This is a genomic window from Actinocrispum sp. NPDC049592 (assembly GCF_040675465.1).
Classification (GTDB): Bacteria; Actinomycetota; Actinomycetes; order Mycobacteriales; family Pseudonocardiaceae; genus Kibdelosporangium.
In genome coordinates, this window is the sequence record NZ_JBFAPA010000006.1 from 250994 (window position 1) to 366336 (window position 115343).

A 115343-nucleotide genomic window follows, 5' to 3' on the forward strand; every position below is an offset into this window, starting at 1 on the left:
GCGGGACCGCGATCTCGGCTAGCGTGGTGGCGTGATCACGCTCCTGGTCGTCGACGACCATCCCGTGGTGCGGGACGGGTTGTGCGGGATGTTCGCCGCCGACATGGAGTTCTCCGTGGTCGGCGAGGCGGGTGACGGCGAGGAGGCCGTGCGGCTGGCCCTGAAGCTGCGGCCGGACGTCGTGTTGATGGACCTGCGGATGCCCGGGATGGACGGTGTGACCGCGATCCGTGCGCTGGCCGCCCAGGGCAGCACGTCCCGCGTCCTGGTCCTGACCACCTATGACACGGACAGCTACGTCATGCCCGCGTTGTCGGCGGGAGCGACCGGTTACCTGCTCAAGGACTCGCCCCGCGACGAACTGTTGAAGGCGGTGCGCGCGGCGGCTCAAGGACAAGCGGTGCTGGCTCCCACGGTCGTCAACCGCCTGCTGGACCAGGTCCGCACGCCCACACCGGACCCGCTGAGCCTGCGCGAACTCGAAGTGCTCCAACTGGTCGCGGCGGGCAACACCAACCGCGAGGCCGCGGCCCACCTGTTCATCAGCGAGGCCACCGTCAAGTCCCACCTGCTGAGCATCTACGCCAAGCTCGGCGTGAACGACCGCGCCGCCGCCGTGGCCGCCGGGTTCACGCGTGGCCTGCTCCGGGCCGAGCCGCCGGAGAACTGAAGTGACCATCGAGCTGACGCTCCTGACGGGGGTGGCCTGCCAAGGCAAGGACGTCACCGCTCCACGGCTGCGCAACCTGCTGGCGTTGCTTGCGGACGACCTACGGCGAGGATGCGGCACGACCGGGCTCATCGACGGCCTGTGGCCGGACGATCAGCCCGAGAACCCGGCGAAGGCGTTGCAGATCCTGGTATCCCGGGCACGGTCACAGCTCGGCGCCGACCTGATCGCGAACACCTCGACCGGGTACCGGCTGAACCTGACCGACGAGCAGGTCGACTCGTCCGCGGTGCTGCGCAAAGCGTCCACAATGGCCGGACATGCCCGCTCTGGCGATCACGCGGCTTCGTTGGCCGACGCCGAAGCCGGCCTGCGGCTTTTCGAAGGCGCGCAGGCATCTGATGGCAGCCATCCGCTGGATGTGCTGCGGGCCAGCCGGGCGGCGACGCGCGATGCTTTGACGCGTGGGCGGGCGATGGCGTTGTCTCGGTTGGGGCGGCACTCAGAGGCGGTCGGCAGCCTCGCGGATTTGGTGCGGGACCGGCCTCGGGACGAAGAACTGCTGCTGGAGTTGTTGCGCAGTGAGGCCGCGACGTCCGGTCCATCGGCGGCGTTGAGCCGGTATGACGCCTATCGCCAGGCCCTTCGCGGTGAGCTGGGCGCCGATCCAGGCGCGGGACTCCAGGCACTGCACCAGAGTCTGCTACGGGCTGATGCACCCGTTGTGCGGCACGGTGTTGAGCACGAGCCAAACCCTTTGCTCGGCCGCGACGATGACATCACTGCTGTGGCAGGGCTTTTGCGGACTTCCCGGGTGGCGACGATCGTCGGTCCCGGTGGCCTGGGCAAGACGCGGCTCGCGCATGCGGTGGGGCGGGACGCCGAGCAGCGGATCGTCCACTTTGTACCGCTGGCCGGGGTCAGCCGGGACGAGGACGTCATCGGCGAGGTCGCATTCGCGCTGGGCACCGGCGAGGCACGCAAACTGGTCCGGCCGGCGCCACAGCAGGACCTGTTGGGGCGTATCGTGAAGGTGATCGGGTCCGGTCCGGTGTTGCTGGTGCTGGACAACTGCGAACACGTCATCCAGGGCGTGGCCGAGCTGACGCGGGCGCTGGTGTCGGTGACGAAGGACCTGCGGATCCTCGCGACCAGCCGCACTCCCCTGGGCGTGTCGTCGGAATCGGTGTACCCGTTGCCGGAGCTGACGTTGGCGACGACGATCCAGCTGTTCGAGGAGCGCGCACGGGCCGTCCGGCCGGATGTCGAGCTGCCGCGTGACGTTCTCGAAGACCTTTGTGGACACCTCGACGGCCTGCCGCTCGCGGCGGAACTGGCCGCGGCGCGGGTACGGGTGATGTCGGTACGGGAGGTCGCCCAGCGGCTGGACGACCGGTTCTCGTTGCTGCGTGGCGGTTCCCGCGACGCACCACAGCGGCATCGCACCCTGCACGCGGTCGTCGACTGGAGCTGGAACTTGCTGGACGACGACGGCCAGCAGGCTTTGCGGGTGTTGTCGATCTTCCCGGGCGGCTTCACGGCCGAGGCCGCGCAGCACGTGCTCAACGACGAGAACGCGCTGGAGACCGTTGAGCATCTGGTCGACCAGTCGCTGCTGAAGGTGACCGAAACCCCGCTCGGCACACGGTTCGGGATGCTGGAGACCGTGCGTGAGTTCGGTGCGGCGCAACGAAAGGACACCGAGCAGGTCGTTTCCGCGTTCGTGGCGTGGGCGCGCGCGTTCGGTCTGGCGCACTACGACGACGTCTACGGCCCGGACGGGTTTCGCGGGCTGGCCAGAATCCAGCACGAGCAGGACAACCTGCAACCGGCACTGCGATACGCGTTGCGGCGCGGCGATCATCCGACCGTGGCCGCCATCGGCGCCACCCTCGCCGGGCTGTTCCTCGTCACCGGCAACTACAGCCGGATGACAGTGTTGAACGACGACACCTCGGCCGCGTTGGCACGGTTCCAGCCGGATGATGAGTTCGTCGAACCCACACGGGCCGTCGCTGTGTTGTGCATGGCGACGATCTTCATGATGCAGCGGCCGCGGCCAGTGCGGTGGCTGATCACGTTGCGGCGGCTGCCCTCCGCGCCCCCGGACACGCTGATCCGCGCGGTCGAGGTGGTCCTGACCGCCCGGCCGGAGGAGATAGTGCGCCTGTGCGACAGCGACCAGCCGCTCGTCGCCGGTGTCGCGAACGGGTTGACCAGCTACTTCTGGGAGCAGCAACGGGACATCCCGAAGGCCGTGGCCGCCACGGAACGGATGGTCGCCATCGCCGCGGGCAGCCCGTGGCTGCAGGTCGTCGCGCACAGCCGGTGCGTGGAGTTGTACATGCAGCTGGAAGCCGCCGAGCGGATCCGCGACCACGCGCTGGCGGCGCTGGACATCCTCGGACCGTGGCCGGACCCGATCGGCCTGGTGCCCGGGCTGGTCGTGGTGAACATGCTGCTCGGTGAGGTCGACGAGGCCGAGCGGCAGCTGCGGCGAGCCGAGGCCGCCCCGCCGGACGACACCGTCGCCACGCAGAGCTTCCTCATGGGAGCGCGCGCGGAGATCTTGCTGGCCCGCGGTGAGACCGAGGCGGGCCTGCGGACCTGGCGGCTGGCCGCGGACAGGCTCCGGCACGGCGCCCGGTCGCCGTACGAGTTCCAGCCGGCCGAGCTCGACCCGTGGCTTTTGGAGATCCAGTCGGCGACCGTGGTCGCGCACGCCCGGGCCGGGCAGTTGCACCTGGTCGAGGACATCGCTGCCGAACTGCCCGGCAAGCTGTCCACATTGGTCACCGCCGACCGCTCCACGCTGCCGACCTACGTCATGGAGTTCCCTGTCTGCGGGGCCGTCTTGCTCGCATTGTCCTTTGTGGAACTCGATGCGGGCGCCCGGACGAGCGCAGCGCGGATGATCGCCCTGGCCAACCGGTTCCGGTTCAACCGGGCGTTCCAGCCCACCATGGCCTCGCACTCGGCGATCGCGGCGGCCGAGAACGCCGACAAGGCGGCATACGACGAGGCCGTGTCGTCGTATGCCGCCCTGGACGAGAACGGGTTGCGGGCCGCCGCTCTGGCCGCGCTACACGGAAGTACGCAGTGGCAGGGTTTTGACGCCGCTCATGTCGGGTGACGGCCGGAACACCGGCGGGGTGGCCGGGTCGGCCCGTAGCGCGGGGAACCGGTCGAACAGGATGTTGAGCGCCACCCGCCCCTCCAGCCGGGCCAGCGGGGCGCCGAGGCAGAAGTGGATGCCGCGGCCCAAACCCAGGTGTGGGTTGGGGTCCCGGTCCGGCCGGAACACCTGCGGGTCGGTGAACTGGCGGTCGTCCCGGTTGGCCGCCCCGCCCCAGACCATGATCAGCTGGTTCGCCGGGACGGTGACGCCACCGAGCTCGACCTCCGTCGTGGAAACCCTTGCCACACCAGGGAACGGGCTGACCAGCCGGAGCGACTCCTCGATCGCGCCAGGCACCAGCGACCGGTCCGCCCGCACCCGCGCGGCCGCGTCCGGATGGGCGTCCAGGCACAGCATCGTGTTGCCCAGCAACAAGGTGGTGGTGATGTGCCCGGCGACCAGCAGCAGCATCGCGAAGTTCACGATCTCGCGGTCGGTGAGCCGCTCGCCGTCGACCGTCGCGTGCACGAGTTTGGACAGCAGGTCCTCGCGCGGCTGCCCGCGACGCTCGGCCGCGTGCTCGCCGAGGTAGGTCACCATTGGCAGCAGCTTCGCGTGCGCCTGCTCGGCCGCCTCGGCCATCGCCCCGGCCTCGACCTCGTTGAGCGAGACCTGTTCGGTGTTCGAGAACAGATCGTCCACCCAGTTCCTGAACAGCTCGCGGTCGCTGGCCGGCACCCCGAGCAGCTCGGCGATGACGATCACCGGCAACGGCTGCGCCAGGGCCTCCACCAGCTCGAACTCGTCCCGCCCGGCCACCTCGTCGAGCAGCTCGGACGTCAGGGCGGCGATCCGCGGCTGCAGATCGGCCACGATCTTGGGTGTGAACCCATGACTGACCAGGTTGCGCAGCTTGCGGTGCGCGGGCGGGTCCATCTGGAGGATGTTGCCGTCGTCGAACGGGTCCTCGTACCCCGGCGGGTAGATGCGCTTGATCTCCGAGGAGAACCTCCGCGGATCGCTCAGCGCGGTGATCGCCTCCGGATACCCGAACACGTTCCAGGTCCCCAGCCTCTCGTCGAACTCCACCACCCGCTCCGGCCTCCGCCCCAACAGCCAGAAGTGCTGCGGGTGACTGCCCCAGTCCTCTTTGATGATCACGTACTGACCCCCTTGGTCCGCAACCGACGCGTCGCCGACAACCCTGCGCCGCCCCGGTTTCAACCCGGTATCACCCGTTTCAGAGGTGCGGTGGACCTTCGGGCATCTCGTACACCGCTGGGCGGGAACGTGGTTGTGTGGAGCGGGAACGGGGTTTTAGGGTGCTGGTAAGCCGCCCACCGGATAGGTCCGTTTCTGGTGAGGAGGCTTTGTATGTGGAACAAGCTGGGTGTTGTGGTGGTGGCTGGGGTCTTCGCGGGGAGTGGGGTGGCGCAGGCGCAGGTCGAGCCGGGGAACTGGATCGAGTACTCGCCGAGTTTCACCGTGCAGCAGCGGGGATGCGGGAAGGTCGACGGGATGACGTTCACGCTCACCTGCTCGACCGGCAGCGGCGACCAGCGGGCGGAACGGCGGTACGCGACCTACTCGGGTGGGACGCGGCAGTTCGAGGGGTCGTTCCGGATCACCAGCCTGGCCGGCAGCCGGATCAGCCTGAAGCAGACGTTCAAGGTCACCGGGCCGTTCTTCCTGCTGGCCGTGGAGCGCGGCGGTCGGATGTACGCGGTGCACGGCGGGGACACGATCGCGTCGGGCGCGACGGTGGGCACGACGGTCCGCGTCAACACCGTGCATGTGGTGGGCAGCAAGCACCGCACGTACATCAACGGGTCGCTCAAGCACACAGTGGACAGTCCGAGCGGCGACTTCTACGACAAGTTCGGCGCGTACCGCACGGCGTCGGGCCAGGGCCCGGCGACGGTGGTGTGGAGCAACATCCACTTCTGGCGGAAGTGAGCTTGAACCTCACGTAGCGGGAGGTTCTACGGTGGGTTCGTGAGCGAGACCCGGTGGAGTGTTGGAGCGCTGGCCAAGGCGGTCGGGCTGACGGTGCGCACGCTGCACCACTACGACGATCTCGGCCTGCTCAAGCCCAGCGAACGCACCGCGTCCGGGCACCGCCGCTACACCGAACCCGACCTGCACCGCCTGTACCAGATCCGGCTGCTGCGCCAGCTCGGCATGTCGCTGGAGGAGATCGGCGGCGTGCTCAAGGACCCGGAGGCGCTCCGCGGCGTGCTGCGCGGGCGGCTGCAGCAGATCGACGACGAGGTCTGGCGGCTCACCACCATGAGCCGCCAGATCTCCGGGCTGATGGAGCAGCTCGACGGCTCGCGCCCGCCGCCCTCCGACGAGTTGCTGACCCTGCTCGGCCGCACCAGCCTGTTCGACCAGTACCTCACCAAAGAACAACAGATCTCGCTCGGTGAACAGGCCACGAAAATCGACTACGAATGGCTCGACACCGAATGGCCCGCGGTCCTCAAACAATTCGTCGTCCACTGTCAGGCGAACACGCCGGTGGACGATCCGCAGGTGCGGGCGACAGTTGGCCGCCTCGGCCAGATCATGCGGACCTTCACCGGCGGTGACGTGGGCATCATGACCCAGGTCGGGCAGTTCTTCCAGGACCACGGCCTCGGCGTGCTGCGCGACATCGACCCCGGCGCGGAGGTCGGCACCGAGCTCTGGGACTACGTGAGCCGAGCCGTGCAAGCCCAGTAAGAATTCCCGAGAAATAGAAGTGGGGGACAACTATGCGCAAAACAGCCGCCACAATAGCACTTTTCGCGGTATTGACCGGCACCGCGCAAGCAACGGAACCACTCCATTTGCCGACGCCGGCCGGGCGTTTTCCGGTAGGGACGACCGAAATCCTCATGGTCGACCACTCCCGGCCCGACCCGTGGGACCAGGAGCGCAAGTGCCCAGACGGGCAGAAGTGCCGCAAGGTCATGACCACGGTCTACTACCCGGCTCGTGACGTGGAGCACTCCCCGCTCGCGCCCTACATGGGCGCGGGCGCGGCCGCCGTCTTCGGCAGCCTCGACGCGATGTTGCACAAGTTGCCCGGAGGGGTCGACTGGGCCGCCACGACGACCGCCGCCCACACCGGTGCGCCCGCGCGGCCAGGCCGGCGCCCGGTTCTGTTGTACAGCCCGGGGCTCGGCGATCCGCGTGTGCTCGGCACCGGCCTGGCCACGGATCTCGCCAGCCGCGGGTACGTCGTGGTCACCATTGATCACCCAGGCGAGACGAGCGAGGTCGACATCCCTGGCGAGGGCACCCGGATCATCGGCCTGCCCGGCGATCCCAGCAGCGACCCGGGTGTGTATCGCACGGCGATCGACACCCGCTTGCGGGACACCAAGTTCGTCCTGGCACAGCTGCCAAAGGTGTTGCCGTTTCCGGTGGATCTCCGGCGGGTCGGGATGTACGGCCACGGGCTCGGCGGAACCACTGCGGCAGAGGCGTTGCACGACCGGATCGTGGACGCGGCGGTGAACATGGACGGGTTCCTCGACTACCACCCGACCGCGCCCGGCCGGCCCGGCGAACTGCTGCCGATCGCGGCCGAGGGCACCAACCGCCCGCTGCTTCTGTGGGGCAGTGAGGGTTTCCGCAACCCGCGCAACGACCGGTCCTGGGCCGCGACGCTCGCGCACTCGCGTGGCTGCACGACCAGGGAGGAGCTGACGGGCGCGGCACACTGGACGTTCACCGACTACGGCGCACTCGCTCCGCAGCTCGCGATGTCCGCTGAGGACCGGACCGCACTGATCGGCAGCATTGATCCCACGGTGTCCGTTCCGACGGTTCGCACCCGGATCGCCCGGTTCTTCACGCAACATTTGTAAGTTCTTGTCAAAATATTGCGCAAGTAAGTTGCAGTCTTGCTCATTCATGTTCAAGTTCGTATGATCCGGTCACCCTGCTAGGGCGGCCGCCGGCCTGCCCGGGTCCCGCGCGCACGGGACCCGCCGGCACCCGCCCGCACAACTTCAGAAAGGTGTGACAAGGATGTCTCCCACCTTTCCCCGCTCCGGACCACGGATCCGGGCGGGGATGGCCGCCGCCGCGCTGATCGCGTCGGGGGTGACCGTCTCGCTGGCCTCCCCCGCGTTCGCGGCCGTTTGCCCGACAACGGCTTCCGGGGGCGCCTCGGTCCCGTTCCGCACAGTCGAGGCGGAATGCTCGGCCACCAACGGTTCCCTGGTCGGACCGGACTACACCCAGGCCAGCCTGGCCTCGGAAGCGTCCGGACGGCAAGCTGTCCGAATCGGACAAGGCCAGTACGTCGAGTTCACCCTGCCAGCCGCGGCGAACTCGATCAACGTCCACTACAGCGTGCCCAACGGCAGCTCCGGCCGCCTTTCGGTGTACGTCAACGGGTCGAAGCTCGGCACCGGCTTGCCGGTAACGTCCACCTACTCCTATGTGGACACCGGCTGGATCCCCGGCTCGAAGAACCACCACTTCTTCGACGACGCCAGGCTCCTTTTCGGACAGAACGCATCCGCGGGCGCCAAGGTCCGCGTCCAGGCCGATGGCGGCGACGTCGGGCAGGCCACCATCGACCTGGCCGACTTCGAACAGGTCGGCGGCGCTGGCTCGCAACCCGCGAACTCCTTGTCCGTCACCAGCTACGGCGCCACAGCCAACGACTCCTCGGATGACTCACAGGCGTTCCGCAACGCCATCTCAGCCGCCCGGTCGCAGGGCCGTGAGGTGTGGGTCCCGGCCGGCCGGTTCGAGATCAACTCGGCGCTGCAGATCGACCAGACCACCGTACGCGGTGCGGGCCAGTGGCACACTGTCCTGCACGGCAACAACATCTTCAACAACGGTGGCGCGTCCGGGAACATCAAGCTCTACGACTTCGCCGTGTTCGGCACGGCGACCGAGCGCAACGATGGCAGCCCGGACAACGCTTTCCACGGCGTACTGGGCAACGGCTCGGTCGTGTCCGGGCTGTGGATCCAGAACACCAAGTGCGGCCTGTGGTTGATGAACGGCGCGTCGAGCAACCTGACCATCGAGAACAACCGCATCCTGGACACCCAGGCGGACGGGGTCAACTTCGACGGCAACGTCACCAGCTCGACGATCCGCAACAACTACCTGCGCAACAACGGTGACGACGGCCTGGCGTTGTGGTCCAACGGGATCGCCGACTCCGGCATCACGATCGCCAACAACACCGTGGTGCAGCCGAACCTGGCCAACGGGATCGCGGTCTACGGCGGGTCGAACATCACCGTGAGCGGCAACCTGGTGCAGGACACCAACGCGCTCGGCGGCGGGATCGTGATCGCCAACCGGTTCAACTCGGTTCCGTTGTCCGGCACGGTGACCGTGTCCAACAACACCACCCTGCGCGCGGGCGCGCTGGATCCCAACTGGCAGTTCGGGGTCGCGGCGCTCTGGTTCGACGCCCGCGACCAGGCCATCACGAACGTGCAGATCCGGGTGACCGGGTTCCGCGCGATCGAAAGTCCGTACGCGGCACTACAGTTCATCGACGGCAACGGCCAGGGCAAGACGATCCAGGGCATCACCATCGACGGCACGACCGTGCAGGGCGTGGGCACTTTCGTTGTGCAGTCCCAGACTCAGGGCTCGGTGAGCATCAGCAACGTCACCGCGTCCGGCGTCGGCGTGACCGGGACGTACAACTGTCCTTACCCGGCGAGCATTCCGAAGATGTCCTTCCCCGGGTCGGGCAACAGCGGATGGCCGGGCACGTGGACGAACTGCGCCACCTGGCCGCCACCGAACTCGGGCCCGCCGCAGCCACCCGGCCCGGGCAGCAACGTGGCACTGGGCAAGTCGATCAGCGCGAGCGGGTCGCAGGGCGGGTTCCCGCCGGGCAACGCCAACGACGGAAACACCAGCAGCTACTGGGAAAGCACGAACAACGCGTTCCCGCAGACACTGACCGTCGACCTCGGCGCGCCGACCGCGATCAACAAGGTCACCCTGAGGCTGCCGCCCTCCAGCGCCTGGGGCACGCGGACGCAGACCGTGACCATCCAGGGAAGTTCGGATGGCGGCTCGTACTCGACGATCGTCGGATCGCGCGGCTACACCTTCGATCCGGCCTCCGGGAACACCGCGTCGGCCGGTTTCGGCACGACGACCACCAGGTTCGTCCGGCTGACGTTCACCGGCAACACCGGATGGCCCGCCGGGCAGGTCTCGGAGTTCGAGGTCGCCGCGGCGTGAGTGTGGAGTGTCCCCGATGTGCTTGCATCGGGGGCACTTTCCTCAGCTGTGGACGGCGACGAAGTCGAGAACTCGTTGGGTGAACCGATCCGGGTCGGTCAGGTCGTGCGGCATGTCCCAGAGCTCGACTTCGCCGTTCCGCAGCCAGTTCCGGGCACGTTCGGCGCCTTTCGCCGCGTTGTGCACGACACTTCGGGACGCGAAGATCGCCAGAACCGGGAGCTTGATCGAGCGGATCTCGTTCTCGCCCGGCCGCAGCGCGGGTGGGAGCTTGGCTTTGTAGGTCTCGATTCCGGTCATGATGATCTCGGGAACCTCGGCGGATCCCATCCACAGCTTGAGCACCTGGCGCCAGAGCCACTTGGACCGGACTGTCATCAGCAGCACCACCGACAGCAGCACGATCGGGCGGAACTGGGTGACGACGAGGGTCGCGTCGAAGAGTGTGACCGTGGCGAGCCGTTGCGGGGCACGGAATGCCTGGTTGGCCGCGGAGTAGCCGCCCGCCGAGGCGCCCAGCAGGTGGACGTTGGTCAGGTCCAGGCCTTCGAGGACCTGGTCGAGCCAGCGGGCCCGGTCGTTCTGGTCCTTCAGCGGGGCCGTCTGCACGCTCAGGCCGGGTTCGCCGAGCGTGTCGATCGCGTACACCGGGTTGTGCTTGCTGAGTCCCGGGATCACCTCGTGCCAGGAGCCCGACGTCGCCGCCATCCCGCTGAGCAGGACGATCGGCGGGGCGTCACCCGGACCCCAGCGGTAGACACGCGTTGTGCCGTAGCCGGTCTGGATGTCGTGTTGTTCTGCCGGTTTCGGGCACCGATCGAGCAGTTCCTGGTAGACAAGGTGGTAGCGGGCTTTCGCGGCCGGGCTCCGGAATGTGCCGATGCGTTCCATGGGCCGACCGTAGGGAGCACTGGGGTGGTGCGTCTTGGAGGAATGGAATGGCTTCGTCGTGGTCGCTGGTCGTGCCGGCCGCCGAGGTGTCCCGGCTGCCTTCGCTGATCGCCGGGACGCCCGATCCCCGGCTGTCGGATTGCGTGCTGTCCTACACCGCCAACACCCACGTGTCCTCGGATCCTTGGCAGGTCGCGCCTTTGGGGGCGGTGCTGGTGTCCGTGGACTTGTCGTCCGGCGAGTGGCCGGTGTGGGGACTGCGGGACCGGCCGATGACCGTTCGCGGGCACGGGCCTTCGCTCTCGTTCGCCCTCACCCCTGCCGCGGCGTACCGGTTGCTGGGCGTGCCACTGTCCGAAGTGGCCAATACCCGCGTGGATCTGGCCGATGTGGTTGGAGTTCCCGCCAAGGAGCTGGGTGAACGGCTGGCTTCGGCGCCTTCTTGGGCGGCGCGGTTCCGTTTGGTGGACCGGTTCCTGCTGTCGCGGACCGGGCCTTCCCTGGCGCGGCCGGTGTTCGGGGCGTGGGAGCTGCTCCAGGGCTCGGGTGGGCGCATGCCGATCAGCGCGCTCGCCGACACCGTCGGCTGGACCCGTCAACACCTCGTGCGCCGGTTCCGTGAGCAGATCGGACTCGGCCCCAAGACCATCGCCCGCATCCTCCGCCTCCACCAAGCCGCCACCCTGATGGTCGAGCCCACCGCCCCCACCTGGGCCACCATCGCCCACCGCTGCGGTTACGCCGACCAAGCCCACCTCAACCGCGACTTCCGGGCCCTCACCGGCATGACCCCCTCCACCTACGTCCCCAAAACCCCACGCCCCTTCCACCTCACCTAAGCAACACAAACCCGATTCGCTTTCCAATCCCCGACTAGCAGCCCCCGCCCTCCCCTGACAGTGTTACGTCAAAGTCGGATGGGGATTGCAAGCAGTGTGAGTGGCCGGGTGATGTCCCGGGTCATGGTGTGCGGGGTTCGGCCGATGGTGGTGGCGCCGGTGAGGCGTAGGGCGCTGATGGCGAGGTTGCGCAGGGGTGGCCATGCAGGGGCGGTGCGTACCCGGGAGTGGTCTTCGCTGTAGGTGACGTCGCGGATCCAGTGCACCCGATTCTCGATCAGCCAGTGTCCGCGGAGCAGCACAGCGATCCGCAGGGGATCGGCGTGGTGCGCGGGAAGGTCAATGAGGCCAGCCCAGGTGTGGATCTCACGCTTGTCGCTGCCGTGATCGGTTCGCTTTCCAATCCCCAACAGGCAGCCCCCGCCCTCCTTCAGTTCTAGGGTTCGTTGCGACACCTGAGGTGTTCAGGGGTTGTGATGGTCAAACGGGATCGGGATCGGGCTGCGGAAGGGACGGCGCTTGCCCGGCGTGGCAAGCGCTGGGTGGAGGTGCGTGCCGCCTACTTTGCCCTGGTGAACACGGGTGTGGGATATCGGGAAGCGGCCCGGCGGGTCGGGGTTAATTATCGGACGGCGAAGTACTGGCGTGCGGCCCAGGCCACGCCGCCGCCCGCGTCAGCGCCGCAGGTGATCTCCCCGCGGTATCTGTCCGAGGCTGAACGGATCCTGATCGCGGATCGGTTACGGGACAACACCTCTCCGCGGTCGATCGCGCGGGAGCTGGGCCGGCCGGTGTCCACGATCAGCCGCGAGCGGCACCGCAACCAGCAACCCGGCGGCGTGTATCAGCCGCATGCCGCGCACGCCACGGCTCTCGCGCGGCGGGCCCGGCCGAAGACCGGGAAGATCGCCGCGGACCCCGTGCCGCGGGCGGTGGTCCAGGATGGCCTGGAACAACGGCACAGCCCGCAGCAGATCGCTCGCCGGTCGCGCCGGGATCATCCCGATCGGCCGGAGTGGCACGTGACCCACGAAACCATCTACCAGGCCCTCTACCTGCAGGCCAAGGGCGGGTTGCGGCGCGAGGCCGCCACATGGCTGCGCACCGGCCGGGCGATGCGCCGCCCGCAGCGCACGCCGGATGAGCGGCGGCGGCCACGGATGGCCACCGACATGGTCATGATCAGCGACCGGCCCGCCGAGGTCGCCGATCGAGCGGTACCCGGCCACTGGGAGGGCGACCTGATCATCGGCCAGGGCAACCAGTCCGCGATCGGCACCCTCGTCGAACGCTCCACCCGATACGTGATGCTGCTGCACCTGCCGGACGGCTACGGGCCCACCGCGGTCCGCGACGCGCTGATCGCCAAGATCCGCACCCTGCCCGACATGCTGCGGCGGTCACTGACCTGCGACCAGGGCAGCGAAATGCACTTCCACGGTCAATTCACCACCGCCACCGACATGCCGGTCTGCTTCTGCGACCCGCACTCACCCTGGCAACGCGGCACCAACGAGAACACCAACGGCCTGCTCCGCCAATACTTCCCCAAGGCAACCGACCTGTCCGTGCACACCGCCGAACACCTGGACACCGTGGCCACCGAACTCAACGACCGACCCCGCAAAACCCTCGACTGGGACACCCCAGCCGAACGCATCACTACACTCCTAATCACCAACCAGCAGCAGTGTTGCGACGATCCCTAGAAACCACCCTCCACTGGGGGGCACCCCTGCGGCCAGTCTATCGAGGTGGGAGGGGTGGGCCGAGGGTTTGGGCGCGCGAGTGGGCCGTTCGCACGGGGTTCACACGGCCGGGTGAGAGGGCGCTCGGTGTCCGTGTTGGTGCGTGGAGTTGAGTGAGGCAGTGCCTGCGCCCGAGATGTGGGCCGGCATGGTGGATGCGCCTGCTTATCTGGCCGGCGCGGCGTTTGGGGTGGCGGTGATTTCCGGATGAGGATCCGCAGCGGACGCCGATCGTCCACATGAACAGCCTTGAGGTCATGCGCTGGTTCATGGAGCACGTCGCCCAGGAGGTCGACCGTTGCCGGGCCGCGTTCGAGCAAGGGTGCTGACACGCGGCTGCCGCGCCCCGTGGAGATGGGCGCGGCAGCCGGTGGGTGTGTCAGCTTTCCTGGTTGGCGGGTTCCTTCTCGGGTTCGGGGGTGTGGGTACGGGCGGTCATGCGCTTCTTGACGATGAGGCTGATGACCAGGCCTGCCACGAGGGCGACGACGAGGCCGATCCAGGAGAAGCGGGACAGCCATTTCTCCGCCACGACGCCGAGGTAGTAGATGGCCGCGGTGGTGCCGCCGGCCCACGCGATGCCGCCGAGGGCGTTGGCGGCGAGGAACCGGCCGTAGGGCATGTGCAGCGAACCGGCCAGCGGGCCCGACAGGATCCGCAGCAGGGCGATGAACCGGCCGAAGAACACGGCCCACACGCCCCGGCGTTTGAACAGGTCCTGTGCCTTGGCAATGTGCTCGGGCCCGAAATGCTTGGGGAATTTCCGGCCGGCCCAGGCGAACAGTCTGGCCCCGCCCTTACGCCCGATCATGTACCCGATGCTGTCGCCGATGATGGCGCCGGAGCTGGCGAACACGCCCACCCACAGCGGGCTCAGCTCGTGGTGCTGTGAGGACAGCAAAGCGGCGCTGACCAGCACGATCTCGCCGGGCAGCGGGATCCCCAGGCTCTCGGTCATGATGACCAGGCCGACGATCAGGTACACGGACAACGGCGGAATGGCTTCCAGCCACTGGTCGATATGCACTGTCTTTCGTTCCCCCACCGGTTTCGGGTGCACGTTCTTCCCCGCAGAATACTGGTGCGGATTCATGACCGGGGTAGTGGTCCGGAATTTCGGTGGATAACATTGATATCCAAAATGGGTGAAATGTCCGAATAACTGGGGATGGGGGCAGGATGAGCACGTTCGTACTGATCCATGGGGCAGGAGACGTCGCCTGGTCGTGGCACCTGGTGGCCGCCGCGCTTCGCACGAAGGGGCACGACGTGGTGGCCCCGGACCTGCCGTCCGAGGACGACGGCAAAGGACTGCCGGAGTACGCCGACGCCGTGGCCGAGGCGGTCGGCGACCGGCGCGACCTGGTGATCGTGGGTCACTCGTTCGGGGGGTTCACCGCTCCATTGGCCGCCGAACGGCTCAACGCCGACCAGCTCGTGCTGGTCACCGCCATGATCCCCAAGCCGGGTGAACCACCGGCCGACTGGTGGGCGAACACCGGCTACCGGCGCGCGGCCGACAAGCAGGCCGCCCTGGACGGCGGCCTGACCGGCAACGACGACCCATATGTCTGCTACTACCAGGACGTGCCGCGTGAGCTGGCCGAGCAGGCGATGGCCCGCAGCCGCGGCCAGTCGGAGACCCCGATGAACGCGCCCTGGCCGCTGGACGCATGGCCGGATGTGCCCACGAGGTTCGTGCTGTGCACCGAGGACCGGTTCTTCCCGGCCGCGTTCATGCGCGAGGTCGTCGCCGACCGGCTGGGCGTCGTCCCCGAAGAGATCGCCGCAGGTCACTGCGTCTCACTGAGCAGGCCCAAGGAACTGGCCGCACTGCTGGGCTGATCCGCCGTGGCCGCGCGGTCCAGTTCGGACGGCCCGCGCGGCGCACGGCAGAATGTCCGCATGACCCAAGTCAAGCTGACCACCTCGCACGGCCCGATCACCCTGGAGCTGGACGAGGCCAACGCCCCGAAGTCGGTGGCGAACTTCCTCGACTATGTGCGCAAAGGCCACTACGACGGCACGATCTTCCACCGCGTCATCGAGACCTTCATGATCCAGGGCGGCGGGTTCGAGCCGGGCATGCGGCAGAAGCCGACCGGCACCCCGATCCAGAACGAGGCCAACAACGGCCTGAAGAACAAGCACTACACCGTCGCGATGGCCCGCACCTCCGACCCGCACTCGGCCACCGCGCAGTTCTTCATCAACACCACCGACAACGACTTCCTCGACCACTCCTCGCCCACCCCGCGCGGCTGGGGCTACGCGGTGTTCGGCAAGGTCGTGGACGGCCAGCAGACCGTCGACTCGATCGCCGGCGTGAAGACCGGCAGCGCGGGCGGCCACGCCGACGTCCCGCTCGAGGACGTCACCATCACCAAGGCCGAAATCGTCTGACCTGGAGTTTCAGCGGGCTGATGCCCCCGGACCGGGGGCAATCAGCCTTGTTCACAACAGTTGATCAATGCCTTTGCCGGCGGTTGTCACCCGTGGAGTGGCGGTTTTTCGTCAGAGTGAGAGTGGCAACGACACCGACGAGCGGTGCTGGACCAGGCGCACGACCCCGGCCACGGCGTCCGCGCTCGTCTCCCGGCTGATGTCGCCGCCCGCCTGCTGGTTGACCTGGTAGCGGTGGTGCGCGGGCCGGACCACGACGGCGAACCGGTCGTCCACAGTGGTCCGCAGCGAGACGAACGGGAACGACAGCTCCACCGTGATCTCCACAGTGGACGGCCATGGCGACGCGGTGGTGATCGAGTCGCGGTGCCGGGCCCGCAACGGCGCCTCGCCGAGCCAGATGGCCTGCTCGCCGCGCAGCAGGTAGATCTCGGTGACCACGTCGAAGTCGGGCAGCTCGGAGGACAACGTCAGGCTCGCCCACGGGCGTCCGGCGAGGTCGAGCACCTCCCCGACCGGCGAACTGGTGTGCACGAGCCCGGACAGTGAGCCGATCGCCGAGACGAACCTGGTCTCTTCCGGTTGTATGTCACGGTTCTCGTCCTTGCGCGGGTCGATGGCCAGCTCGACGACCTGCGTCTCCTCGGATGCGTTGCGCGCCAACAACTTCCCGGACGGGTACAACGTCAACGCCTGTGGGCCGCTGGGAATCCCCGCCGAAGGCACCCAGGTGTCCTCGTGGAAGTACACGACCCGGTCGGTGAGGAAGGCCGGGCGCTCACCGCGGCCGAGCGCCCAGTCGTACCAGTCGGCGTGCAGGGCTCGCAGATCCACTTCGCACGACTCCGGAAAGGTAAGGCCGCCAAAGGATCGCTCGCCGGTGCGGGTGCCCGAGTGGTCCCACGGCCCGATCACCAGGTCGTGCCGCGCGCCCGGGGTCACGATGTGCTGGTCGTAGTACCGCAACGCGCCCTGCTGGTCATCGTCGTACTGGCCGGTGACCGTCAGCACCGGCATGGTGATCCCGGCGAACTGCTCCGCGCTGGGCACCAGGCGAGCCCAGTACGAGTCGTACGACGGGTGGTCGAGCCATTCCTGGAACACCGGCAGCCGGCAGCCCACCGCGGCGATGTCGAGATCGCGGAACGGGCGGCCCTGTGCGACGAGGTCCAGCGCGATCGAGCGCCACATCTGACCGTCCTTGAACAGCACGTCATTCATCCGGTGGCCGTTGACGAGGGTCAGCCATTGCACGACATACGCCTCGAAGATCGTGCCAGGGTTGGGAAAATCGACACCCGGGTAGACCGAGGCGGCGGGCGCGATCGCGCGCAACGCGGGCGGCTGGGTCGCGGCGATCGCCCACTGCACGAACCCGCAGTACGAGCCGCCGTACATCACCACGTCACCGGAACTCCAAGGCTGCGCGGCGATCCACTGCACGATGTCGTGGCCGTCCCGCCCGTCGCCGGCGAACGGGTCGAACTCGCCGCCGGAGTCGCCCCGGCCGCGGCAGTCGACGCAGACGAAGTGAAAACCCCTGGCGGCGAAGAACTTCCCGTCCTCGTGCCGCCGGTCCGCGCCGTACGGAGTGAGCATCAGGATGGTCGGCGCGGGCAGCGCGGCCGGGGAGTAGCGCACCCCGCGCAGCACGACGCCGTCCCGCATGGGTACTTCGAGTCCCAGGTCGACCATCGCTCCCCCTCGAACCGGAAAACGTTACAAGGTCAACATAGCGGGTTTCCAGGTGCTCCATCGGGGTGAATCCGGCCCATTTCCCAGCGGGACCCGGGCACAGCTGGTCTCCTACTGGCGGAGACCTTTCTGGAGGGGCAGCGAGCATGACTTTCCCCGAGGGCACATCACTGCCCGGGTGGCAGGGCGGCGACGGCAACGCGGCCTACATCGACAAGACCCTGCGGTACATGCCGGTCGAGACCTCGCTCGACGAGACGGTCGGCGGCCGGGTGCTGTACCAGATCTGGAAGCGGGCGGCGTTCGTCTCGGTGCTCGCCGGGCTGTTCACCGTGTTCATCACCTCGCTGTCGAGCTCCGGCCGCGGCTCACGGTCCAGCTCCAGCGAGCTGCTCGGGCTGGACGTGGCCACCCCGACGATCGTGATGTTCATCGTGTTCATGGTGGTGTTCCTGCTGATCCGGCTGCCCGAGCCGATCGGCGAGTGGCGGGTGCTGCTGACCGACCGCGCGGACTCGGCCGACTCGGTGTACAGCCAGATCGCCGGCACGCTCAACCGCCGCGGGATGCCGATCCGGGTGTACTTCCGGCGGATCAACAACGGTTTCGGGCGCGGCTCGAACAACCGGCTGGTCCTGCGCGAAGGCCACTACACCGCGTATGTCTCGGTGTTCGCGTATGGCACAAGCCTGTACCTGGGCTGGACGATGTGGCGGTCGCGGCTGAGCATCGTGCTGCTGCTGCAATGGATCCAGGACACCGTGGACGGTTTCTTCAACCGCAACGACCCCGAGCGCAAGATGATGCAGACCGAACGGCCACGGGCGATGCGCGAGGCCGTGCACGCGGTCTGCCGGGAGGGCCTGGTGGTGGCGATCGAGGCGCGAGCCGTGCCGCCCGAGTACGGGTTCCCGCAGGGCATGCCGCCGGTGGACCACAGCTCGATCCCGTCCGCGCCCGGTATCCCGCAGCAGCAAGCGTTTCCGCCGTCCGGCCCGTTCCCGCAGCCCACCTCGGCACCGGCTTCGGGACCGTTCCCGGCGCAGCCGACGTCTGGGCCGTTCCCGGCGCAACCGGGCACGGGCTCGTTTCCCCAGCCGAACACCGGTTCGTTCGCGCAGCCGGCTCAGTGGCCGCAGCCCGGCCAGCCGCCCCAGCAGTGACTTCGGTTCTCGTCGTTCCCGGTGCGACCGGCGCGTGGGCATGGTGCGGTGTGAAGGTGCTGCCCGCGCGCGGTCTCGCCGAGACGTCGGCGTACGTGGACGTTCCCGAGGCACAACGGCACACTGAGGCGGTCGCGCAGGAACGTGCCTGGCTGGCCGCGATGTGCCGGCCGGGCGAGCAGATGCGGTTCGAGGTGCGGTATCTCAGTCACCCGCAACGCGACCAGGTGTCGTGTGCGCTGCTCGGGCATGTGTACCGGCCGACGGTGGCCGCGGCGGACGCCGCCGCGAAGGCGTTGCTCGAACAGTTCGCCCATGCGCCAAGACACGTCGAGACGACGCCGCTGGATGATGTTCAGCAGGCACTGGTTCCGTTCCAGCCTCAGCAGCTTGTCGAGATCCGCAAGCAACTCGACTGGGCTCCGGTGCCTTATCGCAGCACCACCAGGAGTGTCTACGTGTCGGTGCGTCCGCTTGTGGCGCAAGCGGTGTCTTGGGAACAGCTTTGGTATGGGCTTGCGCGTCAGCCCGGCCCGACTCTGGTCAGCGTTTGCCTGGAACCGTTCGAGATGACGGCGTACCACCAGGATCAGCTGCGGTTGCTGGTGGCCGAGTACGAGCGGGCGTCGGCGCCGAAGCACGCGAACCCGTTGTGGGGCGCGCAAAGCCCGGCCGTCGATCACGCTCAGGCAGACGCGCTGCAGGCGCACCGGGCGGCGTTGTCCCGGTATCACGACCGGGTGTTCCGGATTCGGATCTCCGTTGTGTCCGCTGGAGTTCTGACCGGCGGGTTCACCGAGTTGCTGGCCGCCGCGACAGGCGCCGTGGTCCGCACGCCGCCGCCGGGTGAGCTGGCGGCCGCGTGGACGAACGTGACCGGACTGGACTGTGCGTGGCTCGACCAGACGTACCGGCAGGGCGCGCCGGTGCTGACCGATGTGGAACGGCTACTGTGCAACCTCGTCGACGTCACCGAGGCGACGTCGGCGTTCCGGCTGCCGTACGAGATCACCGGGCACCTCCCGGTGTTCACCGGCCGGTGGCAGCCACCCGGGCCCACGGTCCCCGGCCCGCACCGGGCCGACCCGGCCGCGCCGGAGTTCGACTAGAAAGGCCGCATGTGGACGAGTTCGTGTTCGAGTTCCTCGGGTCCGCGCCGGACCGCGACCGTGACGCGCGCGATCTGGAGGACTGGCTGAACCTCAGCGAGGACCTGCGGGGCGCGGCGCGGGTGCGGATGGCGCCCGCGCAGCCGGGTGAGCAGGGCGCGCTTGCCGACGCGGCCATGCTGGCGGCCTCGTTCGGCGTGATGGTCAAGCCGTTCTTCTCCTGGCTGACCGAACGCGCCAAGGCGCGCCAGATCAACGTGCGCGTGTCCGCGAAGAACAAGAAGGGCACGGTGGAGCTCACCATCACCGGCCCCGCCGACGTGATGCCCGCGGTGCAACGGCTGACCGAAGCACTGGACGACAAGTAGTCCACGGTGGACATCCGCGCGCTGGTGACCGGAACGGCCACTTACACCGACCCGAGCGCGCCGCCGCTGCCCGCGGTGCAGGCGTGTGTGAACGACGTCGCCGACGTGCTCGACGGCGTCCCCGTGCTGGATCCGCAGCGTCCTGAGGATGTTCTACGGCCTTTGGAGGCGATGGCTTCCTCGCGGCTGGACGTACTGCTGTTCTACTACGCCGGTCACGGGATGCTGGGCACGAACGACTCGTTGTGCCTGGGCCTGCCAGGTTCGGTTGACCACAAGGACCAGGCTCGGCGGACGTCGTTGCCGGTGGACGCGGTTTTCGAGGTGCTCGACCGGGCCCGGGCCAAGACCGTGGTGGCGGTTCTCGACTGTTGCCATGCGGCTCGGGCCTTGCAGGCTCCGCGGACCCACCGGACGCATGTGCTGATGGCGACCGATGCGATCACCAAGGCGATGTCGCCGGTCGGTGACCGGTACACCGCGTTCACCGCCGCGTTGCTGGAACTCTGCCGCGATGGCGTCCCAGACGGTCCCGAGAACCTGTCCCTCGACCTGACATTCCGGCACCTGGACGTCGCCTTACGCGCTGCCGGACACCCCGCACCACATCAGTCCACTGTGGACTACAGCGGTGACGTCCCCTTCGCACCAAATCCCGCCCACGGCACGGCGCACACCCGTGACGGCCTGCTCAGCCGGGCGCGGTACGCCGATCGCTCAGGCCGGGCACGGCGACACGATCAGGCCGTCGAGTTGTTCACGCGGATCGTGCGAGACGCCTCCGCCGCCTTCGGTCCCCTCGATGGCGACGTCAGCCGCTTCCGCCGGGCCCTCGCCGGCTGGGTCGGCACCGCGGGCGACCCAGCCAAGGCCGTCGAGATCCTGACCAAGCTGATCGACGGCCTCCCACCCGGCGACGAGAACGTCCCCGCCGCCCACACCAGCCGCGACTACTGGCTCACCCAGTCCTGGCCGACATGATCTCCACCACCGCGTCGGTGAGTTCCGCGGCGTACCGGCCGTCCGGGTCGAGGTCGGGGTCGTAGATGGTGAGGTGGAAGCCGACGCAGCCGGGCGCGGCGATCAGGGGTTTCACCAGGGCGATCAACTCCGCGTACTGGAGGCCGCCGGGGTCGGGGGCGTCGACCGCGGGGAGCACCGAGATGTCGAGCACGTCGGCGTCGAGGTGCACCCAGAACCCGTCCAGCGCTGAGAAGTGCGCGAGGATCTTCTCGGCGATGTCCGCGGGGCCGGCGGCTTGGATTGCCGGGGACGTCCAGCAGGCGATGCCCGCCTCGGCCAGGTTGTCGCCGTCCCCATCGTCCTCCCGGTTGCCAAGGACAACAACGTCACTGTCCTGAAAGTACGGTCCGAGCCCGTCGATGTCGACGACCGAGGCCTGCCCTCGTCCGGTGGCCAGCGCGAGGGTCTCCCCCGCCGCGGCACCGATCCGGCCGGCCTGGGTCAGCCGCAGGAAGTCCGCGCTGCCGTCCAAATAGGCCAGTCCGTACCGCCCGCGCCGCCGCAGGGACACGCCCGGGGCCAGCAGGATGCTGCAGTCGCCGCCGAGCACGACCGGGAACTCCCCCGCGTCGAGCAGGGTGTCGATCCGCGACGCCAGCCGCCGCGTGTACGAGGCGACACCCACGCTGTTGTAGATCCCGTCGTCGGGTGTCCACGCCGAGATGTCATAACGCGGCGGCACGACGTAGCCGGCGTCGCGTGCGCCGAGCCGGGACAACAGACCTTGGTCGCGAATTGCTCCCGCGAGCTTGTAGCACCCGGGCACCACGCCCGGACCGGGCATCCGCAGGCCGAGGTTGGACGGCGCGTCCAGCACCGCGATCCGATTCATGATCCCGGATTATGACGGGTTTCACCGGAGATCACCCTTACAGGGCATAGGCGTGGCCCGGCGGCACCAGGAGAGTGGATAGGTGCGGGATCGGACTGACCCACCGGCGCTGGTGGGCCGCCACCAGCCCCTGGACGCCCTGGCCAAGGCCCTGCACCGGGCCGCAGACGGCCGGTTCCAGCTCGCCGACCTGGTCGGCGAACCCGGGATCGGCAAGACCAGCCTGCTCACCGACACCGTGACGCGCGCCCGTGACCAGGGCATGCTCGTGCTGGACGGCCGGGCCGCGGAGTTCGCCAAGGACGTCCCGCTCGGGTTGATCACCGACGCGCTGCGCCCGCACCTGCGGCCCAAGGTGGTCGCCCGGCTGCAACCCGCGGAGATCGGCCTGCTCGGCACGGTCTTCCCCACGCTCGCCACCGACCGGACCGCCGGAGCCCCGCGTTATCGCCTCTACCAGGCGGTGAGCGCGCTGATCGAGGCGCTGGCCGACCCGTCCGGGTTGCTGCTGGCGCTGGACGACGTGCACTGGGCCGACGAGTCATCGCTGGAACTGCTCGACTACCTGGTCCGCCACCCGCCGCCGGGCCCGATGCTGGTCGTGCTCGCCTACCGCCCCGCGCAGGCCCCGCCGAGGCTCACCACCGCGCTCGCCCAGGCCGCGCCGGGCGTGCGTCAGCAGATCCCGCTGGAACCGTTGTCGCCCAACGAGATCGACGCGTTCCTCGGGCCGGAGGTGAACCTGCCCCGGCGGCAGTGGCTGGCGAAGGTCAGCGGCGGCAACCCGTTCCACCTGCAGGCCCTGGCCCGCCTGGACTCCGCGCCCGCGCTGCCCGGCGGCCTGCCGGACGACTTCCTCACCGACATCCCGCTGGAGGTCCGTGCCGCGCTGCGGGTCGAGCTGAGCCGGTTGTCCGACGAGGTCTCGCTGGTGGCCCGCTCGGCGGCGGTGATCGGCGACGAGTTCGATCCGGTGATCGTGGCCGCGGCCGCGCAGATCTCCGAGGACGAGGCCCTCACCGCGCTGGACTCCCTCACCGCGCTCGACATCATGCGCGAAAGCCACGGCCGGTTCCGGTTCCGCCATCCGCTGGTCCGGCACGCGGCCTACGCGGCGGCCGCGCCCGGCTGGCGGCTGGCCGCGCACCACCGGATCGCCGACCTGCTCACCCGCCTGCACGCGCCGCCTACCCGCATCGCCCACCACGTGGCCCGCTCGGCACGGTTCGGTGACCGGGACGCGGTGTCGCTACTGGCCGAGGCCGCGTCGACGGTCGCGGTCCAGGCGCCGGCAACGGCGGCGTACTGGCTGCAGTCCGCGTTGCGGCTGCTGCCCGCGGCGCCCGAGGACGCGGCCACGCGCGCAGACCTGTTGACCGACCTTGTCCTCGCGCAGAGCATGAGTGGCCAGCTGGAGGCCGGACGGGACACCGCGCTGGAGGCGCTGCGCCTGTTGCCGATCACCGATCACGCGCGCCGGGTCCGGGTCGCGCCCGCGCTGGCCGTGCTGGAACGGTTGCTGGGCAACAGCGGAGCCGCCCGGACCTTGCTGCTCAGCGAACTGCGGGAGATGCCGGACAGCATGGCGTTCGAAGCCGTGCCCCTGCACCTGCGGCTGGTCGTGGAAGAGGTGTGGCACGGCTGGTTCGACGTGGCCCGGCACATGCTGACCGAAGTCTCCGAAGCCCACCAGGGCAAGAACCACGGCGTGGACGTGGCCGTCGCCGCGCTGCGCCCGATGCCGGACTTCGCCGCGGGCGATGTGTCCGCGGCGCTGGAGCACATCGGCGCCGCGGACCGGTTGCTGGCGACGGCGACCAACGACGACTTGGCGCCGTGGATGGACGCGGTGAGCTGGCTCGGCTCGGCCGAACTGATGGTCGGCCAGATCACCGCCGCCCTGCACACCACCAGTCGCGCGGTGAAAGTCGCGCGCACGACGAGCCAGCACTTCCACGTCGCTCCCCTGCTGTGCACGCAAGCCCGGGCGCTGGGTCACCTCGGTGATCTGGCGAAGGGCATCGCGTGCGCCGAGGAGGCCGTGGAGATCTCGTTGCTGCTGCGGACCGACCAGTGGACCGCGACGGCGTTGGCGATCCAATCGGTCCTGCTGACCTGGTCCGGTGATCACCAGACAGCGCTCCAATTGGCCACGCGCGCCGAACAAGCCAAAGGCAAGACGCGGGGCTGGTACGCGACTTTGGCGCAGTGCGCGCGGGGACTGGCGTTGGCCGCGAACGGCGACCGCCATGCCGAAGCCTCCGCCGCGATCGCAGCGGCCTGCGAGAGTCTGCAGTCGGTCGCGCCGGACTCCATCGTGCTGCTGTTGTGCTGTGACGTGATGGCCGAGCTCGAGACCCGGCACCGCAACCACGACGCGGCGACGATGTGGGCCGAACGGGCGGAACGGGCGGCGCGGCCGGAGCTCGCGGGTGAGGGCGCACTGGCCCAATTGGTCCGGGCCCGCACGCTCGAGGCCGGGGACAAGGCGGTCGATCTGGCCCGGGACGCGGCGGAAGTCCTTACCGAAACGGGGTTGCGGCTGGACGCGGCCCGGGCATGGCTGTGCGCGGGGTCCGCGCTGGCGGACGCGGGCGAACGGCGAACGGCGTTGAGCGCGTTGAAGACCAGCGCCGAGCTGTTCGAGTCCTACGGCGCCCGCGGGCTGCTCGCACAGGCCAACCGGCTGCGGCGACGGCTCGGCGTGCGCATCCCCGGTCCACGCACCGCACGCGGCCAGCTGCCCTTCGGGCTGTCGCCCCGGGAGATGGAGATCGCCCGTTACGTCATCCAGGGCCACACCAACCAGAAAATCGCCGAACTCTTGTTCGTGAGCGTCCGGACGGTGGAGACTCATCTCTCGCACATCTTCCACAAGCTCGGCGTGACCGGGCGGGTGAGCATCGGCCGGGTGCTGGGGCCCGAGCTGGAACGCGCGGACGACCCGTAACGAATGTCAGTGTTTCCCACGATGTCCCACGGGCACGGTTAGTCCATTCTTGGGGCCCATGCGACGCGACATCCCCTTGTACACCCTTGCCGGGGTGACGGACGCCGAGGTGTCCACCCGGCCGTTCACCACTGTGGACGGCCTCGGGTTGAGCCTGCTGCGCTTCCGCCGCGGCGAGGCGGGCGAGGTCGTGCTGCTGGTGCCCGGGCTGACCCTGTCCAGCGACATGTTCATCATGCCGGAGCACTACAACCTGGTGAGCTTCCTGCTCGACAACGGCTTCGAGGTCTGGTCGCTGGACTCGCGGATGAGCAACCGGCACCCGTACGGGACCGGGCTCAACCGGTACACGTTGGACGATCTGGCGTTGTTCGACCACCCGGCTGCGGTGTCGCTGGTGCGCGGGCAGATCGGCGACCGGCCGCTGCACGTGGTCTCGCACTGCCTGGGCGCGGTCTCGTTCCTGATGGCGTTGTTCGCCGGGACGGTCGACGGGATCACGAGTGTGGTGGCCAACAGTGTCGGACTGACCCCGAGGGTGGCCACCTGGTCGATGGCCAAGCTCGCCGCCGCGCCGTTCCTCGCCGAGTACGTGCTCGGCATGCCGACGGTGACCCCGGACTGGGCGCGGGACCCGGCGTTCACCCGCGGCTGGGCGGTCTCGAAGCTGACCTCGTTGCTGCACCGGGAATGCGACGTGCCCGAGTGCCACCTGCTGAGCTTCCTGTGGGGCACCGGCTGGCCGGCCATGTACGAGCACGAGAACCTGCTGCCGGTGACCCACCGGCGGATCGGCGATCTCTGCCGGACCACCGGGTTCTCCTACGACCGGCACGTGCGCAAGATGGTCCTGGCCGGGCGCGCGGTCAAGTACCGCAACACCGAGAAGTACTCCGCGCTGCCGGACGACTATCTCGCCCGGGCCGCGGAGGTCACCACGCCGCTGCTGCTGATGTCCGGTGACCGCAACAAGATCTTCGGCGCCTCGAACAGGATCTGCTTCGACCGGCTGGAAAAGGCCGCGCCCGGGCGGCACGAGTATGCGACCATTCCGGGCTACGGGCACATCGACCCGTTCATCGGGCAGCACGCGGCGGTCGAGGTCTTCCCGCGGATGCTCGACTTCCTCAAGCGGCAGGGGGTGTCGCATGAGCGTGGAACACGTTGAGGTGGTGGTGATCGGGTCCGGCTTCGGCGGATCGGTCACCGCCTACCGGGCCGCGCAGGCCGGCCGCTCGGTCGTCCTGCTGGAACGCGGACGGGCTTATCCGCCAGGGGGTTTCGCGCGCACGCCGGCCGAACTGCGGCGCAACTTCTGGGATCCGGCCGCCGAGCGGTTCGGGTTGTTCGACATGTGGTCGTTCCCCGGGTTCGACTCGGTGGTCTCCAGCGGTCTCGGCGGTGGGTCGCTGATCTACGCGAACGTGTTGCTGCGCAAGGACGAGCGCTGGTTCGTCAAGGACGAGCACGAGACCTGGCCGATCACCCGCGCGGACCTCGAACCGCACTACGACGCGGTGCAGCGGATGCTGCAGCCGACGCCGTACCCGTTGGAGCACGACGAGTTCTCCGACTGCCCGAAGACGCATGCGATGAAGGAGACCGCGGCCGGGCTTGGTCTCGAGTGGAGCCTGCCGCCGCTCGCGGTCCGGTTCTCCCGGCGCCCCGGCGGGCGGCCGGCGATCGGGCTGCCGATCGCCGAGCCCTACTACGGCAACCTGCACGGCAAGCCGCGCCGCACCTGCCGGCTGTGCGGGGAGTGTGACATCGGCTGCAACGAGGGCGCCAAGAACAGCCTGGACCACACCTACTTGTCGGCCGCGAAGTACCACGGCGCGGACATCCGGACGTTGTGCGAGGCGCAGGTCATCCGGCCGCGGGACGAGGGCGGGTACGAGGTGGGGTACGTCGTTCACGACGGCATGGCGGTCGCGAAGACCATCACCTGCGACCGGCTGGTGCTCGCGGCCGGCTCGTTCGGCACCACCCAACTGTTGCTGCGCAACCGGAAGCACCTTGGCGGGTTGAGCCCGGCGCTGGGCACGCGGTTCTCCGGGAACGGCGACCTGATCGCCTTCCTGCTGCGTGCCCAGCACGGCGACAAGGTACTGGAGGGCAGCCGCGGGCCGGTGATCACCAGCACCATCCGGGTACCGGACACAGTGGACGGTGGCGACGGCCGCGGCTACTACGTCCAGGACGCCGGCCATCCCGCGTTCGTCGACTGGATCGTGGAGAACGCCACGCTGCCCGAGCGCCTGGTGCGGCTGGCCGGGTTCGTGGCCCGCCGGATGGTCACCGGCAACCGGTCCGGCGAGGTCTCCCACCAGGTCGCCGAGCTGTTGTCGGACGGCACGCTCTCGGCGAGCTCGTTGCCGTTGCTGGGCATGGGCCGCGACATCCCGGACGGCGTGATGCGGTTGCGGGACGGCAAACTCGACGTGGCCTGGACCACCAGGACCAGCCGCGCGTACTTCGATCGTGTGCGCGCCACCATGAAACGGATCAGCGAGTCACTCGGCGGGGACTATGTGGACAGTCCCACCTGGTGGCACAAGCGGATCATCGTGGCGCATCCACTGGGGGGCGCGCCGATCGGGTCGCATCCAGGGGAGGGCGTGTGCGACCCGTTCGGTGAGGTTTTCGAATATCCCGGGCTGTACGTGGCGGACGGTGCCGCCATGCCCGGGCCGGTGGGGGCCAACCCGGCCTTCACCATCGCGGCCATGGCCGACCGGCTGAGCGACCGGCTGGCCGATGCCGCGGTCCCGCACCGCGTGGGGGGTGCGGTGCGGGCCGCACCCGCGGTACCAGCCGGCATCGGGGGCTCGGCTGGTACCGCCTCGCTCACCTTCACCGAGCGGATGACCGGTCCGTTCGTGGTCAGCCAGGGGGAATCGGCGTCGACCATGACGCTGGAGCTGACGGTCACGATCGATGACCTGGACAAGTTCCTCGCGGATCCGGCCCATCCGGCCCGCGCGGAGGGCTCGGTGGAGTGCGCCGGGCTCAACGGCTGGCTGCCGGTCCGCGACGGGGTGATCAACCTGATGATCCCCGGCCCGGGCCAGGGTCACCGGCAGATGCTCTACCGGCTGCACCTGGAAGACGGCGCCGGGAACCACCTGACGTTGAGCGGGCACAAGGACTTGCACGACGACCCGGGCATGGACATGTGGCCGGACACCTCGACGCTGACCGTCCGGTTGCAGAACGGGCGGTCGCCGGACGAGCACGCGCCCGTGCTGGGGGCCGGTGTGCTGCGCATCCGCAAGCGGGACTTCCTGCGTCAACTGGGGACGATCAAGGCCGACCCGGAGACCGCTCGCCGGTTCGGCACATTCTTCGTGGGGGAACTGTGGGACCAGTACTCGAAGGCGAACGGGCGACGGTAGCGCTGGTACTTTCCGGCGGCGGCGCGCAGGCCGCGTACTTCGGCGCCGGGGTCGCGGCCGGGCTCGCCGACGCCGGGATCCGGCCGGACATCATCTCCGGCACGTCGGCCGGGGCGTTGAACGCCGGTCTGCTCGCAAGTGGGCTGTCGCCGGACGCGCTGGTCGATCTGTGGTCCACCATCGACAGTTCGGAGGTGTACCGGGTGCGCCGGGACTTCTGGCGGCTGCCACGCTGGAGTGGCCTGTTCCGGCGGCCTTCGGACCTGTTGGACTATGCCCTGGAGTCGATCGGCTGGCGGTGGCTCCTGGACATCAGCCCGGCCCGTGAGCTGCTTGTGCGATACGTCGGCGAGGTCCTCCGGCCGGACCGCACGGTGGTGGTCTCGGCGGTGAACCAGACCACCGGCGAGGTCACCCACTTCACCAACACCCTTCCCTCGCACGACAAAGGGTTCCGGCTGGTCGACCTGACCGTGGACCACTTGCTGGCGAGCGCCGCGGCACCGCTGTTGTTCCCGCCGGTGGTAATCGACGACGAGTCCTATGTGGACGCTGGACTGGTCGCCAACACTCCTCTGACACCCGCTTTGGCTTACACGCCGGACGTTGTGGTTGTGGTGGCGTCGTCACATTCCGGTCCGCTGCCGGACTCGGGCTCGCTGGACGACGCCCTCGCGCTGCTTTTCGACAACGTGGCACGGTTCTCGCTGATGCAGGACTACCGGCATGCCCAGACTGTGAACACGTTGGCGGCCGCCGCACCCGCGGCGACCGCCAAGCGCCCGGTCTCGTTGGTCCTGGTGGAGCCGGCCGAGGAGTTCTCGGTGTCCGGGTTCCTGCGGTTCTGCCCGGAGTCCGCGCGGGACATCGCCGCGCACGGCCGGGACCGGGTTCAGGCGGCGCTCGCCTCGCTGTGTTGATCAGGACTGGGCTGCCTTGATCAGCGCCCGGCCGATGACGATCTTCTGGATCTCGCTCGTGCCCTCGTAGATCCGGAACAACCGGGCATCCCGGTAGAACCGTTCCACCGCAACGCTGCGCATGTACCCGAGTCCGCCGTGGACCTGCACGCCGCGGTCGGCCACGCGCCCGACCATCTCGCTGCAGAACAACTTCGCCGAGGACGGCCCCACGGTGACGTCCTCGCCGGAGTCGTACCGGTCGGCGACGTCCAGCACAAGCGCCCGGCCTGCATGGATCTCCGCCTGGGACTCGGCCAGCAAGGCCTGCACCAGCTGGTGTTCGCCGATGACCCGGCCGCCTTGCTTGCTGGTGGCCGCATGCCGGACCGACTCGTCCTGGATCCGTTGCGCCAGGCCGACACACAGCGCCGCGATGTGCAGGCGTCCGCGCGCCAGCACGGTCATCGCCCACGCGTACGCCTTGTCGACGACCCCGCCGATCAGCCGGTCCTGGCCGACGCGGACGTCGTCGAGGTAGATCTCGGCGGTGTGCGCGCCCGCCTGGCCCATCTTCTTGTCCCTGGGCCCCACGGTGACCGCGTCCGCGTCCACGATGAACGCCGAGATCCCGCGTCCGCCAACGGCTTGCGGGTCGGTCCGGGCGAAGACCACGAACAGTTCGGCCTCGGTGGCGTTGGTGATGAACCGCTTCTGCCCGTTCAGCACCCATTCGTCGCCGTCGAGCCGTCCGCTCGTGCGCAGCCCCGACGGATCCGACCCGGCCTCTGCCTCGGTCAGCGCGAACGACGCGACCAGCTCGCCCGCGGCCAGCCCGGGCAGGAACGCCTGTTTCTGCCCCTCGGTGCCGAACTTGGCGATGACCTGTCCGGCGATGCCGTTGTTGGTGCCGAACATCGAGCGGAAGGCGGGTGTGGTGTAGCCCAGTTCCAGCGCCAGCCGGACGTCCTCGGCCATCTTCAGCCCCAGGCCGCCGTACTGTTCCGGCAGCGCGAACCCGAACAGGCCCATCGCGGCGGCCTGCCGGCGGACCGGCTCGGGGATCTCGTCGGTGTCCTCGATCTCCTCCTCGCGCGGGATCACCTCGGTCCGCACGAACGACCGCACCGCGCTGAGGATCTCGTCCAGCTCTCCGGCATCCATTCCGGCATGTTAGCTCTTGGCAGTGGGATCGTTGATCCTGCCGAGGAACAACGGCGCGCCGGTGGCGGTGTCGGTGATCACGAACGTGAACGGCCGGTCCAGGGTGACCTGGATGGTCTGCATCGCGGAAGTGGCGCGCGCGCCCGCTCCGGACGCCGCCGCGGCCACCGTGCCGTGCTCGTCGACCTGGATGAAGGTGTTGTGCCGTACGGTTTGCAGGGCGAGTGGCTCGTCCGCGGTCATCCCGCTGAAGTCGGCCTGGTCGGTGAAGGCCGTGGCCATCCCGGCATCCTTCAACGCGTCGTTGAGGTCGAGCTCGGACGAGGTGGTGAACTTCGGCATGGCCAGCTCGACCGGCGCGGGCTTGATCTGCTTGAGGATGGCCGGGATCCCGTTGGTGCGCATGACGTCCGCTTTGGACGGTCCGGTGGTCAGGATCGCGGTGAACGCCAGCTTCCCGCTCTTGTAGGGCAACGTCACGGCTTGGAAGCCGGGGCCGGTCGCGTAGCCGAGCTGGGACTTCGGGTCCTCCTGGTCGAAGTCGTTGTGCATCATCGGGACCTGGACCTTGGAGCCGTCCGGCCGGGTGAACTCCGCCTGGCTCGTCTTGTCCTGCTTGAACTCCCGGGCCCAGGCGGCCTCCAGGTAGATGGCGTTCGTCAGCACCATCCGGGTGTCGCCGTCGAGCGAGCCGGGCGGGAACAGGTTCTTGATCTTGCCACCGGTCTGGTCGGCGATGGTGTCGTTGATCCGCTTCACCGCGTCGCCGGGGTTCGTCTTGAAGTCCGCGTCGTTGGCCTTCGCCTGGAAGTCGTCCCGCAGGCCGTCGGCGAAGGGCTGCTTGAGGCGCAGGCCCTGCTGGGTCCAGACCGTGTTGGCGGCCTTGACGTCCTGCGTCCCGAACACCCGCATCAGCTCGCGCGCGTGGGTGGTGGCGCCTTGCGGCAGGTGCAGGACGTTGGCCATCTCCTCGGCGGTCTTGCCGCCCGCGCCCGAGGCCACCATCTGCAGCACGAGCGACACGCTGACCGGCGAGATGACCAGGTTGCCGCCCTTGTCCGCGAGGAACGGCGAGTTCAGCAGGTCCAGGCCGAACGCGTCCACCGCGTCGACCACCGTGGCGACATCCAGGTTCGCCTGCTCGACCACCGGCAAGGGCGGTGGCGGCGGCCCCTCCGCCTCGGGCGCCTTCGCCCCACACCCCGCGAGAGCGAGAACCAGACCGACCGCAGCCACACGTTTGACCATGTCCCTAAGACGGCGCACGATCGCCGATCCGTTGCATCGGCGCTTCTCGTCTTTGGCGTGACCACCTGGCACTGTTAGCGGTATGCGGAAGGGCATCATCGGCGCGCTGTTCGTCGTGGCAGTCGTGGTGCTGGTGATCGTTCTCCGCAACGGGCTGCCGAAGCCGCAGCAGGCCGCGCCGGGGCCGGAACAGGTGTCCCGGACCGTGGTCTCCGGGTTGGCGTGGCGGCAGGTGGCGTTGCCGGATGGCACCGATCAGGCCCACCGGTCGGCGGCCGATCTCAGTCACGCGGTGTTCCCGGTCCGGGGCGCCGACGGTGAACGGCAGCTGCTGAGCCGGTCGTCGGATGCCGTCACGGAGGTCGCGCACGGGCCGGACCCGCTGGTCGGCACGCTCGACGGGTCGCGGCTGGTGGTCGACTCGGAGATCGCCGGCCGGACCACTGTGTCCACTGTGGACCTCGGCCGGGGTGTCCGGACGGCTCGGGCGGGCGGGTTCGAGGCAGGCGGGGTCGCGGTCGCGGCGGGTGTGGTCGCCGTGCAGGAAGGCGACTCGTGCCTGACGTTCCTGGACGTGGCCTCGCTGAACCCGCGGTCCCGGCACTGCAGCGCGCCGGGGTGGGCCATCTCGTTGCTCACCGCGGAGACGGACTCCGTGCAGTGGAAGGAAACCGGGCAGGGCGACTGCGGCGTCTGGTACCGGCTCGACGACAAGGACCAGCCGCAGCGGATGCCCACCGGTGGGCGGGCCTGCCGGGCCGCGTCGGTGATCGAGTTCGGCGGCTGGGAGGTCACCACCGACTACCCCGCCTATGACCTGGGCATTCTCTACCCCGGGCCGCTGGTCGCCTGGCGGGACGGGCGGGAGATCGCGCTGGACTCGACCGTGCTGGACGTGCACGCCTGCGGGAAGCACGTCTACTGGTTGAGCAAACCGGTCGGCCGTGACCAGACCGGCGAGCTGGTGCGCTGGACACCCGGCGAGGCCCGGATCGAGGCGCTGACCGTGGGTGAGCCCGGCACCACCTCACCGGCACGCTGCGTGAACGGCGTGCTGAACGTCGTCGTCTACGGCAGCACCCCGCACCTGTGGATCCTGCCGGACCCGTGATCAGCCGCCGGACATCCCCTGCAACACGTCCAGCTCGGGCTGCCGGACATCGATGACCTTCTGCGCCAGCGCTTTCGCCTCGGCCTTGGTGCCCTGCCGCAGCTCGGTCTCCGCCATCTTGATCGCGCCCAGATGATGGACGATCATCAGGTCCATCCACCCGGTGTCGAACTTCTGGTCCTTGACCTCACGCAGTTTGTCGAGGTCCGAGGCCTTGATCGCGCCGGGCAGCGACGCGTCGCTCACATGCGGCACCTCCCCCCACTCGCGCACCAGCCCGGTGAGCTGGGCGATCTCGGCGGCGGGCTGGGCCTGGATGCGTTGCGCGATGGTCTTCAGCGCGGGCGTGCCCGTCCGGCCCTCGACCAGTTTCGCGGCCTCGACGGCCTGATTGGTGTGCAGGATCATCCGTTGCGCGAAGAAGCTGTCCGGATTGCCCGGCGGCAGCTGCGGCGCGCTACAGCCGGCCAGCAAGCATGCGACGACCAGCACAATCACCCTGTTCACACCGGGGATACGGACCCGCCGGGCGCGTGGTTCAGCGGATGTCCGGTGTGAACCGCGCGTTGGAACGTTGTGACCGACCGGGAGGTCACCAAGACGCGGCCATCGGTGTCCGTGCCCCTGCTGGGCGGGGGCCTCGGAATCATGTACAACCTGCGGTCGGTGCCCGGCCTGCGGTTGTCCGGCGAGACGCTAGCCCGGATCTTCGGCGGGGGCATCACGGCCTGGGACGCCCCCGCGATCGCCACCGACAATCTCGGGATGTCATTGCCCGCGCAGCCGATCACAGTGGTCGTCCGCAGCGACGGCGCGGCGACCAGCCTGCAACGCCGGATTCCCGGTCGCTCGGCCGCGGAACTCGTCGGGCGCGTTCGTGCCGCCAGAGGCCGAGAACGTCACCGCCGGTGCTGCTCGACACCGCACAGCGGCGCGGTTCCATATCCCGCGGACCGTCCACTAAGGACATCGCCACTGAGGTCCTGCCCGGCGCGCTCACCCTCACGGTGACAACTCCGGACGTCACCCTGCCACGCCGGTGCTGACCGCCGACGGGTCGGTCCGGGTGACCAGCGGGCAGCTCAACCCGGTGCGGGTCACCGACACCCGCGCGGGCAACCCCGGCTGGAACCTGACCGGCCAGGTCAGCGACTTCACCAGCGGCGCCGCCAGGTTCAGCGGCAGCCACCTCCGCCGGACCCCGCACTCGTCCTCACGTTGACCGCGATCTGACTTGCACCCGGTCGTGACCTGGGCGTAGTGTCAGGGCGTTCGTACAGGACGATTGCCCTACTCCGAGGAGCGCGGTGAGGTCACCAGCGGCGGCACGCGGGCAGGAGGTGCGGCAGCGGCTGTTGGCCGCGGCCGTGGAGCTGATCCCGGAGCGAGGCTGGACGGCGGTGAGCACCCGGGTGCTGGCCGAGCGGGCCGGGGTGACACCGAGCGTGGTGCACTACCACTTCCCGTCGATGCCGGCGTTGCTGAGCGAGGCCGCGATCACAGCGATGCGCATGATTGTGTCCGAAGTGGACGGCATGACGGAGACCGCCGGGTCGCCACGGGAACTCGTCGAGGGACTGCTCGCGTCGGTGGCACAGTACGACGGCGCCGACCCGATGTCACTGCTGTTCATCGAGACCTATCTCGCGGCCACCCGGGATGCGGGGCTCAGGGCGCAGATCGAGGTGATCATCACGGGCGTCCGCGAGCGGATCGGTGAATGGCTGGCGGGACAAGGGATCGCCGAGTCCGGCGAGACCGCCGCCGTGCTGCTGGCGGCCATCGACGGCCTGTTGCTGCATCGCGGTCTCGGGTCCGCGCCGGACCCCGCGGCGCTGGGGATCGTTCTGAGGAGGCTGATTGCGGAGGGGTGAGATGAAGGTTGTCATTTGCGGCGCGGGGATTGCCGGGCTCGCGCTGGCGAACGCGTTGCGCTGCGAGGTCGTCGTGCTCGAGCGGAGCCCGGGGCCGCGCACACAGGGCTACATGATCGACTTTTTCGGGACCGGGTACGACGCCTGCGAGGCGATGGGCCTGTTGCCCGCGGTTCTCGAGGCCGGTTACCTGGTCAGCGAGGCGAGCCTGCTCGATGATCACGGCCGCCGCCGCGGCAGGGTCGACTACGACCAGTTCGCGAAGGCCGTCGACGGCCGGTTCGTCAGCGTGATGCGGCCCGACCTCGAACGCGTCCTGCGTGAGCATCTTCCGTCTACTGTGGACTTGCGGTTCGGCATGAGCATCACCGCGGTGGAGAACACACCGGACGGGGTTCGGTGCACCGTGGACGATGGCACGCGGATCGACGCGGACCTGTTGGTCGGCGCGGACGGCATCCACTCGACCGTCCGGGACCTCGTCTTCGGGCCACAGGAACCGCGGTATCTGGGGTTCCACACCGCCGCGTACATGTTCGACTCGCCGGAGATCCACGCGGCGGTGCGCGGCCGGTTCGTGCTGACCGACACCATCGGCCAGCAGATGGGGTTCTACGCCTTGCGGGATGGGCGGGTGGCGTCCTTCGCCGTGCACCGCACGCCCGATCCGGCCCTGCCGACGGACACCCGGGCGGCGATCCGTGAGACGTACGCTGGGCTTGGGTGGCTTGTGCCGCAAGCACTTGAGCTTTGCCCGCCGGCGTCGGAGATCTACTACGACCAGGTGGCGCAGATCGAGATGCCGTGCTGGAGCAAGGATCGGGTCGTTCTGCTCGGCGATTCCTGCTATGCGGTGTCTTTGCTGGCAGGCCAGGGCGCTTCGCTGGGGATCGCCGGGGCCTATGTGCTCGCCGACCGGCTGGCGTCGACGGCCTCGGTTCCGTTGGCATTGACCGAGTACGAACGCTTGTGGCGGCCGATCGCCGAGGAGAAGCAGCGGACCGGCCGGGCCGGCGCGCGCTGGTTCCTGCCCGAGTCCAGGTTCACGCTGGCGTTGCGGCGCCTGGCGTTGCACGCCGCCCGGCTGCCTGGGCTCAGCCGGGTCTTCGCCGGTGCCATCGCGGGCAAGTCGAGCGGGTTGATCACGAACCTGGCGAGCTGACCGGCCCGAGTGCCGCCGGGATGTCGGCGCCCTCGGGCCTGGGTTCCTTGAGTTCCACGAAGATCGCGTGTGTCTCGGTGGACCCGACGTTCTCGCCGGTGTGCTCCTGCGCGGGCAGCCAGCGGACCTCCCCCGCGGGCAGCTCGACCATCGCCTCCCGGCCGCCGGCGGAGACGCGGCGGGAGAACGAGCTGAGCGTGACCATCACGCTGTCCGGGTGGCTGTGCGGCGCGGTGCGGTCGCCCGGCCGGTCGCCGTAGGCCAGTACGCGGACGCGGTCGTTCTCGAAGATCACCTTGTACAGATCGGGGTTGGTCGATGCGGGGTCCATGATGTCTCCTCCGTGGGACTACAGTACCATGATGGCATGCAAGTCCCATATGAGTCCACCGGTCGCCAGCGGCAGAAGGGCCGTACCCGGGAGGCCCTGGTCGCCGCCGCCCGGGCGCTGCTGGCGCGCGGGGTCTCACCGGGGGTCGAGGAGGTCGCCGAGGAGGCGGGGATCTCGCGGACCACCGCGTACCGGTACTTCCCGAACCAGCGCGCTTTGTTGCTCGCGGCGCACCCACAGATCCAGGAGCGCACGCTGCTACCCGAGGACGCGCCGCAGGACCCGGTGGCGCGGCTGGACATCGTCATGCACGAGTTCGTGCGGATCACCCTGGACTGGGAGCCGCAGCTGCGCACCCAGCTGCGGCTGTCCCTCGAACCCGGCGCCGAGCAGCCCGTGCTGCGCCAGGGGCGGGCGATCGGGTGGATCAAGGACGCGCTGGAACCGTTGCGGGCGACCCACCCGGCGGTGGACGTCGACCGGCTCGCGCTGGCCATCCGGTCGGCCACCGGCATCGAGTCGCTGATCTGGCTGACCGACATCGGCGGTCTGTCCCGCGAGGAGGCGGCGAACGTGGTGAAGTCCTCCGCGCGGGCGCTGCTGCAGGCCGCGATCCTGTGTTCCTAGTGTGTGGCGGGTTTCCGGATACTGACCGGCATGCGCAAGGGGCTGGAAGGCAGACTGCTGGAGGCGGCCGCGCCGCTGCTCAACCCGGGTGAGCAGCCGGTGTTCGGCACGTGCGCCACGGTCGGTGCGGGCGTGAACAACATCCGGAACATCACGCGCGGCGCGGTCCAGGAAAGTGTCGCCACTCTGGGCACCAGCTTCACCCTGAACATGCCCAAGCGGTTCTACCTGCTGCTGACCAACCAGCGGCTGCTGTTCGTCGGCTCGAACGACAACACCTCGCGCCCGGTGACCCAGCTCGCCTGGCAGGTGCCGCGGGCAGGGCTACGGCTCCAGCCGGTCAGCGGCGGCGGGCTGATGAAGTGCTACCAGGTCGTCGCGCCCGACGGCCGCCCGCTGGCCCAGCTCAACTTCGCCGTCCCCCAACGCTCCGACGCCACCCACCTCGCCGAAGTGCTCAACGGCATGTGAACTCTGCGCGAATGCTGGGGATTTACCTGGTCAGGACGGTCGCGTCAGGGTGTAATTTCTCGACCTGTGTTCGACCAATCGCCTGAGATCGTCGACCGGTTCCCCGAGCTGCGGGAAGGCTCGCTCGTCGTGGACTACGAGGACGGGGACGACCCGGTGCTGCTGCGCGCGGACGGGTCGGTGATCGACACCTGGCGGGAGAACTACCCGTACACCGAGCGGATGTCGCGGCAGGAGTACGAGCAGCTCAAACGGTTGCTGCAGATCGAGCTGCTGAAGCTGCAGTACTGGATCAAGGACACCGGCGGGCGCGTGGTGATCCTGTTCGAGGGCCGCGACGCCGCGGGCAAGGGCGGCACCATCAAGCGGTTCACCGAGCACCTCAACCCCCGCGGCGCCCGGGTGGTCGCGCTGAACAAGCCGACCGACCGCGAGCAGGGCGAGTGGTACTTCCAGCGGTACGTGAACCACCTGCCGACCGCCGGGGAGATCGTGCTGTTCGACCGGTCCTGGTACAACCGGGCCGGCGTCGAGCGGGTGATGGGGTACTGCGACGAGGAGCAGTACCAGCGGTTCATCACGCAGGTGCCCGCGTTCGAGCAGATGCTGGTGGACGACGGGGTTGTACTGATCAAGCTGTGGTTCTCGGTGACCCGGGCCGAGCAGCGCACCCGGTTCCTGATCCGCCAGGTCGACCCGGTGCGCCAGTGGAAGCTGAGCCCCAACGACATCGAGTCACTCGACCGCTGGAACGCCTACACCGAGGCGAAAGTGGCGATGTTCCGCTCGACCGACACCACCGCGGCGCCATGGACCGTGGTGAAGAGCAACGACAAGAAGCGCGCCCGCATCGAGGCCATGCGCAGCGTCCTGGACCGCTTCGACTACAGCGACAAGGACCACGAGGTAGTCGGCAAACCCGACACCCAGGTCGTCGGCGCCGCCGCCACCCTCCTCGAAGAGGGCGAAGACACCCCCTAACCCCCTCACCACCCCTCCCCCGCGTGTCCCCCTTTCCTCCCGGGTGTGTCCCCCTTTCCTCCCCCGCGTGTCCCCCGTTCGTCGCCCCCGTGTCCCACGTTCACGCAGGGTGTGTTCCACATTCGTCCGCCCCATGTCGCACGTTCGTCCGGGGAAGCGTCGCGCCCGCGGAGAACTCATGGGGGACGAACGTGGGACACGGCATCCGTGAACGGGGGACACGCCCCGGAGGAACGGGGGACATGCGCGGGTGGGTTGGCTAGTGTCGACACTACGTTGAGCGATCCTCTGTGACGGCTCGTTTCGTCCTTGACAATGCGCTTACGCGACAGTCAGACTCGCCAAAGTGTCGACACTATGGACTCAGTACGGGGGCGACGGGCAAAGGAGCCGTTGTGATCAAGCCCTACAAGGCCGCGCTCATCCAGCAGGAGACGCACGTCATCGTCGACCCGCGGGACCGGGACGACGTGATCGACCGCAACCTGTCGCGGATCTTCGAGCTGCTGCAGTGGACCTTCAACCGGGTCGGCGAGGTGCGGCTCGCGGCGATCTCCGAGTACAGCATCATCGGCCAGTACCGCCCCCGCGACGTGGACGAGTGGCTGGAGCTGGCCGAGACGATCCCCGGCCCGGTCACCGACCGCATCGCCGAGCAGGCCAAGCGGCTGGGTGTCTACTTCATGGGCAACCTCTACGAGCGCGACGACACCTGGCCGGGCCGGTTGTGGAACACCAACTTCATCATCGACCCGCGCGGCAGGATCATCCTCAAGTACCGCAAGAACAACGGGCCGAACAACCTCAACACCGTCTACACCGGACCCGGTGACGTCTACACCGAGTACACCGAGCGGTACGGCGAGCTGAGCATGTTCCCCGTGGTGGACACCGAGATCGGCGTGCTGGGCACGTTGACCTGCACGGACATCATCTTCCCGGAGATGGCCCGCGCGCTGGCGTTGCAGGGCGCCGAGGTGCTCATCCACCCGACCGCCGAGCCATGGTCCGATGTGGACGCCAAGTGGGACATCTTCCGGCGGTCACGTGCCTGCGAGAACCTGGCGTACTTCCTGTCGGTCTGCGCGGGCGCGTTCGTCGGGTCGGACCGGCCGCGCAACGGCTACCGCGGGCATTCGCAGATCATCGACCACCTCGGCAACGTCGTGTCGGTCGCGGCGGGCCCGGGGGAGGCTGTTTGTGTTGGCACGGTTGACGTCGACGCCGTCCGCGAAATCCGGTCGAAGAAGCCCGGCGCCGGCGGCCACGAGTGGAACCAGCTGGTCGAGCTGCGCACGGACCTGTTCGCGGAGGTCTACAAGCGGGCCGGGCGCTGGCCGAACGACGGCTGGAAGGACAGCCTGCTCAAGTCCACCGCGGAGACCCGTGCGGTGGCCCGCGAGATCATCGACAAGCTCGTCGGCGACGGCCGGCTCAAGCAGTCCGGCTACGACGAGGCCGGTGCCTCCCATGGCTGACAAAGCCCTTGTCGCGAGCGGACTTCAGCTCACCCACAAGACCAGGCGCGGCCTGACGCTCGCAGTGTCCGGTTTGGACCTGCATGTCGACGAGCACGAGTTCGTCGTGATCGTCGGCCCGAGTGGTTGCGGCAAGACGACATTCCTCGAGGCGGTGGCCGGGCTGGTGCCGGTCGCAGGCGGCGAACTGACCTTGCGTGGCAAGAAGATCGCCGGGCCGGGCCCGGAGCGTTCGCTGGTGTTCCAGCAGGCCTCGCTCTACCCATGGCGAAGCGTGCTGAGCAATGTCCTTTTCGGACTGGAGATGCAGGGCAGGCTGACCGGGCAGTCCCGGAAGCGAGCCCACGACCTGCTGGAGACCGCCGGACTGTCCCATGTGGTCGACAAGTACCCGCACGAGCTGTCCGGTGGTATGAAGCAGCGGGTGAACCTGGCCCGCGCCCTGGCCACCGATCCCGCGTTGTTGTTGCTGGACGAGCCGTTCAGTGCCCTGGACGCGCAGAACCGCGAGATCCTGCAGGACGAGCTGCTGCGGATCTGGCAGGCCGACGCGGCCGAGAAGACCGCGCTGTTCGTCACCCACGACGTGAACGAGGCCGTGCTGCTGGCCGACCGGGTGCTGGTGTTCTCACCCTCCCCCGGCCGGGTCGCGCTGGAGATCACCATCGACGCACCCCGCCCACGCGGCGCCGACTGGCGCCGCAGCGCGGAGTTCCTGGCTTACGGCGACCGGATCATCGAGGCGCTGCGCCACCCAAAACCCGAACCGAGGAGCCATGACGACGACGGCACTGCCCATGACCGTGACAGCACAACCAAAGGCAAAGTCCACTTGGGTGCGACGGCACCGTAGCGCGCTGCTCGGCGCCGCCGGGATCGGTGTCCTTTTAGTACTGTGGCAACTGTCCGCCGAGCTGGACATTGTGGACCCGAGCTTCTCCAGCAGCCCGGTGCGGACGTTCGATGCGGGCGTCCAGCTGTTCGCCACCGGCGAGATCTGGGGGCCGCTCGGCGCGACCGGCTACGAACTGTTGTGGGGCCTGGGAATCACGTTCATCATGGGCATCCCGATCGGCCTGGTGCTCGGCCGCAGCCGGATCCTGCACGACATGACCGAGCCGATCGTGAACATCCTCTACTCGGTGCCCTACGTGATGTTCCTGCCGATCATCATCTTCTGGTTCGGCCTGGAGAACACCTCGCGGATCATCGTGATCGTGTGGGCGGGCATCCTGCCGTTGATCATCAACATCACCGCGGGCGTGCGCAACCTCAACCGGGACTACTCCCGGGTGGCCACCGTGTTCTGCACGCCGAAGCTGAAGTTCTTCTACGCCATCGCCCTGCCGGCCACGCTGCCCTACATCCTCGCGGGCGTCCGGCTCGCGGTCGGGCGCGCACTGGTCGGCGCGATCGTGGCGGAGTTGTTCCTGGCCAGTGAGGGCCTTGGCTACTTCGTCCAGAAACAGACCTCCAACTTCAACGTCGACTCGGCAATGGCCGGGATCGTTCTGCTCGCCGTCCTCGCCCTGCTGCTCAACGGAGCGGTCCGGCTGATCGAGCGGCGCTTCGTCCACTGGGCAGGTGCGCAATGAAGTCCTTGAAAGCCAGGAAGACCATCCTGCTATCCGTCGTCGCCGCGCTGGCGCTGACCGCCTGCGCGGGCAAGGCGCAGGAGAAGGTCGCGGCGGACCAGAATGGACAGCTGGCTGTCAAGATCGGTTACACGGCACCGGGAGCCGGGTACGCGGACCTGTATGTCGCCGCGGACCACGGGATCTTCAGCAAGCACGGTCTCAAGGCCGAGATCGTCCGGCTCAACGACAGTTCGCAGCTCGTCGCCGGTCTGGCCAGCGGTAGCGTCCAGATCGCGGTCGGCGTCGCACAGGACACCGCGGCGGCCATCATGAAGGGCACCGACCTGCGCTATGTGGCGATGTCCGAGCCGCACTACAACCTGGAGATGTGGGCCAGCCCGGACATCAAGTCGGTCAGGGACCTCAAGGGCAAGAAGGTCGCGATCACCTCGCCCGGCTCCGAAAGCGACTTCGGGCTGACCGCGATCATGGCGAAGAACGGGATGAAGCGCGAGGACGTCACCGGTGTGTTCGTCAAGAGCATCCCGGCCGAGGTGTCCGCGCTGCAAAGCGGTGCGGTGTCGGCGATCCTGACCCAGCCGCCGCAGGGCGCGGAGACCAAGGAGAAGGGCGCGGTCCGGATCGCCTCGCTGGCCGACATGGACTTCCCGCTGGGCGCGTACACCGTGCAGGGCAAGTACCTCGACACCAACCGCGAGGTCGTCAAGCGGTTCGTCCAGGCCGAGGCCGAGGCACTGCAGTACCTGCGCGGCAACGAGAAGGAGACGCTCACCAGCATCCAGAAGTACACCGGTATCAACAAACCGGATCTGGCCAAGTACGCCTACGACTTCTTCCTCGACGTGTGGCAGAAGACGCCGAAGGTGGACGAGAAGATCATCAAGCTGGCGTTCGAGGAAGCGGCGGAGAACGCCAAGACCTCACCGCCCGCGGACGTCAGCAAGTACATCGACAACAGCATGCTGAGCGGGGAGTCATGACGGCCGACCTGCGGGCCTGGCTCGTCGAGGCCGGCAAGGCCGGTGAGCTGCAGGAGGTCCAGGGCGCGAGCTGGGACCTGGAGATCGGCGCGCTGTCCCAGGTGAACTACCGGCGTTCCAGCCCCAAGGCCCTGTTGTTCGACTCGATCCCGGGCTATGCCGAGGGTCTGCGGGTGCTCAGCGGCAGCGTGAGCAACCCGCGGCTGCTCGGTTCGGTGCTGGGCCTGGGCTGGGACCAGACCGATGAGTCCTTGATGGACGAACTGGTGACGGGCCCGGGCCAGTGGACCACCCGAGCGCCGGAGTTCAAGGTGACCACAGTGGGCGACGGACCATTGTTGTCCAACGTGGACGGCAAGCCGGACATCGACCTGTTGAAGTTCCCGGTGCCACGCTGGCACGAGGGCGACGGCGGCCGGTACATCGGCACCGGATGTGCCGTGGTGACAAGAGATTACGACACCGGTCGGATCAACCTCGGCGCGTACCGGATGCAGGTCCAGGACGACGGCAGGAGCGCCAGCGTCAACATCGAGGCGGGCAAGCACGGTGCCCAGCATTTGCGGCGCTGGTTCGCCGCGGAGGGCCGGGCGCCGATCGCGGTCACCTTGGGCATGCACCCCGCGTACCTGATCGCCGCCGGGGTCGAGGTGCCCAGCGATGTCGACGAGTACGAGTACGTCGGCGCGATGCTCGGCTCACCAGTGTCCACAGTGAACGGTCAGGTCACCGGGCTGCCACTCCCCCACGACGCCGAGATCGCCTTGGAGGGCTGGGTCACGCCGGACAACGTCCGTCCGGAAGGGCCGTTCGGCGAGTGGACCGGGTACTACTCCGGTTCCCGCGAACCGATCCTGACGATCGACGTGGAGCGCGTGTACCACCGCGACGACCCGATCCTGCTCGGCGCCCCGCCCGGCAAGCCGCCGCACGACTACTCGTACATGCGGACCGTGATGAAGTCGGCGCTGATCACGGATGCCTTGAAGCGCACCGGTTTGCCGGGGCTGCGCGGTGTGTGGGCGCACGAGGCCGGTGGTGGGCGGTCACTGTTGATCGTCTCCGTCGAGCAGCGCTACCCCGGACATGCCCGCCAGGCCGCGTATCTGGCCGCGCAGCTGCCGAACGCGGCCTACATGAACCGATTCACGATCGTGGTGGACAGCGACGTCAACCCCCGTGATCTCGGCGAGGTGATGTGGGCGGCGTGCGGGCGGTGCGATCCGCAGACCGACATCGAGATCATGAAACGCACGTGGGGCAGCCGAGTCGACCCACTGACGTTGCCGGGAGCGTTGGCGTTCAACAGCCGCGCGGTGATCGACGCATGCCGCCCCTACGAACGGCTCGCGGACTTCCCCGTGGTGGCCGAATCCAGCGAGGAACTGGTGGCCGACGTGCGGCGGCGATGGCCCGAGGTGGCGGGCTAGTGACGGCCGCCACCTCGGGCCGGTCGGACGTGGCCCGGCTGCGGCAGGAACTCCTGTTCAGCGCGCTGCGCGGGATCGAGGGCAGCTCGTCGCTGGCCTTCGCGATCTTCGAGGAGCTCGCGGTGAACATCGTGGAGGGCCGGCTGCCGCCGGGCCACGAGGTGAACTCCGCCGACCTGGCCCGCCAGTTCAACACCAGCCGTACCCCCATCCGCGAAGCCTTGCTGCTGCTGGAAAGGGAAGGCCTCGTCATCGTGCCGCCCCGCCGCCGTCCCTATGTCTCCCCCGTAGCACTGGAACAGGTGAAGGAGATCTACGAGATCCGCGGCAGCCTCTACACCCTCGTCTGTGAGCTTGTCGTGCAACGGGCCACCGACGAGGAGATCGCGGCGCTGGCGGACTGGCAGAAACTCCTGGAGCACGACGCGGAATGCGGCGACGTGGACTCCTACTTCTGGCACAACGTGGGGTTCCGCAACGCTGAGGCGCAGCTGTCGCGCAACCAGGAGCTGCAGCGGCGGTTGAGCTCGCTGGGCCTTCAGATGCACCGGTTCCGGCACCTGAGCCTGTCGCTTCCCGGGCGGCTCAAGCACTCGGTGGCTGATCATGAGCGGCTGGTGCGGGCCTATGCGGACCGGGATGTGGCTTTGGCTTCGGCGGTCAGCCGTTCGCTGGTGTTGCGGGGGTATCGGGCGTTGGAGCGCTCAGGAAAGTTCTGACCGCAATGCCTCCAGCCGTTCCCGGATCACCTTGGTGCGAGGGTGGTCCGCTCCGGCCAGGTCGGTGAGATCGGGCAGGAGCTCTTCCAGCGCGGCCACGGCTCCGGCGACGTCGCCGGTCTCCGACTGCCAGCGGGCCAGCATTCCCCTGGTCGCCAGGGTACGCAGATGCCTGGGTCCCAGCGTCCGGAGCAGGTCGGCCAGCAGTTCCTGGAACGCCACAAGCGCTCCGGCCGGGTCACCGGCCTCGCCCCGGCACCGCGCGAGCTCGTGCCGGGTGAGCAGCGTGTCCACGTGGTCCGGCCCGAAAACCCGTTGCCAGTCCGGCAGAAGCCGCTCGAACTCGGCGATGGCGGCCTCCGTGTGACCGGCGTTGAACCGCCAGCGAGCGAGGTTGTGCCGGGTCATCAACGTGCTGCGATCGTCCGGCCCCAGCACACGCACCCGAAGCGGCAGCACGCGCTCGAACTCGCTCACCGCCTCGGCCACATTCCCGGACTCGCCAAGGAAATGCGCGCGATTGGCCCGGGTCACCAGCGTGCCGGGATCCTCCTCGCCGAGCAGCCGGACCTGCTCGGCGAGCACATCCCCCAAGGTCGCCGCGGCACCCGCCGCGTCCCCGGCCTCGCCCTGGAAGCGGGCCAGGCTGTGCCGGGTGAGCAACGTCGTGGGGTGATCATCGCCGAGTACCCGGATGCGGTCGTCCAGCAGCGCTTCCATGGCGCCGACCGAACCGGCCGGATCACCCGCCTCACCGTTCCAGAACGCCACTTCATGCCGGAACGTCAGCGTGCTCGGGTGGTCCGGACCGAACTGGGCGGCGGCCAGGTCGAGCAGCGGCTGGAAGTACTCGGCCGCGTCCCGGGCCAGCCCGATCATGCCCACGACCTTCCCGGCGTGTTCCAGCACGGGGTGCACCTCCGCACCCCACACGCTCGCCCAGGCGTTGTCCACCAACGCTTTGGTGTTGTCGAACAGCGCCTCGACCAGCTTGCGGTCGTTCGGCTGGATCTCGTTGAGGGCGCAGGCGGCAATGCTGTCCACTATGGACATACCGTCCCTGGTCACCCGCTGCACGAGCGCGTGCATGATCACCGCGCGCGCCGGGGTCGATGGGTCGAAAGTCAACAGTGAGAACCTGTGCGCCACGCTCAACGTGTGCTTCGTGTCCTTGCCGTACGCATTCGTGACCGAGTCCGAGGTGAAGACCTGCAACGGGATGCCGTTGTGGTCCAGCAGGGCGGCGATCTCCAGCAACGGCCGGACGGGCGCGATCTGCTCGGCCCGCTGCACGGACAACGACCAGGTCGTGGCGACCGTGTGCTCATCCGGCGACTCGCCGGCGACCGGCATCAGGTCGGCCACGCGGCGCTTGCGGTCGGCGAACAGCTCGCGGTACTCGTCGATCGAGATCTGGGTGTTGCGGATGTACGCGGCGGCATGTGACAACGCCAGTGGCAGGTGACCGAGGTCGGCCGCCAGTTCGTCGGACGTCTGGCCGAGTCGTTCGTTGAGGTAGGTCTGGGATTCCGCGGGGGTGAACACGTCGACGGAGACCACACGTGTCGACGGGCGATCCCACGCCGCGCCCACGTACCTGGTGGTGATCACGGTCTGGCCGGACGTCGGCGGCCACAGTTCGCGCAGGTCACCGGGGATCGCCACGTCGTCGAGCACGATCAGCCAGCGCGAGTTGGTGGACAGCCACGTCATCAACTGGCGCACGGCCGACGCGGTGTTCTTCGGATCAGCGCCCAGTAGCTGTTCCGCGGCCTGAGCATAAGTGGACACGATGTCCGTACCCGACTTGGCCGATACCCAAATGACCAGGTCAACGGCCGGATCATGCCATCGTTCCCAGGCGTGGGCCGCCGCGATCTGGGTCTTGCCGACCCCGCCAAGACCGGTCAGGACCTGCACCGGGGTGTCATCGAGGACTGCACGACGGACGTACGCGACCACCTGAGGAGGCGGCGGCCCCACCCGTTGGCCCAGCTCAGGAGCGGGCAGGCCTAGTGCGTTCTCGTATTTGTCCTGCCAGTGGCCGACGTTGAGCTGGTCTGGCGGCAACTCGGCGATCTTGGGATGGGTGCGGGCGTACTCCACGCACAGGCGGATGAAGTCGACGGCGGTCGCCGACCGCCGCTTGCCTTTCAGCAGGTCGTAGTAGGTGCTGCGGGAGAACGACGGCAGGCCGGATTTCGCGGCCTGGGCGTCCAGGTCGTCGTGTTTGGGGTTGCCCGCAGCCTTGAGCAGCGCCAACAGCACCTCAGTGGCGCGTCCGATTCCGTCCGATCCCACCGTCACACCCGTTTGGACAGCTCCGGCCCGAACGTGGACAGCACACCCCACGACGGACTGGAGACCCCGATGATCACCTTGGCCCACACCATCTTCGACGCCCTGCCGACCATCACCACCTGCCTGCGCGCGGCCACGGCGGCCGTCGCCTTCAGCGTCGGTCTGCACCGGGCCGTCCGTTACTTCAGGCGGCCCAGCCGGAGGTCTCGATCGCGCGCAGGCCGCTCTTGATGATCGATTTGGTGATGGCGACGGCGAGGTCCGCGTCGCCGTCGCAGTAGGCACGCAGCAACCGGTCGTGGTCGCTGACCGATTTGTCCAGCCTGCCCGGCAGGGAGAGGCTCACATGCCGCAGCTGCAGGGTTCGCAGGCCGAGGGAGCTCAGCATGCGGGCGAGCTGGGTGTTGCCGGCGACCTCGGCCTCGGCCTGGCGGAACGCCACGTTGTGCCAGAAGTAGGAGTCGACGTCACCGCGTTCGGCGTCGGCGGCGAGCTTGGCCTGGAACTCGTGCAGCACGGTGATGTCCGGGGCGTTGCGCACGATGAGCTCGCTGACCAGGCCGTGCAGGCTGGCGCGGACCTCGTAGACGTCCCGGATCTGGTCGAGCGTGACCGGCGCGACGCGGGGGCGGCGGCGCGCCGGGATGTCGACGAGGCCTTCGCGCTGGAGGGTCAGCAGGGCCTCACGGACGGGTGTGCGGCTGCTGGAGTACCGCTTGGCCAGCTCGACCGAGTTCACGTCGGCGCCCGGGGCCAGGCGGCCGTCGATGATCTGCATGGCGACGTCCTCGACGATCCGGTCGACCAGCGACCCGTCGGTGGACTGGCCGAGCATCCGGCGCAGCATCACGGTCCCGTTCGACGTCATGGCAACTCCCCCGCAACATCCCGCAGAACGTCCAGCAGCCGCAGCGCCGCCGGTGAGTGCTCGGCATCCTTGCGCCGGACCACCGCGATCCGCCGGTGCGGCCGCGCGCCGCCGACGGCGATCGCCGCCACGTCCGGGCGCAACGCCACCAAAGCCAGCCGGGGTACGGCACTGACCCCGATCCCGGCGGCGACCAGGCCCTGCGCCGAAAGGTAGTCCTCGGTCACGAACCCGACCTGCGGCTCGAACCCGGCCAGCCGGCACATCGTGGCGAACGCGTCGTCGTAGGGCGCTTCATGCCCACGCACCACCCAAGTCTCCCCGGCGAACTCCAGCAGGTCCACTTCGGACTCACCGGCCAGCGGATGCCCGGCCGGGACCAGCACGTAGAGCGGGTCGTCGACGAGCGGCAGCCGTTCGATGTCGGCGGGCACGGTCCGCGGCAGGAAGTCGTAGTCCCAGATCAGGCCGAGCTGGATCTCCCCGTCCCGCAACGAGGCAGGGATGTCCTGCGCGTGCGCGGACCGCAGCTGCACGCGGATGTCCGGGTGGCGGCGCTGGAACTCGCGCACCACCCGGGGAATCAGGTCCGCTGCTGCGGTCGGGAACGCGCCCAGCCGCACGGTGGCGTGCTGTTTGGTCAGGTCCCGCATCTCCTGCTCGATGGCCGCGATGCTGCTCAACAGGCCCGCGCTGCGTTCGGCCAGGACCCTGCCCGCCTCGGTGAGTTCGACCCCGCGCGGGCCGCGGACCATCAGGGGCACCGCGAGCTGCCGTTCGAGCAACGCCATCTGCTGGGACACGGCCGAATGCGTCATGAACAGCGCCTCGGCCGCGGCCGTGAAGGACCCACGCTCGGCCACTGCCGCGAAGATCTGCAGCCGCCGTACCTCGAGCACGCCTCTCCTTCACGCCGGTCCCGCGAGGTCCCCCTGCCAGGGCTCGGGGGCCAGCTCCCATAGTCCCACCCGGGCCAGCGCCCGGCGAGCGATGTGGTCGACCATGTCGTCGATCGACTTCGGCTGAGGATAGAACGCCGGCACCGGCGGCGCGATGATCGCGCCCGCTTCGGTCACCGCGACCATCGACCGCAGGTGGCCCAGGTGCAGCGGGGTCTCGCGGACCATCAGCAGCAACGGCCGCCCTTCCTTGAGGCAGACGTCGGCCGCCCTGGTCACCAGGTCGTCGGTGTACCCCATGGCCACGGCCGACATGGTCTTGATGGAACACGGCGTGACCAGCATGGAGTGCACCGGGAACGACCCGGACGCGATGCTGGCGCCGATGTCCCCGGCGCGGTGGTGCACGTCGGCCAGCGCGCGGATGTCCCGCGGCGTCATGCCGCACTCGTGCCGCAGGGTCATCATGCCCGCCTTGGACACCACGAGGTGGATCTCCACCCCGGCCAGGTCGTTGAGCAGCTCCAGGACGCGCACGCCGATGGCGGTGCCACTCGCACCGGTGATGGCCACCACCACCCGCTTGTCTAAAGACGACATACCTCATGGCAACACGCGCGGGTGCGGAAAAGCCATACCCGCGGCTGCCAGGTCTGCTAACCCCTGCCCCCAGGAAACCTCGCTGGTCCTGGTGTGCCGCGAAACCTAGCGTCGAGGACATGGAGAACGAGGTGATCGACGCACATGCACACATAGTGCCCGAGTCGTTGCTCACGGAGCCCGCGTTCCGCCACACCGGGCAGGGCTGGGTCTACTCGGCTCCCGGAACCGGCGACACGAGGCCGATCGGGCCGCGGATGACCACAGTGGACGCCCGGCTGGCCTGGCTGTCGGAGGCAGGTATCACCCGGCAGATCCTGTCGCCGTGGCTGGACATCCAGGCGGGCGACCGGGACTGGGTGTTACGGCTCAACGACGCCATGTGCACGTCGGCCGCCGAACTGAGAACGACCGCACTGGCCAGTGTGGACACCACCGATCTCGACCGCGCCGCCGAGGACCTCGCCGTGGCGATGAAGCGGCCGGAGTTCTCGGGTCTCATGCTCAGCACGGACCTGCCGCTGCACACCTTTGCTCCACTGTGGACTGTTGTTGCCGAGCTGGACGTGCCGGTGATGCTGCACCCGGCGACGGGTGGGCCGCACGGCTCGCTGGGCAACGTGCACGGGCGCCTTGTCGACAACACCTTGGCGTTGACCGACTTGATCCTGCACGGGGTGCTGGACCGGTTCCCTGGTCTCCGGTTGCTCGCTGTGCACGGCGGCGGTTACCTGCCGTATCAGGCCGGGCGGCTCGACGGCGGCTATCGAACCGGTGAGACCAAGCACGTCACGCTCAAGCGCATGCCCTCGGAGTACCTGAAGGACTTCTACTTCGACACGGTCGCGTTGTCCGCGGCCGCTATAGAGTTCCTCGCGTCCGTCGCCACGCCCGGGCGGGTTCTGCTGGGCAGCGACTACCCGTTCGCGATCGGCGACCCGCAGCCCGCGCGAACCATCCTGGACACCGAACTGCACTGGGAGACCAAACTATCGGTGTTGAATCGAGCTGCCACCGCACTGTTCGGGCGGGCGTCGTGATCCGGCTGACCGCGCCGACCGCGAACGGGCACCTGTCCGTGGTGCGCTGGGGCGCGGGCGAACCGGTCGTGTTGTTGCATCCGCTGGCGATGGCCGGCGAGCTGTGGGAGCCGGTGGCCACCCGGCTGGCTGCCGCCGTCTACGCGCCCGACCTGCGCGGACATGGGTCCAGCAGCTGGGACGGGCAGCCGTTCACGATCGAGGACATGGCGGTCGACCTGGCTCAGGCCCTCGACGGTCTCGGCCTGCCGATCGTCCACATGCTGGGCATGTCCATGGGCGGCAGCGTTGCCATCGCGTTCGCCGGGCTGTATCCGTCTCGTGTGCGGTCGCTCGTCTTGGCCGACACGACCGCTTGGTACGGGCCGGAAGCGCCGTCTACCTGGGCTGATCGGGCCACCCGGGCGACAGCGGTGCCTCGGCCCGAGCAGGTGCCCTTCCAGGTGGATCGGTGGTTCTCACCCGCGTTCGTTGCCTCCTCGCCCGCCGAAGTCCAGCGCGTGGTCGACATCTTCCTGCGGACCAACAGCGAGGCCCATGCGGCGGGGTCCGTTGCGATGGGCGCCATGGACTTCCGCCCGTTGTTGTCGTCGATCAAGGCCCCCACCGTGGTTCTCGTCGGCGAGGACGACTACGCCACCCCGCCCTCGATGGCTTCCGTGCTGCACCAAGGCATCGCCGGTGCGGCGCTGTCGGTGGTGCCCGGGCTGCGGCACATGACCTTGATCGAGCGGCCCGGCCTGACCCCGGAGTTCCGATGAAACCGGCGCCTTTCGTTTACCACGCCCCACGTTCGTTGGAGGAGGCGCTGTCCTTACTGGCAGACCTTGGCGACGACGCCAAGATACTGGCCGGTGGGCAGAGCCTGATGCCGATCCTGAACTTCCGGCTGACCCGGTTCGACCATCTCATCGACATCAACCGGATCGGTGACTGGTATGGGGCTCCTCGGCTCGACTCCTCGACCGTGACCATCCCGACTCTGGTGCGGCAGCGGACCGCCGAACGGGATCCCGCGCTGGCATCGGCGGTGCCGATCTTCCAGCAGGCGCTGCGGCAGGTGGCTCATCCGCAGATCCGCAACCGCGGCACGATCTGCGGCAGCCTCGCGCACGCCGACCCTGCGGCCGAGCTGCCCAGTGTTGTGTCCGTTTTGGACAGTACCTTCACGGTGGCTTCGTCGCGTGGCAAACGGACGGTGGACGTGGCCGACTTCTTCCAGTTCCACCTGACGACGGCGCTGGAGCCGGACGAGATGCTCACCGAGGTGACCGTCCGCAAGCCGCCACCCGGCACGGTCATGGCGTTCCACGAATTCGCTACTCGCAAAGGTGATTTCGCTCTTGCCGCCGTCGCCGCGTCGGTGACTTTCACTGATGGCAAGGTGTCCGCCTGCCGGTTGGCCGCCGCTGGGGTCGCTCCGACGCCGCAACGGCTGACCGCGGCCGAGAACCTGGTCACCGGCTCGTCGCTGACCTCCTCAGCTTGTTCGGCGGCTGGCGAAACGGCCAGCGGCGAGGTCGACCCCACCAGCGACATCCATGCCACCGCGGACCACCGGCGGAAGCTGGTCGACGCGCTGGTTCAGCGCGCGCTGGGCGACGCGGCCCGACAGGGAGAAGACCTATGAGCGTTCGTATCGCCGTGACGGTGAACAGCAAGAGTTACCACGAAACGGTCGACGACCGGTACACCTTGGCTGACTTCCTCCGCGAGCGCCTTCGGTTGACCGGCACGCATCTTGGTTGTGAACACGGGGTGTGTGGGGCGTGCACGGTGATCGTCGACGGGGCCTCGGTCCGGTCCTGCTTGATGCTCGCCGCCCAGGCTGACGGCGCCTCCGTTGAGACCGTGGAAAGCCTTGCTGCCGGGGGTGATCTGAACCCCGTCCAGCGGGCTTTCAAGGAGAACCACGCTTTGCAGTGTGGTTTCTGCACGTCCGGGTTCCTGATGAGCGTGACGGCCGCGTTGCGCGAGGGACCAGTCCGTTCAGCAGATGAGGCACGGGAAGTATTGAGCGGCAACATCTGCCGGTGCACCGGCTACCGCGGCATGGTACAGGCCGTATTGGACGTGAGCTCATGATGATCGGCGCGGGCATCACCCGCCGCGAAGACGACCGGTTGCTGACCGGTCACGGCCGTTACCTGGACGACCTTGACATCCCGGACGCGCTCGCCGCCGCTTTCCTGCGTTCTCCGCATGCGCACGCCCGGATCAACGGGATGGACCTGAGCGCCGCTCGATCGGCTCCCGGCGTGGTGGCCGTCTACAGTGGAGCGGATCTGATGGAGATCCAGAAGCCGCTGGCGCCCAAGGTGCTGCACCCGGATCTGGTCGACTTCCCTCGACTGCCAATGCCTCCGTCCGAGGTGCACTATGTCGGTGAGCCGGTGGCGATCGTCATCGCCGAGAACCGTTACCTGGCCGAGGACGCGCTCGAGCTGATCGATGTGGACTACGAGATCCTGCCCGCGATCGCCTCCACGGCAGCCGCTTTGGCCCCGGACGCGCCGATGGCCCACTCGGGTGCCACCAGCAACGTTGCCGTGCGGCTGGTTCAGCGGTCGGGCAACGCGGAGAAAGCTCTCGATGAGGCACCGCACCGGTTGTCCGAGGAGTTCTTCGTCATGCGTGGCGGCGGGCACTCGATGGAGCCGCGTGCCGTCGCGGCCCGGTTCGAGCCCTCGCTCGGCCAAGTGACCATTTGGGACACGACTCAGTCGCCACACTATGCACGGCAACAGCTTTCGGTGATCTACGGGATGGCCGAGGACGACATCCGGGTGGTCGCACCGCCGGACGTGGGCGGCGGGTTCGGTCCCAAGGCCCAGTTCTACGGTGAGGAAGTCGTCGTCCCGTGGGTGGCGATGAAGCTCGGGCGCACGGTCAAGTGGGTCGAGGACCGGCAGGAGAACTTCGTCAGCGCGATGATGGAGCGCTCGCAGACGCACCGGATCGAGGTCGGCTTCGACTCCTCCGGGAAACTGCTGGCGCTGCGCGACTTCGTCGAGCATGACCAGGGCGCTTACTGTGCTGGGCTTCAGGTTCCGTCGATCACCACCGCGACCGTTCCCGGGCCGTACCGGGTGCCGGACATCCAGATCGAGCTGGTCGCCTGCTACACCAACATGGTCCCGACCTCGTCGGTGCGCGGGGCCGGGCGGCCGCAGGCGGTGTTCGCGATGGAGCGGATGATGGACCGCATCGCCGAGTACCTGGACCTCGACCCGGCCGAGGTGCGGGCGCGCAATTTGATCCAGGCGGACGAGTTCCCCTACCGGGTCGGCATCATGTTCCGCGATGGCAGCCCTTTGACCTACGACAGCGGCAACTTCCCCGCGCTGCTGTCCGGAGCCCTTGAGCGCATCGACTATTCCGCGGCCCGGGAGTTCCAGGCGCAGGCTCGTGCTTCGGGCCGGTACGTCGGAATTGGGCTGGCGGTGTATGTCGAGGGGTGCGGGCTCGGCCCATACGAGGGTGCGAAGATCCGGCTGACCAACCGCGGCAAGCTTCTGGTGACTCTCGCCGCCGCCGCTCAGGGGCAGGGCTACGAGACCGTGTACGCGCAGATCGCGGCGGACGCGACCGGCGTGGACATGGAGCACATTTCCGTCGTCACCGGCGATACCTCCCGGATTCCCTTTGGCCAGGGCACTTTCGCTTCGCGGATCACCGCCACGTGCGGTCCGGCCGTGCATGACGCCGGGTTGCGGATGCGCGAACGTTTGCTGGACACCGCCTCGCGGATCTTGGGCTCGGACGCGGTGACCCTGTCGGGTGACCGGGTCTCGATGGACGGCGACCCGGAGAAGTCGGTGTCGCTTTCGGACATTGCCCGGATCGCGAACATCGGCAAGCACGGGATCACCTTGCCGGAGGGGATCAAACCCGGGATCGAGACCATGAGCTACTTCGCCCCTTCCCGCGCGGCTTACGCCAGTGGGGCTCACGCGGCTCTCGTCGAGGTCGATCCCTTGACGGGTGGCGTTCAGGTGTTGAAGTACGTGATCGGCCACGACTGTGGGAACGTGATCAACCCGCTGTTGGTGGACGGCCAGGTGCTTGGCGGGTTCGCGCATGGCATCGGCAACGCCCTGTACGAGGACACCGCATACGACGCCCAAGGCCAGCCCCAAACCGCCAGCTACCTCGACTACCCCCTGGTCTCCGCCGTCGAGGTTCCACCGGTGTCCCTGTTCCACCTCCACACCCCCAGCCCACTGAATCCACTGGGGGTCAAGGGCGCCGGCGAGGGCGGCACGATTCCGGCACCGGCAGCCATCGCCGGCGCCATCGAGGACGCCCTCCGCCCGCTGCGCGCCCGGATCACCCACGCCCCCACCACCCCCGCGCGCGTCTTCGCCGCCATCCCCCGGGAGTCCTGATGCTGATCGAGAACTCCTTCGACATCGACGCCACCCCCGACCACGTCTTCGCCTTCCTCCAAGACGCCCACAACGTCGCGGCATGTTTCCCGGGCGCCGAACTGACCGAGGACCTCGGCGGGGATTCCTACCGCGGCAAGGTGAAGATCAAGGTGGGTCCGGTGGTGGCCGCCTACGCGGGAACGGCGACCATCGTGGAGCGCGACCCCGTGGCGCGGGCCGCGGTGCTGGCCGCCGAGGGGCGGGATGCCAAGGGCTCCGGCTCCGCCAAGGCCCAGGCGCGGATGTCCGTGGCCGCCAACGGTTCCGGCGGCTCAACGGTGACCTTCACCACCGAGCTGACCATCTCCGGCAAGCTCGCGCAGTTCGGGCGCGGCATCATGGCCGACGTCTCCAACCGGATGGTCGCCGACCTGGCGGACCAGGTCCGCCACCGCATCGGCACCCCCGAAGTCGCCGCGGCGGTCAGCGCTCCCGCCGCTCCCGCCGCCCCGCTGAAGTTCTCGGCGATCCTGCGGGCGATGATCGCCGGCCTGATCCACCGGCTCCGCGTCACACTCAAGGCCTCTCGGCCTCAACGCGATAGCTAAGGCCAGCGGCGGTGCCGGAAGGCGTAGTGCATGCGGCCGGCCATGACCCGGCCGTAACCAACCCCCATGCCGACGACCAGCACAGCCATCGACCAGAAGCTGATCTGGAACAACACGTCGGTGTGCATGCCGCCGACCAGTTCGGCCATGCCGAAGAACGCGCTGACCAACAGGAACACGGCGATGATCAACGTGACCCCGAGCAGCGCGGCCACCGCCACGCCCAAGGCGAGCGCGAAGAACAGCGTGGACACCGCCATCGACATCCCGAGCAGGCCAAGCCGTTGCCCGGTAGGGGTTTTGTCCACCGGCACCGCCCCAAGCCCGACCAGGTCGAAGAACAACCGCACGAACGCCGGGTTCCGCTCGTAAACCACGTGCGCGTCGATCAGGTTCGCGCGCCCCACCAACGGGAGGTCCACGACCGGGCCGAAGTGCCGCATCTTTCCGGAGACCACATCGAGGCGGTCGCGGATGTTGTGCCAGCGCAGGGTTTCCGCCAGGACGACGTCGGTGGTCATCGTCGACGGCCACAGCCACCGGACCTTCTCCAGCGGGCTGCCGATGGTCACGAGATCGGTCACCAAGCTCCGCGCGGAGGGTGTTATCGGGGCGCCGTCCTCGGCTCGGACGCAGCCGGTCAGGCCGTGGTAGGCGATCACGGTTCCGAGGCTGTGGGCGATGACGATGATCCGCGTGCAGCCGTCGGCGGCGGCTGCGTCGATGGCTCCGGCGAACCGTCGTTGGATGTCGACGGCGGCACCGGCCAATGTGGAATCCTCCCGCATCGCGTGTCCGGCCGAGCTCACGTAGTTCGTCACGTCGGCGAACACGCGGTCGAGCAAGCGTGGCAGGAACCCCTTCCGCGGTAGGAACAGCAGGGGGATGTGCAGCAGGAACAGCACTGGGGTGAGCAGGATCGTCCAGACCAGCGCGCCCGCCCAGCGGTTGGGCCGGTAGAAGCCGAACCGCTGGTTCAGCCACGGGAACCAGGCCAGCGCGTGCAGCTCGAACGGGTCGAACGAACCGTCGACCGCCTCCTTGCCCAGGATGTCCGCCCACCAGGTCTCGTAGACCCGCACTTCCCGGTGGCCCAACCGCAGGACCGCCCGGTCGCGCGAAACACGGTCCACTTCGGAAGCCATCTGCCTGCCCACGCCGACGGTGAACTTGGTCAGCGTCTCGCCCTGTGTCTGCTCGCCGATTCCGTGCACCAGCACGACTCCGAGCTGCTCATCGGTACCCATCACGGACCTCCCGCCCCTTCTGACAGGTTGGCCGGAGGGGCGCGCAGATACGGCTTGTGGCCGTTCTGTAACAAGGTGACCGTTGCCGATGTTCTCCCTCGGCTCTTCGAGCGCGCGTATCCTTGATCGTGGGCGGGCTTCACCAAGAGGAGTGGGGGATTGGCGACCACATCACGGAAGTCCCGTGCCCGCGATATGGCCAACTGGATCGACGACCGCTTCCGGCCCGCCGCCGGGCTGCGCCGGCAGCTGCTGAACAAGGTGTTCCCGAACCACTGGTCGTTCCTGCTCGGCGAGATCGCGCTGTACAGCTTCATCGTGCTGCTGCTGTCCGGCGTGTACCTCGCGATCTTCTTCGACCCGTCGATGACCGAGGTCACCTACAACGGCTCGTTCGTGAACATGCGCGGCCTGAGCATGTCCAAGGCGTACGAGTCCGCGCTGAACATCTCGTTCGACGTGCGCGGCGGGTTGTTCGTGCGCCAGGTGCACCACTGGTCGGCGCTGCTGTTCATGGCCTCGACGGTGCTGCACCTGTTGCGGGTGTTCTTCACCGGCGCGTTCCGGCGGCCACGCGAGACCAACTGGGTGATCGGCGTGGTGATCTTCGCGGTCGCCTGCGTCGAGGGCCTGTTCGGCTACTCGCTGCCCGACGACCTGCTGTCCGGCGGCGGCCTGCGGGTCACCTCCGGGCTGATCCTGTCGATCCCGGTGATCGGCACGTGGGCCCACGGCCTGCTGTTCGGCGGCGAGTTCCCCGGCACCGACACGCTTCCACGACTCTACGGTCTGCACGTGCTGCTGATACCGGCGATCCTGCTGGCGCTGATCGGCATCCACGTTGGACTGGTCTGGTACCAGAAGCACACCCAGTTCCCGGCGCCGAAACGCAAGGAGACCAACGTCATCGGCGTGCGGATGACGCCGTACTTCGCCATGAAGGCCGGTTCGATGATGGTGATCGTGACCGCCGTCTGCGCGTTCATGGGCGGGCTGTTCCAGATCAACCCGATCTGGAACTTCGGGCCGTTCAGCCCCGCGCAGATCTCCGCGGGAACGGTGCCCGACTGGTACATGGCGTGGACCGACGGGCTGCTCCGGCTGTGGCCCGCCTGGGAGATCTACCTTGGGAACTACACGATCCCCGCGGCGTTCTTCCCGTTCATGCTGGGGTTGCCGCTGTTGACAGTGGTGGCCGCGGTGTACCCGTGGATCGAGTCGAGGTTCACCCGCGACTACGCGCACCACGAGCTGTTGCAGCGACCCCGGGATGTCCCGGTGCGGACCTCGTTGGGCGCCATGGCGGTCACGTACTTCATGGTCGCGTTGCTGGCCGCGGGCAACGACGTCATCGCCGAGAAGTTCCACATCTCGTTGAACGCCACCACCTGGATGGGCCGGATCGGGCTGCTGTTGTTGCCACCCATCGTGTACGCCATCACCTACCGGATCTGCCTCGGGCTGCAGCGGGCCGACCGGGAGGTGCTGGAGCACGGTATCGAGACCGGCATCATCGTCCGGCTGCCCCACGGTGAGTTCATCGAGCTGCACCAGCCGCTGGCCGGCCGCGAGCTGACCTACCAGGGCGCGGCGGTGCCCAAGAAGATGAACAAGGTCGGCGCGGCCGGAAAACCACGGCCCGGCTCCCTGCTGACCCCCGACTGACCGGCCGCTGGATCCCGGTGATCGTCGGCGGCAAGGGGCCGCCGTGGCCGTGCCGTTCGTTCTACGTGCGACTCCGGGATCTCACCGACCTTGATCAGGTGGAGCTTTTCCCGGCTCGGGGGGCGCCCCGAGCCGGGTGGCCACGACCTCGCGCAAACCGTCGGCCAGCGCGATCCGCGGCCGCCATCCGGTGACCGCCGGGAAGGCCGAACAATCGGGCGCGCAACTGTGGAAATCACCCGAATCCGCATAGTCCGGCGGAGCTACGGAGACGACTGGGACCGGTGGCTCCCCGGACCGCGCGGCGGTGATGGCGGCGATGGTGGAGAACACGCCGCCGAGGCGTTCCGGACGACCGGTGCCGATCGCCCATGACCGCCCAGCCAGGGTGTCGGCGCAGGTCAGGGCCACAGCGAAGGCACGCGCCACATCGGTCACATGCACCAGGTCGCGGGCCACCGACCCGTCGTGCCACATGGTGAGGCGCTCGCCCGCGGCGGCTTTCCCGGCCATTGCCGAAATCACGCCCCGGCCGGTGGAGCCGGACACCGGGCTGCGCCCGTAAACCGTCGGCAGCCGAAGTGAGAACGCTTTTTCGTGCGACCGGAGGAGCATTTCCTCGGCGTCGAGTTTCTGCCGCACATATCCGGCGTGGATTCGATGCGCACACGATGCCTGCAATGTGCTCGCGAAAATGACCACGCCGGGTGGCCGGTCATGTTCGACGAGTTCTCGAATGACGCCGACGCCCAGACGTTGGGAAAGGTCTGTTGCCGAGCGCCATGATTGTTCGCCGCTGATGTGCGCGGCGAGATGCAGCACGATGTCCGCGCCTTCAACGGCGGTAGCGACGGATCCAGGTTCGGACAGGTCCACTTGGCGGACGTCGATTCCGCTCAAAGCGAAACCGGCCGACCGTGAAACGGCGCGGACACGCACCGGCGAACGGGCCAGCTCGGCCACGACCGCCGATCCCACGAACCCCGACGCACCGAGTACCGCCACCACCGGGAGCACCCGGTCAGGATAGCCGGAGGGGCTATCCTTGACGCCCGATGTCAAGACTGGAGGCCGACCGGTGAACAAGCTGGTCAGACCGCACGACACGGCGACCGAGACGCACACCGCGATCGCCCGTCAGCTGCTGGCGGACGCGACCGCGCGGCTGCTCGACCCCCTCGGCACGCTGTTCGACCCGGCGATCATCGAGCCGCTCCGGCGGCAGCTGCGCGGTGACTCGGAAATGTGGGCCGCCCAGGTGACCGGCCCGGATGAGCGGCTGGCCGGGGTGACCGCCCGGCGAATCATCGCCGCCATTTACTCCGATGGCGGTATCTTCGCCCCGCCGCGGGGCTGGTGGCAAAGCCCGTTCGGCGCATTGGTGGCCCGCCGGTTCGGCCATCCGACCGCCGATGTCGTTTCCCTGTCGGTGGCGAGTGCTATGCTGGGAATCACCCGGCAGGGTGCCCATGATCTGCTCAAACGCGGAAAATTGCGGCGTGACGGCGAGGATGGCGGAATACTCGTCAGCTCCGTCCAGGACCGTTTGAGCGTGCCCGTTTCCCCCAGGTGACATTCACGTCACAGGCGTTGTTCGCGCTCAGCGGACGCCCGGGGAGGCCGGAATATCGCCGGGGCTTACTACATTGGTTATGGATGGATCGCCCAAGCATCCCGTCCGGTGGCGACACCGGCGTGAGGCGCAGTCGAGGGTGTTGTTGTAGGGAGTGCAGATGTTCGAGAGGTTCACCGACCGCGCGCGGCGGGTGGTCGTCCTGGCCCAGGAAGAGGCCCGGATGCTCAACCACAACTACATCGGCACCGAGCACGTCCTGCTCGGGCTGGTGCACGAGGGCGAGGGTGTCGCGGCCAAGGCGCTGGAGTCCATGGGGATCTCGCTGGACGGCGTCCGCCGCCAGGTCGAGGAGATCCTCGGCCAGGGCCAGCACACGCCCAGCGGCAACAACCACTTCACCCCGCGGGCCAAGAAGGTGCTGGAGCTGTCGCTGCGCGAGGCGCTGCAGCTCGGCCACAACTACATCGGCACCGAGCACATCCTGCTGGGCCTCATCCGCGAGGGCGACGGCGTCGCCGCGCAGGTGCTGATCAAGCTCGGCGCCGACCTCAAGCGGGTCCGCCAGCAGGTGCTGCAGCTGCTGTCCGGATACGAGAAGGAGCCGGCCCAGGAAGGCCGCTCCGAGGGCACGACGGCGGGCTCGGCCGTGCTCGACCAGTTCGGCCGCAACCTGACCCAGGCCGCCCGCGAGGGCGCGCTCGACCCGGTGATCGGGCGGTCCAAGGAGATCGAGCGGGTCATGCAGGTGCTGTCCCGCCGTACCAAGAACAACCCGGTCCTGATCGGCGAGCCCGGTGTGGGCAAGACCGCCGCCGTCGAGGGGCTGGCCCAGCTGATCGTGCGCGGCGACGTGCCCGAGACGCTGCGCGACAAGCAGCTGTACACGCTCGACCTGGGGTCGCTCGTGGCCGGCTCGCGCTACCGCGGTGACTTCGAGGAGCGCCTGAAGAAGGTGCTCAAGGAGATCAAGACCCGCGGCGACATCATCCTGTTCATCGACGAGATCCACACGCTGGTGGGCGCGGGTGCCGCCGAGGGCGCGATCGACGCCGCGTCGATCCTCAAGCCGATGCTGGCCCGTGGTGAGCTGCAGACCATCGGCGCGACCACGCTGGACGAGTACCGCAAGCACATCGAGAAGGACGCCGCGCTGGAGCGCCGTTTCCAGCCGATCCAGGTGGGCGAACCCAGCCGCGAGCACACCATCGAGATCCTCCGCGGCCTGCGCGACCGGTACGAGGCGCACCACCGGGTGACCATCACGGACGCGGCACTGGTCGCCGCGGCCACCTTGGCCGACCGGTACATCAACGACCGGTTCCTGCCGGACAAGGCGATCGACCTGATCGACGAGGCGGGCGCGCGTACCCGGATCCGCCGGATGACCGCGCCGCCGGAGCTGCGCGAGCTGGACGAGCGGATCGCCGACGTGCGGCGGCAGAAGGAGTCCGCGATCGACGCGCAGGACTTCGAGGGCGCCGCGCGGCTGCGTGACTCGGAGAAGAACCTGCGGGGCGAGAAGTCCCAGCGCGAGCAGGCCTGGAAGGACGGCGACCTGGACGTCGTCGCCGAGGTCGACGAGGAGCAGATCGCCGAGGTTCTGGCGCACTGGACGGGTATCCCGGTCTTCAAGCTGACCGAGGAGGAGACCACCCGCCTGCTGCGCATGGAGGACGAGCTGCACAAGCGGATCATCGGCCAGGAAGAGGCGGTCAAGGCCGTCTCCAAGGCGATCCGCCGTACTCGTGCCGGCCTGAAGGACCCCAAGCGGCCCAGCGGTTCGTTCATCTTCGCCGGCCCGTCGGGCGTCGGTAAGACCGAGCTGTCCAAGGCGCTGGCGAACTTCCTGTTCGGTGACGACGACGCGCTCATCCAGATCGACATGGGCGAGTTCCACGACCGCTACACCGCCTCGCGGCTGTTCGGCTCGCCGCCCGGGTACGTCGGTTACGAGGAGGGCGGCCAGCTGACCGAGAAGGTCCGGCGCAAGCCGTTCTCGGTGGTGCTGTTCGACGAGATCGAGAAGGCGCACCAGGACATCTACAACACGCTGTTGCAGGTGCTCGAGGACGGTCGCCTGACCGACGGTCAGGGTCGCACGGTCGACTTCAAGAACACGGTCATCATCTTCACGTCCAACCTGGGCACCGCGGACATCTCCAAGCCGGTGTCCCTGGGCTTCGGTGGCGGCGCCGATGGCGCGAGCAACTACGAGAAGATGAAGCAGAAGGTCAATGACGAGCTGAAGAAGCACTTCCGCCCGGAGTTCCTCAACCGCATCGACGACATCATCGTGTTCCACCAGCTGACCCGCGACGAGATCATCCGGATGGTCGACCTGATGGTGACCCGCGTGGAGACCCAACTGCGGAACAAGGACATGGCGATCGAGCTGACCGCGAAGGCCAAGTCGCTGCTGGCCCAGCGTGGTTTCGACCCCGTGCTCGGTGCGCGGCCGTTGCGCCGCACCATCCAGCGCGAGATCGAGGACCAATTGAGCGAGAAGATCCTGTTCGGCGAGCTCGAGCCCGGCCAGATCGTCATCGTGGACGTGGACGGCTGGGACGGCGAGGGCACGGCCGACGACCGGGCGCACTTCGTGTTCCGCGGTGCGGCCAAGCGGCCCCAGGTGCCGGACGCGATCCCGGCCGACATCGTCGTCCAGGGTGACGCGTGACGCCTGGTCGCGCCGGGCGACCGAACTCCTGATCGCCGACCGGGCAACAGACCCGGCGACCCCGCTGCGGCAGTGCACCCTGCCCAGCGGGGCGCCGCTGTATGTGAAGGACGAGTCGGTCCGGCCGACCGGCAGCGTGAAGCACGGATTCGCGCGAAGCCTGTTCCTCGACGGGGTGTCCCGCGGCGTGATCCGCGCGGACACCCCGCTCGTCGATGCCACCAGCGGCAACATGGCGGTGGCCGAGGCGTACTTCGCGCGGCTGCTGGGTTTGCCGTTCACCGCGGTGGTTCCGGGGAAGACCTCAGCCGTCAAACGCGCTCGCATCGAGGAGCAGGGCGGCGCCTGCTGTCCCGTCGACCCGCCGCTTGCTGTTTACGAGCGGGCGGAGCGGCTCGCGGCCGACATGGACGGGCACTACCTGGACTGCCTGACCGCGATCGGCCCGGCGGTGGACGCCTGTCCCCCGTCGCTGGCCGACGAGATCCTCGCGGACATCAAGCCGGACTGGGTCGTCACCGGTGTGGGCACCGGCGCGACGTCCCGGTCGCTGGGACGGCAGCTGTCCACGCACATCGCCGTCGCCGATCCGGAGAACTCCGCCTACTTCCCGGGCTGGACAACGGACTGCGCCGAGTACGCCACCGGGATGCCTTCGCGCATCGAGGGAATCGGCCGGCCCCGGATGGAACCGGCGTTCGATCCGGATGTCGTCGACCTCGTCATCCCCGTGCCGGACGCCACGAGCGTCGCCGCGATGCGCTGGTTGAGCGGCGTCGGGTTCGCATTCGGCCCATCGACCGGTGCCGCGTTCTGGGGCGCGCTGCACCTGGTGCACCGGGGCGGGCCGGTCGTGGTGATCGCCGCCGACGCGGCCGCACCCTACGAGACCTCGTACTACGACGACTCCTGGGTCGCCGCCAAGGGCTGGGACCTCACGGCGGCCTTGGCGGACCTCGGAAACCGGCTGCGATAGGCACCCAACCGATCGCCGGTATGCCGGGTATATACGAGTATGGACAGCGTGTCCCACCGCGCGCCCGGCCAGGCCGAGGCGTTCGCGACGTGGGTGGGGGAACATGTGGCCGCGATGGCGCGGCTGGTCGCGCGGCTCGCACCGGAGCTGGAGCGCGACGACATCGTGCAGGAGTCGCTCACCCGCGCGTGGCTCAAACGACATCAGTACGACGGCCGTCGCGGCACGCCCTCGGTGTGGCTGCTGGCGATCACCGCGGACCAGGTCCGCAAGGCGCGGGCCCGATCCCGGCCCCACCTGTCCATTGTGGATGATGCCCCGGCCGGGGGCGGGACTCCTGACGACTCGCTGGATCTGCGGCGCGCGCTGGCGCAGTTGTCCGAACGGCAACGACTCGCGGTGGACTGCGTGTACTTCGCCGGGTTGTCCGTCGCCGAGACCGCGGCCGTCATGGGCTGCGCCGAGGGAACGGTCAAGTCCACGCTGGCCGACGCGCGGGCCAAGTTGCGCGTACTCCTGGAGGTGGCCGAATGACCGACCCGATCGACCTGCTGCTGCGCGACGCCGGTGAGGAGTGGCGCGCCACGCAACCCCAACCGCCGCGGCCCGACACTTCGCGCTGGCCGCCCGCTCGCCGCACTACTCGCCTGGCCCCGCTGATCGCGGCCGCCTCGGTCGTGGCTTTGGCGGCCGCGGCGGTCGTTGTCCTGACGCGGTCCGATGGCCCGGGCTCTCCGGCCAACGGCTCCGGGATGGGCGGGCCACCGAACCCTGGTACCGGCGACACGACGATCCCGCGTGCGGCGGAGGGTGTCGTCGGCATGGAAGGTCTCATCGTGCACGACGGGGACCTCGTGGAGGCGTCCGGGCAGGTCGAGACCAGGCCCGGCAAGCCCGTGCTGTTCTGTGAGCCCATACCAGTGGCCGACGTCGGCTACGCGCCGGGCCAGCGGCCATCCTGCATCGGCCTTCCGGTCACCGGCGTGGATCTGGACAAGCTGGCCGACCCGGCGGCGGACGGCGACATCCGGACCGGAATGGCGCGGTTGCGGGGAATCTGGCGGTCCGGCACGTTCACCGTCACCCAGCAGCTTCCGTACGTCCGCGAGCCGGTGAAACCACCCGTCAACGCCCAGGTGCCCTGCGCCACTCCCCCAGGTGGCTGGCAGCCCAAGGACACTGGTCCGCCGCTCGGTGACACGCTGCAGAACTACGTCAACAACGTGCATCCGGATCAGTTCAAACACCCTTGGACGGCCTACCCGTACGGCGGCCCGCCCGACGGCCGGACCGAGAACTGGAACAGCACCAGCGTCCTGGTGGTCGAGGTGGTCAAGGGCGACGTCGACGAGGCCCGCCGGGAACTGGAGAAACGCTATCCGGGCAATCTCTGCGTCATCTCGAGTCCGGGGCAGCAGAGCATCGCCGACTACAACAAGGTCAAGGACATCGCCGGCCAGCAGGTCAGGGACCTGGCCATGGACCAGTCCAACGGCGTCTACGGCTCGTCCATCGACATCAGCACCAACACCATCAACGTGCGGCTGAAGATGCTCACCCCGCAGCTGTACGAGAGGCTCAAGGCGATCCCCGGCCTCCACCTGGAGCCCTGGTTCGTCCCAGTGAACTAGGTCCACAAAGGACCATCGCTGGAGGGCACCGCATGACCGGGTCCCACGAGGCACCGCCCGGTGCAGTGCGAAGCTCCGCCAGACGGTTGGCAGCTCGAGGAAACCGACCGTGAGGACCTCCGCGACTACGTCTACAACACCCATCCGGACCAGTTCAAGGAACCGTGGGTCGCCTACCCGTACCCATTCCCCGCGGACGGCAGAACGGAGAACTGGAACAGCACCAGCGTCCTGGTGGTCGAGGTGGTCAAGGGCGACGTCGACGAAGCGCGGCGGGAACTGCAGAAACGCTTCCCGGGCAACCTGTGCGTTCACGCCAGTGCACTAAGTGGACTGTCTATAGTGGATCAGCCCAGTCCCTGTGCGTCTAGGCACGAGACCGTGGCGGGCGGGGCCTTGTGCTCGATGCGGTCGATGAGGCGGTAACCGACCGCCTCGTCGGCCGTGAACCACTTCGGTGGGTCCCAGTCGCGCTCGATCTCCGCAGGCGGCCGGCCGGTGTTCTCCGCGAGAATCGTGGCCAGGTCCCGGCTGCAGTTCGCGAACATCTCGGCCATCCTCAGTGTGGACGGTCGGCGACGCCTCGCTACGTCGCCGTAGCAACGCGTTGGCGACCGGACAAGCCAGACCTATGGCCCTGACAGTGCAACCGTAGGCGGCTTGCCGGCCCTGCACGCTCCGTGAACCTTGCCGTAACCTGGCGGAGTGGAACCCCAGTGGCTCACCGAACACGAACAGGCGGCCTGGCTGGGGCTCGCCTCCGTGCTGACCGCCCTGCCCCGGGAGCTGGACGCCAAGCTGCGCCGGGACGCCAACCTGAGCCACTTCGAGTACATCACGATGGCGATGCTGTCGCAGACCGAGGACCACACGCTGACCATGTCGCGGCTGGCCACGATCACCGGGGCGACCCTGTCCCGACTGTCGCATGTGGTCTCCCGGCTGGAGAAGCGCGGGTGGGTCCGGCGCGAGGCCAGCAGCTCCGACGCCCGCTCCACGCACGCGATCCTCACCGAGGAGGGCTACGCCAAGGTCGTCGAGGTCGCCCCGAGCCACGTCTCGCATGTGCGCTCGCTGGTGATCGACGCGCTGACCGAGGCTCAGCTCGGTCAGCTCCAGCGAATCACCGAACGGATCAACGCCCGCCTTGGGTGAGATTTCCCAGCCATCGGGAATATGGCCCAGAGACCGGGCCATTTCCTTTCAGACGAGCGAATCCCAGACCTCGTTCACCAGGTCGGCCACCCGCTGCGGTTCATTGCTGATGTCACCGGTGGGCCGGATCTCAACGGTCAGCGCGTCGCCGCTGCGCAGGCAGCTGGTGGTGTGCACGGAGTTCAGCGTGGGCGCCTGGCCCGCGGGGGTCGGGTCGTTGTGGATCACGCAGGACACCTCGGAGAACTGTTCCTCCTCCTCGGGCGCGTGCACCAGGCCCAATGTGTTCGGGTCCTGGTATTGCACGAACTGCGGGTTCTCCGCGGGCGCGCGGACCACGAGCACACTGATCTGGTTGCGCAGATCCTTGTCGGCATAGGCGCGCACGATCGCGCCGGCGCCGCCATTCGACTTCGACAGTCGTTTGGAACTCTGGTCATCCCATGATTTGACGCGGGCGACGTTCGCCGCGCCGGACGCACCGGTTTTGTTCAGCTCGACCTGATCGAACGGCACGAACTCGGCGATCCGCGACGGCAGCGAGACCGACTTCGGGTCGGCGCGATTGCTCCCTCCCCCGCCGCTCTCCAGCCAGAGTCCTCCCACGATCAACGCCCCGACAACCAGACCTATGACTCCGGCGACCGTCAACAAGCCCCAAGGGGGGCGGGGACCCGCAGGTGCGGAATGGGCGGGTTCGGCACTCAGCCGAGTCGGTCGCGTCATGCGCGAGATATTAGTGTCATCAATGGGCCGCCACGCCAGAGGCATGCGCCAAGTATGTTGAAATCGCGCCCTTACGTAACCCCGTTCTGGCGGGTGATTACCGAACTCGGGGTGCGTCCGGAAATATGTTGCCCGTCCGGCAATCCGCTCCCGACTCGGCCGGACCAGCGAGGACAGGTATCGGGCGGCGGAAAACGATCAAGGTGGCCCCCGGCGCGGCCGCGCAGGCCACCGGGAAACTCCGCAGAGCCTTCGCACACACTTCCGCCCAAAAGTGCAGCGACCTACCGGCCGGAAATGTACCGCCCCGAGCGGCTCTTTCACCGTTGAATACAAGGCGAACCACCCAAGCCGCGAGAAACTCCGCACCGTTCCGACGGGGCCGCTAAAATCGTCTAGACCAATCGCGATGCCGGAGTTCTCGCCGTTCCCGGCTAACGCGCGACAGCACACCAGTACGGACAAGCGGACCGTAGTGGTCTGAACCTCCAGGCCGCATTGTCCGGCCCGGCAATTCCCCCTTTGTGCCACCATGGACGCGCTCTCCCGCGCCGGGTTCGGCCACGACCGACAGACACCGGCGGATCACACCGGTGCGACGTAGAGCCACTCCCCGCCCTCGCGGACGAACCTGCTGTTCTCGTGGAGTTCACCCATCTGGCCGTTGACCCGGTACCGCGCACGGAACTCGACCATCCCGGCGCGGTGCAGCGGGCCACCGGCCGTTTTGTCCAGAATCTCCAGATCCACCCAGCGCAGTCCCGGCTCGAAGTCCACACTGCGCGGCCGGGCCGTCGAATGCCACGTCCGCAACAGGTACGCCTCGTCCTGGACGGCGAACGCGCTGAACCTCGACCGCATCAACGCTTCCGCGGTCCCGGCCACCCCGTCACCGCGATGGAACACCCCACAGCACTCCCCGTATGTGAGCCCTGTCCCACACGGACACCGCTTGCCACTGTCCACCGAACCATTGTGCTCGACCGTGGAAAGCCTCGTGGACCGGCCCCGCCGCGACCGGCCCACGAGAAGGGGCGCCTAGGAGCGCAGGCTGCGCGGACGCATGTCGGTCCAGACCTCGTCCACGTAGTCGGTGCACTCCTGCTTGGTACCCCGCTTACCCACCGCGTGCCAGCCGGCTGGGATCGCCAGATCGGCCAGCCACAGTGAATACTGGTCCTCATCGTTGCGCAGGACCTGGTATTCGGCGTTCTCGTCCATTGTGTACGTCCCTCCTAGACGGATACCGGAAACCGCCGCAGCACCGGACTCACGGTGACCAGCAGCGAGACAACAGCCATTCCCGCGGCGCACCACAACACCGCCGCGGTCCCATCCACGACCTCCACGAGCACCCCGCCCAGCGCCGGGCCCGCGGCCGCGGCACCGCCGACGAACACCCCCATCACGCCCATCAGCCGTCCCCGCAACTCATCGGGCGTCAACAGCAGCTGATGGGTGTTGATCGTGGTATTCGCTGTGGGGGCAAGAAAAGCCATACCCGCGAACAACGCTCCCAACACATACCCGTTGTCCACGAACACGGTCACCGGCGTCAGCAGGGTCACCATCCAGAACACCCCGACGATGGCGACGTACGGGCTGAGCAGCCGGTGGAACGTCGGCGCCACAAGGGATCCGAGCACCCCGCCGACGCCGAGCATCGCGGCCATCACACCGATCTCGCCGGCCGGGACACCGCGTGCCTCGGCCAGCACGATGACCACGATGTAGAAGGCGTTGAAGAAGAAGTTCAAACTCACCGCGCACAACGCGGTCACGCGGACGTGCCGATGTGCCCACACCCACTTGAGCCCGGCCAGGATCTCCAGATGGAACCGCTCCGGCGGCGTCTTCTCCCGCGGTGGGATCCGGACGAAACCGATCGTCACCAAGGAAACCAGGTGGGTCAGGAAGTCCACCAGGAACGGAACCGCCCGTCCCACCGCGAACAATACGCCACCCAGGGCGGTTCCCGCCATCTGACCGACCGAGGACCGCGCGGAGTTCAACGCCAGGGCGCTGGAAAGCTGTTCCGCGGGAACCAATCGGGGCAGGCTGGCGTCCTCGGCCGGTTCGAACAAGGCCCGGCAGACACCCATCACGACGGCCACCAGCACCATGTGCCCGACGGTCGCGCTTTCCCACCACAGCGCCAGAGCCAGACTGCCGACCGCCGTGGCCTGAGTCGCCTCACACCAGAGCATGATCTTCCGGCGATCCCAGCGGTCCACCAACGCGCCCGCGGGCAGCCCGGCCAGGAGCTGGGCCGCGGCGTCCGCCCCGAGCACAAGTCCCGACGCCGCGGGCGATCCAGTCAACGCCAGGACCACCAGCGGGAAAGCGATCATCGCGGTGCTGAAGCCGACCTCCGAGAAGGCCTGGCCCACCCACAGGAGCGTGTAGTTCCGGTTGCGGGACAGGGGGATCATCGGCACTCCCCCGCCATCTCCCGCAGCGCACCGGCGAACCGCGCGACCAGTTGCTCCATAGTGGACCTTCGATACCGGTCGGTCCGGTAGTACCAGGAGAACCCGAGCCTGCCCTCGCCGACCTCGCCCACGATATCGATCAAGTGCGCGGGCGGGGCGGCTGCGTCCTGCTCGCGGCCGATCGAGGGCAACACGCCACGGTAAAGCCCGAAGGCTCCGCCGGAGTCGAACTGTCCCAGGTAGTTGAACGACACCTGCGGCTGCGGGCTCGGCGGCAGCCGATCGGTCAGGTACCGCAAGGCACCATACCCGAACCCGTTGCTTGGAACCGCACGGATCTGACGCCGGACCGACTTGACGATCTCCCGCCAGCCACCGGCCGGAACGGTCACCGAGACCGGGAACATCGTGGTGAACCAGCCGACTGTCCGGCTGAGGTCGGCACCGTCCACAATGTCCTCACGGCCGTGTCCTTCCAGGGCCAGGGACACCCGCGAGTCGCCGGCCCAGTCCGCCAACGCCCACGCACTGGCTGCCAGCAACACATCGTGGATCCCGGTGCGGTAGGCGGTAGGCGCTCCTCGCAGCAACGCATCCGTCTCCTCGGCCGTCAGCAACACCGACACCGAGTCGATCGAGCCTTGCCCGTCATCGAGGTCCACCGGAAGTGGCTGTACGGAGGCCTTTTCCCAGAACGGAACCTGATCGTCCAGCCCACCGTCTCCGACGAACTCGGTCAACCGCCGGGACCAGTCCTGGAAGGATGTCGTCTTGGCTCCCAGCGAGATCCCGGTCCCCGCCACGGCCTGCTGGTAGGCGGTGTTGAGATCGTCGAGCAGGATTCGCCACGACACGCCGTCCACCACCAGGTGGTGTACGACGATCAACAGCTTCGGCCGCTCACCCGTGAAGAGCACCGCCTTCACCAACGGTCCTGCCGCCAGGTCGAAACTGGCGTGCGCCACGTCGGCGACGCCCTCGATGTCCTCCGTTTCAACGACCTGCAGCACATCGGCCGGTTCGACCGGCCCATTGACCTGGCGCCACTCGCCATCCTCGGCCGCGAACCGCATGCGCAGAGCGTCGTGGTGGACGAGCAGGGCGTCGAAGGCCTCGCGAAGGGCTTCCTGGTCGACATCCGGGTCGAGTTCGACGAAGTGGGACTGGTTGAAGTGGTGCGGACTGATCTTGTGTTCGTCGAAGAACCACCGCTGGATCGGCGTCAGCGGGACATCGCCGACCACCGGTTCCTGGTTGTGCGGATCGGGCGCGTCCAGGGTGACGAGCGGGGCCATCGCGGCGATGGTCTGGTGCAGGAACACATCTTTGGTCGCGATGTGCAGACCCGCTTGGCGTGCCTTGGCGACCACCTGGATGCTCAGGATCGAGTCGCCGCCCAGCTTGAAGAAGCTGTCCTGGACGCTGACCCGCTCCAGCCCCAGCACCTCGGCCCATACCGCCGCCAACGCCGTCTCGACCGGGCCTTCCGGAGCGACGTACTCGCCGGTGTCCGCGAAGGACGGTTCCGGCAACGCACGCCGGTCGACCTTCCCATTTGGACTGACCGGCAGCGCCGTCAACCCGGCAAACGCGGCAGGGACCAGGTATTCGGGCAGGCTTCGGCCCAGGAACTCCCGGACATCCGCCGGTACCTCGGGCACAACGTAGGCCACCAACCGCTTGTGGCCCTCGTCGGTCCGCACCACCGCGACCGCCGCCTCGATCTCCGGGTGTGCCCGCAGTGCGGCCTCCACCTCGCCGAGCTCGATCCGGTACCCGCGGATCTTGACCTGCTCGTCCGCCCGGCCAAGGAACTCGAGCTCCCCGGTGGTCCGCCAGCGCACGAGGTCACCGGTCCGGTACATCCGTTCGCCCGTCCCGAACGGACTCGCCACGAACCGCTCGGCGGTGAGCCCGGGCCGGTTCAGATAACCGCGAGCCAGCCCTTGGCCGGAGACGTACAGCTCACCGGCAACCCCGATCGCGACCGGCCGGAGCGAAGCGTCGAGCACATGAGCACGCGTGTTCCAGATCGGCCGGCCGATCGGCGGCGCGCCACCGGGAACCAGCGGCTCACTCCACGTCGAGACCACAGTGGACTCGGTCGGCCCGTAGGCGTTGATCATCCGGCGGCTCGGTGCCCAGCGTTCGACCAGATCCGCCGAGCAGGCGTCACCACCCACGACCAACGTCCGGAAGTCCGGCAACGGCACGTCCGGCACGGTCGCCATGGCCACCGGCGGGATCAGCGCATGCGTAACCCGGTACGTCGTCAGCACATCTGCCAGATGTTCGCCAAGCAGCGGCCCAGGCGGCGGCACGACGAGACTCGCGCCAACCGGCAGCGACATGCACAGCTCCAACACGGAAGCGTCAAAGCTGGGCGACGAGAACTCCAGCACCCGGTCTCCCGGCCGGACCTGCAGATGATCCGCCTCGGCCGCGGCGAAGCTGGCAATCCCGGCGTGCGAAACGACCACGCCCTTGGGCCGTCCGGTCGATCCGGACGTGTAGATCACGTAGGCCGGGTGTTCCAGCCGCCGCTGGACACCGAGGTTCGACTCGTCACCGTCCACATCGGTCGGATCGGCTTCGGTCAGCACGATCACCGGCGACGCGTCGGCCAGCATGAAGTCGATCCGTGCCTGTGGATAGGCCGGGTCGACCGGCAGGAAGGCCGCCCCGGTCTTGGCCACGGCCAGCTGCGCCACGATGATGCCCACTGATCGCGGCAGCACCAACGCGACGATCCGCTCCGGACCGGCGCCGCGCTCGATCAGCCGCCGCGCCAACCGGTTGGCCCGCGCGTTGAGTTCGGCGTAGCTGATCTCGCCACCCTCGAACACGACCGCCGGGGCATCCGGTGTCCGTGCGACCTGCGCTTCCACCAGCTCCGGGAACGTCGTCGGCACAACAGGTTCGTCGGTCGAGTTCCACCTGTCCAGTAGCCGCAGCTCACTCGCGGGCGCCGAGCGGATTTCCCGCAGCGGCCGCCCGGGCGTCTCAGCGACCCCGGCGAGCAGCACTTCCAGGTGCCCGGTCAGCCGCCGGATCGTGTTCTCGTCGAACAGATCCGTGTTGTAGGTGACCACACCTTGCAGCCCGCGGTCGTCCTCCCGGAACTCCAGGGTGAGGTCGAAACTGGCCGTCGCGACCGGCAGGTCAAGGTCCTCGGCGACCAGGCCGGGCAGCTGGACCTGCTCGTTCGGCGTGTTCTGCAGCACCACCATGACCTGGAACAGCGGTGTCCGGCTGGTGTCCCGGTCCGGCTGGACGGCATCCACGATCTGTTCGAACGGCACGTCCTGGTGAGCGAACGCCTCCAGCACCGTCTCCCTAACAGTGTTAGAGAACGATTCGAAGGTGCTCCGTTCATCCACAGTGGACCGAAGTACCAGTGTGTTGACGAAGAACCCGATCAGCCGCTCCAGCTCGGCCCGGTCCCGGCCCGAGGTGACCGTGCCGACGGCGATGTCGTCCTGGCCGGTCCACCGATGCAACACGACCTTGCACGCGGCCACCAGCGTCATGAACAACGTGCGGTTGCCCAGTTGTCCCTGCGCCTTGAGCTTGCCAACAATCGCCGCCGGGACATCGAACTCCAGCACAGCCCCGTTGTCGGTGTGCACAGGCGGTCGCGGCCGGTCGGTCGGTAGCTCCAGGGGCGTGACGCCGTCGAGCCGCTCTCGCCAGAAGTCCAGCCCGGTCGGGTCCTGCTCCCGTTGCCAGGCCGCGAAGTCCGCGTACTGGATCGGCAGCTCGGGCAGATCGGCCCGATCACCGTCGATCTCCGCTCGGTACAGCTCGGCCAGGTCGGTCATCAGCACACCGCCCGACCAGCCGTCCGTGACGATGTGATGCATGATCATCGCCAGCACATGCTCGTCCTCGGCGAGCTTCAACAAGCATGTCCGCAGCAACGGCCCTCGCCGCAGGTCGAACGGCCGCCGGCTCGCGGCCAGCAGCACCTCGTCCACGTCGGACACACTCAGCACCGGCAGCGAAACCTCGCGGTGCGGGTGCACGACCTGCACGCCCTTGCCGTCGACCTCGTCGAACGTGGTCCGCAGCGACTCATGCCGTCGCACCAAAGCGTTCAACGCCCGGCGAAGCGCGTCCGCGTCGACCGAACCAGTCAGCCGGATCGCCAGCGGCGTCACATATTCGGCGCTGCTCGGGTCGAACGAGTGCAGGAACCACAACCGCTGCTGCGCGAACGACAGCGGCAGCCCGCCATCCCGAGACCGGCGCGGGATCACGGTGTGTGTTGTCTGGACAATCCGCGATGCCAGGTCGGCAACCGTCGGAGCGTCGAACAAGGCGCGGGTGGACAGTTCGGCACCCAGCTCCGCCCGGAGCCGGGAGATCACCCGGATGCTGAGGATCGAGTCCCCGCCCAGCTCGAAGAAGTTGTCCCGCACGCCGATCCGGTCCTTGCCAAGCAGGTCCGCCCAGATCGACGCGACCACCCGCTCGGTCTCGTTGCGCGGAGCCACATACCGCGCCTCCCGGAGGTCCGGGTCCGGCAACGCCCGCCGATCCAGCTTGCCGTTGGCCGTCAACGGCAAGGCAGTGAGCGGCACGAAGGCCGACGGCGTCAGGTAGTCCGGCAACGCCTGGGCCGCGAACTCAGCCAGCCCGTCCGGCACCGCGGGAACGACGTACGCGACGAGCTTCTTGTTGCGAGCCACGACAGCCACATCAGTGACGGACGGATGCGCGGCCAGCACTGCTTCCACTTCACCGGGTTCGATCCGGAAGCCGCGGATCTTGACCTGGTCATCCGCCCGGCCCAGGTAGTCGAGCGTCCCCGTCCACCGGACCACGTCCCCGGTCCGGTACATCCGGTCGCCCGCACGGAAAGGATCCGCGAGGAACCGTTCCGCGGTCCGCCCGGGCTGGTCGAGGTAACCCCGCGCGATCCCGGCGCCCGCGATGTACAGCTCGCCGGGAACCCCTTCACCCACCGGCCGCAGCCGCGAATCAAGAACGTAGGTCCGGGTGTTGTCGAGCGGGCGTCCGATCGGGACGGAGCCGGGCACGTCGGTGACCATGTGACAGGTCGCGAACGTCGTGGCTTCGGTCGGCCCATACACGTCGACCACCGTCACATCGGGACAAGCCTCACGAACCCGCCGCACCGCCGCGGCCGGAACGGCCTCGCCGCCGGTCCACACCTCCCGAAGTCCGCTGAGGCACCTCGGATCGTCGGCGGCGACCATCCGGAACAGCCCAGTGGTCAGGAACATCGCCTGCACGCCCGACGCAATCGCTTGCCGTATCCGGGCGATGTCGACATCCCCGGTGGCCACGACGATCCGGCCACCGTTCAGCAGCGGCACCCAGATCTCGTAGGTCGACGCGTCAAACGCTTGCGGCGAGTGGAAGAGCACACATTCGTGCCCTCGCAGCCGTCGATCACAGGCCAGCGCGACAACATCCCGGTGCCGGACGGCGACCCCCTTGGGCTTGCCGGTCGACCCGGACGTGTACATCACGTACGCCAGCTGATCCGGATGAACAGCAACACCGAGATCGGCAACAGATCCCGCACCCGGACGAACAACCGGTCCACTGTGGATCTGCCGGGCGACCGATTCCCAGACTGTGTCGGTCACCATGGCATCGCAGCCGGCCACCAGCGCACGAAGCCGATCCACGGGAGAACGGCTGTCCAGCGGCAGATAGGCCCCGCCGGCCTTGACGATGCCGATGATCGCGGCCACGAGATCCACCGACCGCTCCATCAGCACGCCGACCCGCGCCTCAGCGCACAGCGACAGCTGGCTCGCCACCTGGTTGGCCCGGGCGTTCAGCTCCCGGTAGGTGACGTCGTCGATGGCCGGCGCGTCCGGCGTCCGTGCCACCTGTGCCTCGAACATCGTGACGATCGAGACCTCCGGCACCGCATGGACATCCCCGGTCCACTCCGCCAGCAGCCGATCCCGCTCCCCCGGCAGCAACCAGGACAGGTCGCCGACGGGTTCGTCGATGGCGTCCGGCATCGCGGTGAGCAGCCGTTCCAACCGCTGGGCCAGCAACGCGATCGTGCCCGGGTCGAACAGCTGCGGGTCGTACGCGACCTCCACGTTCAGCGCCGAGTCGAGGTAGGCCCGGGCGCTCAACGGGAAGTTCGTGGTGTCGACGCCGTCGATCTCCTCGACCTCGGGCGCGCCGGGGATGGACTCGGCGCCGATCGGGTAGTTCTCGAACGCCACCATGCTGTCGAACAGCTTGGTCCCGGCCCATGCCTGGATCCGGGCCAGGGACACGAAGTCGAACCGGCGCGCCTCGGTCTGCCCGGTCTGGACCTCCCGGAGCCACTCCCCCAGCGGCAGGTCCATGGCGAGCAGAACGCGGGTGGGCACCGTGTTGATGAACATCCCGATCATCGACTCGACCCCGGCCAGCTCGGCGGGCCGGCCGGACACGGTGGTCCCGAACACCACGTCCGCCTCGCGGCTGTACCGCGACAGCAACAACGCCCACGCCCCCTGGACGAGGGTGTTGATGGTCAGCCCCTTGCGCCGGGCCATCGCCGACAACGCCTCCGCCGGAACGGAGATCTCGACCGACTCACAGGACTCCGTCCGGTGCGCCTCGGCCGGTGCCCGGTCGAACGGCAACGGGGTGGGTGCGGCGACTCCTTCCAGAGTGGACCGCCAGTAGCGTTCCGCCTCGCCCTGGTCCTGACGGCTCAACCACTCCAGGTAGTCCCGGAACGGCCGTCGCGCGACCGGCGTGTACGTCCCGCTGTAGCGCTCGATCACTTCGGTGAACACCTGAGCCACGCTCCACCCGTCCAGGCTGAGGTGGTGCGAGGTCCAGACCAGCTCGACCACGTCACCGGGCAGCCGGGTGATGGCCAGGCTCATCATCGGCGGCACGGTCAGGTCGACCGGCATCGGCCCGTCGAAGCCGACCGGGAGCGTCACACCGCGGTGGACGATCTGCACCGGCTCGTCCACGCCTTCCCACAACACCGAGCTGCGCAGCACCGGCGTGTGGTCGACGGTCGCCTGCCAGGCGGCCACCAGCCGTCGCACATCCCGGACCCCGGTGAGCCGGAGCCTGGTCTCGTTGAAGTAGGCGTTGTTCTCGGCGAGGCTGTGGAACAACATCCCGGCCTGCAACGGAGTCAGCGGATAGATGTCCTCGACGGCCGGGCCGAGCCGGTCGAGCTGGGCCTGAGTCATCCTGACCAGCGGGAAATCGGACGGCGTCCGGCCGCCGGCCGACTGTCCACAGTGCTCGATGATCTCACGCAGCGCGTCGAGCACCGCCTCGGCGAGCCTCCGCACGGTCTCCGGCTCGTGGATCTCGGCCGAGTACTCCCAGTCGAGGTGCAGTTCGCCGTCCTCGACCGCGCCGGTGATGTCCAGCAGGAAGCCACGGTCGAACGAAGGTGACACATCGGCGCCGATACTCGGGCAGCTGCCCCGGATCAGGCCTTCGTCCACACCGGAGTCCCACTGGCCGTGGTAGTTGAAGCACACCGGCGCCAGCTCACCCATGTCCCGGCCACCGAGGTACTTCAGGAGCTCATAGCTCAGCCCACGACTGGGCACGGCCCGCAGCTGTTCCTTGACAGACTTGAGCGTAGAACCCCAGTCGTCCGAAACGTCCAGCCGCACCGGGAACTGCGTGGTGAACCAGCCCACCGTCCGCGACACGTCGACGCCTTCGATCAGGTCGTCGCGGCCGTGTCCCTCGACGGTGATCGCGGCCCAGTCCTGACCGGCCCACCGGGCCAGCACGGACGCCAAGGCGCTCAACAGGACGTCGTTGATCTGCGTCCGGTACACCTCGGGAACCTTGTGCAGCAGGGCATCCGTGTCCTCACGCCCCAACCGCACGACCACACTTCGAGCATCCGCAACAGTGTTACCGCCGTCGTGGTCGCGCGGCAGCTCGAACGCGGGAGTCTCCGGCCACACGTCCGGCTCGAACCGGGCAGCCTGCCTGGTCAGCTGGTGTGCCCACTGGCGGAACGCGGTGGTCTTGGGACCGAGATCCACCGGCCGCCCGGTCCGGATCTGCTCGTAGGCGGTGGCGAGATCGGCCAGGAGGATCCGCCACGACACGCCGTCGACCACCAGGTGGTGAATGGTCAGGAACAGACGGGGCCCGGGGAACAGGACCGCCTTCAGCATCGGGCCGGTGGTGTAGTCCAGGCTGGTCTGAGCCGCCAGCGCGATCTCGTCCCAGTACCCGTCCCCCGCCACCGTGAACACGTCTTGCGCGGGCCCAACATCCTGCGCCCCGTCCGCGAACCGGGACCGGAGGGCCTCATGGTGATCGACGATGGCCGCGATCGCCTGCCGCAACGCGTCCACGTCCAGGTCGTCGGTCAGCTCCACGAACATCGACATGGTGAAGTGCCGCGGCCCGCCTTGCGCGAAGAACCACCGCTGGATCGGCGTGAGCGGCGCCGGCCCTTCGATCTCCGGCGCCACTTCACCGGAGTCCACTGTGGTCACTGTCGCCAACGCCGCGACAGTGGGGTGCAGGAAGACATCCTTGGAGGTCAGGCGCAGCCCTTCACGGCGAGCCCGGGACACCACTTGGATGCTCAGGATCGAGTCGCCGCCGAGCGCGAAGAAGTTGTCCTCAACCCCGAGTGGCACACCGAGCACCTCCGACCAGATGCCGACGAGCACACGTTCGGTCTCCGTCCGCGGCGGCACGACGACGCCCAGCTCGATCTCGGGATCCGGCAGGGCGTTCTTGTCCAGCTTGCCGCTCACCGTCATCGGCAGCACGGGAATCGACACGAACGCGGACGGCACCATGTAGTCCGGCAACACGCTGCTGAGGTGTTCGCGCAGACCCTCGACCGGGCCGGCCACGTAGGCCACCAGGCGGCCATCGCGTTCGATCACCGCGGCCGCGTCGATCCCGTCCCGTTCGGCCAGCCGGGCCGCGATCTCGCCCGGTTCGATCCGGAACCCGCGAATCTTGACCTGGTCGTCGGCCCGGCCGAGGTACTCGAGCCCGGCCTCGGTCCAGCGCACGCGGTCACCGGTCCGGTACATCCGGCCCGGACCGAACGGGTTCGCCACGAACCGGTCCGCGGTCAGCCCCGGCCGGTTCAGATACCCGCGAGCAACCTGCGGTCCGGCCACGTAAAGCTCACCCGGAATGCCATCGGGTACCGGTGACAGGTACTCGTCCAGGACATAGGCGCGCAGGTTCCGCAGCGGGACACCGATGACCGGCCGGTCACCGTCCACTCGGCACGAAGTCGCGTCCACAGTGCACTCGGTCGGGCCATAGAAGTTGTACACCTCAATGCCGCTGAGCTGCTGCCACAGCGACCGGTCCATCGCCTCGCCGCCCACCATCATCTTGGTGGCCACGTTCAGCAGCCCGGCGGGGATCAGCTGACGCAGGTAAGACGGGGTGAGATCGAGGAAGCCGATGTCGTTCGCGGCCACATAGGACACCAGCGCCTCGGGGTCGAGACGGGTGTCGTCGTCGATCAGGTGCAGCTCGTGGCCATTGGCCAGCAGCACCAGGCCTTCCAGCGACGTGTCGAACGAGAACGCCGCTGTCAGCGCCACCCGCATCCGCCCCGGGAGAACAATGTCGTGGTTCGCTACAAGGTTGGCGAGCTGACGGTGCTCGACCACCACGCCCTTGGGCCGGCCGGTCGACCCCGAGGTGTAGATCACGTACGCGGCCTGCGAGCCGTGTGGCTGCTTTGGTGCGGTGTCGGGCATCTCGTCGAGGTCGGGCAGGCTTTCCAGAACCAGCACCGGTTCGGCGTCGGTCAGCATCATCGACACGCGCTCGTCCGGGAGCCCCGGGTCGATCGGCAGGTAGACCGCGCCCGCCTTCCACACCGCGAGGATCGCCGCGATCATCTCGGGCGACCGCGGCAGCTTCAACGCCACCACGCGCTCCGGTCCGGCACCCAGGCCGATCAGCCGATGTGCCAACCTGTTCGCCCACACGTCCAGCTCGGCGAAGGTGAACAACCGCTCCTGGAACACCAGTGCGGCCGCGTCCGGAGTCCTCGCCGCCTGTGCCGCGAACACAGCCGGATAGGTCGTGTCCGCTACTTCCAGAGCCTGGAACGGAATCCGGTCGCTGCCGGTCAGCAGCTCAGCGACCCGGCAGCCTGGGGCCACGTTGTCCAGCAGGACAAGCAGATGCTCCACCAGCCGGGCGATCGTCGCAGCGTCGAACAGGTCGGTGTTGTACTCGACCGCGCCCGCGAGGACGTCACCGCGCTCCTGGAACTCGAAGGTCAGATCGCAGGCGGCGGTGACGACCGGGAGCTGAACCTCCGCCACGTCCAGCCCGGCGATCGACGGGACCTCGCTGGGAGTGTTCTGCACCAACACCATCACGTCGAACAATGGGTTGCGGCTGGTGTCCCGCTGTGGCTGCACGGCGTCCACGACTCGCTCGAACGGCACTTCCTGGTGCGAGAACGCTGTCAGCACCGTTTCTCTAACGCTGTTCAGGAGATCGCCGAAAGTCACTCCGGTATCCACAGTGGACCGGATGACCAGGGTGTTCACGAAGAACCCGACCAGCCGCTCGACTTCGGCGTGCTCGCGCCCGGATGCGACGGTCCCCACGGCGATGTCGTCCTGACCGGAGTAGCGCGCCAGCAGCACCTGGCACGCGGCCATCAGCGTCATGAACAGCGTGCCCTCGGCGCCATGGCCGACCGCCCTCAGCCTCGCCGTGACCTCGGCAGGCACTTCGAACTCGTGCATCGCACCCGTGGCCGTGAATACGGGCGGCCTGGGCCGGTCCGTGGGCAGGTCCAAGGGTTCGATCCCGGCCAGCCGCTGCCGCCAGTAGTCGAGCTGGCCGCCCAGGACCGGCTCGGACAGGCGGTCTCGTTGCCACACGGTGTAATCCGCGTACTGGATGGGCAGGTCCGGGAGCGTCCGGCCTTCGTAGAGCGCGGCCAGGTCCTCGGTCAGCACGCTGGTCGACCAGCCATCGGTAACGATGTGATGAATACTCAGCACCAACACATGGTCTACATCGGACAGTCGCAGCAGGGTGGGCCGGAACAGCGGTCCCTGTGACAGGTCGAACGGCCGGCGAGCCTCGGCCAGCAGGACCCGCTCAAGATCCGGCTCGGCCACGTCGATCATGGGAAAGACCACGTCATCCGGCGGGTGGATGACCTGCACCCCGGCGTCGAACGTGGTCCGCAGCGACTCGTGCCGGTCGACGAGCGCGGTCATCGCGGTGATGAGCCGGTCGATGTCCAGCTCGCCGCGCAGGCGGAGCACGGTCGGGGTGATGTACTCGGTGCTGTCCGGTTCGAACTGGTCCAGGAACCACAACCGTTGCTGCGCGAACGAAAGCGGGATCTGACCGTCGCGCGGCACCGGCCGGATCGGGTTCTCCTCGCCGTCCAGGGGAATCGCCTCGGCCAGGCCGGCGACGGTCGGGTACTGGAAGACGATCCGGGGCGACAGCTGGACGCCGAAGATCGCCCGGAGCCGGGAGACGACCTTGATGCTGAGGATGGAGTCGCCGCCCAGCTCGAAGAAGCTGTCGTTGGCGCCGATCTTGTCGACGCCCAGGACCTCGCTCCAGATCCGGGCCACCGCCCGCTGAACGTCCCCGTCCGGCTCGACATACCCCTCGGCCGCGGTGAAATCGGGCTCAGGCAGCGCCTTCCGGTCGAGCTTCCCGCTCACCGTCAACGGCAACCGGTCCAGCGAGACGAACGTTGCGGGCACCATGTAGTCGGGCAGCGACCTGCCCAGATACTCCCGGAGCCCATCCACCGCGCCCACGACGTAGGCGATCAGACGGCCATCGCGCGCGATTACGGTCGCGGCCTCGATGTCCGGGTGATCCAGCAGCCGCGCCTCGATCTCGCCCGGCTCGATCCGGAAGCCGCGGATCTTGACCTGGTCGTCGGCCCGGCCCAGGTACTCGATGCCCTCCGAGGTCCACCGGGCCAGGTCGCCGGTCCGGTACATCCGTCCCGGCCCGAACGGGTTGGCGATGAACCGGTCGGCGGTGAGACCGGGCCGGTTCAGATATCCGCGGGCCAGTTGCGTCCCCGCCAGGTACAGCTCGCCGGGAACGCCGACCGGAACCAGGTTCAGCCGCGAGTCCACAATGTACGCGTACTGGTTGGCCACCGGACGGCCGATCACCGGCCGATCGCCTTCGACGCCACACCACACAGTGTCCACAGTGGCCTCAGTGGGACCGTAGAAGTTGTACGCGTGCACGGTGTTCAGCTGCTGCCACAGCGCCTGGTCGGTCGCCTCACCGCCGACCATGACGAACCGGGCGTGCTCCAGCAGTCCGGCCGGGATCAGCTGCCGCAGATAGGACGGCGTGAGGTCGAGCAGGTCGATGCCGTTCGAGGCCACATACCGCACGAGCGCATCCGGATCCCGCCGGGTGTCGTCGTCGATCAGGTGCAGTTCGTTGCCCGTGGCCAGCAGCACCAGGCCTTCCATCGAGGTGTCGAACGAGAAGGCCGCCGTGAGCGCGACCCGGATGTCGCACGGGAGGATCGAGCGGTGGTTGGCGACCAGGTTGGCCAGGCTGCGATGCTCGATGACCACCCCCTTCGGCACACCGGTCGAACCCGACGTGTAGATGATGTAGGCGGACTGTGAGCCTTGTGGCGGCGCCAGATCGGTGTCCGGGGCGCCGTCGATGTCCGGCAGTTCCTCCAGCACCAGCGCGGGACGGGAGTCGGTGATCATCGCGGCGACCCGCTCGGCGGGCAGTTCGGGGTCGATCGGCAGGTAGACCGCGCCCGCCTTCCACACCGCGAGGATCGCGACCACCATCTCGGCCGTGCGCGGCAGCTTCAGCGCGACAACGTCCTCGGGCCCGGCATCGAGGCGGTGAGCGACCTTGTTCGCCCACGCGTTCAGCTCCGCGAACGTGTACCGCTGGTCCTGGAACACCAGGGCGGTCCAGTCCGGAGTGGACTTGGCCTGAGCCGCGAAGATCTCCGGATAGGTCAAGCGTGGCACGTCGAGCGACACCCCGCGGCCGTCAACGAGGGCGCGCATGGTGTCCTCTGTAGACAACCATGGCAGGTCGTCGATCAGCACCGAGGGATCGGCGATGATTCCGGTCAGGATCCGCTGCAGGCGCTCGGCGAGCCGATGGGCGGTGTGCTCGTCGAACAGCCGGGGATCGTAGGCGAGGTCGAGGTGCAGGTGATCGTCGACGTGCGCGGACAGGGTCAGCGGGAACGTCGTGTTGTCGACAGCGTCGATCTCGACCACGCGGGGTTCGGCGGTGGTCCGGTCGAGGGGATAGTTCTCGAACACGACCACGCTGTTGAACAGGTCCGTGCCCACCCACTGCTGGATCTGGGCCAGCGAAACGAAGTCGAACCGCCGGGACTCGCTTTGCCCGGCCTGCAGGTCCCGCAGCCAGCCGACGACGTCCCGGCCGCCAGAGACGATCGCCCGGGTGGGCACGGTGTTGATGAACATGCCGACCATCGACTCGACGCCGGTCAGCTCGGCGGGGCGCCCGGACACGGTGGTCCCGAACAGCACGTCCGACCGTCCACTGTGCCGGGCCAGCAACAACGCCCAGGCGCCTTGGACAACCGTGTTCACCGTGAGCCCGTTGTCCTGGGCCACTTCCCGGATGCCGGTGACCGTGGCCCGCACGGACGCACTCGACTCGGCCTGGTGCGCCGCCCGCGGTTGACGGTCGTAGGGCAGCGGCGTCGGTCCATCCACATCGGACAGCGCCTCGCGCCAGTACCGCTCGGCCGCTTCCTGGTCCTGTTCGCTGAGCCAGCGCAGGTAGTCGCGGAACGGCCGGCGGGACACCGGTTCCGGCGTCCGGCCGCCGGCGATCGCCCGGTACTCCTCGCACACCTCGGCGAACACCTGCGCGGTGCTCCACCCGTCCAGCAGAACGTGGTGAGACGTCCAGACCAGCCGGACTCGCTTGTCCGTCAAGGGTTCGATGGAGATCGCGGTCAGCGGCGCCTGAGTGAGGTCGAACCGCTCGGGCTGTCCGTGCCGGACAACGACGTTCCGGTGCACGACCTGAAGCCCGGCCTCCGGGAGCACGCTCGATCGCAGCACCGGCGTGCGGTCCACGACCCGTTGCCACGCAACGCCGAGCGCCTCCGGATCGGCGACACCGTCGAGCACCAGCGAGATCCGGTCGACGTATGCGGTCGGTTCGACCAGACTGTGGAAGACCATCCCGGACTGCAGCGGCGTGAGCGGGTAGATGTCCTCGATCTCCCGGCCATCGCCGACGATCTCGTCCACCTGCGCCTGAGTCAGCGACGCCAACGGGAAGTCCGAAGGCGTGCGACCGCCGACAGACGGTGACTCACAGTGCTGGACGATCTGACGCAGCGCGGCCACCATCGCGTTGGCGAGGATCCGAACCGTCGCCCCGGTATGGATCTCGGTCGAGTACTCCCAGGTCAGCACCAGCTCGCCGGACTCGACGAGCCCCGTCACGTCCAGCAGGTAGGTACGAGGCTCGTCGGCGGCGATGTCCAGACCGGGGGCCTCGAGACGGGCTTGGTACAGGCCACCGATCTCGAACTTGCCGTGGTAGTTGAAACAGATCTCCGGCAGCGGGCCCACTTCGGCGCCGCCCAGGTACTTCAGAGCCTCATAGCTCAAGCCACGGTCGGGAACGGCACGCAGCTGTTCCTTCACCGACTTCAGCACGTCACCCCAGTCCCCCGCCGGAATGTCGAGGTGGACCGGGAACTGGGTGGTGAACCAGCCGATCGTCCGGGACAGGTCGATGTCGTCGAAGATCTCCTCCCGGCCGTGCCCTTCGAGCGCGACCGAGACCGTCTCCGACCCGGTCCACCCGGCGAGCACCCGGCCCAGCGCACTGAGCAGGACGTCGTTGACCTGCGTGCGATAGACCTCCGGAACCTTCTGCAGCAAGGCGTCCGTGTCCGAGCGCCCGAGGCGCACCGAGAGCGTCCGAGCGGAGCGAACCGTGTTCAGGCCAACACTGTCGGTAGGCAACTGCTGGCACGCCAACGACCACAGGGAGCTTTGGAAGCCCCCTTTCCGGACATACTCGGTCAGGCGCCTGGTCCAGGCCGCGAACGGCGTGCCGACCGGTTCCAAGGCGATCGTTTGACCCGCTGTGACCTGGCGGTAGGCGGTCTCGAGGTCACCGAGCAGGATCCGCCAGGACACGCCGTCCATCACCAGGTGGTGTACGGCAATGAACAGCTGGGTGCCGTTCAGCACGGCTTTGATCAGTGGTCCGGACCGCAGGTCGAGTCCGTCGCGGGTCAGCGGGGCATCCGTCTGGAACAGGCCCTCGCCGGTCCCAGCCTCCTGCATACCGTCCACAAAGGACATCCGCAGTGCGTCGTGGTGCCGGACGACCGCGTGGAATGCCTGCCGGAGGGCGGCCGGGTCGATGCCGGGTTCCAGCTCGACCAGGACCGACATCGTGTAGTGGGCGAGGTCGCCATGGGTGTCGAAGAACCAGCGCTGGATCGGGCCCAGCGGAGCCGGCCCGGTCACCGTCTCCGCCGCGCCGGTCACCGCGGCACGCACGGTCGTGGCCAGCTCCGCGATGGTCTGGTTCAGGAAGATGTCCCGGGAGCTGAGCTTGAGACCGGCCTGGCGGGCGCGGGAGACCACCTGGATGCTCAGGATCGAGTCCCCGCCGAGGCCGAAGAAGTTGTCGTGCACGCCCACCCGGGCGACGCCGAGCACCTCGGCCCAGATGCGCGCCAGGTCCAGCTCGATCTGGTTGCGGGGCGCCACATACCGGCTGTCCTCCGCCGAGAACTCCGGCACAGGCAGGGCCCGGCGATCCACCTTGCCGCTCTGCGTCAACGGCAGCTCGTCGAGCTCCACGAACGCCGACGGCACCATGTAGTCCGGCAGGATCCCCTTCAGCCAGCCACGAAGATCCAACGCTCCCTTCGGAACCACGTACGCGACCAGCCGCTTGTGGCCGGAGTCCGCCCGGGCGACCACCACCGCTTCGGCCACCCCGGGGTGCCGGAGCAGCGCCGACTCCACCTCGCCGGGTTCGATCCGGAAGCCGCGGATCTTGACCTGGTCGTCGATCCGGCCCAGGTACTCCACACCGTCCTCGGTCCACCGCACGCGGTCGCCGGTCCGGTACATCCGGCCCGGTCCAAAGGGGTTGGCGACGAACCGGTCCGCGGTCAGCCCCGGCCGGTTGAGATACCCGCGAGCGACCTGCGGTCCGGCAAGGTACAGCTCACCGGGAACGCCGATCGGTTGCGGGCGAAGGCGTTCGTCGAGGACGTACGCGTGCAGGTTGCGCAACGGCCGGCCGATCAACGGCCGCTCCCCCGCGACCTCGCCGGACAAAGCGTCCACTGTGCACTCGGTCGGGCCGTAGAAGTTGTACGCGGCCACCGATTCCAGCTGCCGCCACAGCGATCCGCTCAGCGCCTCGCCGCCGAGCATCAGGATACGGGCGTGGTCCAGCAGGCCGGCCGGGATGAGCTGCTGCAGGAACGACGGGGTCAGGTCCATGAAGTCGATCCGGTGCCGGGCCACATAGGACACCAGCGCCTCGGGATCAAGCCGGGTTTCGTCGTCGATCAGGTGCAGCTCGTGGCCGTCGGCCAGAAGTACCAGGCCTTCCAGTGAGGTGTCGAAGGAGAACACCGCCGTGAGCGCGGCCCGCATCCCGGCCGGGAACTGTTCGCGGTGGCTGTACAGCAGGTTCACCAGGTTGCGGTGCTCGACGACAACACCCTTGGGCTTGCCGGTCGATCCCGAGGTGTAGATGACGTAGGCGGCATCCGGGGGTTGAACGGAACTGTCCGGAGTGGACTCCGGGAATCCGCTCACGTCAGGCAGCTCGGAAAGAAACACCACGGGTTGGGCGTCCTCGACCATGTCCGCGGTCCGCTCGGGCGGCTGGCCCGGGTCGATCGGCAGATACACCGCGCCGGCCTTGAAGACGGCCAGGATGGCCGCGATCATGCCCGCGGTCCTGGGTAACGCCAAGGCGACCACACGTTCCCGCCCAGCGCCTTGCGCGATCAGCCAGTGTGCGATCCGGTTGGCCCAGGCGTTCAGCTCGGCGTACGTGAACTGCTGATCCTGGAACACCAACGCGGTCTTGCCGGGCGCGCGAAGGGCCTGTGCTTCGAACAGGGCCGGATAGGTAACGGCCGGGACGTCGATGACCAGGCCGTTACCCACCGGTGCCGGACCCATGGACAGGTCACCCGCCGGCACGTCCGGGGTGTTCACCGCGGCCTCCAGCAGGGCGAGCAGGTGCTCCGCCATTCGCCGCATCGTCGCCGCGTCGAACAGATCCGTGTTGTACTCGAGTACCCCATTGATGACGCCGTCACGCTCGCGGAACTCCACCGTGAGGTCGAAGTTCGACGCCCAGCGCGGCAGGCTGACCTCTTCGACAGTCAGCCCCGGGAACGACGGCAGCGACCGGTCGGCGTTCTGCAGCAACACCATCACGTCGAACAACGGGTTGCGGCTCAGGTCCCGCTCAGCGGTGACCAACCGGTCGAACGGGACATCGTCGTGTGCCACGGCGTCCAGCACCGTCTCCCGGACGTCGGCGAGCAGCTCCGCAAACGTCCGCGACGCGTCTACTGTGGACCGCAGCACGACAGTGTTGACGAAGAAGCCCACCAGGCTGTGCAGTTCCGCGCGGGCCCGTCCGGAAGTGACTGTCCCCACGGTCACATCCTGTTGCCCGGCATACCTCGCGAACAGGATCTTGCAGGCGGTGAGCAGGACGTTGAACAGAGTCGTGTCCGCCCGGCGCGCCAGCTCGGTCAGTTTCGTCGTCAGCGAAGGCGATGCCACGAAGTCATGCATCGCCCCCGCCGACGTCCGCAGGGCGGGACGCGGCCGGTCGGTCGGCAACTCCAGCGGAGCCACGTCGGCAACCAGGTCCCGCCAATACTCCAGATGGCCGGTCAGGTCCCGGGTCCGTTGCCACACCGCGAAGTCCGCGTACTGCAATGCGGGCTCCGGCAGCGTCCCGCCGCTGTACAGGGTGCTCAGCTCGTCGGCCAGCACCCCCATGGACCACCCATCCACGACGATGTGGTGCGAGCTGAGCAGCAGTACATGCTCTACGTCAGATACCCGTGCGAGCAGGGCGCGAAACAAGGGCCCAGTACGGATGTCGAACGGCCGGGAGAACTCCGCCCGCAGCACCTCATCGAGATCGTCCTGGCCGCAGTCGACCACGGATAAGGGCAGGTCAACGGTGGTATGAACCACCTGCACACCCTGCCCGTCGACCTCGTCGAACGTCGTTCGCATCGATTCGTGCCGTCTGGTCAGCTCGCGCAGCCCCGCCGCCAGGGCGGGAACGTCGAGCGGTCCCCTCAGCCGCAGCGCGAACGCGCTGTTGTACTCGGTCTCGTCCGGCTGGAACTCGCTCAGGAACCACAGTCTGCGCTGGGAGAACGACAGCGGCAGCGGCCCGTTGCGGTCGGCCCGCGGGATGGTGTCGCCGTCCGCCTTGCCCGCCAGGCGCTTGCGTAACGCCTCCTGGAGATGCGCGGGCAGCGCGGACATCCGGTCGGCTCTCGACGTCATGACTTCCCTCCCGCGGCCAGGCGCTCCAGGTCCCGGAGGATCCGTTCCTCGACGAGAGCGGCGAGGGTCTCGACCGTGCGCGCGGTCATCACATCCCTCGGCGTGAGCGCGATGGCGAAGGCCGCGTTGACCTTGGCGGTGATCAGCATGCTCTGGATGGAGTCGCCACCCAGCTCGAAGAAGTTGTCGTGCACCCCGATGTCGTCCACATCGAGCGCGTCCGACCAGATACCGGCCACCGCGAGTTCGGTGTCGGTGCGGGGTGCGATGTGCTCGGGCCCGCCCGCAGTGGTCCAGTCCGGTGCGGGTAGCGCGCGCCGGTCCAGCTTCCCGTTGCTGGACAACGGCAGCCGGTCCAGCGTCACGAACGCGGCCGGGACCATGTAGTCCGGCATCGCCTCGGCCAGATAGCCGCGCAGCTCGGCCACATCGACCGTCCCGGCCGCAACCACGTAGGCCACAAGGCGTTTGCGGCCTTCGTCGGTCCTGGCGACGACGACAGCCGAGGCCACCGAAGGATGTTCGGTCAGCACGGACTCGATCTCGCCCGGTTCGATCCGGAAGCCGCGGATCTTGACCTGGTCGTCGGCGCGGCCCAGGTACTCGATCGTGCCGTCGGTCAGCCGCCGGACGATGTCACCGGTCTGGTACATCCGGGCGCCATCGGAACCGAACGGGTCGGCCAGGAACCTGTTCGCGGTCAGTCCCGGCCGGCCCAGATACCCGCGGGCGACACCGGAACCGCCGATGAACAGCTCGCCGCTCACCCCGGCCGGCACCGGTCGCAGGCCGCCGTCCAGCACATAGGCCTGGGCGTTGGTGACCGGGCGGCCGATCGACGGCGTTTCCTCCGAAGTGGACTGCCAGGCCGTCGCGTACACGGTGGCCTCGGTGGGGCCGTACGCGTTCACGACCTGGGCGCCCGGGACGGCCTTGCGCAACGAGTCGAACACCTTGGCCGGCAAGGCCTCCCCGGCCAGCACGAGCACATCCGCGTCGACGTCCAGGCCCGGGCCGTCCAGCAGGTTCGCGAACACCGACGGCACACCACTGGCCAGGCTCCCCTGCCAGGGCCGTTCGGCCAGCACCAGCAGGTCCTGGACCAGTTCGATGCTGCCGCCCGCGACCAGGGGCGCGAAGATCTCGAACACCGACACGTCGAAGTTGAGCGAGGTCGACGCCAGTACGCGCGACAGCCGTCCGCTGAAGGTCGATGCGGCCCAGTTCATCAGGTTGACCGCGTTGTGGTGGGACACCATGACACCCTTGGGCCGCCCGGTCGATCCCGAGGTGTGGATCACGTAGGCCAGATGGTGGGTGCGCAGTGGTTCAAGGCGTTCGTCGTCGGTCACGTTCGCCGAGCGCCGGTTACTGTCCACAATCGACCCCGACAGCACGCAGACCGGGTTGACGTCGGCCAGGATCATCGCCCGGCGTTCGCGGGGATAGGCCGGATCGACCGGAACGTACCCGCCGCCCGCCTTCAGCACCGCCAGCGCGCTGACGATCAGGTCCGGGGTGCGGGGCAACGAGAGGGCGACTGTCCTCTCCGGACCGACACCGGCCGCGATCAGCTCACGCGCCAGCCGGTTGGCCCGGGCGTTGAGCTGGGCGTAGGTCAGGTCGCCTTCGGCGTGCCGGACGGCGATGGCGTTCGGCGTGCGCGCCACCTGGGCCTCGAACAGCTCGGTGATCGTCGTGTCCGGCAGTTCGACCGCGGTGTCGTTCCACTCGTCGACCTGGCTGCGCTCGGTGTCGGTCAGCATCGACAGGTGCCCGAGCGGGCGGTGCGGATCGGCCATCAGCTCGTCCAGCAGTACGCCGAGGTGACCGGCGATCCGTTGCACGGTGCCACGGTCGAACCGTTCGGGCTCATAACCGAACACGATCTTCAGCCGTGGCCCCGGATACACCGTCGCGCTGAGCGAGTAGTTGGTCGCCTCCAGCGCGGTCATGTCCGAGATGTGCAGGCCGTGCATGGAGTCCGCCGGGTAGTTCTCGAACACCAGGATGCTGTCGAACAACCCGACGCCGCCGGGCACGCTGCTGCACGCCTGCAAGCGGGACAGCGGCAGGTGCTCGAACTGGCGTGACTCGGTCTGGACCGCCTGCAGGTCGCCCAGCCAGCCGGCCACCGGGCGCGAGCCGTCCACATCGGACCGGACCGGCAGAGTGTTGATCATGATGCCGGTGATGCCCTCGGGCAGGTCCGTCGGACGCCCGGACACGGTGGCACCGAAACAGACGTCCCGTTGCCCGCTGTAGCGGGAAAGCAGCAGCGCCCAGGCGCCCTGGATCACGGTGTTCAGCGTCAGCCGGTGGCGCTTGGCGAAGTCGTACAGCCTGGCCGAGTCCCGCTCCCCCAGCTCGAACGGAACCTGCTGGGACGAACGAGGTACCTGCGTGGCCGGGCGGTCGTAGGGCAGCGGAGTCGGCGCGGTGAACCCGTTCAGCGTCCGCCGCCAGTACGCCTCGGCCTCGCCCTGATCCTGACGGCGCAGCCAGGAGATGTACTCGCGGAAGTGTGGCCGGGGCGGCACGTCCAGCCCGATGTACCGGGCGAAGACGTCGTTGAGGATCTGGAAGATGCTCCAGCCGTCCAGCAACACGTGGTGGAACGTCCACAGCAGACGGACCTCGTCGTCGCCGGTGCGCGCGATGGTCAGCCGGGTCAGCGGCGGCCGGGCGAGATCGATCCCTTGGTCACGGTCGCGTTGCATCAGGTGGTGCAGGGCGTCGGTGCGGCGTTGCTCGGTCAGCCGGGACCAGTCCAGCACGGTGATCGGCATGGTCACGTGGTCGTGCACGACCTGGACCGGCTCCTCGACGCCCTGCCAGACAATGGAGGTCCGCAGCGCCGGCGTCTGCGCGAACACGAACTGCCACGCCATGGCCAGCCTCATCGGGTCGGTCACGCCGGAGAGCACGAACGTGGTCTGCTGGAAGTAGGTTCCTTCGTCCATCGCGGACACGTCGTGGTAGACCATGCCCGCCTGGATCGGGGTCAGCGGGTAGATGTCCCGCACGGTCTCATCCGCGATCCGGTCCACCTGCGCCTGGGTCAGGCGCGCCAGCGGGAAGTCGGACGGGGTGTGCCCACCCGGCCCCGGATCGCGGATGAGGTGCCGCAGGGTCGCGAGGAACTCGTCGGCCAGCGCCTGGATCGTGCCCTCGCTGTGCACGTTCGCCGAGTAGTACCAGGCGAACTCCAGGCATCTGCGGTCCACTTTGCCCACCAGGTCGATCAGGTGATAACGCTCGTGCCGCGTGCTCTGGTCCAGGTCCAGACCACCGATGCCGCGGTACAGCTCACCGGCCGGCCAGTCCAGCTGGCCCAGGTAGTTGAAGCTGATCTGCGGCCGGACGTCTCGGACGCCCAGAACCCCATAGGACAGGCCGCGATGCGGGATCGCGCGCAGCTGTTCCTTGACGGACTTGAGGGTCTCGCCCCAGCCCCGCGCGGTCATGTCCAGCGCGACCGGGAACATCGTGGTGAACCAGCCGACCGTGCGGGACAGGTCCACATCCGGGAACAGGTCCTCGCGGCCGTGTCCCTCCAGGTCGATCAGCACGTCGTCGCGCCTGGTCCACTTCGACAGCACCGCGCCGACCGCGGTCAGCAGGACGTCGTTGACCTGCGCGTGATAACGGCGGGGCAACTCGCGCAGCAGAGCCGATGTCTCGCGCTCGCTCAGCCGCAGCCGCACGGACTTGGCGCTGGCCACGGTGTTCGGTCCGGTCCCGTCGACTGGGATCGGCTCGGGTTCGGGGACATTGGTCCAGAATGGAGCGTCGGCGCTGAAGTCGTAGGTGGCCAGGCGGTGGGACCACTCGCGGAACGACGTGGTCTTCGGGCCCAGGTCGATCGGCTCGCCCCGGCGGGCCTGCTCGTAGGCCTTGGTCAGGTCCTCCAGCAGGATCCGCCAGGACACGCCGTCGACCACAAGGTGGTGCACGGCAAGCAGGACAGTGGTCTCGTCCACCAAGACCGCCTTGACCAGTGGTCCGTCGGCCAGGTTGATCCCTTCACCGGCCAGGATCTCGGTGGCCTCGGTGGCGTTGTGCTGCTGCCACTGGCCTTCGACGTGCGTGAACCGCATGCGCAGGGCGTCGTGGTGGTCGACGATCGCGGCCGCGGCCTTGCGCAGGGCCTCGGAGTCGTAGTCCTCGGCGAGTTCGATCACCAGGGACTGGTGGAAGTGCTCAGGCTCATCGGGGTGGTTGGCGAAGAACCAGCGCTGGATCGGGGTGAGCGGGACGTTCCCGCTGACCAGGCCCTGCTGGCTGCGGGTGGTGACCTCGGTGACGGCCGGGGCCAGCTCCGAGATGCTCTGCCGGGCGAAGATGTCCTTGGCGGTCAGGCCGATCCCGGCCTGCTTGGCCCGCGACACCACCCGGATGGCCAGGATCGAGTCGCCGCCCAGCTCGAAGAAGTTGTCCCGGACCCCGACCCTGGGCAGGTCAAGGACTTCGGCGAAGATGCCGGCGAGCGTGGCCTCGATCTGGGTCCGCGGCCCGACATACCCGCCTGCCCGGGTGGTCCGGACCTCCTGCGGCGTGTCCGTGTGCTGGGCGCCCAGATCGGACAGCCGCCGGTCCGGATCGGTGACGACCGCATCCAGCAGGCCGTGCAACCGCTCCGACAGGGCCTCGATCGTGCCCGGGTCGAACAGGTCCGTGTTGTACTCGACCGCCAGGACCAGCTCGTCACCACGCGGCCAGAACTCGACGACCAGGTCGAACCGGGCGAACGGGCGCGGCAGGTCGTACTCGCTGACCCGAAGGCCGCCGGCGGTCCGGGCCGGGACCATCTCGTTCTGCAGCACCACCAACGCGCTCAAACGCTCGCCACCCAGGTCGGCCAGCCGGTCGAACGGCACGTCCTGGTTGGCGAACGCGCCCAGCACGGTCTCGCGGACATCGCCCAGGAAGTCCGAGAACGGCAACGCCGGGTCCACATCGGACCGCAGGACGAGGGTGTTCACGAAGAACCCGACCAGATCGTCCAGCTCCGCCCGCGTCCGCCCCGAGCTGACCGTGCCCACGGCGACGTCCCGCTGACCGGTCCACCCGGACAGCAGCACGGTCACCGCGGCGGCCAGGGTCGTGAACAGCGTGGCCTGGTGGGCCTGGCCGACCTTGGTCAGGCGCCGCACCAGGTCCTCGTCGAGCGTGCTGCGCAGTACCGAGCCGGGCGCACCTCCGGCTCGGGCCTGCTCCGTGGGCAGCCGCAGGGCCTGCATCCCGGCCAGCCTGCGCCGCCAGTACTCGACCTGGTCGCTGACGTCCTGGTCGCGTTGCCACACCGTGAAGTCCGCGTACTGGATGCCTGGCTCCGGCAGCTCGCCGCCGGAGTACACGGTGAACAACTCGTCGACGAGGACCTGGACCGAGCGGCCGTCGGTGATGATGTGGTTCTGGCACAACACCAGCACGTGCTCGTCGACGGCCAGGCGGACCACCAGGGCACGGGTCAGCGGGCCACGGCTCAGGTCGAACGGCCGCCGCAGCTCCTGCTCGATGGCCGCCACGGAGTCGCTGAACCGCACCGGGATCTCGCCGTGCGCGGCGATCCGCTGCACACCGTCCACAGTGGTCCGCAGGGCTTCGTGCCGGTCCACCAGAACCGCCAGCGCCGACCGGAGCCGGTCCACGTCGAGCGGCCCGGACAGGCGCAGGCCGATGCCGGTGTTGCCCGCGGTCCGATCGCCGGTCACGTCATGCTGGAACCAGAGGCGTTGCTGCGCGGGGGAAAGCGGGATCACGCCGCCGCGGTCCGAGCGTTCGATCGCCGTGGCCTGCATCGCGGTCGGCACCAGTGCGGCCAGACCCGCGATGGTCCGTGCGTCGAACACGGCCCGCGCGGGCAGTTCGATGCCCAGCTCGGTCCGCAGGCGGGACAGCACGCGGCCGCTGAGGATCGAGTCCCCGCCCAGCGCGGCGAACTCGTCCTCGACGCCGACTTCGTCAACGCCCAGGACATCCGCCCAGATCCGGGCCAGCAGCTGCTCGGTCTCGTTGCGTGGCTCGACATGGCTGTCGGTGGCGACCACCGGCTCGGGCAGCGCGTCCCGGTCCAGCTTCCCGTTGGGGCTCAGCGGGAACGCGTCCAGCACGACGAACGCCGACGGAACCATGTGCTCTGGCAGCACCTCGGCCACCCACGAGCGCAGGTCCGGCGGTTCGGTCTTGGCGACGACGTACGCCACGAGCCGCTTCAGCCCGGACTTGTCGGTCCGGGCGACGACGACGGCTTCGTCCACATCGGAATGCCCGCGCAGCACGGACTCGATCTCGCCGGGTTCGATCCGGAAGCCGCGGATCTTGACCTGGTGGTCCGCGCGGCCGACGAACTCGATCACCCCGTCGTCGGTCCACTTCACCACATCCCCGGTCCGGTACATCCGGGATCCGGGTTCACCCAAGGGGTTCGCCACGAACCGGGACGCGGTCAGGCCGGGCCGGTCGAGGTACCCGCGCGCCAGGCCGATGCCGGACACGTAGAGCTCGCCGGGTTCACCGATCCGGACCGGCCGCAGCTGCTCGTCGAGCACGTGGGCCTGGGTGTTCCAGATCGGGCGGCCGATCGGCGGCGGATCATCGCTGGGGACGAGCGGTTCGCTCCACGTCGAGACGACCGTGCACTCGGTCGGGCCGTACGCGTTGATCATGTGCCGGCCCGGTGCCCACGCCCGCACCAGCTCGGCGTTGCACGCGTCGCCGCCCACGATCGGGGTTCTGAAGTCCGGCAACGCCTCGATCAGCTGCCGCGGCACGGTGGCCAGCGCGACCGGTGGGATCAGGGCGTGCGTCACCCGTCCGCGCGCGAGCACCTCGGCCAGCTGTTCGCCCAGCAGCGGGCCGGGTGGCGGAACGACGAGGGCGGCACCGGCCGGAAGCGACATGCACAGTTCCAGTACGGAGGCGTCGAACGAGGGCGACGAGAACTGGAGGACCCGGTCACCGGGCCGGACCTGGAACCGGTCGATCTCGGCGGCGGAGAAGCTCGCCAGGCCGCGATGGGTGACCACGACACCCTTGGGGCGTCCGGTGGAGCCGGAGGTGTAGATGACGTAGGCGGGATGATCTGGTGATACGTCGACCGCCGGTGGGGTGCTGGGCTGCAGCTCGATGGCGGGGTCGCCGACCGCGATCGAGCCGGGCAAGTCCCCGGTCCGGGTCAGGACCAGCGCCGGGTTCGCGTCGGTGAGCATCATGTTGATGCGTTCGGGCGGGTAGTCCGGGTCGACCGGCAGGAACGCCGCGCCCGCTTTGAGCACGGCCAACTGGGCGACGACGATGTCGACCGAACGGGGCAGCAGCAGCGCCACGATCTTCTCGGGGCCGGCGCCGCGCTGGACCAGCAGGTGTGCCAACTGGTTCGCCCGGGCCGATAACTCTCCGTACCGGACGGTCTCGTGATCGCGCCAGAGCGCGGGCAACCCCGGTGTACGTCTTACTTGACGTTCAAACATTTGTGAAAATGTAGAAACGGGTATCGGCTTCGCTGTCGCGTTCCACATATCGGGAACGATTCCGCCGGTTTCGGACACGGCATTATCCATCAGCATGACGGGTCCCCCTTCATGCGTGAGCGTGTTTACCTAGGATTCAATTCGTTGAACGAGCGAGCATCGGAGAGGTTACGCGCAACGGCGGATATACTTTCAACAGCGGGCCGCGAGCCTGCCATTGATCTGAATTCGATCAATGCGGCCGGAGTCCCGGTCAGCGAGACACCGCCCGGCGTACATGGACTGACCAGTCAGGATATCCCGCATCGAAAACGTCAAACCTTCGTGGAAAGTGATCAAGGCCTGTGGGTCATCGTCGACCGCGAGCGTGATCCCGTCCGGGCCCGGAATGATCGAATATTCGAGGTCACCATTTCGATATCGACCGAAACAGCTTTCCGGCGGCGGAACGGACGTCTCGGGCACGTCCATCAGCGCACCGCTGGCCACGGTGAGGCCCTGACCGGCGAGTTCGGCGACCAGATCGGTCCACAGCGAGGCGCCGGTGCTGGCGTTGCTGGTCAGCGCCACGACCACCTTGTTCACCGGGTCGATCCGCAGCTGGCACCAGGTGCCGTCCGCGGTGCCGTCGTGACCTGCCCACTCGTCGAACAGGGCGAGGCCGAGGCCCCAGCGGTCCGCCAGCCCGAACGCGTCGGCGGCGGGCTCCGGACGGCGCATCTGCGCGGCGAACTCGGCCGGCAGCACGGACGCACCTATGTCCAGATGGGCCAAGCCGAAGGTGACCAGGTCCGTGGCGCTGGCCGCGATGGCCCCGGCCGGCGCCTCGGCGATGGTGAGGTTCTGGCTGACCGGGCGCGTGCGGCCGTCCGCGCCAACGGCGTGACCAGCGGCGATCGGCCTGGTCGTGGCGGCATCGGGGTCGCCGGGGCCGACCACGAAGGCCGGGACGATGCCGAGCGGCCGCAGCAGCACCGACTCCATCGCGGCCCACCAGGACATCCCGGTGACCTCCTCGATCAGCCGCCCGACCAGCACGAACCCGGCGTTCGAGTAGGAGAACGCGCGACCCGGCGGCTGGATGAGCTGCAGCCCGCTGACATAGCGGCGCATCGATGGGCCGCCGTCCGGGCCGGACTCCAGCCCGCTGGTGTGGCTGAGCAGCTGCCGCAGCGTGAGCGTGGCGGCCGCGGGACACTCCGGCACGTACTGCCCGATGGGTTCGTCCAGCTCCAGGTCGCCGTCGGCGACCAGGATCATCGCCACCGTGGCGGTGAACGCCTTGCCGATGGACCCGATCGGGAAGGCCAGGTCACCGGTGACCCGCCGCCCGCTGCCGTACTCCGCCTCGCCGGCCGCTGCCCCGGCCCGCCGCCCGTTTCGAAAAAGGGCGAACTGCGCACCAGGCACTCGCCGGGCACGCACCATCGAAGCGAACAAGGCGGACAGTTCACCGTCCGCCACCCCCGTTAATCCCCCCGCGCGGCCTGATACCGGCACGGTTATTGACCTTTCCCCTTGGTTTCCATGATCGCGACTCCCATTCGCGACCCTGTCCACGGTCCCACACATTGCAACCGATCGCATTTCAGCCCATACCGCCATTGGGGGCGACATAAAGGACGGCAAATCCCGCCAGCCATCGACGCCGGCCGCGGTGTTGGCGCTACGGAATCGTAGGATTGACGGTAAATACCTCTTCTGGCGGCGTTTGATAACAGTGGATCATGGGAACCGGTTCGAAGATCGCCACCGCGCGTGACCGCATCGCCACCGCCCATCGAGGTGTTACAGATAAATCGCGGCTATGCCTCCGCGGCGTCCGTTCATGGCCCGAACAGTGGATTGCGTCTCACCGGCTGGGAACCGTCACCGTGCGCGCTTATTGACCAGCCAGTAGGGTCGCGAAATGACGGGGATCAGCCATTCCAGCGTCGTGGACGCTCCGCTGGCCGAGGTGTTCGCCTGGTTCGGCCGCCCGGGCGCCTTCCGCCGGCTCGCACCGCCGTGGCAGCCGGTGAGCATCGTCGAGGAGGCCGGGTCCTTGCGGGACGGTCGCGCAGTACTCGCCCTGCCAGGTGGACTGCGGTGGTCGGCGAGCCACCAGGCCGACGGCTACGACCCGCCACGCCGGTTCGTCGACAAGCTGACCACGCCTCTGCTGTCGGAAGTGTTGCGGTGGAAGCACATTCACCAGTTCGCACCCGCCGGCCCTGACCGGACGCTGGTCACGGACACAGTGGACAGTCGCGTGCCGACGTTCGCGCTGCGGGCCATGTTCACCTACCGGCACCAGCAACTGGCCGAGGACCTCGCCGCGCACGCCCGGTATCGCAGCGCACCGCTGACGATCGCGGTGACCGGCGCGAGTGGACTGATCGGCACCGCGCTGACCTCGTTGCTCACCACCGGCGGGCACCGGGTGATCCGGCTGGTGCGCCGCCCACCGCGAGATGCCGGCGAACGCCATTGGCGGCCCGACGACCCGTCAGCCGACCTACTGTCCGAAGTGGACGCTGTGGTGCATCTGGCAGGCAAGTCCATCGCCGGCCGGTTCACCGAGTCGCACAAGCAGGGCCTGCGGGCCAGCCGGATCGGTCCCACGGGCAAGCTGGCCGCGGTCGCCGCGCGGTGCGGCGTCAAGGTTTTCGTGTCGGCCTCCGCGATCGGGTACTACGGGCCGGACCGCGGCGACTCGATGCTGACCGAGGACAGCCCTCGCGGGGACGGGTTCCTCGCCGATCTGGTCGCGGACTGGGAGGCCGAGGCGGCCTCCGCCGACCTTCGATCGGTGTGTGTCCGGACCGGGATCGTGCAGACCCCACGCGGCGGCGTGCTCGGACTGCAGTACCCGTTGTTCCTCGCCGGGCTGGGCGGGCGGCTCGGCTCCGGGTCCCAGTGGCTGTCCTGGATCGGGATCGACGACCTCACCGACATCTATCTGCGCGCCATCATCGACCCTGCGCTACAGGGTCCAGTGAACGCGGTCGCTCCCGAGCCGGTCCGGAATGCCGAGTACACCAGGACTCTCGCCGACGTGCTACGGCGGCCCGCGATCCTTCCCGTGCCGTCACTGGGTCCCCGGCTGTTGCTGGGCGACGATGGCGCCCGTGAACTGGCGCTGGCCAGCCAACGAGTCGTCCCGCGCAAGCTGGAGCAGATGAGTCACGTCTACCGGCAGCCGAAGCTGGAAACCGCTCTCCGGCACCTGCTCGGTAGGGTGCACGCATGATCCGTTGCGCGGTGCTGGACGACTACCAGGGTGTCTCGTTGGCGATGGTCGACTGGTCGGTGCTCTCCGGACAGGTCGAGGTGACCGTGCACCGGGAGCACTTCGCCACCGAGGACGAGGTCGCCGAAGCCCTGCGCGACCAGGAGATCGTGGTGATCATGCGGGAGCGCACCCCGTTCCCGGCGAGCCTGTTCGCCCGGTTGCCGTCGCTGCGGTTGTTGATCACCAGCGGGATGCGCAACGCGTCGATCGACCTCACCGCCGCTGCCTCGGCCGGGGTGACCGTCTGCGGAACCGGGAGCACGTCCGAGGCGCCGGTGGAGCTGACATGGGCGCTGATCCTCGGCCTGGCGCGGCACATCGTGACGGAGAACACCGCGTTGCGCGCCAATGGGCCTTGGCAGAGCACGGTGGGCACGCTGCTGGCCGGGAAGACGTTGGGGCTCATCGGGTTCGGCAAGATCGGCGTGAAGGTGGCGCGGGTCGCGCGCGCCTTCGGCATGGATGTCGTCGCGTGGAGCCAGAATCTCACGGCGGATCGCACTTCGGCCGAGGACGTGCGGCTGGCGGCCTCGAAGGAGGAGCTGCTCGCGTCCAGCGATGTCGTGTCGGTGCACGTGGTGTTGAGTGAGCGCACGCGGGGGCTGCTCGACGCGGACGCGTTGAAGGCGATGAAGCCTTCCGCGTTGCTGGTCAACACTTCCCGCGCGGCGATCGTCGACCAGCAGGCGATGGTGACCGCGCTGCGGGAAGGGTGGATCGCCGGGGCGGCCGCGGATGTGTTCGAGACCGAGCCGCTTCCCGCCGACGACGTGTTGCGGACAGTACCGAACTTCCTGGCCACACCCCACCTCGGCTACGTCACCGACGCCAACTACAGCATCTACTTCCGAGAGGCCGTCGAGGACATCCAGGCCTTCCTCGCCGGAGCGCCGATCCGGACGCTGTAGTTGTCCACAGTGGAGCATCAGGTCGAGACCTCCCCGGGAGTCGAACCCGGCACCGACGCTTTTGCAGAGCGCCCCACGACCGCCGTGACGAAGGCCCTATGCGGCAAAGCCGCAATCGGGGGGTTCGGGGGGCGCCCCCCAACATCATGACGTCCGACTCGGCGAAGGTGCGGAGCACCGAGCAGAGTCGTCCCCAGGACGTGGAAGACGAGGGTGTCGAACCCTCCCCGGCGATCTTGCAAGGATCGCCTGCGCTCCGGCGCGTCCCCCTCAGGGAGAACCCCTCGTGAGTGGTTTTGCGTGTCAGAACAAGCAAAACCACTCACGAGCCCCTCCCCAGCTCCCCCACCAGGGCTCGAACCTGGTCCTCCCGGTTAACAGCCGGGCGTGCTGCCTGTTGCACCTCAGGGGATCGTCTTGCGCGGAGGGCGCACGGTTCGAACGTGCGCCGGTGTCACCCGGACCTCGGATTAGCAATCCGGTGCCTTACCGCTCGGCCAGCCCTCCATGATTCACGCGGGGGTCTGGGGGTCGCTCCCCAGAAGTTACGACGAGCGACCCGGTTCGCGCTTTCCGCGAACACAGTCCCCCTGAGTGAGTACCTCTGGCAGGATTCGAACCTGCATGCCTTGTGGGCGCGCGAGTTTGAGGCGCGTGCGTATGCCAGTTCCGCCACAGAGGCTCAAGTAGCGCGTACGGGAGTCGAACCCGCGTCACCAGGGTGAGAACCTGGTATCCGTTCCGCTGGACCAACGCGCTGTGTGCCGTCAAGCGACGGCGAGAGACATCGAGACCGGCCGGTGGGCATCGAACCCACTTCTTCGGTTTGGAAGACCGACGTGTCCGCCGAGTTCACCACGACCGGATGTCTGTTTCTGCTCCACTGTGGAATTTTCAATGAACGCGAAAGAATTGTTTTAAGGCATGGCGAATAAAGAAAGCCGCCCTGATCGGTTTCCCGATGGGCGGCTCCCGTGTCGTGACGTCGGCTACGTCACGGTGGGGAGCCCCCGCTGCCCTCTTCGCCCAAGCAGGCATTCAACGCGCAGGCGGCAGCGCCGGCGGCACGCAGACAGCTGCTGCGCCCCGTCCCTCGCTCCTGCGTGCCCGTCATGTCGCTTCTCCTTGCCGAACCGGAATGTGTACCCGGAACTATGCCGATGAATCGCCGCAGCGTCAATCTTTATTTCGGCATTACTTTGCGGGCGCATGGCCGAGACCACACAACGCCATCACGAAAACAGGCGTACGTTGGATCAAGTGGGAGCCAGCGCGAACATCGTCAAACTGGTCGTCGGCTGCGCGGGGGCGGGTGTCCTGCTCGCGGGTGTGATGGCGCCTGTGGCACTGAGCACCGGCGTCGTCGCGGGCGACGTCAGCGACTCCGTCCTGTCCATCACGCCGGCCAGCATCGAGGGCGATCTGCCCGGTGTGACAACGGTGACCGACCGGGACGGCAACCCGATCGCCACGGTGTACGACCAGTACCGGATCCCGGTCGCGGGCGACAAGATCGCCACCACGGTGAAGGCCGCGCTGGTGTCCATCGAGGACCGCCGGTTCTACCAGGAGCACGGCATCGACCCGAAAGGCGTGCTGCGGGCCGCGATCAACGACGCGACCGGTGGCGCGCAACAGGGTGGGTCAACCATCACCCAACAGCTGGTCAAGAACTTCCTGATCAACGTGGCCGACCGCGACGACCCGGCGGCGCAGGCCAGGGACCGCGCCAACACGCTGACCCGCAAGCTGCGCGAGGCCCGCTCGGCGATCGAGATCGACAAGCAGCTGTCCAAAGAGGACATTCTCACCTCGTACCTGAACGTGGTCGAGTTCACCGGCAAGGTCTACGGCATCGAGGCCGCCGCCCGCGCGTACTTCGGCACCACAGCGGACAAACTGACCGTGCCCCAGGCGGCTCTGCTCGCCGGCATGGTGAACAACCCGACGCTGTACAACCCGTACGCCCACCCGCAGGACGCGAAACGCCGCCGGGACACGGTGATCGACTCGATGGTCACCAACCAGGTCCTCGATCAGGCGGCCGCGGACCAGGCCAAGGCCACCGACCTCGGCCTGGTGCCCAACGGCCCGGCGGTTCCGTCCAGCACCTGCATGGGCGCGCAGCCGAACGCGGGGTTCTTCTGCCAGTACGCGATGGCCTACCTGCAGTCCGCCGGGTTCACCGCGCAGCAGCTGACCGACGGCGGCTACACCATCAAGACCACAATGGACAGCCGGATCAGCCAGGTGGCCAAGGACGCGGTCACCGCGAACGTGCCCACCACGCAGGACGGCGTGGCCAACACGATGGCGATCATCAAGCCCGGCAACACCTCCCATGAGGTGCTGGCGATGGTGGCGAACCGCAACCTCGGCACCGACCCGGCCAAGGGCCAGACCACGAGCAACCTCGTGGCGGGGGTGAGCGACCCGTTCGGCGCCGGTTCGGTGTTCAAGATCTTCACCTCGGCCGCGGCCCTGGAGAACGGCACGGCCGACCTCGACACGCCCCTGCCCAACCCGCAGAGCCAGTGTTTCCCGTTGCCGGGCAGCAGGAACTGCTACACCGTCCGCAATGACGGCGACTACACCGACCCGATCACGCTGACCAACGGCCTGGCGACCTCGCCGAACACCGCGTTCGTCGGCCTGGAGCAGCAGGTCGGCGTGCCCAAGGTGGTGGAGATGGCATCCCGCCTGGGGTTGCGCAACACCATGAAGACCAACGACAGCGGCAAGACCCCGTCCGCCGGGCCGCCGCAGCAGAGCCAGACGCAGACCCAGTACTTCCAGGACAAGCCGTCGTTCACCCTGGGCAACAGCCCGGTCAGCCCGCTGGAACTGGCGAACGTGTCCGCCACGATCATGAGCGGCGGCATCTGGTGCCCACCCAACCCGATCCTGTCGGTCACCGACGCCAAGGGTCAGCCGGTCCCCGTGCAGCCCACCGAGACCTGCGGCCAGGTGATCTCCAACGACGTGGCGACCCGGCTGGCCACCGGCCTGAGCCAGGACACCGTCAGCGGCACCACCGCCGTGTCCGCCCGCAACGCGGGCTGGACCCGCCCCGGCATCGGCAAGACCGGCACCACCCAGACCAACGAGTCGGTCGCCTTCGTCGGCGGCACCGACAACTACGCCGTGTCCTCGCTGGTCTTCGCGGACGGCTCCACACCCGGCACGCTCTGCCCGGGCACACCTGTCCACATTGGAAAGTGCGGGCACGGGGCGTTCGGCGGCACCGTGGCGGCACCACCGTACTTCCGCGCGATGAAAACGATCCTCGGCGGCTAAACTACCGTTTGCAGCAGCCCCCGACGCCGTTTGCGGCAGAACATTTGCCCTTGGCCAGCTCTAGGGCGGCGCCACCACCCCCGAGCCCTACCTCGCCGCCTAGATGATCGAGTCCTATCGGATCTAGCTCAGCCGCGGGAGGAGGGTGTGACACCGGCCGAGCCAGTCGGCCAGCTGAGCCAGGTCGGTGTCCATGTCGTCGAAGTCGCGGCTGCGCAGGTTGTGGAGCAGGTCACCGACGACATAGACCCGTTTGCCGTGCGCGACGCAGCCGGGGGCGTCGATCCGGTCGAAGGCGTCCCATGGCGCGCGAAGTGGATCCGCTGCGCGCCGAACATGATGTTGAAGCCGACGTCGTCGTTCGAGTGCAATGCCAGCGGCCGCCACCGCGCGATGATCTCCTCCCGCGTGGTGTGGCGAGGATTACCTGCGACGATTCCCCATGGGACCCCCATGCGCGGGACGGTAGATGCCCTTCGTGGCGCATGCGGCGCCCGCGCCCGATGGATCGCACGATCGGGCAGAACCGACCAACCGGACGAAAGGTTCACATGGCTGGCTCGCTCGACGGTGTGGTGGTGGCCGACTTCTCCCGGGTGCTCGCCGGGCCGTACTGCACAATGCTGCTCGCCGATCTGGGCGCCGAGGTGATCAAGGTCGAGGGTCCGGGCGGCGACGACACCCGGCACTGGGTCCCGCCGGTCACCGCGGACGGTGTGGGCACGTACTACCTGTCGATGAACCGCAACAAACGCTCGATCGCGCTCGACCTGGTCAACACCGATGACAACACCGTTGCCCGCAAGCTCGCCGCGAGGGCGGATGTGTTCATCCACAACTTCAAACCCGGCGGGCTGGACCGGTTCGGCCTGTCCTATCCCGATGTCCGCGCCCGCAACCCGCGCACGATCTACTGCTCGATCAGCGGGTTCGGCTCCGGCGCGGGCGCCGCGCTGCCCGGGTACGACCTGCTGGTCCAGGCGGTGTCCGGGCTGATGAGCCTGACCGGGTCGCCGGACGGCCCACCGTTCCGGGCCGGGGTCGCGGTGTTCGACGTGATCGCCGGGCTGCACGCCACCGTCGGCATCCTGGCGGCGTTGAAACACCGTGATGCCACCGGCGAGGGCCAGCACATCGAGATCGACCTGCTGTCCAGCGCGATGTCCGCCCTGGTCAACCAGACCTCCGCGTACGTCGCCGGAGGCGTTGTGCCACACCGGATGGGCAACGCGCACCTGAGCCTGTACCCGTACGAGCCGATGCCGACCGGCGACGGCGAGCTGATCATCTGCGTGGGCAACGACCGGCAGTTCCGCCGGTTCACCGAGGTGATCGGTGCTCCGGGACTGGCGGACGACGAACGGTTCGCCACCAACCAGGCCCGCAACCACAACCGCGAAGCCCTGCGGCCGTCGCTCGAGGCGCGGCTGGCCCAGAAGTCCGCGCAGGACTGGTTCCCGCTGCTGACCGCGGCCGGTGTCCCTTGTGGACCGATCAACGACGTCCGCGGTGGCGTCGAACTGGCCCAGAGCCTCGGCCTGGACCCGGTGGTGCCGATCGACGGCGTCCCCACGGTCCGTAACCCGATCAAGATGTCCGCGACTCCGGCGAACTACCGTTATGCCCCACCTGACCTGGACGAACAGGGCGCGGAGATCCGGAACTGGCTTGGCTGACTATGCCCGGGGCGCATCCGCTTCCCGCACGCGGAGTGAGTGCGCGAGGATCGGGGGCATGGTTCGTGGTCTGGTTGCGCTCCTGCTCGTCGTGCTGGCTGGGTGTGGGGCTCCGCAGGCGAGTGCGCCGCGGCAGGCTCCCGCCGCACCGGGGCAGGTGCCCAAGCTGCTGCAGTTCAGCGCGAAGACCCTGGACGACAAAGACTTCAGCGGGCAGTCGCTGCTCGGCAAGCCGGCCGTGCTCTGGTTCTGGGCGCCGTGGTGCCCGCGCTGCCAAGGCGAGGCACCGCATCTGGGGTCACTCGCGCACGACAACGCCGGGAAGATCACGTTTGTCGGAGTGGGCGCGCAGGACGGCGTGCCGGCGATGAAGAAGTTCGTCGCGGAGAACAAAGTGGACGGTTTCGCGCATCTGGCCGATGTGGACGCCGCGATCTGGAAGAAGTTCGGCGTCACCGAGCAACCCGCGTACGCGTTCATCCAGGCGGACGGCACGACCCAGGTGGTCAAGCAGCAGCTGACCGAGGAAGGGCTGAACGAGAAGGTCCGCGAACTCAGTGCCGATCCCAAGAATGGACCTTGACACGCTGGGGTTCGCGTTGGCGGCCGGGATGGTCGCGGCGGTGAACCCCTGCGGCTTCGCGATGCTACCCGCCTACCTGACCCTCATCGTCGGCAACGCGGTGCTGCGGGCATTGGCGGCGACGGCGTTGATGGCGCTCGGGTTCGTGCTGGTGTTCGGCACGTTCGGCCTGGTCATCGCCCCGCTGGGGGCCGAGGTGCAGGCCTGCTTCCCGGCCGTGACAGTGCTGATCGGCCTGATCATGGCCGCGCTCGGGGTGTGGATGCTGCTGGGCCGGGAGATCCGGCTGCCGCGCCTCGGAAAGGGCGCGCCGACAACGCTCGCCTCGATGTTCACGTACGGCCTGGCATACGCGATCGTGTCGTTGTCCTGCACGCTCGGGCCGTTCCTCGCGGTGACCAGCGCGACCTTCCGCAGCGGCTCGGTGCTCACCGGGATCGCCGCGTATGCGGCCTACGGGCTGGGAATGGCGCTGGTCGTGGGCGTGCTGGCGGTGTCCGTCGCGCTCGCCGGGGCCGCGGTGACCACCAAGATCCGCCGGATTCTGCCGTACGTGCACCGGATCGGCGGCGCGATCCTGCTGGTGGCCGGGCTCTATGTTGGCTACTACGGGATCTACGAACTTCGGCTCTACCACGCCAATGGCTCGGCCGAGGATCCCATTGTCGATGGAGCGGGCCGGATCCAGACGGTCCTGGCTTCATGGGTCGACTGGATCGGCCCGCTCCCGGTGATCATCGCGCTGGTCGTGCTCGTCGCCGGAGCGGTGGCGCTGAAAGTCCGGCGAACGGGCTGATCAGGTCAGGTGCCACACCTGGTTCGCGCCGGTGCCACAGGTCCAGATCTGCAGCGGGGTGCCGTCGGCCGAGCTGACGCCGGTGGCGTCGAGGCACTTGCCGGACCCGGTGTTCACCAGCCGGCTGGACCCGTCCTGGGTCCACTGCTGGGCCGCGGTGCCGTTGCAGTCGTACAACTGGACCTTGGTGCCGTTCGTCGTGCCCGCGCCGGTGACGTCCATGCACTTGCCCAGGGCCTGCAAAGCGCTGCCGTTCTTGGACCAGTTCTGCGCGGTGGTGCCATTGCAGGTCCACAGCTGGATCTGCGTGCCGTTGGCGGAGTTCGCGCCCGCCACGTCGACACACTTGCCGCCGATGCCGGTGATCGTGTGACCGGGCGGCGGCGGAGGCGGCGGGTTGGTCGGACCGCCGGTGATGGCGTTGAAGATGCGCGAGTACGCCCAGCCGGTGGCCCGGTCGTAGTCGTGCAGTTCCCAGAACGACAGTTCCGCGACCCCGTTGGTGGCGGCGAACTGCTCGAGCGTGCGGGCGTCGTTCTGGCTGAACTGGGCGCCGTCGTCGTTGCGCCCGGCGATCGGGGTCAGGCCCATCATCCCGTATGCGGCCGAGGTCGAGATCCCGTACAGGCTGGCGAGCTGCGCCGCGGTCGCGCGGGCGGCCGACAGCGCGTCGTTGATCACCGGCTGACCGTCGTAGAAGTCCATCACCATGATGTTCACGACGCTCACCCGGACGCCCTTGTTCTTGGCGTCCCGCAACAGGTCCATCTCCCTGGACGGCAGGCCGCCAGGGTCGACGGCGAGGGTGTAGTCGACCTGGACCGCCGGGTTCTGCTGCTGCAACGCGGCCAGCGCCGAGTTGCGGCGCGCGGTCGCGGCGGTGTCGTTGAGGACGTCGCCCTCGATGTCGAAGTCGAGCCGGTTGGTGCCGTAGGTGTTGACTACGTTGGCGTACGTGGCGGTCAGGCTCGACGTGTTGGTGCAGGTCTGGGCCAGCTCACCGCCGGCCGCGCCGCCGAAGGACGGGATGACGTTGCCGCCGGCCGCCTGCAGGGCACTGATCTGCGACTTGAACGAGCCGACGCCAGTGCCGTTGGCCTCCCAGATCGGCGTGCAGCCGTTCTGCGGGGTGAAGAACGCCAGCGTGAAGAACTTCGTGCCGGTGGCGCTCATGTCGGCGGCCATGTCGCCCACGTCCGCGTCGCTGATCTGCAGGTACGGCGCGGCGTAGTGGGCCGGGAAGGCCGGGCCCGCGGCTTGGGCGGTACTCGAGTACGTCACCGTCGTGGCGACCGCTAATGCCGCGGCGACGAGCGCGCTGGACTTCCTTAGGTGCATTCTGGATCTCCCGGTGCAGGGTGGGCATGGCGAAGTCGCCGGTCGTCGCGCCACAACCGGTGCGATGAGCAGGCCATGTCCGAACAGGCCCGGCGTGCAGGGCGGGCCTGTTTTCCGACTTAATCCTTGCAGTGAAGAAAGTGAAGCGCTCCCACAGACGGGTGTCAACGCTCAAAACGTTGCGGTGAACGGACTTCCCGGACAAACACCCATAATGGTCCAGACCAGTCGGACAAACCGGAAACTTCCGGCCGAACGGGTCTCGGCCCGCGGCCGCCCGGTCGATAAAATTGAACGGGTGAGCGACACGCCTCGGTTACCCCCGACGCCCGCCATCGTCGCGCTGATCGCGGTGGCCGCGGGCGCCGTCATCGCGGCCACGACGCTGACCACCGTCGCCCTGTCCGCCGACGAACCCGACCGCTGCTGCCCCGCGGGCGCCGACGGACCGGTCACCGGGCCATCGCCGAGCACGCGCGCGGCCGAGACCCGGGCGGCGGGCCCGCCGATGTGCCTGATCGGGTCCTGGCGGTCGGTGGAGGAGATCCACTCGATCAAGTTCTACACCGACCAGCCGCCGATGCAGTTCGCCGGCACCGAGCGGCGCTACGAGTTCCGGCCGGACGGCACCGGCACCGAGATCAACGAGAACTACACGCTCAGCTCGAACTGGCGCGGCCGCCAGCTCAAGATCGTCGGCAACGGCAGCGTCCAGTTCACCTGGAAGGCCACCGACAACCAGATCACCTACGTCGCCGTGACCAACGCCGAGCTGAACTTCCAGTACTACGACCACCGCGGCCTGCTCAACACCCTGCCGTACGCCAACAACCCGGCCCTCAACGAGATCGACGACTACATCTGCCAGGGAACCCAGATGGCCGAGGGCAACAGCAACGGCTACCACTCCACATGGGTCCGGACCACGGGATTCGGGGTGTACGGCTGATGCGGATCAGGGCCCGGATCAAAACGCTCTGCGCCGCAACGCTTCTGCTGCTGGCTCCGGCCGCGCCCGCCGCAGCGGACCCGTCCAGCCCGGAGGAGCTGGCCGCCGCCGTCGCCCGGCCGGCGATCGTGTACATCACGGTGAACTGGCACGGCTGGGTGCGGGACACCAAGAGCGGTGAGGTGTTCGGCGGGGCCGCCGGGTACGACGTGAAGATCTCGTGCACCGGCGTGGTGATCAACCCGGACGGCTATGTGGCCACCGCCAGCCACTGTGTCCACACTGGACCGCGCGGCGGCAGCGGGTACATGTTCGACGCCGCCCTTGGTGAGCTGGCGAAGTCCGGCCGGGTCGGCGATCCGGCCAAGGCCAAGCAATTGATGACCGACCGCGCGGTCGCCGAGGGCACCGGGCCGGACCGGCCGGTGGACCGGACGATCACGGTCGAGCGGATGGTCCCGGACGGCAAGCGCGACGCCGCTCCCGCCACGGTCGTCGACCTCGTGGCGCCGGAGGACGGAGATGTAGCAGTGCTGAAGATCCCGCGCAACCGGTTGCCCTCTTTGGACCTGCGCATGGACGACGCGCCGGTCGGCACGCCGGTGCTGGCCATCGGCTACCCCGGGTCGACCGCCGACCCGAAACTGGAGCCCAGCAACAAGAACGGCCAGATCTCCGCGCACCGGACGTTGCAGGAGAAGCCGTTCTACGAGTTCAGTGCGGCGGCCACGCACGGCATGAGCGGCGGCCCGCTGGTGGACATGCAGGGCCGGGTCACCGGCCTGATCAGCCAGGGCGCGCCGGGCGAGACGCAGTCGTTCAACTTCGCCACGGCATCGTCCACAGTGGCCACGTTGCTCTCCGGGAAAGGCATCGAGGCCAAGCAAGGTCCGCACGACCACAACTACCGGACAGGCCTCGACCGCTACTTCGCCGGTGACTACAACGCCGCCGTGAACTACTTCGACGCGACTGTCGCAGGCTCGCCCACGCACATCCAGGCCGCCGAGTACCTCCGCCAAGCACACGACAAGGGCGGCAAGCCGTCCGGCAGCACCGCTCCCCTGCTCTACGTCGGACTCGGCTGTGCCCTGATCGCGGTGATCGCCATCGCCCTGGTGGTGCTGATGATCAGGCGACGGCGACGCCTTCTGTCCGTAATGGACACCCCGCCGTACGGATTCCCGATGCCGATCGTGGACGCACCGACTCAGCCGTCCTGAGTGGCGCGTTTGCGTTCCCTGGCATGGCGTTCGACCTCTTCCAGGTCGGTCACCGTGACCAGTCGCATCTCCGCGGTCCGGCGGGCGACGGCGAACCGGGCGTTCACCAGCCGACCGTCCCGTGGCGCCACAAAGGGATCGTCGCGCAGGCCGAACGCGATCGCCGAGATGGTCCGGATGGCGTCGTCGACCCGTTGGGAACGTTGCAGGTTCCACGCGTAGCCATGCCATTCCATGACCCGGTCGTAGATCTCGCGGTTGGACGGCGGCCGCGGATAGTCGTCCTTGCCGACCAGCCACGGCTCGGTCAAGGCCAGCGCCACGAACCATTCCCGGCTGCCCTTGACCAGCCGCGGCCCGGCCTCGGTGATCCGCCCCTCGACGATCCCCGGGCCGCGCACCGGCTCCGAGCGGCCCAGCCGCACGTCGATGCTGATCATCAGGTCGGTGAAGCCACCTTCGGCAGACTGCTTGCCCAGCAACAGAACCAGCTGGTTCTCGCCGTCGTCCAGCAACGCCGTCATGGACTTGGTCATGATCACCCGGCGGGCGCCGCCGGGCGCGTCGAACAACCCGGACAGCTGCGCCTCCCCGGCACCGAGCCAAGTCAGTGACACGGTGTCGGTGCCGACGACAAGCTCACCGACCAAACGCGACACATGCGGGGCACAGTCGGGCAAGGTCAGCGCCGTTTTCCCCGGCCCGGCAGCGTAGTGCGGCGCGCGGCCGAACAGCAGCGACTCCCCCACGTTGAGCACGACCGACGCCATCCCGGTCCCGCGAACCACCACCTGCGGCATGTCTGTCCTCCTACTCACAGGTGGGCGGGGCGCCCCGGTCCGGGCCGAGCGCATTCCACTCGGCGGACAGCTTGTCGTGGTCCAGCTCGGCGCAGATCTGCTGGACGGCGTGATCCGGGTTGATGTCCCACAGCCGAATCGTGCCATCCGAGGCCGCGGACGCGATCATCCCACCGGTGTTGTCGACCGCCACGTCGTTGAGCTGGTCCTCGTGCCGGTCCATCCGGGCCAGCGGCGCACGCGTGTCCAGGTCCCACAACCGGACGATGGTGTCCTGGGCGGCGGTCGCCAGCGTCTTGCCGTCGGGCGTGAACACCACCTTGCGGATGCTCGCGTCACCACCGGAGATCGTGCCGGCCGCCTGACCGTCGCGGACCCGCCACAGCCGCAGCAGCCGGTCCGTGCCGGTACTGACCAGCAGCTGGCCGTCCGGGCTGAACGCGACGTCCAGCGCGATGCCTTCGTGGCCCGCCAACAGGGTCAGCTCGGCACCGGGGTCGACCATGTTCCACAGCGCGACTTTGCCCGCGGACAGCGTGGCGGCCAGCGTTTTCCCGTCCGGGCTGAAGGAAAGCGCCACCGGGCTGTTGCCGGTCAGCTCCGGCGCCTGCGCGCTGCGGGCCTCGAGCTTGGTCGAACGCCGGTTGGTCACCGCGAGATCGGTGCTGTTCAACAGGACGATCTCGTCGAAATTGTCCTTGGTGTTCGTCGCCGGGGTGCGGGAGGCGACCGCCATCCGTTTGCCGTCCGGGTCGTAGGCCACGCTGGCCAGGTCGGCGCCGGGTTTGGTGAACCGTCGCAGTTCCTTGCCGGTGTCCACATCCCACACGACGAGCGCGCTGTCCGTGCCGACCGTGGCCAGTTGCCTGCCGTCCGGGCTGAACGCGAGGTCAAGGGCCTCGTTCTGGTGGGCCTGCCAGCTGCGGACCGGGTCACCGGTGACGCCGTCGTAGAGGTCCACGACGCCCTTGCCGCTGATCGAGGCGAGCAGCTTTCCGTGTGGCTGGTACAGAACCCCGGTGATCGAGGCCGTGCGCGAGCCCAGCAGCGCCCGCTGGTAGGCCCATTCGGTGACAACACCTTCGGAGTTGCCGGTCAGGAATGTGTGCCCATCGCCGCTGATCGCCAGGCCGAACGTGGTCACCGACCCGGTGGCCAGCCGGATCAGGTTCGAACCGCTGCTCAGGTCCCAGGCCCAGATGGTGGTCCCGACGCCGCTCGCCAGTACCGATGTCCCTTGTGGACTGATCGCGACCGTGCTGAACCCGCCTTCGGAGGACTCGAACGTCTTCGTGGTGGCCCAGGTCGCGGTGTCCCAGATGCGGACCGTGCCGTCCATCGAGCTGGTCGCGAGGATCTTGCCGTCCGGGCTGAACGAGAGTCCGGTGACGTCCTTGGTGTGGCCTTTCAGGGTCGCCACGACGGTCCCGTCGGAGGCCCGGTACACCTCGGCACCATTGTCCCTTGTGGACATTGCGATCAGTGAGCCGTCGTGGCTCATCGTCATCGCGAGCAGCCCGGCCACCTTGAACTTGGCGAGCTGGGCCTGGGTCCTGGTGTCCCACAACGAGACCGACCCGGCCGCGTTGACCGCCACGACCTTGCCGTCCTTCGACAGGACCATGTCGACCGCGGGATCGCGGACGTCGAAGAGCTTCTTGCGATCGGGCACGCTCCAGATCGACACCTGGGCGTTGTCCACGCTGGCCGCGGCGAGCAGGGCCCCGTCCGCGCTCATCGACACCGTGCGATACCACATGCCCTTGTCGTCGAGGACCGCGATCTGCTTGCGGTTGGGCACATCCCACAGTCGCAGCGTGCCGTCCCGGCCGCCACTCGCGGCGACCTTGCCGTCCCCGCTGATCGCCACCGAGTTCACCGGTCCTTTGTGGCCGATCATCACCCCGCGGTAGTGATCGGCTTTGTTGGACAGCAACGCACTGCGCGCCTCCGCGGTCTCCCCGGCCTGCCACGCGCCCAGGGCGAGCATGGCGGTCCGGCGGGGGTCGACGCCCACGGCGAGCGAGGACTCGGCGGCGAGCCGCCGGGACAGGTTGAGCTGGGCCGACTCGTCGGCGCGGCTTCGTTCGTCGAGGGCGTTCTGCCGCAGCTGGGTGGCCACCACGACCGCGCCGGACGCGACCAGCAGCAGGACGCTCAGCGCGGCGACCAGCATCCGCAGGCGCCTCGTGCGGCGGCGGGCGGCGATCTGGCCCGCGTACTCGGCCGCCGTGGACCGGTTCAGGAACTCCTGCTCGACGGGGTGCAGGCGGACCCGGTCGCGCGCGGACTCCAGCCAGGCGGTGAAGGCCGCGAGCCGGGCGCCCCGGTAGAGGTCGTCGTTCTGCCGGCCGGAGTCGGTCCAGGCGTGCACGGCGTCGGTGAACCGGCGGTGCTGGACCAGACCCGCGCGGTCCTCGTCGATCCAGTCCCGCAGCCGGGGCCACGCCGTGAGCAGGGCTTCGTGGCTGAGCATGGCGCCCGAGGCGTCGACCGTGACCAGCCGGGCGCCGATCAGGCGGTCCAGGATCGGGCCGGCCACCTCGGCGGGGTGGACCCTGCGCCGCGCTACCCCGCCCTCGTCGGTCACCGTGACCAGGCGCAACAGGATGGTCCGCAGCGCGTGCTGGCCTTCGTAGCCGAGCTGGGCGTAGATGTCCTCAGCGGTGCGCGACACGGCGCCGTCGATCCCACCCGCACGCCGGTAGGCCGACAGGGTCAGGACGTCGCCCTCGCGGTAGTTCCACGCCTCTCGCAGCGCGTGCGCGAGCCTGGGCAGCGCGCCCGGGTCGTAGCCCTTCTCGCCGCGGACCCCCAGATCGGCGATCAGGCGTTCCGGCAGGCCGGGTTCGATGTCGATGCCGTAGTCGCGCGCGGGCCGCACGATCGCCTGGCGCAGCTCGGTCGCGTCCATGGATCCGAGCAGCACCGGGGAGTTCAGCGCCGGGATCAACGGGGTCAGCTCGATGCACCGGTCGACGAGATCCGCGCGGACAGCGAGGACCACCAACGCGGGGTGAGCGTTGGCGAGCGCGGTCGCGAACGCGATGCGGTCACCTTCGGGGACGCCGTGGGTGAACAGCTCCTCGAACTGGTCGACCACGATCGTCAGGCGGCCGCCCGGGATCGCGCGCCGGCACAGTTCGCCGAACCTCGTCGGCGTCTCCTTGATCACGCGCCCACTCGGCGGCCACGATGGTGGAGTGGTACGCGAGCGCGCCGGCCAGGTTGCTGATCGGGTCCATCCCCGGCGTGATCACGATCTGTGGCCACGCCGTGTCCTCGCCCTGGTTCGCCGCCTCGAGCACGGGCAACAGACCGGCGTGGATCACTGACGACTTGCCCGCGCCGGAAGCGCCGACCACCACGACGGGCTCGCCGGTGTCGAGCTGTTCGGCCAGGCGCACCAACAGGTCCGTAACAACGTGATCCCGGCCGTGGAAGAGGTCGGCGTTGGTGCTGTCGAACCCGATCAGACCCGGGTACGGGCAGGTCGGCGGCTTGTCGTGGGCCATCTTGCGGGTGGCGGGCTTGCGCGGGGCGGTGGAGCGCAGGATCGCGCGGACGATCCGGCCCTGGTCCTGTCCCTTGTCCGGACCGGCGGCCGTCGGCTGCGCCTGGCGGGCCGTGACCCCTTCGAAGACCGCGGCCTCCGCGGCGGCCATCATCTCGCCCGCGGTGGCGTAACGGCGTGCCGGATCCTTCGCCATTCCCCGCAATACCACGGTGTCCAGCGCGGGCGTGATAGTCGGGCTGAACACCGACGGTGCGGGCGCCGGTTGCAGAAGGTGCGCGGCGACCTTCCCCGCGGGATCCAGCGCCGGGTGCGCGAGCCGCCCGGTGAGGCACTCGAACAGCACGCACGCCAACGAATACTGGTCGGACCGGCCGTCAACCTGGCCCCGGGACATGCGTTCCGGCGCCATGTAGTCCCAAGTTCCCACCAGATCGCCGGACTGGGTGAGGACAGTGGCCTCCGACGAGGTCTCGCGGGCGATGCCGAAGTCGGCGAGGTACGCGTGCCCCTCGCCGTCGATCAGGATGTTCGACGGTTTGACATCCCGGTGCACCAACCCCTTGGCGTGCGCGGCATCCAGCGCGGCCGCCACCTGTTTGAGTACCCGCATCGCCGTGCCATGGTCCAGCGCGCCGACACCCATCATCCGCCGCAGGTCAGTGCCCTCGACGAGCATCATGTCGAGGTACAGCTCGCCGTCGACCTCACCGAAGTCGTTGACCGGGATGACATTCGGATGGCTCAAACCCGCCACAATGCGGGATTCCCGCTGGAACCGCGCCCGGAAATCCCGATCCCCACCCGACAACCGCTTGAGCGCGACCACCCGGTCGTTCACCGTGTCGTAAGCCCGGTGAACAACCCCCATCCCACCCTGCCCGAGCAGCTGCAGCACCCGATACCGCCCGAACAACGGTAAGTCAGTATCGCTAGCCCCGACCGCACCCGTCGCCATACAGGGATTCGTACCACACAAGAGTGACAGATCGGCTGCCTGCCCAGGCCTTCTTAGGCCCCGCTTAGCGAGCCCCTAACACCTACAGCAACAGGCCACAGGAGCCCACGCGCCAGAGCCGCCCACCTGAAGGCTCAGCTGTGCCAAGGCAGCGCATCCCCATGCATCCGGTAGTAGAAGGGATCGTCAGGCCCGATCTCCCCCCGAACCACAACCCGCCCAGTGAAAGCAGAGCGGTAAAGAGCGGCGATGAGCTCAAGAGCGGCCCGCCCCTCACCCCCGGACAAAGGCGGCCGAACCCCTCTCTCCATGGCATCCAACAGGAACGGCAACTGCGCGGAGTGCGAGCTCGGCACGTTCTCCGGCACCGCGGTCCACGAAGCGATCCGCTCGGGATCCCGCACATGCGAAGCGGGGGTGTACAGCCAGTCCGAGTTCCGATACCCGTAGAGATGTGTCAACTCCACTGTCGCATCGGACAGATCCACCCGGATGTAGCTCTCCTCCCGCGGCGACAGCACACTGTTCACAATGGACGCCAGCGCACCGTTCTCAAACCGGACCATGGCCATCGAGACATCCTCGGTCTCCGTGGCCCGGTCCAGCCGCGCTGCCGTGGCCTGCACGGATGTCCAGTCACCGAGCAACGCCAGCAGCAGGTCCATCTGGTGGATCCCGTGCCCCATGGTGGGACCGCCGCCTTCGGTGTCCCAGCGCCCCCGCCACGGCACGTCGAAGTA

General features: G+C 68.4%; 83 protein-coding genes, 6 tRNA genes and 1 pseudogene (2 of these 90 running past the window's edge). 54 read left to right on the forward strand and 36 right to left on the reverse strand.

What is annotated here, in order from left to right; genetic code table 11:
• The 3 genes in view from AB0J95_RS18030 to AB0J95_RS18040 are tightly spaced (at most 1 nt apart) and all read left to right on the forward strand, a layout consistent with a single transcriptional unit that may run on beyond the window.
• Positions 1-35, forward strand: partial view of a sensor histidine kinase gene (locus AB0J95_RS18030; RefSeq protein WP_364758376.1) — the 3' portion only. Its footprint begins 1042 nt before the window's first position; only the last 35 of its 1077 coding nucleotides appear in the window; the start codon falls outside the window, past its left edge; its stop codon occupies positions 33-35.
• Complete coding sequence (locus AB0J95_RS18035) at positions 32-670, forward strand: response regulator transcription factor (RefSeq protein ID WP_364758378.1); 639 nt, start codon at positions 32-34, stop codon at positions 668-670. The genes AB0J95_RS18030 and AB0J95_RS18035 overlap by 4 nt, the downstream gene beginning before the upstream one ends.
• Before the next feature lies 1 nt (position 671).
• Positions 672-3803: a BTAD domain-containing putative transcriptional regulator gene (locus tag AB0J95_RS18040; RefSeq protein WP_364758380.1), complete on the forward strand. Its 3132-nt coding sequence runs from the start codon at positions 672-674 to the stop codon at positions 3801-3803.
• On the opposite strand, the gene AB0J95_RS18045 is transcribed toward AB0J95_RS18040, so the two are convergent.
• Positions 3753-4949: a cytochrome P450 gene (locus tag AB0J95_RS18045; protein ID WP_364758382.1), complete on the reverse strand. Its 1197-nt coding sequence runs from the start codon at positions 4947-4949 to the stop codon at positions 3753-3755. The two genes, AB0J95_RS18040 and AB0J95_RS18045, sit on opposite strands and share 51 nt — an antisense overlap.
• 213 nt (positions 4950-5162) lie before the next feature.
• Here AB0J95_RS18045 and AB0J95_RS18050 point away from each other — a divergent pair, with 213 nt between their 5' ends.
• From AB0J95_RS18050 to AB0J95_RS18065, 4 genes are all read left to right on the forward strand, one after another.
• Complete coding sequence (locus AB0J95_RS18050; RefSeq protein ID WP_364758384.1) at positions 5163-5744, forward strand: hypothetical protein; 582 nt, start codon at positions 5163-5165, stop codon at positions 5742-5744.
• A gap of 39 nt (positions 5745-5783) precedes the next feature.
• Positions 5784-6512 carry a MerR family transcriptional regulator gene (locus AB0J95_RS18055; RefSeq protein WP_364758386.1) on the forward strand — a complete coding sequence of 243 codons (729 nt, stop codon included), beginning with the start codon at positions 5784-5786 and terminating at the stop codon, positions 6510-6512.
• Positions 6513-6544: 32 nt separating this feature from the next.
• On the forward strand, positions 6545-7645 hold the full coding sequence (locus AB0J95_RS18060) for an alpha/beta hydrolase (protein ID WP_364758387.1): 1101 nt from the start codon (positions 6545-6547) through the stop codon (positions 7643-7645).
• A 163-nt stretch (positions 7646-7808) separates the two neighbouring features.
• A complete protein-coding gene (locus AB0J95_RS18065; RefSeq protein WP_364758389.1) occupies positions 7809-10013 on the forward strand; it encodes a discoidin domain-containing protein in 2205 nt (734 codons plus the stop codon).
• Between the two features lie 42 nt (positions 10014-10055).
• Here the strand turns inward: AB0J95_RS18065 and AB0J95_RS18070 are convergent, their stop codons facing one another.
• A complete protein-coding gene (locus AB0J95_RS18070) occupies positions 10056-10904 on the reverse strand; it encodes an alpha/beta fold hydrolase (RefSeq protein ID WP_364758391.1) in 849 nt (282 codons plus the stop codon).
• Positions 10905-10951: 47 nt separating this feature from the next.
• On the opposite strand from AB0J95_RS18070, the gene AB0J95_RS18075 reads away from it, so the two are divergent.
• Positions 10952-11743 (forward strand): helix-turn-helix transcriptional regulator, encoded by a 792-nt coding sequence (locus AB0J95_RS18075; protein ID WP_364758393.1) that lies wholly within the window; start codon positions 10952-10954, stop codon positions 11741-11743.
• Positions 11744-11811: 68 nt separating this feature from the next.
• On the opposite strand, the pseudogene AB0J95_RS18080 reads toward AB0J95_RS18075, so the two are convergent.
• Positions 11812-12042, reverse strand: a pseudogene (locus AB0J95_RS18080) (ISAs1 family transposase); the annotation flags it as partial.
• A gap of 273 nt (positions 12043-12315) precedes the next feature.
• On the opposite strand from AB0J95_RS18080, the gene AB0J95_RS18085 reads away from it, so the two are divergent.
• Positions 12316-13452: an IS30 family transposase gene (locus AB0J95_RS18085; protein ID WP_364758395.1), complete on the forward strand. Its 1137-nt coding sequence runs from the start codon at positions 12316-12318 to the stop codon at positions 13450-13452.
• Positions 13453-13870: 418 nt separating this feature from the next.
• On the opposite strand, the gene AB0J95_RS18090 is transcribed toward AB0J95_RS18085, so the two are convergent.
• A complete protein-coding gene (locus tag AB0J95_RS18090) occupies positions 13871-14518 on the reverse strand; it encodes a DedA family protein (protein ID WP_364758397.1) in 648 nt (215 codons plus the stop codon).
• Positions 14519-14670: 152 nt separating this feature from the next.
• Between AB0J95_RS18090 and AB0J95_RS18095 the strand changes: the two genes are divergently transcribed.
• Together AB0J95_RS18095 and AB0J95_RS18100 are read left to right on the forward strand one after the other, a co-directional pair.
• Complete coding sequence (locus tag AB0J95_RS18095; RefSeq protein WP_364758399.1) at positions 14671-15336, forward strand: alpha/beta hydrolase; 666 nt, start codon at positions 14671-14673, stop codon at positions 15334-15336.
• Positions 15337-15396: 60 nt separating this feature from the next.
• On the forward strand, positions 15397-15894 hold the full coding sequence (locus AB0J95_RS18100; protein WP_364758400.1) for a peptidylprolyl isomerase: 498 nt from the start codon (positions 15397-15399) through the stop codon (positions 15892-15894).
• A 111-nt stretch (positions 15895-16005) separates the two neighbouring features.
• On the opposite strand, the gene AB0J95_RS18105 is transcribed toward AB0J95_RS18100, so the two are convergent.
• Positions 16006-17589, reverse strand: coding sequence for a CocE/NonD family hydrolase (locus tag AB0J95_RS18105; protein ID WP_364758402.1), 1584 nt, complete (start codon positions 17587-17589; stop codon positions 16006-16008).
• 146 nt (positions 17590-17735) lie between these two features.
• Between AB0J95_RS18105 and AB0J95_RS18110 the strand changes: the two genes are divergently transcribed.
• The 4 genes from AB0J95_RS18110 to AB0J95_RS18125 are packed head-to-tail and all read left to right on the forward strand — an operon-like array spanning position 17736 to position 21210.
• Positions 17736-18752, forward strand: a complete 1017-nt coding sequence (locus AB0J95_RS18110; protein ID WP_364758404.1) for a hypothetical protein — start codon at positions 17736-17738, stop codon at positions 18750-18752.
• A 50-nt stretch (positions 18753-18802) separates the two neighbouring features.
• The gene (locus tag AB0J95_RS18115; RefSeq protein WP_364758406.1) at positions 18803-19861 is read left to right on the forward strand and encodes a hypothetical protein; all 1059 of its coding nucleotides are present in this window, start codon (positions 18803-18805) and stop codon (positions 19859-19861) included.
• Between the two features lie 11 nt (positions 19862-19872).
• Positions 19873-20229: a hypothetical protein gene (locus tag AB0J95_RS18120; protein WP_364758407.1), complete on the forward strand. Its 357-nt coding sequence runs from the start codon at positions 19873-19875 to the stop codon at positions 20227-20229.
• Positions 20230-20235: 6 nt separating this feature from the next.
• A complete protein-coding gene (locus AB0J95_RS18125; protein ID WP_364758409.1) occupies positions 20236-21210 on the forward strand; it encodes a caspase family protein in 975 nt (324 codons plus the stop codon).
• Here AB0J95_RS18125 and AB0J95_RS18130 read toward each other — a convergent pair.
• Positions 21188-22084, reverse strand: a complete 897-nt coding sequence (locus tag AB0J95_RS18130) for an arginase family protein (RefSeq protein WP_364758411.1) — start codon at positions 22082-22084, stop codon at positions 21188-21190. The two genes, AB0J95_RS18125 and AB0J95_RS18130, sit on opposite strands and share 23 nt — an antisense overlap.
• 82 nt (positions 22085-22166) lie before the next feature.
• Between AB0J95_RS18130 and AB0J95_RS18135 the strand changes: the two genes are divergently transcribed.
• Genes AB0J95_RS18135 through AB0J95_RS18150 form a run of 4 tightly spaced genes read left to right on the forward strand, consistent with a single transcriptional unit; the run spans position 22167 to position 29349 of the window.
• Positions 22167-25034, forward strand: a complete 2868-nt coding sequence (locus tag AB0J95_RS18135) for an AAA family ATPase (protein WP_364758413.1) — start codon at positions 22167-22169, stop codon at positions 25032-25034.
• Between the two features lie 58 nt (positions 25035-25092).
• Entirely contained in the window at positions 25093-26202 is a 1110-nt protein-coding gene (locus AB0J95_RS18140) for an alpha/beta fold hydrolase (protein WP_364758414.1), read from the forward strand.
• Positions 26183-28429, forward strand: coding sequence for a GMC family oxidoreductase (locus tag AB0J95_RS18145; protein ID WP_364758416.1), 2247 nt, complete (start codon positions 26183-26185; stop codon positions 28427-28429). The genes AB0J95_RS18140 and AB0J95_RS18145 overlap by 20 nt, the downstream gene beginning before the upstream one ends.
• On the forward strand, positions 28393-29349 hold the full coding sequence (locus AB0J95_RS18150) for a patatin-like phospholipase family protein (protein WP_364758418.1): 957 nt from the start codon (positions 28393-28395) through the stop codon (positions 29347-29349). The genes AB0J95_RS18145 and AB0J95_RS18150 overlap by 37 nt, the downstream gene beginning before the upstream one ends.
• On the opposite strand, the gene AB0J95_RS18155 is transcribed toward AB0J95_RS18150, so the two are convergent.
• Positions 29350-30492: an acyl-CoA dehydrogenase family protein gene (locus tag AB0J95_RS18155; RefSeq protein WP_364758420.1), complete on the reverse strand. Its 1143-nt coding sequence runs from the start codon at positions 30490-30492 to the stop codon at positions 29350-29352. It lies immediately after the preceding gene.
• A gap of 9 nt (positions 30493-30501) precedes the next feature.
• Positions 30502-31728: a serpin family protein gene (locus tag AB0J95_RS18160; protein ID WP_364758422.1), complete on the reverse strand. Its 1227-nt coding sequence runs from the start codon at positions 31726-31728 to the stop codon at positions 30502-30504.
• Positions 31729-31822: 94 nt separating this feature from the next.
• Between AB0J95_RS18160 and AB0J95_RS18165 the strand changes: the two genes are divergently transcribed.
• On the forward strand, positions 31823-32851 hold the full coding sequence (locus AB0J95_RS18165) for a hypothetical protein (protein WP_364758424.1): 1029 nt from the start codon (positions 31823-31825) through the stop codon (positions 32849-32851).
• On the opposite strand, the gene AB0J95_RS18170 is transcribed toward AB0J95_RS18165, so the two are convergent.
• Positions 32852-33358 (reverse strand): DUF305 domain-containing protein, encoded by a 507-nt coding sequence (locus AB0J95_RS18170; protein ID WP_364758426.1) that lies wholly within the window; start codon positions 33356-33358, stop codon positions 32852-32854.
• Positions 33359-33427: 69 nt separating this feature from the next.
• Here AB0J95_RS18170 and AB0J95_RS18175 point away from each other — a divergent pair, with 69 nt between their 5' ends.
• The 4 genes from AB0J95_RS18175 to AB0J95_RS18190 all read left to right on the forward strand — a co-directional run bounded on the left by AB0J95_RS18175 (position 33428) and on the right by AB0J95_RS18190 (position 35887).
• A complete protein-coding gene (locus tag AB0J95_RS18175; protein ID WP_364758428.1) occupies positions 33428-33862 on the forward strand; it encodes a substrate-binding domain-containing protein in 435 nt (144 codons plus the stop codon).
• Positions 33863-33890: 28 nt separating this feature from the next.
• The gene (locus tag AB0J95_RS18180; RefSeq protein WP_364758430.1) at positions 33891-34073 is read left to right on the forward strand and encodes a hypothetical protein; all 183 of its coding nucleotides are present in this window, start codon (positions 33891-33893) and stop codon (positions 34071-34073) included.
• Positions 34074-34158: 85 nt separating this feature from the next.
• Positions 34159-34725 carry a TetR/AcrR family transcriptional regulator gene (locus tag AB0J95_RS18185; RefSeq protein WP_364758432.1) on the forward strand — a complete coding sequence of 189 codons (567 nt, stop codon included), beginning with the start codon at positions 34159-34161 and terminating at the stop codon, positions 34723-34725.
• A gap of 1 nt (position 34726) precedes the next feature.
• Positions 34727-35887, forward strand: a complete 1161-nt coding sequence (locus tag AB0J95_RS18190; RefSeq protein WP_364758434.1) for an FAD-dependent monooxygenase — start codon at positions 34727-34729, stop codon at positions 35885-35887.
• Here the strand turns inward: AB0J95_RS18190 and AB0J95_RS18195 are convergent.
• Positions 35868-36218 carry a cytoplasmic protein gene (locus AB0J95_RS18195; RefSeq protein ID WP_364758436.1) on the reverse strand — a complete coding sequence of 117 codons (351 nt, stop codon included), beginning with the start codon at positions 36216-36218 and terminating at the stop codon, positions 35868-35870. The two genes, AB0J95_RS18190 and AB0J95_RS18195, sit on opposite strands and share 20 nt — an antisense overlap.
• Positions 36219-36254: 36 nt before the next feature.
• On the opposite strand from AB0J95_RS18195, the gene AB0J95_RS18200 reads away from it, so the two are divergent.
• The 9 genes from AB0J95_RS18200 to AB0J95_RS18240 all read left to right on the forward strand — a co-directional run bounded on the left by AB0J95_RS18200 (position 36255) and on the right by AB0J95_RS18240 (position 44502).
• Complete coding sequence (locus AB0J95_RS18200) at positions 36255-36845, forward strand: helix-turn-helix domain-containing protein (protein ID WP_364758438.1); 591 nt, start codon at positions 36255-36257, stop codon at positions 36843-36845.
• Between the two features lie 30 nt (positions 36846-36875).
• On the forward strand, positions 36876-37316 hold the full coding sequence (locus AB0J95_RS18205) for a hypothetical protein (protein WP_364758440.1): 441 nt from the start codon (positions 36876-36878) through the stop codon (positions 37314-37316).
• Between the two features lie 66 nt (positions 37317-37382).
• Positions 37383-38297 carry a polyphosphate kinase 2 gene (gene ppk2, locus AB0J95_RS18210; RefSeq protein WP_364758442.1) on the forward strand — a complete coding sequence of 305 codons (915 nt, stop codon included), beginning with the start codon at positions 37383-37385 and terminating at the stop codon, positions 38295-38297.
• A 395-nt stretch (positions 38298-38692) separates the two neighbouring features.
• A complete protein-coding gene (locus AB0J95_RS18215; RefSeq protein WP_364758444.1) occupies positions 38693-39775 on the forward strand; it encodes a nitrilase-related carbon-nitrogen hydrolase in 1083 nt (360 codons plus the stop codon).
• Positions 39768-40628, forward strand: coding sequence for an ABC transporter ATP-binding protein (locus AB0J95_RS18220; RefSeq protein ID WP_364758446.1), 861 nt, complete (start codon positions 39768-39770; stop codon positions 40626-40628). Before AB0J95_RS18215 ends, AB0J95_RS18220 begins: the two co-directional genes overlap by 8 nt.
• Positions 40612-41370 carry an ABC transporter permease gene (locus AB0J95_RS18225; RefSeq protein ID WP_364758448.1) on the forward strand — a complete coding sequence of 253 codons (759 nt, stop codon included), beginning with the start codon at positions 40612-40614 and terminating at the stop codon, positions 41368-41370. The genes AB0J95_RS18220 and AB0J95_RS18225 overlap by 17 nt, the downstream gene beginning before the upstream one ends.
• Positions 41367-42353 (forward strand): ABC transporter substrate-binding protein, encoded by a 987-nt coding sequence (locus AB0J95_RS18230; RefSeq protein WP_364758450.1) that lies wholly within the window; start codon positions 41367-41369, stop codon positions 42351-42353. Before AB0J95_RS18225 ends, AB0J95_RS18230 begins: the two co-directional genes overlap by 4 nt.
• Complete coding sequence (locus tag AB0J95_RS18235; protein ID WP_364758452.1) at positions 42350-43783, forward strand: UbiD family decarboxylase; 1434 nt, start codon at positions 42350-42352, stop codon at positions 43781-43783. Before AB0J95_RS18230 ends, AB0J95_RS18235 begins: the two co-directional genes overlap by 4 nt.
• A complete protein-coding gene (locus AB0J95_RS18240; RefSeq protein ID WP_364758454.1) occupies positions 43783-44502 on the forward strand; it encodes a GntR family transcriptional regulator in 720 nt (239 codons plus the stop codon). The genes AB0J95_RS18235 and AB0J95_RS18240 overlap by 1 nt, the downstream gene beginning before the upstream one ends.
• Here the strand turns inward: AB0J95_RS18240 and AB0J95_RS18245 are convergent.
• From AB0J95_RS18245 to AB0J95_RS18260, 4 genes are all read right to left on the reverse strand, one after another.
• On the reverse strand, positions 44488-46803 hold the full coding sequence (locus AB0J95_RS18245) for a tetratricopeptide repeat protein (protein ID WP_364758456.1): 2316 nt from the start codon (positions 46801-46803) through the stop codon (positions 44488-44490). The two genes, AB0J95_RS18240 and AB0J95_RS18245, sit on opposite strands and share 15 nt — an antisense overlap.
• A gap of 184 nt (positions 46804-46987) precedes the next feature.
• Positions 46988-47671 carry a GntR family transcriptional regulator gene (locus tag AB0J95_RS18250; protein ID WP_364758457.1) on the reverse strand — a complete coding sequence of 228 codons (684 nt, stop codon included), beginning with the start codon at positions 47669-47671 and terminating at the stop codon, positions 46988-46990.
• Positions 47668-48570, reverse strand: coding sequence for a LysR family transcriptional regulator (locus AB0J95_RS18255; RefSeq protein WP_364758459.1), 903 nt, complete (start codon positions 48568-48570; stop codon positions 47668-47670). Before AB0J95_RS18255 ends, AB0J95_RS18250 begins: the two co-directional genes overlap by 4 nt.
• Positions 48571-48579: 9 nt before the next feature.
• Positions 48580-49170, reverse strand: a complete 591-nt coding sequence (locus AB0J95_RS18260) for a UbiX family flavin prenyltransferase (RefSeq protein WP_364758461.1) — start codon at positions 49168-49170, stop codon at positions 48580-48582.
• A gap of 119 nt (positions 49171-49289) precedes the next feature.
• Between AB0J95_RS18260 and AB0J95_RS18265 the strand changes: the two genes are divergently transcribed.
• From AB0J95_RS18265 to AB0J95_RS18290, 6 genes are read left to right on the forward strand one after another with little or no spacing between them, the layout of a single operon-like run.
• Entirely contained in the window at positions 49290-50210 is a 921-nt protein-coding gene (locus AB0J95_RS18265) for an amidohydrolase family protein (protein ID WP_364758463.1), read from the forward strand.
• The gene (locus AB0J95_RS18270; protein ID WP_364758465.1) at positions 50207-50971 is read left to right on the forward strand and encodes an alpha/beta fold hydrolase; all 765 of its coding nucleotides are present in this window, start codon (positions 50207-50209) and stop codon (positions 50969-50971) included. Before AB0J95_RS18265 ends, AB0J95_RS18270 begins: the two co-directional genes overlap by 4 nt.
• Positions 50968-51840 (forward strand): xanthine dehydrogenase family protein subunit M, encoded by an 873-nt coding sequence (locus AB0J95_RS18275; protein WP_364758467.1) that lies wholly within the window; start codon positions 50968-50970, stop codon positions 51838-51840. The genes AB0J95_RS18270 and AB0J95_RS18275 overlap by 4 nt, the downstream gene beginning before the upstream one ends.
• Positions 51837-52295, forward strand: a complete 459-nt coding sequence (locus AB0J95_RS18280) for a (2Fe-2S)-binding protein (RefSeq protein WP_364758469.1) — start codon at positions 51837-51839, stop codon at positions 52293-52295. The genes AB0J95_RS18275 and AB0J95_RS18280 overlap by 4 nt, the downstream gene beginning before the upstream one ends.
• Positions 52292-54598, forward strand: coding sequence for a xanthine dehydrogenase family protein molybdopterin-binding subunit (locus tag AB0J95_RS18285; protein ID WP_364758471.1), 2307 nt, complete (start codon positions 52292-52294; stop codon positions 54596-54598). The genes AB0J95_RS18280 and AB0J95_RS18285 overlap by 4 nt, the downstream gene beginning before the upstream one ends.
• Positions 54598-55188 carry an SRPBCC family protein gene (locus tag AB0J95_RS18290; RefSeq protein WP_364758473.1) on the forward strand — a complete coding sequence of 197 codons (591 nt, stop codon included), beginning with the start codon at positions 54598-54600 and terminating at the stop codon, positions 55186-55188. The genes AB0J95_RS18285 and AB0J95_RS18290 overlap by 1 nt, the downstream gene beginning before the upstream one ends.
• Here the strand turns inward: AB0J95_RS18290 and AB0J95_RS18295 are convergent.
• On the reverse strand, positions 55185-56435 hold the full coding sequence (locus AB0J95_RS18295; RefSeq protein WP_364758475.1) for a hypothetical protein: 1251 nt from the start codon (positions 56433-56435) through the stop codon (positions 55185-55187). The genes AB0J95_RS18290 and AB0J95_RS18295 overlap by 4 nt on opposite strands.
• Before the next feature lie 195 nt (positions 56436-56630).
• Here AB0J95_RS18295 and AB0J95_RS18300 point away from each other — a divergent pair, with 195 nt between their 5' ends.
• A complete protein-coding gene (locus AB0J95_RS18300) occupies positions 56631-58100 on the forward strand; it encodes a cytochrome bc complex cytochrome b subunit (RefSeq protein WP_364758807.1) in 1470 nt (489 codons plus the stop codon).
• 81 nt (positions 58101-58181) lie between these two features.
• Here AB0J95_RS18300 and AB0J95_RS18305 read toward each other — a convergent pair whose 3' ends face one another.
• Positions 58182-59117: an NAD-dependent epimerase/dehydratase family protein gene (locus tag AB0J95_RS18305; protein WP_364758810.1), complete on the reverse strand. Its 936-nt coding sequence runs from the start codon at positions 59115-59117 to the stop codon at positions 58182-58184.
• A 61-nt stretch (positions 59118-59178) separates the two neighbouring features.
• On the opposite strand from AB0J95_RS18305, the gene AB0J95_RS18310 reads away from it, so the two are divergent.
• From AB0J95_RS18310 to AB0J95_RS18330, 5 genes are all read left to right on the forward strand, one after another.
• A complete protein-coding gene (locus AB0J95_RS18310) occupies positions 59179-59673 on the forward strand; it encodes a hypothetical protein (protein ID WP_364758476.1) in 495 nt (164 codons plus the stop codon).
• 160 nt (positions 59674-59833) lie between these two features.
• Positions 59834-62353, forward strand: a complete 2520-nt coding sequence (locus AB0J95_RS18315) for an ATP-dependent Clp protease ATP-binding subunit (protein WP_364758478.1) — start codon at positions 59834-59836, stop codon at positions 62351-62353.
• Complete coding sequence (locus AB0J95_RS18320; RefSeq protein ID WP_364758480.1) at positions 62343-63329, forward strand: pyridoxal-phosphate dependent enzyme; 987 nt, start codon at positions 62343-62345, stop codon at positions 63327-63329. The genes AB0J95_RS18315 and AB0J95_RS18320 overlap by 11 nt, the downstream gene beginning before the upstream one ends.
• A gap of 39 nt (positions 63330-63368) precedes the next feature.
• On the forward strand, positions 63369-63863 hold the full coding sequence (locus AB0J95_RS18325) for an RNA polymerase sigma factor (protein WP_364758483.1): 495 nt from the start codon (positions 63369-63371) through the stop codon (positions 63861-63863).
• Positions 63860-64960: a hypothetical protein gene (locus AB0J95_RS18330; RefSeq protein ID WP_364758485.1), complete on the forward strand. Its 1101-nt coding sequence runs from the start codon at positions 63860-63862 to the stop codon at positions 64958-64960. Before AB0J95_RS18325 ends, AB0J95_RS18330 begins: the two co-directional genes overlap by 4 nt.
• Before the next feature lie 347 nt (positions 64961-65307).
• Here the strand turns inward: AB0J95_RS18330 and AB0J95_RS18335 are convergent, their stop codons facing one another.
• Positions 65308-65517, reverse strand: a complete 210-nt coding sequence (locus AB0J95_RS18335; RefSeq protein ID WP_364758488.1) for an ATP-dependent Clp protease proteolytic subunit — start codon at positions 65515-65517, stop codon at positions 65308-65310.
• Positions 65518-65665: 148 nt separating this feature from the next.
• Here AB0J95_RS18335 and AB0J95_RS18340 point away from each other — a divergent pair, with 148 nt between their 5' ends.
• Positions 65666-66115, forward strand: coding sequence for a MarR family transcriptional regulator (locus AB0J95_RS18340; RefSeq protein ID WP_364758491.1), 450 nt, complete (start codon positions 65666-65668; stop codon positions 66113-66115).
• A 48-nt stretch (positions 66116-66163) separates the two neighbouring features.
• Here AB0J95_RS18340 and AB0J95_RS18345 read toward each other — a convergent pair whose 3' ends face one another.
• The 7 genes from AB0J95_RS18345 to AB0J95_RS18375 form a co-directional block, all read right to left on the reverse strand.
• On the reverse strand, positions 66164-66721 hold the full coding sequence (locus tag AB0J95_RS18345) for a hypothetical protein (protein ID WP_364758494.1): 558 nt from the start codon (positions 66719-66721) through the stop codon (positions 66164-66166).
• Positions 66722-67426: 705 nt separating this feature from the next.
• On the reverse strand, positions 67427-67807 hold the full coding sequence (locus AB0J95_RS18350; RefSeq protein WP_364758497.1) for a YchJ family metal-binding protein: 381 nt from the start codon (positions 67805-67807) through the stop codon (positions 67427-67429).
• A gap of 72 nt (positions 67808-67879) precedes the next feature.
• Complete coding sequence (locus AB0J95_RS18355; RefSeq protein WP_364758500.1) at positions 67880-68062, reverse strand: MbtH family NRPS accessory protein; 183 nt, start codon at positions 68060-68062, stop codon at positions 67880-67882.
• Positions 68063-68076: 14 nt separating this feature from the next.
• Positions 68077-69273, reverse strand: coding sequence for an MFS transporter (locus AB0J95_RS18360; RefSeq protein WP_364758503.1), 1197 nt, complete (start codon positions 69271-69273; stop codon positions 68077-68079).
• Positions 69270-87812, reverse strand: coding sequence for a non-ribosomal peptide synthase/polyketide synthase (locus AB0J95_RS18365; protein WP_364758506.1), 18543 nt, complete (start codon positions 87810-87812; stop codon positions 69270-69272). The genes AB0J95_RS18360 and AB0J95_RS18365 overlap by 4 nt, the downstream gene beginning before the upstream one ends.
• Complete coding sequence (locus AB0J95_RS18370) at positions 87809-95287, reverse strand: amino acid adenylation domain-containing protein (RefSeq protein ID WP_364758509.1); 7479 nt, start codon at positions 95285-95287, stop codon at positions 87809-87811. Before AB0J95_RS18370 ends, AB0J95_RS18365 begins: the two co-directional genes overlap by 4 nt.
• Positions 95288-95479: 192 nt before the next feature.
• The gene (locus tag AB0J95_RS18375; protein ID WP_364758512.1) at positions 95480-96751 is read right to left on the reverse strand and encodes a serine hydrolase domain-containing protein; all 1272 of its coding nucleotides are present in this window, start codon (positions 96749-96751) and stop codon (positions 95480-95482) included.
• 445 nt (positions 96752-97196) lie between these two features.
• On the opposite strand from AB0J95_RS18375, the gene AB0J95_RS18380 reads away from it, so the two are divergent.
• Together AB0J95_RS18380 and AB0J95_RS18385 are read left to right on the forward strand one after the other, a co-directional pair.
• Positions 97197-98519, forward strand: coding sequence for a TIGR01777 family oxidoreductase (locus AB0J95_RS18380; protein WP_364758515.1), 1323 nt, complete (start codon positions 97197-97199; stop codon positions 98517-98519).
• A complete protein-coding gene (locus tag AB0J95_RS18385) occupies positions 98519-99469 on the forward strand; it encodes a D-2-hydroxyacid dehydrogenase family protein (protein ID WP_364758813.1) in 951 nt (316 codons plus the stop codon). Before AB0J95_RS18380 ends, AB0J95_RS18385 begins: the two co-directional genes overlap by 1 nt.
• A 25-nt stretch (positions 99470-99494) precedes the next feature.
• Here the strand turns inward: AB0J95_RS18385 and AB0J95_RS18390 are convergent.
• The 6 genes from AB0J95_RS18390 to AB0J95_RS18415 form a co-directional block, all read right to left on the reverse strand.
• A tRNA-Cys gene (locus AB0J95_RS18390) sits at positions 99495-99565 on the reverse strand.
• 244 nt (positions 99566-99809) lie between these two features.
• Positions 99810-99881: transfer RNA gene (locus AB0J95_RS18395), tRNA-Asn, on the reverse strand.
• 10 nt (positions 99882-99891) lie between these two features.
• A tRNA-Ser gene (locus AB0J95_RS18400) sits at positions 99892-99976 on the reverse strand.
• Positions 99977-100068: 92 nt separating this feature from the next.
• Positions 100069-100151: transfer RNA gene (locus AB0J95_RS18405), tRNA-Leu, on the reverse strand.
• A gap of 5 nt (positions 100152-100156) precedes the next feature.
• Positions 100157-100228, reverse strand: a tRNA-Glu gene (locus tag AB0J95_RS18410).
• 33 nt (positions 100229-100261) lie between these two features.
• Positions 100262-100334 (reverse strand) — tRNA-Gly (locus AB0J95_RS18415).
• 395 nt (positions 100335-100729) lie between these two features.
• Here AB0J95_RS18415 and AB0J95_RS18420 point away from each other — a divergent pair.
• Positions 100730-102766 (forward strand): transglycosylase domain-containing protein, encoded by a 2037-nt coding sequence (locus AB0J95_RS18420; RefSeq protein WP_364758518.1) that lies wholly within the window; start codon positions 100730-100732, stop codon positions 102764-102766.
• A gap of 123 nt (positions 102767-102889) precedes the next feature.
• On the opposite strand, the gene AB0J95_RS18425 is transcribed toward AB0J95_RS18420, so the two are convergent.
• Positions 102890-103153, reverse strand: coding sequence for a hypothetical protein (locus tag AB0J95_RS18425; protein WP_364758521.1), 264 nt, complete (start codon positions 103151-103153; stop codon positions 102890-102892).
• A gap of 164 nt (positions 103154-103317) precedes the next feature.
• Here AB0J95_RS18425 and AB0J95_RS18430 point away from each other — a divergent pair, with 164 nt between their 5' ends.
• Genes AB0J95_RS18430 through AB0J95_RS18440 form a run of 3 tightly spaced genes read left to right on the forward strand, consistent with a single transcriptional unit; the run spans position 103318 to position 105821 of the window.
• Positions 103318-104442 (forward strand): CoA transferase, encoded by a 1125-nt coding sequence (locus AB0J95_RS18430; protein WP_364758524.1) that lies wholly within the window; start codon positions 103318-103320, stop codon positions 104440-104442.
• A gap of 58 nt (positions 104443-104500) precedes the next feature.
• Positions 104501-105025, forward strand: coding sequence for a redoxin domain-containing protein (locus AB0J95_RS18435; RefSeq protein WP_364758527.1), 525 nt, complete (start codon positions 104501-104503; stop codon positions 105023-105025).
• On the forward strand, positions 105015-105821 hold the full coding sequence (locus AB0J95_RS18440) for a cytochrome c biogenesis CcdA family protein (RefSeq protein WP_364758530.1): 807 nt from the start codon (positions 105015-105017) through the stop codon (positions 105819-105821). The genes AB0J95_RS18435 and AB0J95_RS18440 overlap by 11 nt, the downstream gene beginning before the upstream one ends.
• Here AB0J95_RS18440 and AB0J95_RS18445 read toward each other — a convergent pair whose 3' ends face one another.
• The gene (locus tag AB0J95_RS18445; RefSeq protein WP_364758533.1) at positions 105822-107159 is read right to left on the reverse strand and encodes an RICIN domain-containing protein; all 1338 of its coding nucleotides are present in this window, start codon (positions 107157-107159) and stop codon (positions 105822-105824) included.
• A gap of 298 nt (positions 107160-107457) precedes the next feature.
• Here AB0J95_RS18445 and AB0J95_RS18450 point away from each other — a divergent pair, with 298 nt between their 5' ends.
• On the forward strand, positions 107458-108108 hold the full coding sequence (locus AB0J95_RS18450; RefSeq protein ID WP_364758536.1) for a hypothetical protein: 651 nt from the start codon (positions 107458-107460) through the stop codon (positions 108106-108108).
• Positions 108108-109331, forward strand: a complete 1224-nt coding sequence (locus AB0J95_RS18455) for a serine protease (protein ID WP_364758539.1) — start codon at positions 108108-108110, stop codon at positions 109329-109331. Before AB0J95_RS18450 ends, AB0J95_RS18455 begins: the two co-directional genes overlap by 1 nt.
• Here AB0J95_RS18455 and AB0J95_RS18460 read toward each other — a convergent pair.
• From AB0J95_RS18460 to AB0J95_RS18475, 4 genes are all read right to left on the reverse strand, one after another.
• Positions 109319-110131 (reverse strand): hypothetical protein, encoded by an 813-nt coding sequence (locus AB0J95_RS18460; protein WP_364758542.1) that lies wholly within the window; start codon positions 110129-110131, stop codon positions 109319-109321. The genes AB0J95_RS18455 and AB0J95_RS18460 overlap by 13 nt on opposite strands.
• Positions 110132-110141: 10 nt before the next feature.
• Positions 110142-113303: a WD40 repeat domain-containing protein gene (locus AB0J95_RS18465; protein WP_364758815.1), complete on the reverse strand. Its 3162-nt coding sequence runs from the start codon at positions 113301-113303 to the stop codon at positions 110142-110144.
• Complete coding sequence (locus tag AB0J95_RS18470; RefSeq protein ID WP_364758545.1) at positions 113185-114603, reverse strand: serine/threonine-protein kinase; 1419 nt, start codon at positions 114601-114603, stop codon at positions 113185-113187. The genes AB0J95_RS18465 and AB0J95_RS18470 overlap by 119 nt, the downstream gene beginning before the upstream one ends.
• A gap of 134 nt (positions 114604-114737) precedes the next feature.
• Positions 114738-115343, reverse strand: partial view of a Gfo/Idh/MocA family oxidoreductase gene (locus AB0J95_RS18475; protein ID WP_364758548.1) — the 3' portion only. It continues 483 nt past the right edge of the window; the window shows 606 of its 1089 coding nt (coding positions 484-1089); its start codon lies beyond the right edge, outside the window; it ends in the stop codon at positions 114738-114740.

Bases quoted from the DNA above. Each gene is read 5' to 3' on its own strand.
- AB0J95_RS18370 (WP_364758509.1), bottom strand. From the start codon at position 95,287: ATGTTTGAACGTCAAGTAAGACGTACACCGGGGTTGCCCGCGCTCTGG.
- AB0J95_RS18445 (WP_364758533.1), bottom strand. From the start codon at position 107,159: ATGCACCTAAGGAAGTCCAGCGCGCTCGTCGCCGCGGCATTAGCGGTC.
- AB0J95_RS18360 (WP_364758503.1), bottom strand. From the start codon at position 69,273: ATGATCCCCCTGTCCCGCAACCGGAACTACACGCTCCTGTGGGTGGGC.
- AB0J95_RS18140 (WP_364758414.1), top strand. From the start codon at position 25,093: ATGCGACGCGACATCCCCTTGTACACCCTTGCCGGGGTGACGGACGCC.
- AB0J95_RS18100 (WP_364758400.1), top strand. From the start codon at position 15,397: ATGACCCAAGTCAAGCTGACCACCTCGCACGGCCCGATCACCCTGGAG.
- AB0J95_RS18380 (WP_364758515.1), top strand. From the start codon at position 97,197: ATGACGGGGATCAGCCATTCCAGCGTCGTGGACGCTCCGCTGGCCGAG.
- AB0J95_RS18165 (WP_364758424.1), top strand. From the start codon at position 31,823: ATGCGGAAGGGCATCATCGGCGCGCTGTTCGTCGTGGCAGTCGTGGTG.
- AB0J95_RS18235 (WP_364758452.1), top strand. From the start codon at position 42,350: ATGACGGCCGACCTGCGGGCCTGGCTCGTCGAGGCCGGCAAGGCCGGT.
- AB0J95_RS18130 (WP_364758411.1), bottom strand. From the start codon at position 22,084: ATGAATCGGATCGCGGTGCTGGACGCGCCGTCCAACCTCGGCCTGCGG.
- AB0J95_RS18230 (WP_364758450.1), top strand. From the start codon at position 41,367: ATGAAGTCCTTGAAAGCCAGGAAGACCATCCTGCTATCCGTCGTCGCC.
- AB0J95_RS18315 (WP_364758478.1), top strand. From the start codon at position 59,834: ATGTTCGAGAGGTTCACCGACCGCGCGCGGCGGGTGGTCGTCCTGGCC.
- AB0J95_RS18220 (WP_364758446.1), top strand. From the start codon at position 39,768: ATGGCTGACAAAGCCCTTGTCGCGAGCGGACTTCAGCTCACCCACAAG.
- AB0J95_RS18460 (WP_364758542.1), bottom strand. From the start codon at position 110,131: ATGCCGCAGGTGGTGGTTCGCGGGACCGGGATGGCGTCGGTCGTGCTC.
- AB0J95_RS18065 (WP_364758389.1), top strand. From the start codon at position 7,809: ATGTCTCCCACCTTTCCCCGCTCCGGACCACGGATCCGGGCGGGGATG.
- AB0J95_RS18440 (WP_364758530.1), top strand. From the start codon at position 105,015: ATGGACCTTGACACGCTGGGGTTCGCGTTGGCGGCCGGGATGGTCGCG.
- AB0J95_RS18290 (WP_364758473.1), top strand. From the start codon at position 54,598: ATGCTGATCGAGAACTCCTTCGACATCGACGCCACCCCCGACCACGTC.
- AB0J95_RS18265 (WP_364758463.1), top strand. From the start codon at position 49,290: ATGGAGAACGAGGTGATCGACGCACATGCACACATAGTGCCCGAGTCG.
- AB0J95_RS18205 (WP_364758440.1), top strand. From the start codon at position 36,876: ATGCGCAAGGGGCTGGAAGGCAGACTGCTGGAGGCGGCCGCGCCGCTG.
- AB0J95_RS18250 (WP_364758457.1), bottom strand. From the start codon at position 47,671: ATGACGTCGAACGGGACCGTGATGCTGCGCCGGATGCTCGGCCAGTCC.
- AB0J95_RS18355 (WP_364758500.1), bottom strand. From the start codon at position 68,062: ATGGACGAGAACGCCGAATACCAGGTCCTGCGCAACGATGAGGACCAG.
- AB0J95_RS18430 (WP_364758524.1), top strand. From the start codon at position 103,318: ATGGCTGGCTCGCTCGACGGTGTGGTGGTGGCCGACTTCTCCCGGGTG.
- AB0J95_RS18330 (WP_364758485.1), top strand. From the start codon at position 63,860: ATGACCGACCCGATCGACCTGCTGCTGCGCGACGCCGGTGAGGAGTGG.
- AB0J95_RS18325 (WP_364758483.1), top strand. From the start codon at position 63,369: ATGGACAGCGTGTCCCACCGCGCGCCCGGCCAGGCCGAGGCGTTCGCG.
- AB0J95_RS18190 (WP_364758434.1), top strand. From the start codon at position 34,727: ATGAAGGTTGTCATTTGCGGCGCGGGGATTGCCGGGCTCGCGCTGGCG.
- AB0J95_RS18110 (WP_364758404.1), top strand. From the start codon at position 17,736: ATGACTTTCCCCGAGGGCACATCACTGCCCGGGTGGCAGGGCGGCGAC.
- AB0J95_RS18260 (WP_364758461.1), bottom strand. From the start codon at position 49,170: ATGTCGTCTTTAGACAAGCGGGTGGTGGTGGCCATCACCGGTGCGAGT.
- AB0J95_RS18200 (WP_364758438.1), top strand. From the start codon at position 36,255: ATGCAAGTCCCATATGAGTCCACCGGTCGCCAGCGGCAGAAGGGCCGT.
- AB0J95_RS18050 (WP_364758384.1), top strand. From the start codon at position 5,163: ATGTGGAACAAGCTGGGTGTTGTGGTGGTGGCTGGGGTCTTCGCGGGG.
- AB0J95_RS18060 (WP_364758387.1), top strand. From the start codon at position 6,545: ATGCGCAAAACAGCCGCCACAATAGCACTTTTCGCGGTATTGACCGGC.
- AB0J95_RS18470 (WP_364758545.1), bottom strand. From the start codon at position 114,603: ATGGCGACGGGTGCGGTCGGGGCTAGCGATACTGACTTACCGTTGTTC.
- AB0J95_RS18155 (WP_364758420.1), bottom strand. From the start codon at position 30,492: ATGGATGCCGGAGAGCTGGACGAGATCCTCAGCGCGGTGCGGTCGTTC.
- AB0J95_RS18280 (WP_364758469.1), top strand. From the start codon at position 51,837: ATGAGCGTTCGTATCGCCGTGACGGTGAACAGCAAGAGTTACCACGAA.
- AB0J95_RS18075 (WP_364758393.1), top strand. From the start codon at position 10,952: ATGGCTTCGTCGTGGTCGCTGGTCGTGCCGGCCGCCGAGGTGTCCCGG.
- AB0J95_RS18145 (WP_364758416.1), top strand. From the start codon at position 26,183: ATGAGCGTGGAACACGTTGAGGTGGTGGTGATCGGGTCCGGCTTCGGC.
- AB0J95_RS18275 (WP_364758467.1), top strand. From the start codon at position 50,968: ATGAAACCGGCGCCTTTCGTTTACCACGCCCCACGTTCGTTGGAGGAG.
- AB0J95_RS18295 (WP_364758475.1), bottom strand. From the start codon at position 56,435: ATGGGTACCGATGAGCAGCTCGGAGTCGTGCTGGTGCACGGAATCGGC.
- AB0J95_RS18095 (WP_364758399.1), top strand. From the start codon at position 14,671: ATGAGCACGTTCGTACTGATCCATGGGGCAGGAGACGTCGCCTGGTCG.
- AB0J95_RS18285 (WP_364758471.1), top strand. From the start codon at position 52,292: ATGATGATCGGCGCGGGCATCACCCGCCGCGAAGACGACCGGTTGCTG.
- AB0J95_RS18435 (WP_364758527.1), top strand. From the start codon at position 104,501: ATGGTTCGTGGTCTGGTTGCGCTCCTGCTCGTCGTGCTGGCTGGGTGT.
- AB0J95_RS18105 (WP_364758402.1), bottom strand. From the start codon at position 17,589: ATGGTCGACCTGGGACTCGAAGTACCCATGCGGGACGGCGTCGTGCTG.
- AB0J95_RS18300 (WP_364758807.1), top strand. From the start codon at position 56,631: ATGGCCAACTGGATCGACGACCGCTTCCGGCCCGCCGCCGGGCTGCGC.
- AB0J95_RS18455 (WP_364758539.1), top strand. From the start codon at position 108,108: ATGCGGATCAGGGCCCGGATCAAAACGCTCTGCGCCGCAACGCTTCTG.
- AB0J95_RS18070 (WP_364758391.1), bottom strand. From the start codon at position 10,904: ATGGAACGCATCGGCACATTCCGGAGCCCGGCCGCGAAAGCCCGCTAC.
- AB0J95_RS18365 (WP_364758506.1), bottom strand. From the start codon at position 87,812: ATGACGTCGAGAGCCGACCGGATGTCCGCGCTGCCCGCGCATCTCCAG.
- AB0J95_RS18335 (WP_364758488.1), bottom strand. From the start codon at position 65,517: ATGGCCGAGATGTTCGCGAACTGCAGCCGGGACCTGGCCACGATTCTC.
- AB0J95_RS18195 (WP_364758436.1), bottom strand. From the start codon at position 36,218: ATGGACCCCGCATCGACCAACCCCGATCTGTACAAGGTGATCTTCGAG.